The organism is Klebsiella sp. GW_Kp181 (genome assembly GCF_040062315.1).
In the GTDB taxonomy this organism is placed as follows: Bacteria; Pseudomonadota; Gammaproteobacteria; order Enterobacterales; family Enterobacteriaceae; genus Klebsiella; species Klebsiella oxytoca.
The window spans coordinates 1-94598 of the sequence record NZ_JBEAFR010000080.1; the positions used below are offsets into that span (position 1 = coordinate 1).

The following is a 94598-nucleotide window of genomic DNA, read 5'->3' on the forward strand; positions in this document are numbered from 1 at the left end:
CGCATTATAGGGAGTAATTACGAAGTGACAAGGGGAAATTTCAAAAAACTTTTCAACCGCCTCTTTTTTCATCATTACGCCGTGTAAAGTAGCAAAAAAGCAGCGTTTTGCCGTTTTAACCAACGAAGCGCGCCGCCAGATGGCATACTGATAAGGTAAAAAAGAGAAAGGAACGGCATTTATGTCTTTAAGCGCACAGCAGTTGGCGGCACAAAAGAACATCTCCTGGGTATTAGCGGAGAAACTAGCTCAAAAAATCCTGACCGGGGAATACCCGCCAGAAAGTATCCTTCCCGGAGAGATGGAACTGGGTGAGCAGTTTGGCGTGAGCCGTACGGCCGTGCGTGAAGCGGTTAAAACGCTTGCGGCGAAAGGGATGCTTTTACCTCGTCCACGGATCGGAACGCGGGTGATGCCCCGCAGCAGCTGGAACTTTCTCGATAAAGAACTACTCGCCTGGTGGTTAACGGAAGATAATTTCGCTGAAGTTGTCGGCCATTTCCTCGTTATGCGCGAAAGCCTGGAGCCCCAAGCCTGTTTTCTGGCGTCAACCTCAGGCACGCCGGAGCAGAAGGCTCAACTCAACGCTTTGATGGAGGAGATGGTTGAGCTAAAGAGGAACTTTCAGCGCGAGCGCTGGATTGAGGTCGATATGGCCTGGCATGAACATATATATGAAATGAGCGGCAATCCTTTCCTGACCTCTTTCGCTTCTTTATTTCATTCGGTCTACCACACCTACTTCACTTCGATTACCCAAAATGAAGTGGTGAAGCTGGATCTCCATCAGGCAATCGTTGATGCCATTCTGGATAGCGACGGCTTGCGAGCGCTGAGCGCCTGCCAGGCGTTGCTGAGTGCCCCCAACCATTCCGACAAATAGTAAAGGTATCGAATGACCAAAAAGAAAGCCCGCAGTATGGCCGGGCTGCCATGGATCGCAGCGATGGCTTTTTTTATGCAGGCGCTTGACGCTACCATTCTGAATACGGCCCTTCCCGCTATCGCCCATAGCCTTAACCGTTCACCGCTTGCGATGCAATCGGCCATTATCAGCTACACGTTGACGGTAGCCATGCTTATCCCGGTCAGCGGTTGGCTGGCCGACCGCTTCGGCACGCGGAAAGTATTTATCATCGCCGTCAGCCTGTTTACCCTCGGTTCCCTGGCCTGCGCGCTTTCCAACTCCCTGATGGAACTGGTTATCTTCCGCGTCATTCAGGGCATCGGCGGAGCGATGATGATGCCGGTTGCGAGGCTGGCGTTACTGCGCGCCTATCCGCGCAGCGAACTGCTGCCGGTACTCAACTTCGTCACCATGCCTGGCCTGGTCGGCCCTATCCTCGGCCCCGTGCTCGGCGGCGTACTGGTGACCTGGGCAAGCTGGCACTGGATATTCCTGATTAATATTCCCATCGGCATTATCGGAATCGTCTACGCTCGCAAGTACATGCCGGATTTCACCACGCCACGACGGCGCTTCGACACGCTCGGTTTTATCCTCTTTGGCCTGAGCCTGGTGCTGTTTTCCAGTGGAATAGAGCTGTTTGGCGAGAAGATTGTCGCCACCTGGATGGCTCTGGCCGTTATCGCCCTGAGCATCGTTTTAATGTGGGCCTATATTCGCCACGCTCGCCGTCATCCCACACCGCTCATTTCGCTATCCTTATTTAAGACGCATACCTTCTCTGTTGGGATCGCGGGAAACCTGGCCACGCGCCTGGGTACCGGCTGCGTTCCGTTCCTGATGCCGCTGATGCTCCAGGTTGGCTTCGGCTATCCGGCGATTATTGCTGGCTGCATGATTGCGCCTACGGCTATCGGTTCCATTATTGCGAAATCAACCGTCACCCAGATACTTCGCTGGTTCGGCTACCGTAAAACGCTGGTTGGGGTCACGGTATTCATCGGCCTGATGATCGCTCAGTTTTCGCTGCAATCTCCGGATCTGTCGATCTGGATGCTGCTGCTGCCGCTATTCGTTCTGGGGATGGCGATGTCCACTCAGTTCACCTCAATGAACACCATCACGCTCGCCGATTTAACCGATGAAAACGCCAGCAGCGGCAACAGCATGCTGGCCGTTACTCAGCAACTCTCTATCAGTCTCGGGGTCGCCGTTAGCGCGGCGGTGCTGAGGTTTTATGAAGGATTTGATAGCGCAAATACCATTGAGCAATTTCATTACACCTTTATTACCATGGGGGCTATCACCGTGGTATCGGCGCTAGTATTTACTTTATTAAGAGCAAAAGATGGCCGCAACCTGATTAAGGAGCGGCATAAGCGTTAGGCTGAGCCACGAACCACCAGCTCAGGCGTTAACTGTACGCGCTGCTGTTTTTGTCCCGGATCGGCCATGCGGTGAATCAGCACATCGATGGCCAGTTCGCCCAACTCATCTTTCGGTTGATGAATTGTGGTTAGCGGCGGCGTCATATAGCGCGCCAGTTCGATGTCGTCATAACCCACCAGCGCCATGTCCTGCGGAATACGCAGGCCGCTCTGGTAAAGGGCCTGATAGGCGCCCACCGCCATCGCATCGTTACCGACAAATACTGCCTGCGGTAGCTCTGACAGCGTCAACAGCGTCTGCATGGCGCTGAATCCGCCGCCAAATTCAAAATCGCTGCTAATCACATATCCTTCCGGTACCGCAAGTCCGGCTCGAGTCATCGCAGCCTGATATCCCTCCAGGCGCAATCGGGCTGGCGTTTTATCCAGCGGACCCGCGATACAGGCAATCCGACTATAGCCCTGGTCAATCAGATACTGGGTCGCCATATCGCCGCCGAGCAGAGAGTTATCCTGAATCAGATCGCTATCGCCGTCGAACGGCGCCCAGTCCATCATCACCGTCGGTACAGAAGGATAGCGCTGCATAATTTCCGGCGAAGGCTGATGAGTTTCAGTGCACAACAGGAGTAAACCATCGACGCGCTTTTGCATCAGCGTCTCAAGATTACGGTTCATCCGCTGCTCATCGCCTTCGGTATTACACAGCACCAGGCTATAGCCTCGCTCAAAGCAGCTACGTTCCACGCCGCGCACCAGCTCCGAATAAAACGGGTTGGTACTGGCGGTAATAAGCATGCCTATAGTGCGGGTTTGGTTTAATTTAAGGCTGCGCGCCAGCGCAGACGGCGCGTAGTTCAGGCTTTTAATCGCGGCGTCGACCTTAGCGGTAATCGCTTCGCTAACGAAACGATCTTTGTTGATGACATGAGAAACCGTCGAAGTGGAAACGCCCGCTATGCGGGCTACATCCTTCATGGTGGCCAAGCGTTACCCCTGTTGACGTAAAAATTCGTCTATTTCTTTTCGCCAGGGCACGGAGGGCTGGGCCCCTTTGCGGGTGACGGCGATAGCGGCGGCGGCATGGGCAAAACGAATCGCCTGCGCCAGTTCACTACCTTCAAGCAGCGCGGTGACCAGCGCACCATTAAAGGTATCGCCAGCGGCTATGGTATCTACCGCCTGCACTTTAAAGCCGGGCACCCGACGACCTTCACCTTCGCAGCTGGCCCATACGCCACGGCTGCCAAGGGTAATGATCACCGTACCGATACCTTTATCATGGAGCACTTTGGCAGCTTTTGCCGCATCATCGTCGCTTTCCACGCGCACGCCGGTGAGCTTTTCCGCTTCGGTCTCGTTAGGGGTAATGATATCTACCAGCGAGAGCAGCTCATCGGGCAATTCACGTGCCGGCGCCGGATTGAGGATGACTGAGGTTTGATTCTGGTGAGCGATTTTCGCCGCGACCAGTACGCTTTCCAGCGGTGATTCCAGCTGCATCAGCAGCGCCTGCGCGCCAGCAATACGCTCTTTTTCCGCATCAACCTGCGCAACGGAGAGCGCGGCATTAGCACCGGCATGAATACCGATAGTATTCTCACCTTCAGCGTTAACAAAAATCAGCGCCACGCCGGTTGATTCTCCGGTGACGGCTCTGACCGGCGAAACGTCAATATTGTCGCTTTCCAGCTGGTGACGAACGCGCTCGCCAATGTCGTCATCGCCGGTACAGGCGATAAAGGAAATATTAGCCCCGCTGCGTCCGGCAGCAACGGCCTGGTTTGCGCCCTTACCGCCAAAAGCGACCTGATAGTGATGACCGGTAACGGTTTCACCAGGCGTTGGGAAGGCGTCGAGATTCAGGATGTGATCGGCGTTGATACTGCCAAGGACGACAAGTTTGCCTGCGGTTTTCATAATCAATATTCCCGGAAAGCGCGCCACCAGGATCCGGTGGCGCATGCCCTGCTTTTCTTTATTATGTTGTCCCTCGGACCGTCGCCGATCCGAATCGCACATTATTGCTTAATGACCAGTTTCAACTCAACCGGGTAGCTGGTATCCACTTTTTCGCCCTTCAGCACTTTATCGGCGGTCTCAACGCCTTTAACGCCGATCTGCTCCGGTAGCTGGGCGATGGTCGCAGCCAGTTTGCCACTATTAACCGCTTTTTCGCCATCCGGCGTGCCGTCAAATCCAACAACCATCACATCAGATTTGCCTGCCGTTTGTAGCGCACGCAGCGCGCCCAGCGCCATTTCATCGTTCTGGGCAAATACCGCCTGCACATCAGGATGCGCCGTCAGCAAGTTCTGCATGACGTTCAGACCCTTGGTACGGTCAAAATCTGCCGGCTGGCTGGCCAGTACGTTAAACTTGTGCGCAGCAACGGCCTGCTGGAAACCTTCACCACGTTCGCGCGCCGCGGAGGTCCCGGCAATGCCTTGTAGTTCAATGATCTTCGCGCTTTCGCCGACTTTCTTCGCGATATAGTCACCGGCCATCTTACCGCCCAGCACGTTGTCAGATGCAATATGGCTTACCACGTCGCCTTTTGACGCCTGACGGTCGAGGGTGATAACCGGAATTTTCGCCTGATTAGCCAGCTTCACGGCGTTACCCACCGCATCGGAATCCGTAGGGTTGATCAGCAGCAGTTTGGTGCCACGAACGGTTAAATCCTGAACGTTAGCCAACTCTTTGGCCGGGTTATTCTGGGAGTCCAGTACCACCAGGTTATAGCCAAGTTTGTCCGCTTCTTTTTGCGCGCCATCCTTCAGCGAGACAAAGAACGGGTTGTTAAGGGTAGAGATAACCAGAGCGATAGTATCTTTTGCCATCGCGTTTGCGCTTACGGTCGCACTTAACGCTACAGCAGAGACCAGGGTCGCCAGTTTTTTCATATTCATAGTTAAGATGTCCTGTAGAGTTCTCAGTTACTGCTTCTTGTTATCTACCAGTACCGCCAGCAAAATGACCACCGCTTTCACGATCATCTGGTAATAGGATGAAACGCCTAATAAATTCAGGCCGTTGTTCAGAAAGCCAAGGATCAACGCACCAATCAGCGTGCCGACAATACGGCCTTTACCGCCCGCGAGGCTGGTACCACCGAGCACCACCGCCGCAATCGCATCCAGTTCATATCCTGTGCCCGCCGTCGGCTGCGCGGAAGAGAGACGCGCGACCTCAATAATCCCGGCCAGCGAGGCCAGCATGCCGCACAAAGAATAGACGATGATTTTAACTTTATTCACGCTGATGCCGGAAAGGCGCGTTGCCGCCTCGTTACCGCCGAGCGCATAAATATAACGGCCCAGGCGAGTATGGTGCAGCATGTACCAGGCGGCCAGGAAAACGATCGCCATAATCCACACCGGCGTTGGGATCCCCAGCGGACGACCAATCCCGAACCAGCCGAACAGATCGGCGTTGTCGGTAAAGCCGGTATTTACCGGGCTTCCATTGGTATACACCATCGTCACGCCGCGCAGCAGCAGCATCATGACCAGCGTAGCGATAAATGCCTGCACGCGCCCTTTCGCCACAATCACGCCGGTCACGGCGCCGATAGCCGCGCCTAATGCCAGCGCAGCGGCCACGGCCACCAGCGCGTTGACCTCAATCCCGACAATTGAAGCAGCAACCGCGCCGGTCAACGCCAGCAGAGAACCGACGGACAGGTCGATACCCGACGTCAGGATAACCAGCGTCATCCCTACCGCCATAATGGCGTTAACTGAAGTCTGCTGCAGAATATTGAACAGGTTATTCACGGTAAAAAAGTTGGGGCTCATGGTCGAGACAATCGCAATCAGCACCAGCAGGGCAATCAGCGATTTTTGCTCCATCAGCCACGCTTTTGTGAAGTAGCGACGACCAGAAACAGCCGGGTTATTCATCTTTTTTACTCCTGATTCACACGATTAAGCTTGCCCACAGCGGCAGCCATCAATACTTCCTGGGTGGCCTGCTCGCGTGTGAATTCACCGCCGAGATGCCCTTCATGCATCACCATGATGCGATCGCTCATGCCCAGCACTTCCGGCATCTCCGAAGAGACCAGAATGATGCTCAGACCTTCGGCTTTGAACTGGTTAATCAGCTGGTATATCTCTTTCTTTGCCCCAACATCCACGCCGCGGGTCGGCTCATCAAGGATCAATACCTTCGGGCGGGTCATCAACCCGCGGGCTATCGCGACCTTCTGCTGATTACCGCCGGAAAGCAGCCCAATGGCCTGCTCCATCGAAGGCGTTTTCACGTTAAACAGGCGGATAAAATCACTCACCGCCTGTTGTTCATCTTTGTGCTTGAGACTACCGCCGCCGCGGCTGAAGTAACGCAGCGCGGTCAGCGACATGTTTTCTTTAACCGACATGCCGAGCACTAAACCGTCGCGCTTACGGTCTTCTGAGATGTAGACGATTCCGTTGGCCAGACCATCCTGCGGGGAGCGCGTAACAACTTCGCGTCCATCCAGCGTGACCGAACCGCTGCTGCGCGGCAGCGCACCGTACAGTACCTTCATCAGCTCGGTGCGCCCGGCGCCCATCAGCCCGGCGACGCCGAGAATCTCGCCCTGACGCAGAATAAAGGAGATATTTTCCACGCCCGAACCGCACAGGTTGTCGACCTTAAGACGAACAGCGCCCGGGGCTTTGTCCAGATGCGGGTACTGATCTTCCAGCTTACGGCCGACCATCATCTCAATCAGCAGATCTTCATCCAGACTGGCCACTTCACGCTCGGCGATAAACTGCCCATCGCGAAATACCGTGACGTCATCGCAAATCTCGAAGATCTCTTTCATACGGTGGGAGATATAGACAATACCGCGCCCCTGCGATTTCAGTTCGCGGATTACGCGGAACAGGGATTCGGTCTCGGTGTCGGTCAACGCATCGGTGGGCTCATCCATAATGATGACCTTCGACTCAAAGCTCAGCACCTTAGCGATCTCAACCATTTGCTGATCGCCTATCGATAAATCCCCCACCAGCTTCTGGCTGTTAAAACGCAGATTCAGCTTTGCCAGCAGCTTATCGGCTTCGGCGTACATCGTTTTCCAGTCTATTTTGCCAAAGCGATTCACAAATTCACGGCCGAGGAAAATGTTCTCGGCGATCGTCAATTGGGGGATCAGGTTTAGCTCCTGGTGGATGATGCCAATTCCGGCTTCCTGAGAAGATTTGGGACCGTTGAAGGTGGTCTCTTTACCCAGCCACAGCAGCGAACCGGCATCGCGGGAGTAAATGCCGGTCAGCACTTTCATCATCGTGGATTTACCGGCGCCGTTTTCCCCGACCAGCGCCATCACGCGGCCCGGATATACGTTTAGCGAGGCGCCGGAGAGCGCCTTGACGCCAGGGAACGATTTATCGATCCCTTTTAATTGCAATAAGGCTTCCATAGCGGCGACCTCAGAACGTCACGCCGGCACAGAGAATAACGTTCGCATACGGGGAACATTCCCCGCTGCGAATCACCGCCTGACTATCTGCGGTTTCTTTTTTGAACTGCTCATGGCTGGTGTAACGAATTTCAATGGTGTTTCCCTGGTGTTGCTGCAGCTGCTCAAGATGATTGAGCAACGTCGCGTGGAGCTGCGGATTAAGCGTTTTAATCTCTTCCGCGAGGATAGCCGCTTCAACCTGCATTTCGCTCGTCACCACCTCCAGAACCTGCATAAAGGAGGGCACCCCGTGGGTTAACGCCATATCGATACGGGCGCTGCTGCGGGGAACAGGTAACCCGGCATCGCAAACTACCAGCGTATCGGTATGACCCAGGCGGGAGATGACCGACGAAATTTCAGCATTGAGGACGGTACCTTTTTTCATTTTCTCTTTTACTCCACTAGCGAAACGTTTCGCTGGTATAAGTATTAGCAATAAGAGAACAGAAAACCATCACCAGATGTGAGAATTGTGATCGTCATCGAAACGTTTCGCAAGTCTGAAGAGTTAAAACCAGAAGCGTTCAAATAAACAAAAAGCCCTTCATCAAGAAGGGCTTTAGCGCATCAGATTTCAACCTGGGTGCCGAGCTCAATAACCCGGTTCGGCGGAATTTCGAACTGGTCAGGCGCTCGCAGAGCGTTGCGCTGCAGCAGAAGATAAAGCTTGCCGCGCAGGCGCAGGTACCATGGCCGCTTGCCAATGATCAGCGACTCATGAGACATAAAGAAGGAGGTCTCCATCATCCGGCAGCTCAGGCCTTCCAGCCCACAGCGGTGGAAAACCTCTTCGACATTCGGCGTTTCCCGCCAGCCGTAGCTGGCTACGACGCGCCAGAACGACGGCGAAATCTGCTCAATCTGTACGCGACGAACGTTATGCACGTACGGCGCATCTTCAGTACGCAGCGTGAGCAAAATCACCCGCTCGTGCAGCACCTTATTATGCTTAAGGTTATGCAACAGCGCGAAAGGAATGACGTTCAGCGCCCGCGACATATAGACGGCGGTACCCGGAACGCGGACCGGCGGCGATTTCTCCAGAGAAGAGATCATCGCTTCCAGAGAATTACCGTGCTCATGCATCCGACGCAGAAGGCGGAAACGCTCGCTTTTCCAGGTGGTCATGATGGTAAACATCACCAGGCCGAGGGTCAGAGGCAGCCAGCCGCCGGAGACGATTTTATCGAGGTTCGCGGAGAAGAGCGGGATATCAATGCACATAAAGGCAACCAGCAGCAGCGCCACAACGAACTTATTCCAGTGCCAGTTTTGACGCGCTACCGTCGTGAACAGAATGGTGGTCAGCACCATCGTCCCCGTCACCGCAATACCGTAGGCCGCCGCCAGATTCGAGGAGTGCTCAAAGTTAACAATGACGATGACCACCGAGATATAGAGCAGCCAGTTGATAAACGGAATATAAATCTGCCCGGACTCCATTTCCGAAGTATGAATAATCCGCATCGGCGACAGGTACCCCAGGCGCACCGCCTGCCGGGTTAGCGAGAAGACGCCGGAGATAACCGCCTGTGAAGCGATAACCGTCGCCAGGGCGGCAATAATCAGCATGGGAATGAGCGCCCACTCGGGCGCCAGCAGAAAGAACGGGTTTTTAATCGCTTCCGGGTGTTTGAGCAGCAGCGCGCCCTGACCAAAGTAGTTAAGCACCAGTGAAGGCAGTACTACCGAAAACCAGGCCAGGCGAATCGGCAGTTTACCAAAATGCCCCATATCCGCGTACAGCGCCTCCACGCCGGTAATCGACAGCACTACCGCGCCCAGCGCCACAAATGAGACGGTTTTATATTCGAGGAAGAAGTGTACCGCCCAGTAAGGATTCAGTGCCTGCAGCACTTCCGGGTTAGCAAAGATACTGCGCGCGCCCAGTACCGCCAGCAGCAGGAACCAGATCAGCATAATCGGCGCGAACAGCTTACCGACCATGCTGGTACCGTGCTTTTGAATGGCAAATAGCAGCGTCAGAACGATGATGGATATGGGGACCACCCACGTATCCAGGTCCGGGGCGATAATTTCCAGCCCCTCTATCGCCGACATCACCGAGATGGCAGGCGTAATCACCACCTCGCCATAAAAGAAGCTGCCGCCGATAAGCCCAAGGATCACCAGGATGGAGGTTGCGCGCGCGGAGGTGTTTCGCCCCGCCAGCGACATTAACGTCAGGATCCCGCCTTCGCCGGCATTGTCTGCCCGCATCACGAAGGTGATGTATTTGAGTGATACGGTGAGAATTAATAGCCAGAAAATGAGCGACAGGAAGCCAAAAACAGCATCACGCTCAACGCCAAAGCCAAACTGGCCGGACAGACATTCACGAAGTGTATACAGTGGACTGGTACCGATATCGCCGTATACCACGCCGATTGCCGCCAGCGTTATTGCCGGCAGCGATTGCTTATTATCAGTGCTCATAGACTAGTCTTTTCGTTTATAAAACAAATGTGTGCCTAGTCCCTTGGCCCACAAAAAGCGCACAGTATGCACGATTATTTGCTGAATCGTACCCCTAACTGACATCATCTTAACCTGACTCAAAGAAAATAAATCGATTCTTCAGGCTATTACCACCCCTAAGCAAACATCTATACTCGACCTAACAACGACATTCTAAAAAGCACGCAACTCTATTATGGCTCAATCACATTTACTGGCAGAAAGAATTTCCCGGCTCAGCGCCGCTCTGGAAAAAGGACTCTTCGAACGCAGCCACGCCATTCGCCTTTGCCTGCTTGCCGCACTCAGCGGCGAGAGCGTTTTTCTGCTGGGTCCACCGGGCATCGCCAAAAGTCTGATCGCCCGACGCCTAAAATTCGCCTTCCAGCAGGCTCGCGCATTTGAGTACCTGATGACGCGTTTTTCCACGCCGGAAGAAGTTTTTGGCCCGCTCTCCATTCAGGCGCTAAAAGATGAAGGACGCTACGAGCGTTTGACCGCGGGTTATCTTCCGGAAGCCGAAATTGTTTTCCTCGATGAGATCTGGAAAGCTGGCCCGGCGATCCTCAATACGCTGCTGACGGCAATAAACGAACGCCATTTCCGCAACGGGGCAACCGAAGAAAAAATCCCTATGCGCCTGCTGGTGGCGGCGTCGAACGAACTCCCCGAAGCAGACAACAGCCTGGAGGCGCTATACGATCGGATGCTTATCCGTTTATGGCTGGATAAGGTTCAGGATAAAACCAACTTCCGCTCAATGCTGATAAGCCAGCAGGACGAGAACAGTAACCCCGTCCCGGCGAATCTACAGGTCAGCGACGAGGAGTTTCAGCAATGGCAGCAGGATATCGGCAGCGTTAAGCTGCCGGACAGCGTTTTTGAACTTATTTTCCAGCTGCGCCAGCAGTTAGATACGCTGCCGAACGCGCCGTACGTCTCAGATCGTCGGTGGAAAAAAGCCATTCGTCTGCTGCAGGCCAGCGCCTTTTTCAGCGGCCGCGACACTATCGCGCCAATAGACCTGATCCTGCTGAAAGATTGCCTGTGGCACAATATTGAGACGATGAACCTGATGTCCGCGCAGCTGGAGACCTTAATGACCAGCCACGCCTGGCAGCAGCAGGCGATGCTCACTCGCCTGGGGTCGATTATCCAACGACGTATTCAGCTTCAACAGCAGCAAAGCGATAAAACCGCGCTAAAAGTAAACCGTCTTGGCGGTATGTTCAGCCGTAAACCTCATTATGAACTGCCCGCTGAAGTGCAGGAACCCACGCTGACGCTGCTCCTCCAGCAGCCGCTTAAGCTGCACGACCTGGAAGTGATTCATATTACGTTTGTTCGTGAAGAGCTTGCTCACTGGCTGGAGAAAGGGGGTGAGATTCGCGGCAAGCTCAACGGTATCGGTTTTGCCCAGCCGCTGAATATGGATGTCGATACCAGCCAGCATCTGGTCGTGCGCGATGTCAGCTTACAGGGGTCGCGACTTTCCCTGCCCGGTAGCGAATCGCGGGAAAATATGCCGGCCGAAATCCGGCAGCAGCTGGAAGCGCTGGACGACGAATGGCATCAGCAACATAACCGCTTCAGCGAACAGCAGAAATGTCTGTTTATTCCCGGTGAGTGGCTGGGACGCATTGAGGCCAGCCTGCAGGACGTCGGAACGCAGATTAAACAGGCGCGTCAGTCATGACGCTGGACATGCTGAATGTCATGCTGGCAGTCGGCGAAGAGGGTATGATCGATGAGATGCTGCTGGCGCTGCTGGCGGCACCTCAACTGGCGGTATTCTTTGAAAAATTCCCGCGCCTAAAAAATATTATCGCCGCCGACATTCCGCGCTGGCGGGAAGCGGTCAGATCGCGACTCAAAGAGACCAATATCCCCCCCGAGCTGGATGCGGAGGTTCAGTGTTATCAGCAATCACAGCGGCTTTCTACCTCGCAGTTTATCGTCCAGCTTCCGCAAATTTTGAGCCAGCTGCATAAGCTGCACTCCCCTTTTGCCAGCCAGGCCCAGCAGCTGGTGGATAACAACAGCACCTTTACGCCAGCGCTGCACACGTTATTCCTCCAGCGCTGGCGCCTGAGCCTGGTGGTGCAGGCAACCTCCCTTAATCAGCAACTGCTGGATGAAGAGCGCGATCAGCTACTGAGCGAAGTTCAGGAACGCATGACCCTCAGCGGCCAGCTGGAGCCGGTGCTGGTGGAAAATGACAATGCGGCGGGGCACCTGTGGGACATGAGCGCTGGCGAGCTGAAGCGAGGCGACTATCAGCTGATCGTGCGCTACGGCGACTTTCTAAGCCAACAACCCGAGCTCATGCAGCTCGCTGAACAGCTGGGACGCTCACGTGAAGCGAAAGCGGTGCCGAAAAAAGATGCGCCGATGGAAACCTTTCGCAGCCTGGTGCGCGAACCGGCCACCGTACCGGAGCAGGTGGACGGGCTTCAGCAGAGCGACGATATTCTGCGTTTGTTGCCGCCAGAGCTGGCTACCCTCGGTATCACCGAGCTGGAGTTCGAGTTCTATCGTAAGCTGGTTGAAAAGCAGCTGCTGACCTATCGGCTTCACGGCGATGCGTGGAAAGAAAAGATCACCGAACGGCCGGTCACTCGCCAGGATTTTGATGAACAGCCGCGCGGACCCTTTATCGTCTGCGTCGATACTTCCGGCTCAATGGGCGGTTTTAATGAACAGTGCGCCAAGGCGTTTTGTCTGGCGCTAATGCGGGTCGCTCTGGCGGATAACCGCCGCTGCTTTATTATGCTGTTTTCCAGCGAGGTGGTGCATTACGAACTTACCGGCCCGCAGGGGCTGGAACAGGCGATCCGCTTTCTGAGCCAGCGCTTCCGTGGCGGCACCGATCTGGCCAGCTGTTTTCGGGCAGTGATTGAGCGTATGCAGAATCCGCAGTGGATCGATGCCGATGCGGTAGTCATTTCAGATTTTATCGCACAGCGCTTGCCGGATGAGGTGATCAATAAGGTGGGAGAGCTACAGCATAAACATCAGCATCGCTTTCATGCGGTGGCGATGTCGGTACACGGCAAGCCCGGTATTATGCGCATTTTCGATCATATCTGGCGCTTTGATACCGGGCTGCGTAGCCGCCTGCTGCGACGCTGGCGGCGCTAATCACGCATTAAAGAAGAGCGGCAACGCTTTGACGAACCTGGGTTGGCCACACGCCGCACTGCACCTGGCCGATATGGTCAAGCTGCAGGAGCAGCATCGTCAGACGAGACTGACCAATGCCGCCACCGATAGTCTGCGGCATCTCTCCGCGCAGCAGCGCCTGGTGCCATTCCAGCTGCAGGCGATCTTCATCACCGGTAATCGCAAGCTGGCGCTTCAGCGCTTCGGCATCCACGCGGATCCCCATTGAAGAGAGCTCGAAGGCATCTTCCAGAACCGGGTTCCATACCAGAATATCGCCGTTCAGACCGGCATAGCCTTCAGCAGCCGGCGTGCTCCAGTCATCATAATCCGGCGCGCGAACATCGTGGCGCTGACCATCGGAAAGCTTGCCGCCGATGCCGATCAGGAATACAGCCCCCAGCTCTTTAGCAATCGCCCGTTCACGACCTTTGGCATCAAGATCCGGATAGCGACTTAAAAGCTCCTCGCTATGAACAAACTGGATCGTCCCCGGCAGAAACGGCTTGAGGCCAAATTCTTTACTGACGGCGTCTTCGGTAGCTTTGATCCCGGCATAGATCGCTTCAACGGTCGATTTCAGCGTTCCGCAGTGGCGTTCTCCGTCACCCATTACGCGCTCCCAGTCCCACTGGTCAACGTAAACGGAATGGATGGGCGTTAATCGGTCTTCATCGGGGCGAAGGGCCTTCATGTGCGTGTACAGCCCTTCGCCCGCGCTGAAGTCGTGTTGTCCCAGGGTTTGACGCTTCCACTTCGCCAGTGAATGAACCACTTCGAACTGGGCGTCTGGCAGTGTTTTCACTTTAACCTGAACCGCTTTTTCGCAACCAGAAAGGTTATCCTGAGTTCCATCGCCCACGCGGCTTAAGATCGGCGCCTGAACTTCGATCAGGCCGAGCTTCTCTTCAAGCTGACGGGAAAAGTGTGACTTAACGAAACTAATCTGGCGTTGTTTTGCGATGTATGCGGTTTTCATTTTTTATAACTCCTGCGTCCTGTTGCCATTGATTAAGCAACAAAACAGCGCTGCAATTCAATAATCCCACAACAAAAAGCCTGCATCGATTTTGATTCATTAAAATTTGAGGCTAAAATAGAAAGATTCGTCAAACTTCATAAGAAAAACCTATGGAAAATTATCAGATCGACAATCTGGACCGAGGCATCCTTGAGGCCTTAATGGCCAACGCGCGCACCGCTTATGCTGAACTGGCAAAACAGTTTGGCGTCAGTCCGGGAACCATTCACGTTCGCGTGGAGAAGATGAAGCAGGCCGGAATTATCACTGGCGCACGCATTGACGTGAGCCCAAAGCAGCTGGGCTACGATGTGGGATGTTTTATCGGCATCATTCTGAAAAGCGCCAAAGACTATCCCTCGGCGCTGGCGAGGTTAAACAGTCTGGATGAGGTTACCGAAGCGTATTACACCACCGGGCACTACAGTATCTTTATAAAAGTCATGTGCCGATCGATCGATGCGCTCCAGCATGTACTTATCAACAAGATCCAAACAATTGATGAAATTCAGTCCACCGAAACGCTGATCGTGCTGCAAAACCCGATCATGCGTACCATCCGCCCGTGAACGGACTATTTAATCCCACATTTTTCCACAGGTAGATCCCAGCTCGCTCACAGCGTACAATACGCCACTCTGGAAAAGTGGAGCGGGCGATCATGGCAGAGATAACTCTTATCAGCGGCAGTACGCTGGGTAGCGCAGAATATGTGTCAGAACATCTGGCGGAAAAGCTGGAAGAGGCTGGTCACAGCACGACTATTCAGCACGGCCCGCTGATTGACGATCTACAGGCGGAAGGGATCTGGCTGGTTATCTCTTCTACTCATGGCGCCGGCGACATTCCCGATAACCTGCTGCCTTTTTATGAAGCGCTTCAGGAAAAGCAGATCGACCTTTCTGCGGTCCATTTTGGCGCAGTCGGTATCGGTAGTCGTGAATATGACACCTTCTGCGGAGCGATTGATAAGCTGGAGTCGGCGCTGAAGGCCTGCGGGGCAAAACAGATTGGCGAAACGCTAAAAATTAACGTCCTCGAACATGAAATTCCGGAAGATCCGGCTGAGGTCTGGCTGGGATCCTGGCAAAAATTGCTCTGAGAATTGTAAAGATCATACTTTCTTCTGTGGATAACTATGCTTAAAAGCTTGGATCAACCGGTAGTTATCCAAAGTATAACCGTAGACTGATTTTTGTGCTGTGTATAACCCTTCATTTTGATCCCAGCTTATACGGACCAGGATCACCGATCATTCACAGAAAGCGATCCTTCTTAAACGATTGATCTTAAATCGTGGATCCGACTTATCCACAAGACAAGCCGATCCTAATAAGAGATCACAATAAAACAGATCTCTAAATAAAAGATCTTCTTTTTAATACTCAGGATCCCGGCGCTTTCTCGAAAGACGAAAGTTGAGTAGAATCCACGGCCCGGGCTTCAATCCATTTTCAAACCGCTTTATGCGAGGCATACCACCATGTTTTATCAGGATCCTTTTGACGTCATCATCATTGGCGGGGGTCATGCAGGCACTGAGGCCGCAATGGCTGCAGCGCGAATGGGTCAACAGACTCTGCTTTTGACACACAATATCGACACGCTGGGGCAAATGAGCTGCAACCCGGCAATTGGCGGCATTGGGAAAGGACACCTGGTAAAAGAAGTGGATGCGCTTGGCGGCCTGATGGCGAAGGCCATTGACCATGCCGGTATCCAGTTTAGGATACTAAACGCCAGCAAAGGCCCAGCCGTACGGGCGACTCGCGCTCAGGCCGATCGCGTGCTTTATCGGCAAGCCGTACGCACGGCCCTGGAGAATCAGCCTAATTTGATGATCTTCCAGCAGGCCGTTGAAGATCTGATTGTTGAGAACGATCGCGTGGTGGGTGCTGTTACCCAGATGGGGCTTAAATTCCGCGCCAAAGCGGTAGTGCTGACCGTAGGGACATTCCTCGACGGTAAGATCCATATCGGACTCGATAACTACAGCGGCGGTCGCGCAGGCGATCCTCCGTCGATCCCGCTGTCCCGCCGTTTACGTGAACTGCCGCTACGCGTCAGCCGCCTGAAAACCGGTACCCCACCGCGTATTGATGCGCGGACCATTGATTTCAGCGTTCTGGCTCAGCAGCACGGCGACGATCCAATGCCGGTTTTCTCGTTTATGGGGAATGCTTCCCAGCACCCGCGTCAGGTACCATGCTATGTCACGCATACCAACGAGAAAACCCACGACGTGATCCGCAATAACCTCGATCGTAGCCCGATGTATGCCGGCGTGATTGAAGGGATCGGCCCTCGCTACTGTCCTTCGATCGAAGACAAGGTGATGCGTTTTGCCGATCGTAATCAGCATCAGATCTTCCTCGAGCCGGAAGGACTGACGTCGAACGAAATTTATCCAAATGGCATCTCCACCAGCCTGCCGTTTGATGTCCAGATGCAAATCGTCCGCTCAATGCAGGGGATGGAAAATGCAAAAATCGTTCGCCCCGGCTACGCTATCGAGTACGATTTCTTCGATCCGCGTGACCTGAAACCAACGCTGGAAAGTAAATTTATCCATGGCCTGTTCTTTGCAGGCCAGATTAACGGCACTACCGGTTATGAAGAAGCGGCCGCTCAGGGCCTGCTGGCAGGCCTGAACGCAGCCCGCTTCTCTGCCGAAAAAGAGGGATGGGCGCCGGGTCGCTCCCAGGCCTACCTTGGCGTTCTGGTGGACGATCTGTGTACGCTCGGTACCAAAGAGCCGTACCGCATGTTTACTTCACGTGCGGAATACCGCCTGATGCTGCGTGAAGACAATGCCGATCTGCGCCTGACTGAGCAAGGCCGTGAACTGGGTCTGGTAGATGATGAACGCTGGGCGCGTTTCAACGAGAAGCTTGAGAGTATTGAACGTGAACGTCAGCGCCTGAAATCCAGCTGGGTAAATCCGCTGGCGGAAAGTGCCGCTGAAGTTAACGCACAGCTGACGGCGCCTTTGTCTCGCGAAGCTAACGGTGAAGATTTGCTCCGTCGTCCGGAAATGACCTACGAACAGCTGGTGAAAATGTCGCCATTCTCGCCGGGTCTTGAAGACAAGCAGGCCGCGGAACAGGTTGAGATTCAGGTAAAATACGAAGGCTACATCGCGCGCCAGCAGGATGAGATTGAGAAACAGCAGCGCAATGAAAACACGTTGCTGCCTGCCACGCTTGATTATCGCCAGGTGAATGGGCTGTCGAACGAAGTCATTGCTAAGTTGAACGACCACAAGCCGTCTTCAATAGGGCAAGCATCGCGTATTTCCGGCATTACGCCTGCGGCAATCTCGATTTTGCTGGTGTGGTTGAAAAAGCAGGGAATGCTGCGCCGTAGCGCCTGACTTTCCCTGAACGATACATTTGGCGGATAGCGCATAAGATATCCGCCTGGTTTATATCCAGCCCGGTAAGCGCGTCGCCTCCGGGCTCATTGTTTTTAAACAGGTACCGAACGTGATCAACAAACTTTCTCGTCTGCTTGATGAAGCGGGTATTTCACTTACCGATCACCAGAAAAATCAGCTGGTCGCCTATGTAGGCATGCTGGATAAGTGGAATAAGGCCTATAACCTGACCTCGGTTCGCGATCCGGATGAGATGCTGGTACGCCACATTCTCGATAGCATTGTTGTTGCGCCATTCCTTAAAGGAACGCGTTTTATCGATGTGGGTACCGGACCGGGTCTGCCGGGGATTCCGCTGGCTATCGTACGCCCTGAATCTCATTTCACCCTGCTGGATAGCCTCGGTAAACGAGTACGTTTCCTGCGACAGGTCCAGCATGAGTTAAAACTGGATAACATCACGCCGGTACAAAGCCGCGTGGAAACGTTTCCGGCTGAACCGCCGTTTGATGGCGTGATCAGCCGCGCTTTTGCGTCGCTGAATGATATGGTGAGCTGGTGCCATCATTTACCGGCGCAGGACGGTCACTTCTATGCGCTCAAAGGGTTAGCGCAAGAAGATGAAATGGCCAATCTTCCGGAAGGGTTTGCCATTAGTGATGTTTTCGAACTGCATGTTCCTCAGCTGGATGGTGAGCGTCACCTTGTGGTGATCCAGCCAAAAATGATTTAATTTTTATCAAAAAATGTGAAAAAAAGCCGGGTTGTGCATGTTACAAAAATAAAAGTCACGGCAGGGTAGTATCGGACAAGATTTAACCTTGTCTTTACCATGGTTTTTCTTTCGGTTAACTTTGCGCTGTTGCTTTACCAGGAGAATAGTCAACATTGAAAATATCAGTACGCTAAAAATCTCGCTGCTTGCACTTTATACTGATGTTAAATTTTTATTATGAATGTCAATAAAAGGTTTTTATTGTATATGGGATTGTTTTAGAAAGAATACCCACTTTTTATGTTGAATATCAATTGGATAAAAAATTGAGTTTTATGTACAGAATTAATTCGATTTCACGAAAAATGTTTATTATGTGATCTGATGCACGCTTTAATAGCCGTGTTTTCGCGGTATTTGCAGTTTTGCATGACGGCTCACAGATTGGTGAAATGCATGAAAAGTTGTCAGTCGGAAAATAATTAAACATTTATTCACTATTTTGCTACTTATTGTTTGAAATCACGGGGCGTCACCGTATAATTTGTCCGCTTTTTGATGCTTGACTCTTCGTCTTAAAGGACGTTTTATACGACACGCGACATACCTCGAAGGGAGCAGGAGTAAATACGTGATGTCAGTGTCGCTCTTGAGTCGAAACGTTGCTCGTAAGCTTCTGTTTATTCAGTTACTGGCGGTAATAGCAAGTGGACTGCTGTTCAGCCTCAAAGACCCTTTCTGGGGCATCTCCGCCGTTAGCGGAGGTTTGGCGGTTCTTTTGCCAAATATGATTTTTATGATTTTTGCCTGGCGTCATCAGGCGCATACACCTGCTAAAGGCCGAGTGGCCTGGACCTTCGCTCTCGGCGAAGCTTTCAAGGTGTTGTTGACCTTCGCCCTTCTGGCGGTGGCGCTGGCGGTTTTCAAAGTGGTGTTTTTGCCGCTGATAGTGACGTGGGTTTTGGTGCTGGTGGTACAAGTTCTGGCGCCAGCTGTAATTAACAACAAAGGGTAAAAGGCATCATGGCTTCAGAAAATATGACGCCGCAGGAATACATAGGACACCATCTGAATAACCTTCAGCTGGACCTGCGTACTTTCTCGCTGGTGGATCCGCATAACCCCCCGGCCACCTTCTGGACGCTCAACATTGACTCCATGTTCTTCTCGGTGGTGCTTGGTCTGTTGTTCCTGCTTATGTTCCGTAGCGTAGCCAAAAAGGCGACCAGCGGCGTACCGGGAAAATTCCAGACCTTTATCGAGATGATCATCGGCTTCGTCCATGGCAGCGTTAAAGACATGTACCACGGCAAGAGCAAGGTTATCGCTCCGCTGGCCCTCACCGTGTTCGTTTGGGTATTCCTGATGAACCTGATGGACCTGCTGCCTATCGACCTGTTGCCATACATCGGTGAACACATTTTCGGCCTGCCAGCACTGCGCGTGGTTCCGTCTGCGGACGTCAACATCACCCTGTCGATGGCACTTGGCGTGTTTATCCTGATTCTTTTCTACAGCATCAAAATGAAAGGCGTGGGCGGGTTCGTTAAAGAACTGACCCTGCAGCCGTTCAATCACTGGGCGTTCATTCCTGTCAACTTAATCCTTGAGGGGGTAAGCCTGCTGTCTAAACCTGTATCTCTGGGTCTGCGACTGTTCGGCAACATGTATGCCGGTGAGCTGATTTTCATTCTGATTGCTGGTCTGTTGCCGTGGTGGTCACAGTGGGTTCTGAATGTGCCGTGGGCCATTTTCCACATCCTGATTATTACGCTGCAAGCCTTCATCTTCATGGTTCTGACGATCGTCTATCTGTCGATGGCATCTGAAGAGCATTGATTTTTTACCAACATACTACGTTTTAACTGAAACAAACTGGAGACTGTCATGGAAAACCTGAATATGGATCTGCTGTACATGGCTGCCGCTGTGATGATGGGTCTGGCGGCAATCGGTGCTGCGATCGGTATCGGCATCCTCGGGGGTAAATTCCTGGAAGGCGCAGCGCGTCAACCGGATCTGATTCCTCTGCTGCGTACTCAGTTCTTTATCGTTATGGGTCTGGTGGATGCTATCCCGATGATCGCTGTAGGTCTGGGTCTGTACGTGATGTTCGCCGTCGCGTAGTAAGTTGTTCGAAAGAAACCTAAGCCACAGAGTTATTTTTTAAGAGGTATTGTGCTGTGAACATGAACGCAACAATCCTCGGCCAGGCCATCGCGTTTGTTATCTTCGTATGGTTCTGCATGAAGTATGTATGGCCGCCGTTAATGGCTGCCATCGAAAAGCGCCAGAAAGAAATTTCTGACGGTTTAGCTTCTGCAGAACGCGCTAAGAAAGATTTGGACCTTGCACAGGCCAACGCGACCGACCAGCTGAAAAAAGCGAAAGCGGAAGCCCAGGTAATCATCGAGCAGGCGAACAAGCGTCGCTCTCAGATTCTGGACGAAGCCAAAGCTGAAGCAGAACAGGAACGCACTAAAATCGTCGCACAGGCGCAGGCTGAAATCGATGCCGAACGTAAACGTGCTCGCGAGGAGCTGCGTAAGCAGGTCGCTATCCTGGCTGTTGCTGGCGCCGAGAAGATCATCGAACGTTCCGTGGATGAAGCTGCTAACAGCGACATCGTGGATAAACTTGTCGCTGAACTGTAAGGAGGGAGGGGCTGATGTCTGAATTTGTAACGGTAGCTCGCCCCTACGCCAAAGCAGCTTTTGACTTTGCCGTCGAACACCAAAGCGTAGAGCGCTGGCAGGATATGCTGGCGTTTGCCGCTGAAGTGACTAAAAACGAACAAATGGCAGAGCTACTCTCTGGCGCGCTGGCGCCGGAAACGCTCTCTGATGCGTTTATCGCGGTTTGTGGTGAGCAACTGGACGAAAACGGTCAAAACCTGATTCGGGTAATGGCTGAAAATGGTCGTCTGAATGCGCTCCCTGATGTTCTTGAGCAGTTCATTCACCTGCGCGCTGCCAGTGAGGCAACCGCAGAGGTAGAAGTTATTTCTGCCGCTCAGATGAGCGAAGAACAGCTTGCGAAAATCACCAGCGCGATGGAAAAACGTCTGTCACGCAAAGTTAAGCTGAATTGCAAAATCGATAAGTCTGTAATGGCAGGCGTTATCATCCGTGCGGGTGATATGGTCATTGATGGCAGCGTACGCGGCCGTCTTGAACGCCTTGCAGACGTCTTGCAGTCTTAAGGGGACTGGAGCATGCAACTGAATTCCACCGAAATCAGCGAACTGATCAAGCAGCGCATTGCTCAGTTCAATGTTGTGAGCGAGGCTCATAACGAAGGTACTATCGTTTCTGTAAGTGACGGTGTTATCCGCATTCACGGCCTGGCCGATTGTATGCAGGGTGAGATGATCGCTCTGCCGGGTAACCGTTACGCTATCGCACTGAACCTGGAGCGCGACTCCGTTGGTGCGGTTGTGATGGGTCCGTACGCTGACCTCGCCGAAGGCATGAAGGTTAAATGTACTGGCCGTATCCTTGAAGTTCCGGTTGGCCGCGGCCTGCTGGGACGTGTGGTTAACACCCTGGGTGCACCGATTGATGGTAAAGGTCCGCTGGAGCACGACGGCTTCTCTGCCGTTGAAGCTATCGCTCCGGGCGTAATCGAACGTCAGTCCGTCGATCAGCCGGTGCAGACCGGTTATAAATCCGTTGATGCCATGATCCCAATCGGTCGTGGTCAGCGTGAACTGATCATCGGCGACCGTCAGACCGGTAAAACCGCTCTGGCAATCGACGCCATCATCAACCAGCGTGATTCCGGCATCAAGTGCGTCTACGTGGCAATCGGCCAGAAAGCGTCCACCATTTCTAACGTGGTGCGTAAACTGGAAGAACACGGCGCGCTGTCTAACACCATCGTTGTGGTTGCAACCGCATCTGAATCCGCCGCGCTGCAATACCTGGCTCCGTATGCCGGTTGCGCAATGGGGGAATACTTCCGTGACCGCGGTGAAGATGCGCTGATCATTTATGATGACCTGTCTAAACAGGCCGTTGCTTACCGTCAGATTTCCCTGCTGCTCCGCCGTCCGCCTGGACGTGAAGCATTCCCGGGCGACGTATTCTACCTCCACTCTCGTCTGCTGGAGCGTGCTGCACGTGTTAACGTCGAATACGTTGAAGCTTTCACCAAAGGTGAAGTGAAAGGTAAAACCGGTTCTCTGACCGCTCTGCCGATTATCGAAACCCAGGCGGGTGACGTTTCTGCGTTCGTTCCGACCAACGTAATTTCTATTACCGATGGTCAGATCTTCCTGGAAACCAACCTGTTCAACTCCGGTATTCGTCCTGCGGTTAACCCGGGTATCTCCGTATCCCGTGTTGGTGGTGCAGCTCAGACCAAGATCATGAAGAAACTGTCCGGTGGTATTCGTACCGCGCTGGCACAGTATCGCGAACTGGCGGCGTTCTCGCAGTTTGCTTCTGACCTTGACGATGCAACCCGTAAGCAGCTGGACCACGGTCAGAAAGTAACTGAACTGCTGAAACAGAAACAGTATGCGCCGATGTCCGTTGCGCAGCAGTCTCTGGTTCTGTTCGCGGCAGAACGTGGTTATCTGGCGGATGTAGAGCTGGCGAAAATCGGTAGCTTTGAAGCTGCTCTGCTGGCTTACGTCGACCGTGATCACGCTCCGTTGATGCAAGAGATCAACCAGTCCGGTGGCTATAACGACGAAATCGAAGGCAAGCTGAAAGGCATCCTCGATTCCTTCAAAGCAACCCAATCCTGGTAAAGTCTGGCGGCTTGCTTTAGGGCAGGCCGCAAGGCATTGAGGAGAAGCTCATGGCCGGCGCAAAAGAGATACGTAGTAAGATCGCAAGCGTCCAGAACACGCAAAAGATCACTAAAGCGATGGAAATGGTCGCCGCTTCCAAAATGCGTAAATCGCAGGAGCGCATGGCAGCCAGCCGTCCTTATGCAGATACGATGCGCAAAGTGATCGGTCACCTTGCGAACGGTAATCTGGAATATAAGCACCCTTACCTGGAAGAACGCGACGTTAAACGCGTGGGCTACCTGGTGGTGTCTACCGACCGTGGTCTGTGTGGTGGCTTGAACATTAACCTGTTCAAAAAGCTGCTGGCGGAAATGAAAGCATGGTCCGATAAAGGCGTTCAGTGCGAACTCGCAATGATCGGCTCGAAGGGCGTGTCTTTCTTTAATTCCGTTAGCGGTAATGTTGTCGCCCAGGTGACGGGTATGGGGGATAACCCATCCCTGTCCGAACTGATCGGTCCGGTAAAAGTGATGTTGCAGGCCTACGATGAAGGCCGTCTGGACAAGCTGTATATTGTCAGCAACAAATTTATTAACACCATGTCTCAGGTTCCAACCATTACTCAGCTGCTGCCGTTACCGGCTTCAGAAGATGATGAGTTGAAGCGTAAATCCTGGGATTACCTGTATGAACCCGATCCGAAAGCGCTGCTGGATACCCTGCTGCGTCGTTATGTGGAATCTCAGGTTTATCAGGGTGTGGTAGAAAACCTGGCCAGCGAGCAGGCCGCACGTATGGTGGCGATGAAAGCCGCGACCGACAATGGCGGCAGCCTGATTAAAGAGCTGCAGTTGGTATACAACAAAGCTCGTCAGGCCAGCATTACTCAGGAACTCACCGAGATCGTCGGTGGAGCATCCGCGGTATAACCAGGTTAATTCGTAGAGGATTCAAGATGGCTACTGGAAAAATTGTCCAGGTAATCGGCGCCGTGGTCGACGTCGAATTCCCTCAGGATGCCGTACCGCGCGTGTACGAGGCTCTTGAGGTACAAAATGGTAGTGAGAATCTGGTGCTGGAAGTTCAGCAGCAGCTCGGCGGCGGTATTGTTCGTACCATCGCCATGGGTTCTTCCGACGGTCTGCGTCGCGGTCTGGAAGTCAAAGACCTCGAGCATCCGATCGAAGTCCCGGTAGGTAAAGCAACGCTGGGTCGTATCATGAACGTACTGGGCCAACCGGTAGACATGAAAGGCGACATCGGCGAAGAAGAGCGTTGGGCGATTCACCGCGCAGCGCCTTCCTACGAAGAGTTATCAAACTCTCAGGAACTGCTGGAAACCGGCATCAAAGTTATCGACCTGATGTGTCCGTTTGCGAAGGGCGGTAAAGTTGGTCTGTTCGGTGGTGCGGGTGTAGGTAAAACCGTAAACATGATGGAGCTGATCCGTAACATCGCGATCGAGCACTCCGGTTACTCCGTGTTTGCGGGCGTAGGTGAACGTACTCGTGAGGGTAACGACTTCTACCACGAAATGACCGACTCCAACGTTATCGATAAAGTATCCCTGGTGTATGGCCAGATGAACGAGCCGCCGGGAAACCGTCTGCGCGTTGCGCTGACCGGCCTGACCATGGCTGAGAAGTTCCGTGACGAAGGTCGTGACGTTCTGCTGTTTGTCGATAACATCTATCGTTACACCCTGGCCGGTACTGAAGTATCCGCACTGCTGGGTCGTATGCCTTCAGCGGTAGGTTACCAGCCGACTCTGGCGGAAGAGATGGGCGTTCTGCAGGAACGTATCACCTCCACCAAAACGGGTTCTATCACTTCCGTACAGGCGGTATACGTACCTGCGGATGACTTGACTGACCCGTCTCCAGCCACCACCTTTGCGCACCTTGACGCAACCGTGGTACTGAGCCGTCAGATCGCTTCTCTGGGTATTTACCCGGCAGTTGACCCGCTGGACTCCACCAGCCGTCAGCTGGATCCGCTGGTTGTTGGTCAGGAGCACTACGACACCGCTCGTGGCGTTCAGTCCATCCTGCAGCGTTATCAGGAACTGAAAGACATTATCGCCATCCTGGGTATGGATGAACTGTCTGAAGAAGATAAACTGGTGGTAGCTCGCGCACGTAAGATTCAGCGCTTCCTGTCCCAGCCGTTCTTCGTGGCAGAAGTATTTACCGGTTCTCCGGGCAAATACGTCTCCCTGAAAGACACCATCCGTGGCTTTAAAGGCATCATGGAAGGCGAATACGATCACCTGCCGGAGCAGGCGTTCTACATGGTCGGTTCTATCGACGAAGCCGTGGAAAAAGCCAAAAAACTTTAACGCCTTAATCGGAGGGTGATATGGCAATGACTTACCACCTGGACGTCGTCAGCGCAGAGAAACAAATGTTCTCTGGTCTGGTCGAGAAAATCCAGGTAACGGGTAGCGAAGGTGAACTGGGTATTTACCCGGGGCACGCGCCGCTGCTCACCGCCATTAAGCCTGGTATGATTCGCATCGTTAAGCAGCACGGTCACGAAGAATTTATCTACCTGTCAGGCGGCATTCTTGAAGTGCAGCCGGGTAGCACGACCGTTCTGGCTGATACGGCAATTCGTGGCCAGGATCTCGACGAAGCGCGAGCCCTGGAAGCGAAACGTAAGGCTGAAGAGCACATTAAGAGCTCTCATGGTGACGTGGATTACGCTCAGGCGTCCGCGGAACTGGCCAAAGCGATCGCTAAACTGCGCGTTATCGAGTTGACCAAAAAAGCGATGTAACACCGGCTTGAAAGTTAAAAAGCCAGTCTGGTTTCCAGGCTGGCTTTTTTTATGGCTTCGTTTCAGAAATAACAAAACTAAAAAGATGGTTTAAAAAATTTGTGATGAATGTCTCATTTTTGTTGATCGTTTGGAGAATGCAGCGTAGACTTTGTTTTGTGATGTAAGTCACAAAAAATGCATCATAAAACGTAATCACTATCCAGGAAGAGATCATGAAACTGCTTAATAAAATCGTCGCTTTCTTCAGTGCTATGAACGTAACCTTCGGTACGTTCAACCACTAAGAAGTCAACTTTCCAGGCTGTTTTTGCGCTGTACCGCTAACTAAAACGACAACACATGCGGTGTGAAACAGACAGAAAGTGAAAAGGTCGCCCCAGGGCGACCTTTATGTTTTTCACGTATAGCGGGGTTAATTACGGCTGAGGAAGTTACCGGTATTGAAGCTGCCGTCAGCCTCACGTATTAGCGGGTCAGGCAGCGCCAGAGTCTGGTAATCGGCGCTGTTAATGCTTTTTCCTTGAGCGTTGATGCTTTTACCACCGTGGATAAAGTAGTTGCTATCGTCGATATTCCCGACAACGGCATCGTCATATTTCCCCGGCTGGCTACGTAAGGAAAGGTTCTCGCTGAACGTGCCCTGGGTTTCCGGCGCGCCGTATGGGCTTGGGCGGAACAGGTAGTTAAAGCGCTGGTTATCCACCGCGACGTTGTTGACCACTACCAGCTTGCCGGGATTGAAGTTGTCGGTGAAACCGTCGAGATGGTTCCCGATGGCGATGCTGTTACGTACCTCATGAGCAACCGGCTGCCCTTCCCCGCCGAGCTTAAAACCGTTGCTGGTATTATTGCGGGCAATAGAGTTCTCTATCACCACAACGCCGTTTGCACCGTCCTCAATCTTATTAAACAGATCGAAACCGTCGTCGATGTTATCGTGCGAGTAACAGCCTTCCAGCCGGTTCCCCTCTCCTACGCGCATTTTTACGGCGAAGCCATCGGCGTTTATTTTTCCCGGATCTTCGTTGCTAAAGGATTCTGAATTCACCACCCGGTTATAGCTGGCCCACAGCGGGCGTCCAACATCCGCCGGTGAGGAAATTTGAATGCCGGTATCATCGTTACGATAGGCGGTGACGTTCTCAATCAGGTTATGGCTACCCTGTATGCGCAGGCTCTTATCCGTAATCTCTACTCCATTGATATGCCAGTAGCTGGCATCCAGTAGTAGCCCGTGTATTACCGCTTTACCGGTGGCTTTCAGGGTCTTGGTTTTGTCTTTCAGGCCGCTGGCGCTCAGAGGGATGACGGTTTGCGGGTAGTCTCCGGCGGCTAATATAATTTCCCCGCCAGCGGGTACGAGCTCGACGGCGGAGGCTAAATCCAACGGCGACTCTGCCGTGCCTTTGGCCTGCGCTTGCCCCTCAGGTGCAGCATAGAGCGTATTGCCTGTGATATTGGCACTCTGTTCCACCGTCAGCGTCTGGGTCAGCGTTTTTGCGCTGGTGGTCGGCGTAAAGGTAACTTCGAACGTGCTTTTATCTTTCAGAACGGCAGGCTGGGTAAACATCTCACCGGCTTTCACGGCTTTATCCTGCCCGATCACCACTTCATCCTGGCGAACGGTTATGCGCCCGTCACTATTGGTACGCGCCTGTAGGATGTACTTTTTGTCCTGGCTTTTTGTTCCCGAGGCAATTTGCATGACCGGCGGCCAGCTTTTAGCGATGTACGGCGCAGAGGGAACAGTATTTGCCGCTGACGTGGTGAGCGAGGCGTTGCTGACGGTGATTTTAGCGTTACGAGAAGCAAAAAAACCGACGTAGTAATGTTCTTTATCCTGTTGAGCAATCAGATCGGCGTGAGGAACCTGCTGGCTTACCCATTTTTCACTGCCCGTCGCTGCCCAGGAAGTAATAAACCCGTCGTTGGTGCGTTCCAGCCTGAGCTGGAACGTCGGCGTTTGCTGTATATCGATTTTTTCTTTATAACTCTGACGCTTTATTGATGCCCCCGCATTGCCCCACGGTTGGGTTATCCCTTCCCGGCTGATAGCCTGCAGCTTAATATGCGAGTGATCTTTTTTATCCTGCGTCATAATGGCGTTCATCACCATATTGGACGCCGCCGGGAACTCTTCATAACCGACCTTCAGCGGCTGTTGACGCGGAACTCCTATTACATCGCGCACCAGCAGTCCTGCCCCTTCCTGTGCTGCCGGGCGAGCGCCATTTTCCGGGCCAAACTGATTGACGGTCACCGTTGCCTGCAGGATAAAATTCTGACTGGTCGGAAGTTGGGTATAAAAGAAGGTCAGTCCGTCGTGGGAGTTGGCAATTTTACCTCCCCGGCTTTCAATAGTAATGGGTTGGCTGAGATCGGCGACGTCCTGCGGCGTCAGTTTTTTACCGGCGATAGTGACATCATTGACGCCAATCTTTTCAGGCAGAACATTCGAGGAAAAATTGCTGTCCGTGGATTGCCCGAAGGCGATAGCGCGCCACTGAGGGCCTTCGTTGGCCTGCAGCGGTAGCGCGATCATCGTACTGCAAAGGGTTAATGCCAAAGGTATTTTGTTATTCATTCTTTTCTCCTGGGTAATTATTAATCGGCATTATCAGGAAAATGAAATGGTGTTTCTATTTATCACGTCACAATTAATGAATATTAAAACTGCGTTTTATTTTATGGGTTTTCTTTATTTACCCGCCAAAAAAACAGCAAAAGCAGAGGGATAGCCTGGCCACCCCCTCATAAAAATGATTTTTTTGCGCGAAACGGGTTTGCGCTGACTAAAAATAGCCCCCTAAAATGATGTATTGCGTGAAGCCTGCGCGTTTTATCTCCGTCTCGTTTCATGATGAAAAATATGTAGATATTTCAACGTGAAAGGCTTTTACTTTTCGTTCTAACAGCAGTCAGGATGCGTATGTCAAACAGTCCGATGAGCGTGGTGATTCTTGCCGCAGGCAAGGGTACCCGCATGTATTCCGATCTTCCCAAGGTGCTGCATTCGCTGGCCGGCAAGCCAATGGTTCAGCATGTCATTGATACGGCTAAAGAATTAGGTGCTTCCGCTGTCCATCTGGTCTACGGGCACGGCGGCGATCTCCTTCGCCAGACGCTGCACGAAGATAAGCTAAATTGGATCTTACAGGCTGAACAGCTGGGTACCGGCCACGCCATGCAGCAGGCGGCGCCGTTCTTCAAAGATGATGAAGATATCCTCATGCTGTACGGCGATGTACCGTTGATTTCCGTCGAAACATTAAAGCGCCTGCGAGAAGCGAAACCGCAGGGCGGCATCGGTTTGCTGACGGTGAAGCTGGACGATCCGACCGGCTATGGCCGCATTACGCGCCATAACGGTGCGGTAACCGGCATTGTTGAGCATAAAGACGCCAGCGAAGAGCAGCGTCGGATTCAGGAAATTAATACCGGAATTCTGGTCGCCAACGGGGCGGATCTCAAACGCTGGCTGGCTAAGCTGACCAATAACAACGTGCAGGGCGAATATTACATTACCGATATTATCGCCATGGCCTATGCCGAAGGTCGCGAAATCGCGGCAGTCCATCCTCAGCGCCTAAGCGAAGTGGAAGGCGTGAATAACCGGCTGCAGCTATCCCGCCTGGAACGCGTCTGGCAGTCTGAAAAGGCGGAGGCACTTCTGCTCGCAGGCGTAATGCTTCGCGATCCGGCGCGTTTTGACCTGCGCGGCGTGCTGAAACACGGGCGCGATGTCGAAATAGATACTAACGTTATTCTCGAGGGGCATGTTGTTCTGGGCAATCGGGTGAAGATCGGCTCCGGCTGCGTGATCAAGAACAGTACCATTGGCGATGACTGCGAGATCAGTCCTTATACCGTAGTGGAAGATGCTCATCTTGAGGCCGCCTGTACTATCGGGCCATTCGCACGGCTGCGCCCTGGCGCGGAGCTCCTGGAAGGCGCGCACGTCGGCAACTTTGTCGAAATTAAAAAGGCGCGTCTGGGGAGAGGCACGAAAGCCGGGCATCTTTCCTACCTCGGAGACGCTGAGATTGGCGATAACGTCAATATCGGCGCCGGCACCATCACCTGTAACTATGATGGCGCAAATAAACATAAAACGGTGATCGGCGATGACGTGTTTGTTGGTTCGGACAGCCAGCTGGTCGCTCCCGTGACCATCGGCAAGGGAGTCACCATTGCTGCAGGAACGACGGTAACGCGCAACGTTGCCGACGATGAGTTAGTTTTAAGCCGCGTGCCGCAGGTTCATAAACAGGGCTGGCAGCGCCCGGTGAAGAAGAAGTAACGCTTTTCTCTTTCGCCCTTTTGGGGGAAAGAGCGGGGTGAGGGGATAAAATAATCCTCCCCCCACGGCAGTGCCCATAAAAATAACCCCACTCTCTACAAGGCTCGGGGCGCCCGGAAAAACGGGTAAACAGGTTGACCGACAACGTATGGCATACAGCCAAAATCGGAATGAAAAACTATGTGTGGAATTGTTGGCGCAGTCGCGCAGCGTGATATTGCTGAAATCCTTCTCGAAGGTTTACGTCGTCTGGAATACCGCGGTTATGACTCCGCCGGTCTGGCAGTCGTCGATAACGAAGGTCATATGAACCGCGTTCGTCGCCTTGGGAAAGTCCAGATGCTGGCCCAGGCGTTGGAGGAACATCCGTTGCACGGTGGGACGGGAATTGCCCATACCCGCTGGGCGACGCACGGCGAACCCTCTGAAGGCAACGCGCATCCGCATGTTTCTGACCATATTGTGGTCGTGCATAACGGAATTATCGAGAACCATGAGCCGCTGCGCGAGCTGTTGCAGTCGCGGGGCTACATTTTCGCCTCCGAGACTGACACCGAAGTTATTGCGCATCTGGTTCACTGGGAGCTGGAACAAGGCGGCACCCTGCGTGATGCTGTTCTGCGGACTATCCCGCAGCTTCGCGGCGCTTACGGTACCGTGATTATGGATTCCCGCGATCCGGGTACGCTGCTGGCCGCTCGTTCGGGCAGCCCGCTGGTTATTGGCCTGGGGATGGGAGAAAACTTCATTGCCTCCGATCAGCTGGCGCTCCTGCCGGTTACCCGCCGCTTTATCTTCCTCGAAGAGGGGGATATTGCGGAAGTCACCCGTCGTTCGGTCACTATCTTTGATAAATCCGGCGCCGAAGTGCTGCGCCCGGATATTGAATCCAGTCTGCAGTATGATGCAGGCGATAAAGGTATCTATCGCCACTATATGCAGAAAGAGATCTACGAGCAGCCGAATGCGATCAAAAATACCCTCTCCGGGCGCATTAGCCACGGTGAAGTTGATTTAAGCGAACTGGGCCCGCAGGCTAACGAGCTGCTGTCTCAGGTTGAGCATATTCAGATCATCGCCTGCGGTACCTCCTACAACTCAGGAATGGTTTCCCGTTACTGGTTTGAATCGCTGGCCGGTGTGCCGTGTGATGTCGAAATCGCTTCTGAGTTCCGCTATCGTAAATCGGCCGTGCGTCGCAATAGCCTGATGATCACCCTCTCGCAGTCCGGCGAAACGGCGGACACCCTCGCAGGTCTGCGCCTGTCTAAAGAGCTGGGCTATCTGGGCTCGCTGGCGATTTGTAACGTGCCAGGTTCATCACTGGTGCGGGAGTCCGATCTGGCGATGATGACCAATGCCGGGACGGAAATCGGCGTCGCTTCGACTAAAGCCTTCACTACGCAATTGACCGTTCTGCTGATGCTGGTGGCGAAACTGGCGCGTCTTAAGGGCCAGGATGCCGCGATTGAACACGATATCGTGCATGGCCTGCAGGCGCTGCCGAACCGCATTGAGCAGGTGCTCTCGCAGGACAAGCGCATTGAGGCGCTGGCTGAGAATTTCTCTGATAAACATCACGCGCTGTTCCTCGGACGTGGCGATCAGTACCCCATTGCCCTTGAAGGGGCGCTGAAGCTGAAAGAGATCTCCTATATTCACGCGGAAGCCTATGCCGCTGGCGAGCTGAAGCACGGTCCGCTGGCGCTGATTGATGCAGAAATGCCGGTGGTTGTGGTCGCGCCGAACAACGAACTGCTGGAAAAGCTGAAATCTAACATTGAAGAGGTTCGCGCCCGCGGCGGCCAGCTGTACGTCTTTGCTGACGGCGATGCGGGTTTCACCAGCAGCGATAATATGCACATCATTGAGATGCCGCACGTTGAAGAGGTGATCGCGCCAATCTTCTATACTGTACCGCTGCAGCTGCTGGCTTATCACGTCGCGCTGATCAAAGGAACTGACGTCGATCAGCCGCGTAACCTGGCGAAATCGGTGACCGTGGAATAACGGTTTTTACATCGTGACAGGGCTGCCATCCGGCAGCCCTTTTTATTTGCGGCGAACGGCGAGATCCCACCCGCTTTATGACAGTCTGTCATTTTTGCGACGCTTTTTTGCCGTCATAAAAATAAAATTTTTCGGCAATATTTTCCTCATTATCTTTATTAACAATATGATTTGTATTGTTTTTATTTATCGTAAAATCCCGCCTTTTGGCTTGTCATAAAACTGTAATAATTCGTACATTTTACTGTCACCTGTTTGTCCTATTTTGCTCACCATAGCTTCGAAACAATGGTTTACGAATCCAGCAGGAGACATTATGAACGTTATGCGTACCACCGTCGCAACAGTTGTCGCCGCGACCTTATCGATGAGTGCTTTCTCTGTTTTTGCAGCAGCAAGCCTGACTGGCGCTGGCGCAACTTTCCCCGCGCCGGTGTATGCCAAATGGGCAGATACCTATAACAAGGAAACGGGTAATAAAATCAATTACCAGGGTATCGGCTCCTCTGGCGGCGTAAAACAAATTACGGCCAACACCGTAGATTTCGGTGCCTCTGATGCCCCTCTGGCTGACGACAAACTGGCTCAGGAAGGTCTGTTCCAGTTCCCGACCGTGATCGGCGGCGTGGTGCTGGCGATCAACCTGCCTGGCGTGAAATCAGGCGAGCTGGTGCTTGACGGTAAAACGCTGGGTGATATCTACCTGGGCAAAATCAAAAAATGGGATGACGAAGCGATTGCTAAGCTCAACCCAGGTATGAAGCTGCCTTCTCAGAACATCGCGGTTGTTCGCCGTGCGGATGGCTCCGGCACCTCCTTCGTTTTCACCAGCTACCTGGCGAAGGTGAACGAAGAGTGGAAATCTAAAGTCGGCGCGGGTTCAACCGTTAACTGGCCGACCGGGCTGGGCGGTAAAGGCAACGACGGCATCGCCGCGTTCGTTCAGCGTCTGCCGGGCTCAATCGGCTACGTAGAATATGCCTACGCGAAACAGAACAACCTCGCTTATACCAAACTGCTGTCTGCCGATGGCAAGCCGGTGAGCCCGACGGAAGACAACTTCGCTAACGCTGCGAAAGAAATCGACTGGAGCAAATCCTTTGCACAGGATCTGACTAACCAGAAAGGTGACAATGCCTGGCCGATCACTTCTACCACCTTCATCCTGGTTCACAAGGCTTCCAACAAGCCAGAGCAAACCGCTGAAGTGCTAAAGTTCTTCGACTGGGCGTATAAGAACGGCGGTAAAGAAGCTAATGCGCTGGATTATGCCACCCTGCCGGATAGCGTGGTTGAGCAAGTTCGCGCAGCATGGAAGACCAACGTAAAGGACAGCAGCGGTCAAGCGCTGTACTAATACCCGTCTTACGTCGAGTTACAGGGACGATGGCAGCGTTTGTTCATCCCGGGAGCATAGATACGCTATGTGACCAGGGTGAACAAGCTGGCTACCTGCCTGCAGCTCGAATTATTTAGGGTATGGCATTACCTTTGCCAGAAAGATCAGTAAACTACGATTTTTTCTGGCCCGAAACTGAAGAGTAACGTATGGCTGCAACCAAGCCGGCATTTAACCCTCCGGGGAAAAAGGGTGACATAATTTTCAGCGTGCTGGTAAAACTGGCGGCGCTGATTGTGCTATTGATGCTTGGCGGCATCATCGTCTCCCTTATCATCTCGTCCTGGCCAAGCATTGAGAAATTTGGCTTTGCCTTTCTGTGGACCAAAGAGTGGGATGCGCCAAACCAGATTTTCGGCGCCCTGGTGCCCATTTACGGGACGCTGGTCACCTCATTTATCGCGCTGCTGATCGCCGTACCGGTGAGCTTCGGTATCGCGCTGTTCCTGACGGAACTTTCACCCGCCTGGCTGAAGCGCCCGCTGGGTATCGCTATTGAACTGCTGGCCGCCATCCCCAGTATCGTTTACGGCATGTGGGGTCTGTTTATTTTCGCCCCGCTGTTTGCGACTTACTTTCAGGAGCCGGTTGGCAACGTTTTGTCGACCATTCCGTTCGTTGGCGCGCTCTTTGCGGGTCCGGCGTTTGGTATCGGCATTCTGGCGGCCGGCGTCATTCTGGCCATCATGATCATTCCTTACATCGCTGCCGTTATGCGTGACGTTTTTGAACAGACGCCGGTAATGATGAAAGAGTCCGCATACGGTATCGGTTGTACAACATGGGAAGTTATCTGGCGTATCGTTCTGCCCTTTACCAAAAACGGCGTGATTGGCGGGGTGATGCTCGGACTGGGGCGCGCGCTGGGGGAAACCATGGCGGTAACCTTTATTATCGGCAACACCTACCAGCTCGATAGCGCTTCGCTGTATATGCCAGGTAACAGCATCACCTCCGCGCTGGCGAATGAGTTTGCCGAAGCGGAAACCGGACTGCACGTTGCAGCCTTGATGGAACTGGGTCTGATTCTGTTCGTTATCACCTTTATTGTTCTGGCCGCATCAAAGTTTATGATCATGCGCCTGGCTAAGAACGAGGGGGCACGCTAATGGCGACGATTGAATTACAAACCACCGCAGAGCTGGCGGAATCCCGTCGCAAAATGCAGGCGAAACGCCGCATGAAAAACCGCCTCGCCCTGACGCTATCGATGGCGACCATGGCGTTTGGCCTGTTCTGGCTTATCTGGATCCTGATGTCCACCGTCACTCGCGGCATCGACGGCATGAGCCTGGCGCTGTTTACCGAAATGACGCCGCCGCCTAATACGGCGGGCGGCGGTCTGGCGAACGCCCTGGCAGGTAGCGGATTGTTGATCCTGTGGTCGACGGTTATCGGTACCCCTCTGGGCATTCTGGCGGGGATTTATCTGGCGGAATATGGCCGTAAATCCTGGCTGGCTGAAGTCATTCGTTTTATTAACGACATCCTGCTTTCCGCGCCGTCGATTGTGGTCGGTCTGTTTGTATACACCATCGTCGTTGCGCAAATGCAGCACTTTTCCGGCTGGGCGGGCGTGATTGCGCTGGCGCTGCTGCAGGTGCCTATCGTGATTCGTACTACTGAAAATATGCTGAAGCTGGTGCCGGATAGCCTGCGCGAAGCGGCCTATGCGCTCGGTACGCCAAAGTGGCGAATGATTTCTGCGATCACCCTGAAAGCATCGGTCTCCGGCATTATGACCGGTATCCTGCTGGCCATTGCCCGTATCGCCGGGGAAACGGCGCCGCTGCTGTTCACCGCGCTCTCCAACCAGTTCTGGAGCACCGACATGATGCAGCCGATCGCTAACCTGCCGGTAACGATTTTCAAATTTGCCATGAGTCCGTTTGCGGAGTGGCAGCAACTGGCATGGGCCGGGGTATTGATTATCACCCTGTGCGTATTGCTGCTGAACATTCTGGCGCGCGTTATTTTCGCGAAGAATAAACACGGTTAATTTTTGCGGCGCGGCGAAACGCGGCGCCGAACGAGGAAAAGAACGAGATGAGTATGGTGAATACGACCCCGGGTAAGCTTTCAGTTCGTAACCTGAACTTCTACTACGGAAAATTCCATGCCCTGAAAAACATCAACCTGGATATCACAAAAAACCAGGTGACGGCGTTTATCGGTCCGTCAGGCTGCGGTAAATCCACGCTGCTGCGTACGTTCAACAAAATGTTTGAGCTGTACCCGGAGCAGCGTGCAGAAGGTGAAATTCTGCTGGATGGCGATAATATTCTGACCAATACCCAGGATATCGCGCTGCTGCGTGCCAAAGTCGGCATGGTATTCCAGAAGCCGACGCCGTTCCCGATGTCTATCTATGACAATATCGCCTTTGGCGTGCGTCTGTTCGAGAAACTCTCCCGCGCGGATATGGACGAGCGAGTGCAGTGGGCTTTGACCAAAGCCGCATTATGGAATGAAACCAAAGATAAACTGCATCAGAGCGGATATTCTCTCTCCGGCGGTCAGCAGCAGCGTCTGTGTATCGCGCGCGGTATCGCTATTCGTCCGGAAGTGCTGCTGCTGGATGAGCCCTGTTCGGCGCTGGACCCGATCTCTACCGGGCGTATTGAAGAGCTGATCACCGAACTGAAACAGGATTACACCGTCGTTATCGTGACCCACAACATGCAGCAGGCCGCGCGTTGCTCCGACCATACGGCGTTTATGTATCTTGGCGAGCTGATTGAATTCAGCAACACGGACGATCTGTTTACCAAGCCCGCTAAGAAGCAAACTGAAGATTATATTACTGGCCGCTACGGTTGATTGCCCTTCTGCTATCAGGCTCTAACCTATTGGGCAATCAGGAGATACCATGGATAACCTAAATCTTAATAAACATATTTCCGGCCAGTTCAATGCCGAACTGGAGTACATCCGCACCCAGGTCATGACCATGGGTGGGCTGGTGGAGCAGCAGCTTTCTGATGCTATCACCGCAATGCATAACCAGGACAGCGAACTGGCAAAGCGCGTTATCGACGGCGATAAGCAGGTCAATATGATGGAAGTGGCGATCGATGAAGCCTGCGTGCGCATCATCGCCAAGCGTCAGCCGACCGCCAGCGACCTGCGCCTGGTGATGGCGATTATCAAAACCATCGCCGAACTGGAACGTATCGGTGACGTTGCGGATAAAATCTGCCGCACAGCGCTGGAAAAGTTCTCCCAGCAGCACCAGCCGCTGCTGGTGAGTCTGGAATCGCTGGGGCGCCATACCGTGCAGATGCTGCACGATGTGCTGGATGCTTTTGCCCGTATGGACCTTGATGAAGCGGTGCGGATTTATCGTGAAGATAAGAAAGTCGACCAGGAATATGAAGGCATCGTGCGCCAGCTGATGACCTATATGATGGAAGATTCGCGCACTATTCCCAGCGTCCTGACCGCGCTGTTCTGCGCCCGCTCGATTGAGCGTATTGGCGACCGCTGCCAGAATATCTGCGAATATATTTTCTACTTCGTTAAAGGTCAGGATTTCCGTCACGTTGGCGGCGACGAGCTGGATAAACTGCTGGCGGGAAAAGATCCTAAAGAGTAATGAATCACAGAGACTAATTCTGATATAAGGATATATCAGAATTAGTTATGATTAATGCAGTGGCTATTTTTTTATTCGCAAAAATTGATGCGATTTTCATCACAAATAATAATTTCGCCAATTGTGGTTTAATTTTTATAGCGTAACAATGTGGTTCATTAATCGGGTGACTTGTCGTTACAGGGCCCGAATAAATACGCTGGATTGTTACTGCGTAAGCAGGCAAAACCTGACATCACCGTTAACCGGGGGATGTCAGGTTTTTTTTTGCCAAATAATCCACCCGCAGTAAATGAATGGGATTGTTACCGCCGTGCGGGCAAAACCTGAAGAAAATCGCCTCTGTTTTATACAGGGAGTTTTCTTCAGGTTTTTTTATGCGATGCAAGGATGTCTGAGAATACACCATGCCTTCACGCAGGTTGTTATTTTTTCGCGATATTCAATTGCACTCATGTTTATATAAAGGGAACTTATGTTTAAAAAAAATCTGATTACATCTGCCATACTTATTATGGCACCGCTCGCTTATTCGACGCATGCTCTGGCGGAATCGCTAACGGTCGAACAGCGCCTTGAGCTTCTGGAAAAGGCGCTTAAAGATACGCAGTCCGAACTTAAAAAATATAAAGATGAAGAGAAAGCCAGAAATCAAATCTGGATCGCCAATACGCAGTCCGGTACCAACACACAACGTGCTTCTACGCAGGTTGCCAGCGCTCCCGCACCGGCCGGCGGCGCAGAAAAACCAGCCGCGGTTCTGGTGAAAAACGAACAGCCCGCGGCGAATGGCGAGTCCATTTATAGCTCGATGACAATGAAGGATTTCAGCAAGTTTGTGAAGGATGAAATTGGCTTCAGCTATAACGGCTATTACCGTTCCGGCTGGGGGACCGCATCTCATGGTTCACCAAAGTCCTGGGCGATTGGCTCGCTCGGTCGTTTCGGTAATGAATACTCTGGCTGGTTTGATTTACAGCTTAAGCAGCGGGTCTATCAGGAAGACAATAAGCGGGTTGATGCCATCGTGATGCTTGACGGTAACGTCGGGCAGCAGTATTCCTCCGGCTGGTTTGGCGATAACGCTGGCGGCGAGAACTATATGCAGTTCTCTGATATGTACGTAAATACCAAAGGTTTCCTGCCATTCGCACCGGAGGCGGATTTCTGGGTGGGTAAGCACGGCGCGCCGAAAATTGAAATCCAGATGCTGGACTGGAAAACGCAGAGAACCGATGCCGCAGCAGGCATTGGTCTTGAAAACTGGAAAGTGGGCGCGGGTAAATTTGATATCGCGCTGGTGCGCGAGGACGTCGATGACTACAACCGCACGTTGACCAAAAGCCAGCAAATTAACACCAATACTATTGATATTCGTTATAAAGAGATCCCTCTTTGGGATAAAGCATCACTGATGGTCAGCGGTCGTTATGTCGCGGCCAATCAGAGCTCATCTGAGAAATATAATGAAGGTAATAATGGATATTATGAATGGAAAGATACCTGGATGGCGGGAACGTCGTTAACGCAGAAGTTTGATAACGGCGGATTTAACGAATTTTCCTTCCTGCTGGCAAATAACTCCATCGCCAGCAGCTTCTCGCGCTACGCGGGATCCAGCCCGTATACCACCTTTAACGGCAGATACTATGGCGATCACACCAACGGCACCGCCGTTCGTTTGACCTCTCAGGGAGAAACCTATTTGAGTGATGACATCATTCTGGCGAACGCCATCGTTTACTCTTTTGGTAATGATGTCTACAGCTACGAGACCGGCGCGCACTCTGATTTTGAGTCTATTCGCGCCGTTGTGCGCCCGGCCTGGATTTGGGATAAATATAACCAGACCGGCGTTGAGCTGGGCTATTTCAAGCAGCAGAACAAAGATATCACCGGCAAGAAATATAACGAATCCGGCTACAAAACCACCCTGTTCCATACCTTTAAAGTGAATACCAGTATGCTGACCTCCCGCCCGGAAATTCGTTTCTATGCGACTTATATTAAAGCGCAGGATATCGACCTGGATAAGGCAGCCAACAGCAATACTCGCAGCATTTTTGAAGACGGTAAGAATGACCAGTTTGCCGTAGGCGCCCAGGCTGAAATCTGGTGGTAAGGCTGGTTCCGGTCAGGACAAATTCTAAAGAGGAATATCGATGAAACGACATGCTATTTACTTCGCTCTGGCGCTGGCAGGCGCTGCGTTTACCGCTCATGCCGCGCCATTCCCGGCCACCCCGAGCGCGGCGATCCCGGTCAGCCAGTATATTACCCAGGTTAACGGCGATAAGAGCATTACCTTCCGCCTGTTTGCCCCGGATGCAAAACGGGTATCCGTGGTAACGGGGGCAACGCCGGATACCTTCGTCTCCCATGATATGACCAAAGACGAGCAGGGGATCTGGACATGGAAAAGCGAAACGATGACCCCGAACCTTTACGAATATTATTTCGATGTCGACGGATTCCGTTCTGTCGATACCGGTAGCCGCTATCAAAAACCGCAGCGACAGGTGAATACCAGCCTGATTCTGGTTCCCGGCAGCATTCTTGACGATCGCGCGGTGGCTCACGGCGAGCTACGAACTTTGACCTATCACTCAAAGGCCCTGAATTCTGAGCGTCGCGCCTACGTGTGGACGCCGCCAGGCTATACCGGTAGCGGCGAGCCGCTGCCGGTGCTCTACTTCTATCACGGTTTTGGCGACAGCGGCCTGTCGGCTATCGATCAGGGACGTATCCCGCAAATCATGGATAACCTGCTGGCGGAAGGCAAAATCAAGCCCATGCTGGTAGTGGTGCCGGATACCGAAACCGATATTCCTGAAGCGGTTGCGGAAAACTTCCCGCCGCAGGAGCGGCGTAAAACCTTCTATCCGCTGAATGCGAAAGCGGCTGATAAAGAGCTGATGAACGATATTATTCCGCTGATTGATGAGCGCTTTAACGTGCGTAAAGACGCGGATGGCCGGGCGCTTGCCGGGCTGTCGCAGGGCGGTTATCAGGCGCTGGTCTCCGGAATGAACCATCTGGAGAGCTTCGGCTGGCTGGCAACCTTCAGCGGCGTAACGACAACGACGGTACCGGATGCCGGCGTTGAAGCACAGCTAAACCAGCCGCAGGCGATCAACAAGCAGCTGCGTAACTTTACCGTCGTCGTGGGTGAGAAAGACGTGGTCACCGGTAAAGATATCGCCGGCCTGAAAGCGGAGCTGGAGAAGCAGAAAATCAACTTTGATTACCATGAGTATCCGGGCCTCAACCATGAAATGGACGTCTGGCGCCCGGCCTACGCCGAGTTCGTTCAGAAGTTGTTCAAATAAAATTAAGGGGCCAGTTTGCTGGCTCCTTATCTTCAATACCTTGAGGGAGACAATATGAAATTAATCGTGACGGAAGATTATGCGGAGATGAGCCTGGTCGCCAGCCATCACGTTCTGGGCTATATCACTGCGCCGCGCAGGGTGAATCTGGCGGTGACGGCAGGCAGTACGCCGAAAAAAATGTATGAACATCTGACGGCCGCGATTAAAGGTAAACCGTTCTATTCTCAAGTCCATTATTACAACTTTGACGAGATCCCATTCCGTGGACAGGATCGTGAAGGCGTGACCATTTCCAATTTGCGCAATCTGTTTTTCACTCCCGCTCAGATCCCGGAAGAGAACATTCACAAGCTCAGCCATGAAAATTTTATGCATCACGACCAGAGGTTACAGGAAGAAGGGGGCCTCGATCTGATGGTGATGGGCCTCGGCGCCGACGGCCATTTTTGCGGTAACTTGCCGAATACCACGCGCTTCCACGATGCGACGGTGGAAGTCCCTATCGTCGGAGATATGGTGGGGCTTGTCGCTCACGGCGAAATGGGCGGCGACTTCTCTGCGGTGCCGGATAGCTACGTCACGATGGGGCCGAAAAGCGTTATGGCGGCGAAAAACCTGCTGCTTATCGTCAGCGGCGCCGCAAAGGCGCGGGCGCTACAAGAGGTGATTGAAGGCGAAGTCAGCGAGCGGGTTCCGGCATCAGTGCTGAAACTGCATCCATCCCTGGTGATAGTGGCTGATAAAGCGGCGGCTGCGGAATTGAGACAACCGTAATCCACTTTCAGCGTAGCGCAGGCGGGACGCGCCCTGATAGCGCTACGCTCCGGGTTTATCGCGTTATATTCCAGCCGCGCGCTTGCCATAGTTCAGGTAGCTCTTCCAGGCGGGTAAAGGTCGTCACCTTCGGATGGTCGATCGGCTTATTATGCGGATCGGCGCAGAAGTAGAACACCTCCATTCCGGCGGCAATCCCTGACTGCGCGCCTGCGCTGGAATCATCAACCAGAATGCAGTTTTCGACGTTAACGTTCATCGCTTTTGCGGCATGCAGCATCAGGGCCGGATCGGGCTTCCAGCGCTGAATATCATAGCCGCTGTAAAGACGCTCGGGAAAATGGTGCAGCATTCCGGTTTTACCCAAAGAGTGCTGCATTTTGCTCACCGGACCGTTGGAGACCACGCACATCGGCACGCTGACCGCGTCCAGTAGCGCCTGGGCGCCAGAGATGACTTCCAGTTCGGTATCAAACAGGCGGGCGACTTCATCGCGGTACACCGGCTCAAGGGTCGCCTTATCCAGATTAACGCCGTACTCCGCGTTAATGGTGTCGATAATCTCGTACAGCTTTACGCCCTTGAAGCGCTTAAAAATCTCCTCTAAATCCAGCGTAATGCCGAATTCCCTGAACATGTGAACGTAGGCGCGGGAGCAGATCACCTCGCTGTCGACCAGCGTGCCGTCACAGTCGAAAAATACTGCTTCTGGTTGGGTCATGTCGTTTCCATTTTAATAAGTTAACGTTTTCGTCTTGCTGATTTGTGAGACGCAATCGTTGCCGTATAAGCAAAATCGATGAAAAAAAGTATCTCACAACCGCCCTTATTGTCGCATTTTGGTATAGGATAGCGACGAATTTTCCCTCCTTTGTTCGGAAACCGATAATGAGTCAACAACAAACCAGCCAGTCTTCTGGCCAGGGTCTGCTGGAGCGCGTGTTCAAACTGCGTGAACACGGCACGACGGCACGCACCGAAGCGATTGCAGGTTTCACCACCTTTCTGACGATGGTGTACATCGTTTTCGTTAACCCACAGATCCTCGGCGTGGCGGGTATGGATACCAGCGCCGTTTTCGTCACAACCTGTCTGATTGCTGCATTCGGCAGCATCATGATGGGGCTGTTCGCGAACCTTCCGGTGGCCCTGGCGCCGGCGATGGGGCTAAACGCCTTCTTTGCTTTTGTCGTGGTACAGGCGATGGGCTTGCCCTGGCAGGTCGGGATGGGCGCGATTTTCTGGGGCGCCGTTGGCCTGCTCCTGCTGACGATTTTCCGCGTGCGCTACTGGATGATTGCGAATATCCCGGTTAGCCTGCGTATTGGTATCACCAGCGGTATCGGCCTGTTTATCGGTATGATGGGCCTGAAAAACGCGGGCGTTATCGTCGCCAACCCGGAAACCCTGGTGAGTATCGGCAACCTGACGTCTCACAGCGTGCTGCTGGGTATTCTTGGCTTCTTTATTATTGCTATTCTGGCTTCCCGCAACATCCACGCGGCGGTGCTGGTTTCTATCGTGGTCACCACTTTGCTGGGCTGGATGCTGGGTGACGTTCACTACAGCGGCATCGTTTCCATGCCGCCGAGCGTAACGACGGTCATTGGCCATGTTGACCTGGCAGGTTCGCTGAATCTTGGCCTGGCAGGAGTGATCTTCTCGTTTATGCTGGTGAACCTGTTCGACTCCTCCGGCACCCTGATCGGCGTAACCGACAAGGCCGGCCTGGCCGATGCTAAGGGCAAGTTCCCGCGTATGAAGCAGGCGCTGTTTGTCGATAGCGTATCCTCCGTTGCGGGGTCTTTTATCGGTACCTCTTCCGTCACTGCCTATATTGAATCTTCCTCTGGGGTTTCCGTGGGCGGCCGTACCGGCTTAACCGCCGTGGTGGTGGGCATTTTGTTCCTGCTGGTGATCTTCCTGTCGCCGCTGGCGGGCATGGTCCCTCCTTATGCCGCAGCCGGCGCGCTGATTTACGTTGGCGTCCTGATGACGTCCAGCCTGGCGCGCGTGAAGTGGGATGATTTAACCGAATCCGTTCCTGCGTTTATTACCGCCGTGATGATGCCGTTTAGCTTCTCCATTACAGAAGGTATTGCCTTAGGCTTTATCTCTTATTGCGTGATGAAGATTGGCACCGGCCGGCTGCGCGATCTCAGCCCGTGCGTTATTGTAGTTTCACTGCTGTTCGTGCTGAAGATTGTGTTTATTGACGCGAAATAAACAGTAAGCCCTTTTCTGTGAAAAGGGCTTTAGCGTTTACACCCTCTCCGCGAGGGAGAGGGCGGGGTGACATCCCTTTTTATTCAGGCCTTAACTCGCTGAATATACTCGGCAAAAGCGCTAAGCTGCCCGGTCAGATGATCGAGCGTGCCCTGATCGACAACTTTCCCCTCCTGCGGATCCACTTTATTCTGAATCACGCCGCCCATAAACTCGGGCTTATTCATCACCATCGCATCGAGGAATACCAGAATCTGACGCAGATGATACTGGCAGCGCGCGCCGCCAATGGCCCCCATAGAGCTGGTCTGGATCAGAACCGGCTTGCCGGATAGCGGTTGTTCCGGGAGACGAGACAGCCAGTCGATGGCGTTTTTCAGGCCGCCGGGCACCGAGTAGTTATATTCCGGCGTAACGATAACCACGCCATCCGCCTCACGAATTTGCTGCGCGATATCCTGAACGCTTTGTGGGAAACCCTCTTCCTGCTGCACGTCGGCATCATAGAGAGGAATATCGCCAATGGACGGTAACGCGGAAACTTCCATACCCGCGGGCGCGATGCCGGGCAGGGTACGTGCGACCATGGCATTAAAAGAGCCTTTGCGCAGACTTCCGAGTAACGTAACAACTTTCAACGTATCAGACATGATTGCTCCTTTGCATCATGATGGCCGGGAACACCGGTCAGTTGAGGGAGAAGGCTTTTTCTACCGGTAAACTGGTGAAGCGCATCAGCCGGGCGGATGGTTCTTTAGCACGGGTCTGCGCGTCAGGCAGGCTGCGCCAACCCTCTTTCGCGTTATATTCCCAGACTTTTAGCTGGCCAATATCCGGGCTGGCGGCAATAGACCAGACCAGCACCGTTTCGGCGTCGCAGACGGCTTCGATTGACTGCGTCCCGCTTGTCCGCAACCGTCCGGAGCCCGGGAGAAGCTGCAGGTTCAAGGCGGTTTCGCCGGTCAGCTTCATCACGCTTTTGCGTAACGCATCAAGCTGCGCGCGCGCTTCGTCAGGATCGTGCTGATTGCTAATCCATATTCGCTCATTACTGTTAAAAACATAACGCTCCGTATCGTGCGATGCATGTAACGCGCGGGAAGCGTGCGGCAATTCCATATCCAGGCCGCAATCGCCTTCGGTGGTTAAGGCAACGCCGACGATATTTCCGGCATAGGAGATGGAGAAACGCGGGAGATGTTCGTCGCGAAAAGCCGGTTTTCCATTCTCTTCGTCAATAATTTCGGGGAGTTCACTGATGCCGTACAACATAAAGAGGAGTTCTGCGAGGAGTGACCGGGATGCGCGATATCGGCTTTGTCGGTACTCAGGCAGGCGTCTGGCGGATTGATGACAGGCCGCTGACAGGCGTGTGGATAGCGGCTCCCGGGTGTTGAGTATCCCTCTTGCAAAATGCGTTGCCATTCTTCGCTCCGTGATTAATGGTCAATGATAAAAACTGCAAATGATATTATCGCTCAGAATTACCAGGTTTAAATGTGGAAATCATCTCTTGAAAAGGGAAATTGCGTGAATTTTACAATTTATTGCGCAAAGAGGGGCAAACCGGGAGCTATAGCGGTTCGGCGTAGAGCTGCCTGAGCGTTTCACGTAGCCAGACGATCTTCGGGTTATAACTGTTGCGCTTATGCCAAAGAAGGGTAAAGGGGACGCGTATTTTCTCCAGCTGCGACGGTTCCAGCGGCAGAGGTAAGCAAACCAGCGGCAGGTGGTGCTGCTGATTGTAACGCTGGCAGTAACGCGGAGCGGTGGCCAGCATCGTATGATTGGGCTGAGCGGCCATAAATAACGACTGCTCAAAACCCGGAACGGTCAGCGCCACGGTGCGTTTATGTCCCAGATCCTGCAGGACATCGTCCAGCGCCCAGGTGTCGCTTTGTTCCCAGCAAATATTAATGTGCGGATAGCGCAAGAACGTGTCCAGATTCCACTCTTCGCTCAGCGCGGGATGATCGGCGCGCAGCCATACCTGCGGGAGATCGGTAAACAGGATTTCAAAATCAATATACCAGGGCAGCAGGCTAAGCTGCTCCCGGGAGCGAGGATGTGTTTCCCTGCCGCAAAATCCGATATCGACTTCACCGCGAATAATCGCATCCAGCGAATCGTAATCCCAGTTACGCAGGCGGATCAGCGCCTGAGGATAGCGCTGGTAAATCCGCTGCGAAAGCGTATTGAGGAGGATCATCAGCAGCGGCGACTCTGCCGCCAGCTCAAACTTTAGCCCGCTGGGCATAGTGTGATGAGGCTTATCAAGGATCTGATTGCCCATCTGCATCCAGTCCGCCAGATCCTGCTCCATACTGCTCATCAGCGGCGTGGGCGATAGCCCCAGAGGCGTTTTGACAAACAGCGGATCGTCAAACCAGGCGCGCAGCTTGGCCAGCGATTTGCTTACCGCTGACGGCGAGACGTTCATCCGTTTCGCCGTGCGGGTGACGCTGAGCTCCTGAGTTAAGAGCTGCAGGCAGAGCAGCAGATTAAGATCGAGACTCGACAGGGGTTTCTTCATAGCGTTGCGCGGCCCGCGCCGGAGAGGCGACCATAATCAGAACAATGCTCACTATGCTACAGGCAATAAGTATCCCGATCAGCATATTCATCGCGCTGAGTCCGATGATGGCCGCCAGCCAAATCCACAGAGAAGAGCCGCAAACCTGAGCTATCCCTAAAACTGAACTCGCTACGCCAGCGCGCAGGGTGAATGGCCCGAGGGCCTGACTCATCGCCACGCCAAAGCCTGCGGAGAACCCTGCGCAAATCAGTCCCAGCCCCAGCATCGTCACCGTCTGGCTGGTGGACAGACTCAGCAGCACGCCCGCGCTAAAGAACAGCGCCTGTGAGGTCAGCATGAGCGTGCGGGGTTTAAATAGCGTCAGAGCAAACGGCGTCGAAAATGAAACCACCATGCTCACGAGCGCCATAAGCGCCATGGTCATGGAATAGGTACCGCGATCGAAGCCCATCACCTCCATCATCAGCACCGGTGAGACGTTAACGTAGGTCAGAATAGCCGTCACGCTCAGAGTAGTCATCACGATTCGGCTGAGGAAAAAGCGATTGAGCAGCGACTCCGGGACGATATTTTGCTGCTTTGCCGCGTGCGGAACGGATGTTGGTCGCGTTTCCCGCAACACAAATATCGACAGCAATCCCACCAGAGCCCCCATACCGCTCATGGTATAAAACAGGCTCTGCCAGGGGAATTTCAGCATAATCAGATGACCGATTACCGGGGCCAGAACCGGAATAATGCAGGTAATACCGTTAAGGAGTGAAAGCACTTTTGCCCGGCGGCGATCGTCCAGGGTATCGCGTAATACCGCAAAGGCGACCACGTAGCAGCTGCCCGCGCCAATCCCCTGAATAAAACGCCCGGCCAGGAAATGTCCGCTGCCCTGCGCCTGCGAGCAAAGAAGAGAGGCCAGCAGGAAAACGACGGTGCCGAAAATTGCCACCGGCTTCCGGCCGGATTTGTCGGCTATACGGCCAGCAAACAGCATCGCCGCGGCCATTCCTGCCAGGTAAACTGAAAAGGCGATGTGCAGCTGCGCTTCACTGGCCCCCAGATCCTGCGCAATGCGCGGCAGGCCGACCAGATACATATCGATGCCGGATGGATAAAGCAGAACCAGCGCAAAACTGCAGATAAGAAAGCGTGCCATAGAACCCCTCACATAAGATTGCCGTAAAGCATAGTGGGGTTCGTGCGGTAGTACGAGTTGCCATTTGGACAACAATGTTTTCCTGAGAGGAAACGGGAGACGCAAGAGACACTTTTCATGCCCGGATAAATCGGTATGGTGGGTTTGATTCAGGGGATACCGTCCCGCCAGTGGGTCTGGCGGGCGGCGGAGGCTTGTCAGGCCAGCAGCGCGTGATTAACTTTAATCACCGCTTTTTTTATCTCAACGCTCTCTGCGCCCTGCACGCCCGGCTTATGCGGCTCTCCCGGCAAGAAAATGGCAAACATACCGGGCTTCAGCACTACCTGCTGCTGGTCGGCAATGGTTGAACATAGCCGGTAGTCCTCCTCGTGGTGCCATGTTTCGCACTCCCGGGCGCTATCGACCATGCCATAATGGATTGTTTCTTCGCCTTCCAGCAGGATCTGAATATCAATAAATTTTTCGTGCAGCTCCGCTTTTTTACTTTCCGCCGGCTGCGTAGCGAAGCGCATGACGTTCATATAAATATCATCGCCCTGTAAATCATAACGCCCGGGTTCACACTGCTGCGGCTGGGCCTTAACGGCCAGCCTCACAGCCTCAAGCAGAACGGGTGATAGTCCTGCGCATTCCGGGTGATGGATATCGCCGATAATCATAATGCTTTGTCCTCTGCTAACAACGCCGCGCCAATCAGCCCGGCATCATGCTGATAGTGTGCGGCTACAATAGGGGTGTGATATACCGCAGGCTCCTGCGCCAGATATCTTTCAACCAGGGGAATATAGCCGGGCGCCAGCCCTATGCTGCCGCCCAGGACGGCATACTGGCAGTTATAGCTGGCCTTCATGTCGGCAATCAGCCGGGCGATGGTTTGCGCCGAACGGTGAACTAACGATGTCGCCTGGGAATGGCCGCTCTGCGCAAGAGCAAAAATGGTTTTGGCCGTCATTCCCTGCAGATCGTCGGTTGCCAGCGCGGCGATCCCCCTTCCGGATGCAATAGCCTCCACGCAGCCAATACGCCCGCAGCCGCAGCGCGGGCCGTGCGGGTCAGCCAGCGTATGGCCGATATGTCCGGCCAGCCCCTCCTTGCCGGACAAGAGCTTACCGTGGCAGACGATACCGCCGCCCACGCCGGTAGAGATGGTGATGAAGACCATCTCGCTCGCATCGACAGCCAGAGCGTGATATTCGGCCCAGGCTGCCGCCTGCGCATCGTTCACCGCCAGGCACGGCAGCCCCGTTAGCTGCGCCAGCGTGTCCCTAAGAGGAAACTGCGCCAGCCCGCCCAGGTTATCCGGGTTTAACGCCGTCAGAACGCCGTGACCAATAATGCCCGTGGAGGCGACCGCTACCTGCCGGGGCCGGCCTGCGAAAGGCGCAACCAGCTCGCGTAACGCTTCCGTTAGCGCCGCCGGCGTTTTGCTGGCTGGCGTTGACAGCGTCTGTTTTTCCAGCACGCGATGCTGAGTATCGACCAGTGCGGCGGCAAGCTTGGTGCCGCCGATATCAATTGCCAGCGTGGTCATAGCGCAGCCTCAGTCAGCGCATCGCGGTACCACTGGCAGATGTGTTCCAGACGCGTAATCGCTGAGCCGACGGTCACCGCCCATGCGCCGTGCTTTATCGCCTGCGCCGCCAGCGCCGGGGAGTTAAATCGGCCTTCGGCAATGACCCGGTATCCTTTGGCGCTCAGCGCCTGCACTAGCGGGAAATCCGGTTCGGTAGGTACCGCATCCGTGGTATACCCGGACATCGTTGTCCCGATAATGTCTGCGCCAAGATTGTGGCACTCAGTCCCGTCCTCCAGGCTGGAGCAGTCTGCCATCGCCGCGCAGCCACGCTGATGAATTCGGTCAATCATTGCCTTAACGCCAACCGGACGCGGGCGATCCGTACCGTCGAAGGCGATAATATCCGCCCCCGCCTGCGCCAGCGCGTCTACATCTTCCAGAAATGGCGTAATACGCACCGGCGTGTCCGGCAGATCGCGCTTGATGATGCCAATAATCGGTACTGAAATCAGTTCGCGGGTCGCCTTCAGGTTGTTAAGGCCTTCAATTCGTACTGCGACCGCCCCCGTATTGACCGCCGCCAGCGCCATAGCCGCGACGATTTCAGGTTTATCTAACGGGCTACCCGGTACCGGCTGGCAGGAGACAATGAGGCCACCCAATTGTTTAACGTTACTATCCAAATCATCAAATAAAGACATAGCACTATCCCTTACTTCCGTTTGCGCCCGACAGAGCCGGGCGCATGAATTTAGTGTTTATCGCAAAGCGGAGCGTTCGCTTTGTCGTGACCAACCAGTGCGCCGCTGAACGGTTTACCATCAATAGCGTCATGGGTACGTAGCGCTTCCGGGCGAATCCAGCGCTGTACTCGGGACGGCATATCCAGACCAATCAGCAGGATCACCACAAACGTCAGTCCGAAGGAGAGCGACCCCAGCGCCGTACCCAGATGCATGTGCTGCGCGACCAGCGCGCCGAGGACCGGTGCAGCCGCCCCGCCCAGGGCGCCTACGTTATAGGTGAAACCCAGACCGGCAGCGCGCTGGTCGGTGTCGAAGTAGCCGCCGATCAATTTCGGTAAGATCCCGGCAATCCCCTGACCCAGCATCTGCTGGAAGAAGAGAAGGATGCCCAGACCCCAGAGGCTGGAGCCGCCGATGGCGAAGACCGGAATAATCAGAACCTGCGATGCCAGCAGGCTGTAAACGTAGGCTTTTCGCGTGCCCAGCCAGTCGCCGAGGAAACCGCCGACGATGCAGCCGACGGCTGCGCCGAATCCGCTAAAGAAGAGCACCTTCGCGACCGTCGACGGATCGTATGCCAGCTCGGTTTTCAGATAGGTCGGCAACAGCGCCTGGATAGGCCAGGAGTAGAGAAAGGCGAACAGAACGACAACCATCAGCATCACGCCGGTCGGCCAACGTTTTCCGCTGCTCTGTACCATAAAGCTGATGAAAATGATGGTGCAGACGAGCGCCAGCGCAATCACCACGAGCGGATTGTGCAGGTTTCCGGCGAAGCAGAACCAGAGCGCGGCCGTTGCGGCCAGCGTCATCAGCATATTCATGGCGCGATATTTACCGCGATAGAGGATATCCACCATCGTCCGCACCGGCGTTTTTTTCGTCTGGCGCTCTGTCCAGTCTTCCGTTTCCGGAATATTTTTACGCAGCCACAGCGCGAAAATAATCGGCAGAATGCCGAGGAAGAACAACGCGCGCCAGCCCCACAAGGGGACCACCAGACTGTAAACCTGCGCCGCTACGACAGCGCCGACGGAAAAGCCGGAAATCAGGAAGCCGCTGGCTTTATTTCGCAAGTGTTTTGGCCAGCTTTCAATCACATAGGTGGCGCTGGAGCCGTACTCTCCGGCCATTCCCATTCCAATCACCATACGGGCGATAAACATGGAGGTGTATCCAGGCGCAAAGCCGCAGGCCAGCGTACCGACGGAGAAAAGAATAATACTGCTGACCATCGCGAGGCGGCGGCCATAGCGGTCACCCATCGCCCCCAGCAGCAAACCGCCGAACCAGCGGGAGATAAACGCCGCCGAGATAATACTCGCCGCCTGTACCGTGGTGAGCTGGAATTCGCTTTGTACTTCGGTGAGCACCAGAGCAATTAAAACGAAATCAAAACCATCCAGTAAATAGCCCAGCCAGGCTGCGGAAAACGCCCGCCACTGCGACTTATTGAGGTGCTTATACCATGGTTTGGTACTTATTATTTCACTCATATGCTCTCCTGTGATGAGCAACGTTTTTATGCTGTAGGGCCAAAAAAAAGCAGGGTGCCGCGCACCCGAATGAAGTTAAACTCCAATTAATGTATTTTTTAGAAGTTAAACACCACAAGAGCTTTGCATGAGATATGTGAACAAGATCATGGTCACAGGCGAGGGGGAATGAAAAAAGGCGATCTGACTCACGCGATGAAACGTAATATGTTTTTGCCGCGCCGGGGATAGCCGCATCACCACGGCGTTTTTTAAAAAACCATATTGCCTGGCGCTGAACTGTCCTCCATCATGAGCGCCTGATAATCGCGTAAACAGTAGGGAAGAGATGACGACTCCGACTTCGCCGGTCAAAGCCGGGAAAATACTTGATACCCTGGGGGCGATGCAAAGCAGTATGACCCGCGTCGGGAAAAGCATCGCGCAGTATGTGATCGCTTCCCCGCATAAGGTGACTCAGCTTTCGATTGCCGATCTCTCAGAGGAAGTGAACGCGGGCGAAGCATCGGTGATCCGTTTCTGTCGACAGCTGGGCTATAAAGGTTTTCAGAACTTCAAAATGGAACTGGCCATTGAGCTGGCCATGAACGATAGCGATGACAACAGCACGCTGCTGGAGGCTGAAATTCAGAAAACCGACGATGCGCACACCATCGGCCTGAAGCTCCAGGGCGCCATCTCGACCGTGCTTTCGGAAACGCTAAATCTGCTGGATATGGAGCAGGTGGAACGGGTCGTGGAGGCGCTGCATACTTGTAATTGCGCCTATATCTTTGGCGTTGGCGCTTCCGGACTGACCGCCGAGGAGATGAAGCATAAGCTGATGCGAATCGGGCTGCGCGTCGATGCCTTAACAAATAATCACTTTATGTATATGCAGGCCGCGCTGCTCAAGGTTGGCGATGTCGCCATCGGCATCAGCCACTCCGGACATTCGCCGGAAACCGCGCACGCCCTCGATCTGGCAAGGCAGGCTGGAGCCACAACCGTCGCCTTAACGCATAACCTCGGATCGCCATTGAGTAAAGTCGCTGATATTACGCTCATTAACGGCAACCGACAGGGGCGCCTGCAGGGTGACTCTATCGGCACTAAAACGGCGCAGCTCTTCGTTCTGGATCTCATTTATACGCTGCTGGTGCAGAGAGACCCGGAAGCCGCCCGCGCGAATAAACTGCGGACGATGGATGCTCTGTCCATGCTCAAGTAGCGCGAATTTAGTGCGATTCGTCACAATCTGATACTCCCGTTTTTTTCCCCTGCCGGTAACCTGTTGCAACCGGCATCGTTAGCCCCTAGGATGGAGTAATACTTCAAAATTAATTAATTTAAGAAGAAAAACACCATTCGAGGATTACATGACAAAGTTAACAGGTCTTATTGCCGCCCCCCATACGCCTTTTGATGCCAACGGCGAAGTCAACTACCCCGTTATCGATCGGATTGCCGAGCATCTGATTGCGCAGGGCGTTAAAGGTGCTTACGTCTGTGGGACGACCGGAGAAGGCATCCACTGTTCCGTAGAAGAGCGTAAAAAAATTGCCGAGCGCTGGGTCGCGGCAAGCCAGGGACAATTAAGCATTACGCTACACACCGGGGCTCTCAGCATCGCCGATGCGCTGGAGCTCAGCCGCCATGCTGAAACCCTGGATATTTTTGCCACCTCGGTCATCGGACCGTGCTTCTTCAAACCGTCAACCGTCGACGATCTGGTGGAATATTGCCGTATTATCGCCGCCGCCGCGCCGTCAAAAGGCTTCTATTACTACCACTCCGGCATGTCGGGTCTGAGCCTGGATATGGAGCAGTTCCTGATCGCGGCAGCGGATAAAATCCCGAACCTGTCCGGTATGAAGTTTAACTCCGCGGATATGTATGAGTTCCAGCGCTGCCTGCGCGTCAACAATCGTCAGTTCGATATTCCGTTCGGCGTGGATGAGTTTTTACCGGCAGGCCTGGCCTGCGGCGCCGTCGGCGCGGTTGGCAGTACTTATAACTATGCGGCGCCGCTCTATCATCGTCTTATCGACAGCTTTAACCGGGGAGACCATCAGGATGTTGCTGCCTGTATGGATAAGGTTATCGCAATTATTCGCGTCCTGGTTCAGTACGGCGGCGTTGCGGCCGGGAAGCTGGCGATGCAGCTGCACGGTATTGACGTCGGCGATCCGCGCCGCCCGCTGCGCCCGATGACCAGCGAGCAAAAGCGCGTCGCGCTGGACGCTTTTCGCGCTGCCGATTTTATTTAATCGTTAAGCGCATCGACTGGCATCCGCGGGATACCGCATCCCCGGATGCTTCTTTATCAGCGACGTTATTTCCAGATCTTTGCCATACCTTCACTTTCTGGCCTGACGCTGGAAAACCCAAATTTTGCGTACAGCTCGGGAACATCCGCCACCAGCGAGACGTATGCCCCTTTAAACGCGTTTTCATCCAGCCAGGCGACAATTTTTTGCATGATCTGGCGACCAAGCCCTTTTCCCTGATGAGCGGGATCAACGGCGACGTCGACGATTTCAAAGTTCAGCGCGCCGTCGCCGACGATGCGCCCCATCCCAACGGGCACGCCCTCATAGAGGATATGCACGCCGTAGCAGCTATGCGGCAGTCCCGCGCGGGCGCCTTCCAGCGGGCGCGAGGACATACCAGAAATGATGCGCAGGCGGCAAAAGTCTTCCGCAGAAGGCACGGTATCAATCAGGGTGTAATCACTCAACATGGTGGTATCCGGTACGAGTAAAGCGAGGGTATCGATAAGGGTAATAGAGAAAGCGCTGTGCCGTGAAGACGTAAAGGGAAAATAATAAACCCGCTTTAACAGGACGTTAAGGCGGGTTAGTCAATGCTCACAAACTGAGATTACTTACCAATACAGAAACTGGAGAAAATGCGCCCCAGCAGGTCGTCGGAGGTAAACTCGCCGGTGATTTCGCTCAGATTCTGCTGGGCCAGGCGCAGCTCTTCCGCCAGCAGCTCGCCAGCCCAGGCGCCCAGCAGCTGCGCTTTACCCTGCTGCAGATGCTCTGCGGCATCGGACAGCGCCTGCAGGTGGCGACGGCGCGCCAGAAAGCCGCCTTCCATATTGGTCTCAAAACCCATGCTCTGCTTGAGATGATTGCGCAGCACGTCTACGCCCTCGCCGGTACGCGCCGAAAGGCGGACAAGTGAGTGGTCATTTACTTCGCTCAACCCCAGCGTTTCGCCGGTAATATCCGCTTTGTTGCGCACCACGGTAATCGGCAAATTTTTCGGCAGACGGGCGATAAAATCTGGCCAGATATCCGCCGGATCGGTCGCACCGGTGGTGGTGCCGTCGACCATGAACAGTACGCGGTCGGCTTGTTCAATCTCCTGCCAGGCACGCTCGATGCCGATGCGCTCGACCTCGTCGTTCGCATCGCGCAGGCCGGCGGTATCAATGATGTGCAGCGGCATACCGTCAATGTGGATATGCTCGCGCAGAACGTCGCGGGTGGTTCCGGCAATATCGGTGACGATAGCCGCTTCCCGGCCCGCCAGCGCGTTTAGCAGGCTTGATTTCCCGGCGTTCGGCCGCCCGGCAATGACCACCTTCATCCCTTCGCGCAGCAGGCTGCCCTGGCGCGCCTCGGCGCGCACGGCGTCGAGATCGGCGATAACCGCGTTAAGCTGGGCTTCGATTTTACCATCGGAGAGGAAGTCGATCTCTTCGTCCGGAAAATCAATGGCTGCTTCGACGTAGATGCGCAGGTGAGTCAGCGCTTCCACCAGATGGTTGACGCGAGTAGAGAATGCGCCCTGTAGCGAATTCAGCGCTGAACGAGCCGCCTGCTCGGAGCTGGCGTCGATCAGGTCAGCAATCGCTTCGGCCTGGGCTAAATCAAGCTTATCGTTCAAAAACGCGCGCTCGGAGAACTCGCCGGGCCTGGCGATGCGCAGACCCGGAAGCGTCAGAATACGTTTCAGAAGCAGGTCGAGAATAACAGGGCCGCCATGGCCCTGAAGCTCCAGCACGTCTTCACCAGTAAAGGAGTTCGGGCCGGGGAACCACAGGGCAATACCCTGATCCAGCGCGCTGCCGTCGCTGTCTTTAAACGGCAGGTAGTCGGCATAGCGCGGTTTCGGCAGCTTGCCCAGCACCGCCTGCGCAACGTCGCGCGCCTTCAGGCCAGAGATGCGCAGGATGCCCACACCACCGCGTCCCGGTGGGGTTGCCTGGGCGACGATAGTGTCGTTATGGCTCATGGTGACTCTCTATGTAGATGTAAAAAAGGCGGTCTATTGACCGCCTTCTCTGGCATTAACGTTACCGTAAATACTCAAAATAATTCAAGAGTATCAGGATTTTTTCTTCTCGCGGCTATGCAGACCACGCTTCTCCAGACCACGGTAAATCAGCTGCTGCTGAATAATGGTGACCAGGTTGCTGACGATATAGTAAACCACCAGACCAGACGGGAACCACAGGAAGAACACCGTAAAGATGACCGGCATAAAGGTCATGATCTTCTGCTGCATCGGGTCGGTCACGGTAGTCGGAGACATCTTCTGAATGAAGAACATCGTCGCGCCCATGATGATCGGCAGGATGTAGTACGGGTCTTGCGCAGACAGGTCGTGGATCCACAGGATAAACGGCGCATGACGCAGTTCAACCGAAGCGCTCAGCATGTAGTACAGCGCAAGGAAGATTGGCATCTGGATAATCAGCGGGAAGCAGCCACCCAGTGGGTTAACCTTCTCCGCTTTATACAGGGCCATCATCTCCTGGCTCTGACGCTGCTTGTCGTCGCCCAGACGCTCGCGCATTGCCTGAATCTTCGGCTGCAGCATACGCATCTTCGCCATGGAGGTGTACTGCGCTTTGGTCAGCGGGTACATGATGCCACGAACGATAAAGGTAATGACGATGATGGAGAAGCCCCAGTTGCCCAGATAGCTGTGGATCCATTTCAGCAGCTTGAACAGCGGCTGAGAGATAAACCACAGCCAGCCGTAGTCGACGGTCAGGTCAAGATGCGGCGCAACGGCGGCCATTTTGTCCTGAATGGCCGGGCCGACCCACAGGGTGCTTTCCAGCTTGTCGGTTTGACCCGGCTGGACCAGAACCGGCTGAGATTTGTAGCCGATAGCCACAAGACCGTTGCCAAGGTTCGCGGTATAGAAGTTGTTAGTGCCGTTGTTCTGCGGAACCCATGCGGTAGTAAAGTACTGCTGCAGCATGGCAACCCAACCGTTTTTGGTGCTGACGTTCAGGTTTTCGTTATCAACGATAGTATCGAATTTATATTTTTCGTACTTCGTTTCAGACGTTGAGTACGCCGCGCCACGGAAGGTGTGCATGGTAGTCAGGCCACCGGTCTGGGTGTCGCGATGCGTCGGCAGGTTAGCGGTTTGCTTCAACTGGCCAAAGGTTGAGATTTCCAGCGGTTTTTCGCTGGCGTTCTCTACGCTATAGCCGACGTTCACCGCATATTCACCGCGCTTCAGGGTGAAGGTTTTGGTGAATACGTTGCCTGCTTTATCGGTGTACGTGAGCGGAATGACGATTTCGTTCTGGCCATCAGCCAGCACAAACGCATCTTTATCGACGTTATACAACGGACGCGGTCCGTTTGCCGGATTGTCCGGGCCATCACGACCGGTTAAACCGCTCTGCGCCTGATAGGTAAACTGCGGCGAAGTTTCCAGAAGCTGGAATGGCTCAGTTGACTTCAGCTCTTTCGGATAATCCAGAAGCAGCGCCTGCTCAACATCACCACCGCGGGTGTTGATGGTCAGGTCAAGCACATCGGTTTTTACCGTAATCAGTTTCCCCTGGCCACTGGCCGGTACGCCCTGGTCGGCGGCGCTACCCGTTGCTGTGGTCGTTGTCTGCGTGGTCTGCTGCTGAGGCTGAGGATTGTTATCCTGCTCCCAGGCTTGCCAGATCATGAAAGACACGAACAACAAAGCGATGATAAGAAGATTGCGTTGCGAATCCATCGTTAGTGTTCTCTGGTATCAAATGGTCCAGGCGGGACGGGATCGTCACCACCAGGGTGTAAAGGGTGGCATTTTAATACGCGTTTCACCGTCAACCAACTGCCTTTTATCAATCCAAACCTGCGCAATGCCTCAATTCCGTATTGAGAACAGGTTGGCGTGAAACGGCAGTGCGGCCCGAGTAGCGGACTAATCAGGCGCTGATAGACCCGAATCAGGCCTATCAGGACCCGCGAGCCAGGCGACAGTGGCGGCGCCATAATTTTTCCAACGCTTCCGAGAGAGCACGGTTATCGAGGTCGGCAACCCCTTTCTTCGCCACCACCACGAAATCCATTGGCGGGAGTTCATGTTGACGTAAACGGAAGCTTTCACGCGTCAGACGTTTGATCCGATTGCGTTCATGCGCACGCTTAACGTTTTTTTTGGCGACGGTAAGACCGATGCGGGGATGCCCCAGCGAATTTTGGCGGCCGAGGATGGTGATTTGCGGCGTGCCAGCCCGTAATGGCTGCTGGAAGACGAAAGTGAAATGACTGGGAGTTAACAAACGTAACTCCCTGGGAAATGCGAGCTTAACCACTCAGGGTTAGCTTTATTACTTGGAAACGGTCAGACGAGCGCGGCTTTTAGCACGACGACGTGCCAGAACCTGACGACCATTTTTAGTAGCCATACGAGCACGGAAGCCGTGAGAACGGTTGCGCTTCAGTACAGACGGTTGAAAAGTGCGTTTCATGGCGATTTCTACCTAAACTTGAATAATTTCACTGACTTTCGCGTAAATCCGAACGAATTTCGAACGGCCTACGCCTCAGCGTGGGTGATTAAAGAGGCCGGATTGTAATAATTGTACACTCCGGAGTCAATTCTCTTTCCTTATTTCTCGCACCTTGCCGCACAAAAAACAGGCGATGGCGCGCTGCGGAAAACGGGCATTACGCGCCGGGTGGGGGATTATACGACCTGGTGGATAAAGCGCAAGGATCGTAAAGGATCTTTGTTAGATCGATTAGGCTCAAAACCCGCGTAGCTCATTAATTTTTCCAATATGCGGCTGAAATCGTGCTTCACTCCAGCCAGGATCGATTACACTTATCCAGCTTCGATCCTTCCTGTGGATAAATCGGGAAGAATCTGTTGAGAAACACAAGATCTCTTTCTCAGTTTAGGCTATGATCCCCGGTCCCGATCGGGATCCAGAGATCCGCATCGGGTAATAACCGCAGATAGCGGTTCGCACGTCACCCCTTTTGTGCAGGGGCTTTTCGGCTATGCAGGGTCTTGTCGACGTGTGCCAACAATCACGATTGTTTCAGTTTCTCTTTATATATCGATTTTTGTTCGAGTGGAGTCCGCCGTGTCACTTTCGCTTTGGCAGCAGTGTCTTGCCCGATTGCAGGATGAGTTACCAGCCACAGAATTCAGCATGTGGATACGCCCTTTGCAGGCGGAGTTGAGCGATAACACGCTGGCACTGTATGCGCCAAACCGTTTTGTGCTCGATTGGGTAAGGGATAAATACCTCAATAATATCAATGGACTCCTCAATGATTTTTGCGGTGCGGATGCCCCACAGCTGCGCTTTGAAGTCGGCGCGAAGCCTGCCGTTCAGATGCAGAGAGGCGCGGTAAGCGTCGCCGCGGTCGCCCCTGCGCAGCAGGTTCAGACGGCGCGCGTTGCCCCGACTATCGTGCGTCCAGGTTGGGATAACGTGCCGGCGCCGGCAGAACCGACCTATCGCTCCAACGTCAATGTGAAACATACGTTTGATAACTTCGTCGAGGGTAAATCTAACCAGCTGGCTCGCGCGGCGGCGCGTCAGGTAGCGGATAACCCCGGCGGCGCGTATAACCCGCTGTTTCTTTATGGCGGCACCGGCCTGGGTAAAACTCACCTTTTACACGCGGTTGGTAACGGGATTGTGGCGCGTAAACCCAACGCAAAAGTGGTTTACATGCACTCCGAGCGCTTTGTGCAGGACATGGTAAAAGCTCTGCAAAACAACGCCATTGAAGAATTTAAGCGCTACTACCGCTCCGTTGACGCCCTGCTGATCGATGATATCCAGTTTTTTGCTAATAAAGAGCGCTCGCAGGAAGAGTTTTTCCATACCTTTAACGCCCTGCTGGAAGGCAATCAGCAGATCATCCTGACCTCGGATCGCTATCCGAAGGAGATCAACGGGGTTGAAGATCGTCTGAAATCACGCTTCGGCTGGGGTCTGACGGTTGCGATCGAACCGCCAGAGCTGGAAACTCGCGTGGCGATCCTGATGAAAAAAGCGGATGAAAACGACATTCGCCTGCCGGGCGAAGTGGCGTTCTTTATCGCCAAGCGTCTGCGCTCTAACGTACGTGAGCTCGAAGGGGCGCTGAACCGCGTTATCGCCAATGCCAACTTTACCGGCCGGGCCATCACTATCGACTTCGTCCGTGAAGCGCTGCGCGATCTGTTGGCTTTACAGGAAAAACTGGTCACCATCGACAATATTCAAAAGACGGTGGCGGAGTATTACAAAATTAAGGTAGCGGACCTGCTGTCTAAACGCCGCTCCCGTTCGGTGGCGCGCCCACGCCAGATGGCGATGGCGCTGGCAAAAGAGCTGACCAACCACAGTCTGCCGGAAATCGGCGATGCGTTTGGCGGTCGCGACCATACCACCGTCCTGCACGCTTGCCGCAAGATTGAGCAGTTGCGTGAAGAAAGCCACGATATCAAAGAAGATTTTTCCAATTTAATCAGAACATTATCCTCGTGACGCTATGAAATTTACCGTAGAACGTGAACATTTATTAAAACCGCTGCAACAGGTGAGTGGTCCTTTAGGTGGTCGTCCGACGCTACCGATTCTTGGCAACCTGCTCCTTCAGGTTACCGATGGCGCGCTGTCGCTGACCGGTACCGATCTGGAAATGGAAATGGTCGCGCGCGTTGCGCTGATTCAGCCGCACGAAGCGGGAGCAACAACCGTTCCGGCGCGTAAATTTTTTGATATCTGCCGCGGCCTGCCTGAAGGCGCGGAGATCGCGGTACAGCTGGAAGGCGAGCGTATGCTGGTGCGTTCCGGGCGCAGCCGTTTCTCGCTCTCGACGCTACCGGCGGCGGATTTCCCTAACCTTGACGACTGGCAGAGCGAAGTTGAGTTTACCCTGCCGCAGGCGACCATGAAGCGCCTGATTGAGGCGACGCAGTTTTCGATGGCTCACCAGGACGTTCGCTATTACTTAAACGGTATGCTGTTTGAAACCGAAGGCAGCGAACTGCGCACCGTAGCGACCGATGGCCACCGCCTGGCGGTCTGCTCTATGCCGCTGGAAGAGTCCCTGCCCAATCATTCGGTGATCGTGCCGCGTAAAGGCGTGATTGAGCTGATGCGTATGCTTGATGGCGGCGATACGCCGCTGCGCGTACAGATCGGCAGCAACAACATCCGGGCTCACGTTGGCGACTTTATCTTTACTTCGAAGCTGGTCGATGGTCGCTTCCCTGACTATCGCCGCGTACTGCCGAAGAACCCGGACAAGCATCTGGACGCCGGTTGCGATATTCTCAAGCAGGCCTTTGCCCGGGCGGCGATTCTTTCTAACGAAAAATTCCGCGGCGTGCGCCTGTATGTCAGTGAAAATCAGCTGAAAATCACCGCCAATAACCCGGAGCAGGAAGAAGCGGAAGAAATTCTGGACGTTACCTATGCCGGTACGGAAATGGAAATCGGTTTTAACGTCAGCTATGTACTGGATGTGCTGAACGCACTGAAGTGTGAGAACGTACGTATTCTCCTGACGGATTCCGTTTCGAGCGTGCAGATTGAGGATGCGGCTTCGCAATCCGCAGCCTACGTCGTCATGCCTATGAGGCTGTAGAAAATATCGGGCTATCTTACTTGTTATTCTGGCTCCGGGCAGTGCTCGCAATCCTCACGTACTTTAGTACGCTCCGGTTGCTGCGCGCTGGCCGTAACCAGACTAACTGCGCCGATAACGCCCTGGTTATGAGCTGATATGTCGCTATCCCGACTTCTAATCAAAGACTTCCGCAATATTGAAAATGCGGATCTCGCCTTGTCTCCCGGCTTTAACTTCCTGGTTGGCGCTAACGGCAGCGGCAAAACCAGCGTGCTTGAAGCTATCTATACGCTCGGCCACGGTCGGGCGTTTCGTAGCTTGCAGATTGGCCGCGTGATTCGTCACGAGCAGGAGTCATTTGTTCTGCACGGTCGCCTGCAGGGCGAAGAGCGAGAAGTCGCCATCGGCCTGACGAAAGATAAGCAGGGCGACAGCAAGGTTCGTATCGACGGCACTGACGGCCATAAAGTGGCGGAGCTGGCGCTTCTGATGCCGATGCAGCTGATTACGCCAGAGGGGTTTACTTTACTCAACGGCGGCCCCAAATACAGAAGAGCGTTCCTTGATTGGGGATGCTTCCACAACGAAGCCGGATTCTTTACCGCCTGGAGCAACCTGAAGCGCCTGGTGAAGCAGCGCAACGCCGCGCTGCGTCAGGTGAGTCGCTATGCCCAGCTGCGGCCATGGGATCTGGAGCTAATCCCGCTGGCGGAGCAAATCAGCCGCTGGCGCGCCGAATATAGCGCCGCTATTGTCGAAGATATGGCGGATACCTGTCGGCAGTTTTTACCTGAGTTCGCCCTCACCTTTTCTTTCCAGCGCGGCTGGGAGAAAGAAACGGATTATGCCGAGGTGCTGGAACGAAATTTCGAACGCGATCGCATGTTAACCTATACCGCGCACGGTCCGCACAAAGCGGATTTCCGCATTCGTGCCGACGGCGCGCCGGTAGAGGATACATTGTCGCGCGGGCAGCTTAAGCTGCTGATGTGCGCCCTGCGGCTGGCGCAAGGTGAGTTTTTGACCCGCGAGAGCGGGCGACGCTGCCTGTACCTGATAGATGATTTTGCCTCGGAACTCGACGACGCGCGGCGCGGGCTGCTGGCCAGCCGTTTAAAAGCCACGCAGTCGCAGGTTTTCGTCAGCGCCATTAGCGCTGAACACGTTATAGACATGTCGGACGAAAATTCGAAGATGTTTACCGTGGAAAAGGGTAAAATAGCGGATTAACCTAAGATTAAATGAGCGAGAAACGTTGATGTCGAATTCTTATGACTCCTCCAGTATCAAAGTCCTGAAAGGGCTGGATGCGGTGCGTAAGCGCCCGGGTATGTATATCGGCGACACGGATGACGGCACCGGTCTGCACCACATGGTATTCGAGGTTGTGGATAACGCTATCGACGAAGCGCTCGCAGGTTACTGTAAAGACATCGTTGTTACGATCCACAGCGATAACTCCGTCTCCGTACAGGATGACGGCCGCGGTATTCCAACCGGTATTCACCCGGAAGAGGGCGTGTCGGCGGCGGAAGTGATCATGACCGTTCTGCACGCAGGCGGTAAATTCGATGATAACTCCTATAAAGTTTCCGGCGGTCTGCACGGCGTAGGCGTTTCCGTTGTTAACGCCCTGTCGCAGAAGCTGGAGCTGGTTATTCAGCGCGATAACAAAATTCACCGTCAGGTTTATGCCCACGGCGTGCCGCAGGCTCCGCTGGCGGTTACCGGCGAAACCGAAAAAACCGGTACCATGGTGCGCTTCTGGCCGAGCTACGAAACCTTTACCAACGTTGTCGAATTCGAATACGAGATTCTGGCAAAACGCCTGCGCGAGCTGTCGTTCCTGAACTCCGGGGTGTCGATTCGCCTGCGCGACAAGCGCGACGGCAAAGAAGATCATTTCCACTACGAAGGCGGTATCAAAGCCTTTGTGGAATATCTGAACAAAAACAAAACGCCGATCCACCCGAATATTTTCTATTTCTCCACTGAAAAAGACGGTATCGGCGTTGAAGTTGCGCTGCAGTGGAACGACGGGTTCCAGGAAAATATCTACTGCTTTACCAACAATATCCCGCAGCGCGACGGCGGTACTCACCTGGCGGGCTTCCGTGCGGCGATGACGCGTACCCTGAACGCCTATATGGATAAAGAAGGCTACAGCAAAAAAGCGAAAGTCAGCGCTACCGGCGACGACGCCCGTGAAGGCCTGATTGCCGTGGTTTCCGTGAAGGTGCCGGATCCGAAATTCTCCTCGCAGACCAAAGACAAGCTGGTCTCCTCTGAGGTGAAATCGGCGGTCGAACAGCAGATGAACGAACTGCTGAACGAGTACCTGCTGGAAAACCCGTCTGACGCCAAAATCGTAGTGGGCAAAATCATCGATGCCGCCCGTGCGCGTGAAGCCGCGCGCCGCGCGCGTGAAATGACCCGCCGTAAAGGCGCGCTGGACCTGGCTGGCCTGCCGGGCAAACTGGCGGATTGCCAGGAACGCGACCCGGCACACTCTGAACTGTACTTAGTGGAAGGGGACTCTGCGGGCGGCTCTGCTAAGCAGGGGCGTAACCGTAAGAACCAGGCGATTCTGCCGCTGAAGGGGAAAATCCTCAACGTTGAGAAAGCGCGCTTTGACAAAATGCTCGCTTCGCAGGAAGTGGCGACGCTGATTACCGCGCTGGGCTGCGGCATTGGTCGCGACGAGTACAACCCGGATAAACTGCGCTACCACAGCATCATCATCATGACCGATGCGGACGTCGACGGCTCGCACATTCGTACGCTGCTGTTGACCTTCTTCTACCGTCAGATGCCGGAAATCGTTGAGCGCGGCCACGTTTATATTGCCCAGCCGCCGCTGTACAAAGTGAAGAAAGGCAAGCAAGAACAGTATATTAAAGACGATGAGGCGATGGATCAGTACCAAATCTCCATCGCGCTGGATGGCGCAACGCTGCACACCAACGCCAACGCGCCGGCCCTGGCCGGAGAGCCGCTGGAGAGACTGGTTGCCGAGTATAACGCCACGCAGAAAATGATTACGCGTATGGAACGTCGTTATCCTAAAGCGCTGCTCAAAGAGCTTATCTATCAGCCGACGCTCGCAGAGGCCGACCTGGCGAATGAGCAGACCGTGACGCGCTGGATCAACGCCCTGGTGAGCGAGCTGAATGAGAAAGAGCAGCACGGCAGCCAGTGGAAATTTGATGTCCGCGAGAACGCCGAGCTGCAGCAGTTTGAGCCGATCGTTCGCGTGCGTACCCACGGCGTGGATACCGATTATCCGCTGGATCATGAGTTTGTCACCGGGCCGGAATACCACCGTATCTGCGCGCTGGGCGAAACGCTGCGCGGTCTGATTGAAGAGGATGCCTTTATTGAGCGCGGCGAACGCCGTCAGCCGGTTGCCAGCTTTGAACAGGCGCTGGACTGGCTGGTGAAAGAGTCGCGCCGCGGCCTCTCTATCCAGCGCTATAAAGGTCTTGGCGAGATGAACCCGGATCAGCTGTGGGAAACCACTATGGACCCGGATAGCCGCCGCATGCTGCGCGTGACCGTGAAGGATGCGATTGCCGCTGACCAGCTGTTCACCACCCTGATGGGTGACGCCGTTGAACCGCGTCGTGCCTTTATCGAAGAGAACGCCCTCAAAGCGGCGAACATCGATATTTAATCGTCGTCTACAGCCCTACTCAGGCCGCGCGTTTAGCGCGGCTTTTTTGTGGGCGCAGGCATATCCAGCGACATCACGGACGGTAAACGGCTGGCGAGCATATCGACGGCAATTCTCACCCTCAGCGGTAGATGCGGCGTCTGTTGCCAGACCGCATGAACGTCGAAGCGCACATCCGGCGCCTGCTTTAAAAGCGGGACGAGTTTTCCCTGATGAATTTCTTTGCTGGCCATCCAGCAGGGCAGCCATGCAATGCCGTGGCCGGCCAGCGCAGCGTCGCAGATTGCCTGCAAATCATCCATATTGAGCGATGAACGGGGAGTAAAGGTGTGCGAGGCTCCTTCTTTATCCATCAGCTGCCAGGATAGCGCTCTGCCTGCTTGCAGATAGTTAATGGCCGCATGGTGGGGTAAATCATCAACGCTGTGTGGCAGACCCTTCTTCAGCAGGTAATCCGGCGCGGCGCACAGCACCATGCGGTGTTCTCCCAGCTTTCTGGCGACCAGAACGCTGCTGTCCTGAAGGGGGCCGTTACGCACCGCCATATCAAACCCTTCCTCGACGAGATCCACCACGCGATCGCTGAATGACATCTCCAGCTCGAGACCTGGGTGTTCCTGCGCAAGCTCGATCAGCAGGGGGGCCACGCACTGGCGACCAAACAGCACCGGCATGGCCACGCGCAGGCGGCCACTAACCTGCTGTTTCCCTGTTTCCAGCAGCGACTCTGCTCCACGAATTTCCTCCAGCGCGCGCTGACAACGTTCATAAAAAAGGGCGCCGTTGTCGGTCAGGCTTTGGCTGCGGGTCGTACGTTGAAACAGACGTACCCCCAACCGCTCTTCAAGCCGAGCGATACTCTTTCCTACCGCCGAGCGCGACAAATGCAAACGAATTGCGGCCTGAGCAAAACTTCCCGCCTCAACGGCGGCCACAAAAACCGGAATATCCTTCAGCGTATCGGTCATGGATTGTATCTTTTCAGTCACCAATAGAGGGAAAACTTATCGCCACTGGTTACCCATGGTCAACGGTAAACTGTCACTTCAAGCTTATTTGATGGCAGGAGTGAAAAATGACGCAGACAATGCAACGCTGGTCTATGGACGCCCTTGGGCGTGAGAACCTCAATCTTATTCAGGCGCCTGTTCCGCAGCCGGGCCCGGGTGAAGTCCGCGTGCGGGTGAATGCCGTTGCGCTCAACTATCGCGATAAGATGGTCATTGAAGGCACCATGCCTATTGCGCTTTCCTTCCCGTTTACGCCGGCGTCTGATATGGCGGGCGTGGTGGAGAGCACGGGCGAGGGCGTCACGCGTTTCAAACCCGGCGCTCGGGTGATCTCCACCTTTTTCCCGGAGTGGATCGACGGTAGACCAGCGTCAGATGCCCGCACTTTGCCTTATAAAACCACCGGCGGGTACTTCCAGGGCATGCTGGCTGAGTACGTGGTTGTGAATGAAAACTGGCTGGTGGCTGCACCGGAAACCCTTGATGATGCAGAGGCCAGCACGCTCCCTTGTGCAGGGCTTACCGCATGGTTCGCGCTGGTGGAACGCGGTCATTTACACGCCGGGCAATCGGTGCTGGTACAGGGGACGGGCGGTGTGGCGATATTCGCTTTGCAAATTGCAAAAGCACAGGGGGCAAAGGTTTTTGTCACATCAGGAAGTGATGAAAAACTGGCGCGGGCTAAACAACTCGGCGCCGATCATGGGATTAACCGGCTCAAAAGTGATTGGACGGAAGGAATTTACGAACTGACCGCCGATCGCGGCATCGATCATATTATTGAAACCGTTGGCGGGGAGAATCTGCGACATTCCCTGCGAGCCGTTGCGGTTCATGGTCGCATATCGGTCATTGGCGTACTGGCCGGGAGTGAAATCTCGCTACCGGCTGGCGAACTGTTGCTGAAATCCCCGGTGATTCAGGGGATTGGTGTGGGGCACCGTCGTGCGCTGGAAGATTTCGTCCGCGCCGTTGACGTGACCGGGTTAAAACCGGTGATTGAACACCGTTACCGTTTTAACCAGCTTGAACAGGCGCTTGCACATCTCGATCGCGGGGCGTTTGGTAAAATCGTTCTGACCCGCGAGTAAGATCCCGGTCCCCGGGTTCTGCCTAAAAGGGGGTGTTCCGCTGCGTAATGTAGCTCTGTTTTTGTAGGCTTAATCGCGTTAGCATGAGTAAGGACTCATCTTACCCGGGGATTTCATGGCTATTAAACTAATCGCAATCGATATGGACGGCACGCTGCTGCTGCCTGACCATACCATCTCTCCTGCGGTGAAAACCGCGATTGCCGCAGCCCGCGAACGCGGCGTCAACGTGGTGTTAACAACCGGACGACCTTACGCAGGCGTGCACAGCTACCTGAAAGAACTGCATATGGAGCAGCCGGGAGATTACTGCATCACCTACAACGGCGCTTTAGTACAGAAGGCAAGCGACGGCAGTACCGTTGCGCAAACCGCGCTGGGCTACGACGACTATCGCTATCTGGAGCAGCTGGCCCGTGATGTCGGCTCCCACTTCCACGCGCTGGATCGTAATACCCTGTATACCGCTAACCGCGATGTAAGCTATTACACGGTGCATGAATCCTACGTGGCGACAATCCCGCTGGTCTTCTGCGAAGCCGAAAATATGGATCCCAACATCCAGCTGTTGAAAGTGATGATGATCGATGAACCGGCCATTCTGGACCAGGCTATCGCCCGCATCCCGGCTGAAGTGAAAGAGAAATACACCGTGCTGAAAAGCGCGCCCTACTTCCTGGAAATCCTTGATAAACGCGTCACTAAAGGCACCGGCGTGAAATCGCTGGCCGATACGCTGGGTATCAAGCCGGAAGAGGTGATGGCGATTGGCGATCAGGAAAATGACATTGCAATGATCGAATATGCAGGCGTCGGCGTGGCGATGGACAACGCAATTCCTGCCGTCAAAGAAGCGGCAAACTTTATCACCAAATCCAATCTGGAAGACGGTGTGGCATATGCTATTGAAAAATATGTCTTAAACTAAAAATCGTTTTCTGAAAAACCCGCGTTTATCGCGGGTTTTTTTATACCCTGAGTTTACCCCGCCAGAAAATCTTCATGCCTGATTGTCGTTTTTGTGATCTAAATTGTAGTACAACATGTTTGTATTGTACTACATTGTGCCCATGGCGATGACGAGTGGTATCACGTTAGTACTACAAAGTTGCGGTCAAATCCGCCTGTCGCGGTAAAGTAGAGAGGTACATCCAGAGCACAAGGACTCTCCATGACTCTCAATAAAACCGATCGCATCGTCATCACGCTGGGCAAGCAGATTGTCAGCGGTAAATACGTTCCCGGCTCTGCGCTGCCCGCGGAAGCCGAGCTGTGTGAGGAGTTTGCTACCTCGCGCAATATCATTCGCGAAGTGTTCCGGTCATTGATGGCCAGGCGACTGATTGAAATGAAGCGCTATCGCGGCGCATTCGTTGCCTCGCGCAACCAGTGGAATTATCTCGACACCGACGTTTTACAGTGGGTGCTGGAGAGCGATTACGACCCGCGGCTGATTAGCGCGATGAGCGAGGTACGTAATCTGGTTGAACCGGCGATAGCCCGCTGGGCGGCAGAGCGCGCAACATCGAGCGACCTGGCGCAAATAGAAGAAGCGCTCAACGACATGATCGCCAACAACCAGGACAGGGAAGCGTTTAACGAAGCGGATATTCGCTACCACGAGGCGGTGCTGCAGTCGGTACATAACCCGGTACTGCAACAGCTCAACGTGGCGATCAGCTCGCTACAGCGGGCGGTATTTGAAAGGACCTGGATGGGCAATGAGGCCAACATGCCGAAAACGCTCCAGGAACATAAGGCGCTGTTTGACGCCATCCGGCATCAGGACAGCGAAGCGGCGGAGCAGGCGGCGCTCACCATGATCGCCAGCTCGACACGAAGGTTAAAGGAAATCACATGACATCTCGCTACATCGCAATTGACTGGGGATCGACAAACCTGCGCGCCTGGCTTTATCAGGGCGAGCAGTGTCTGGAGAACAGGCAATCGGAAGCAGGCGTTACGCGCCTGAACGGACACTCCCCCGCAGCGGTGTTTAGCGAAATAACCGCGGGCTGGCGCGACAGCGCTACCCCGGTAGTGATGGCGGGAATGGTCGGCAGTAATGTCGGCTGGAAGGCGGCGCCCTACCTGCCGGTTCCCGTCCATTTTTCCGCCATTGGCGAACAATTAACCGCCGTTAGCGACCAGGTCTGGATTATTCCCGGACTCAGCGTCTCTCGCGACGATAACCATAATGTGATGCGCGGCGAAGAGACTCAGCTCCTCGGCGCGCGGGCAATAGCTCCTTCCTCCGTCTACGTTATGCCCGGCACCCACTGCAAATGGGTGCAGGCTGACCGCCAACAAATTAGCGACTTTCGCACGGTGATGACCGGCGAACTCCACCACCTGCTGCTGCGCCACTCGCTGGTCGGCGCCGGGTTACCGGAGCAGGTCTCAGCTCCTGACGCGTTTAACGCCGGGCTTGAGCGCGGCCTGCATTCGCCAGACATCCTGCCGCAGCTTTTTGAGGTACGCGCTGCGCACGTGCTGGGCTCACTGCCGCACGAACAGGTGAGCGAATTTCTCTCCGGCCTGCTGATTGGCGCGGAAGTCGCCACCATGAGCGCCCATTTCCACGATCGCCAGGTCACCCTCGTTGCCGGAGAGGCGCTGGCAGACCGCTATCAGCAGGCGCTTGGCGCTATCGGCCGTCAGACGACCGTGGTGTCAGGCGACACCGCATTTCAGACCGGAATAAGGAGCATCGCCCATGCAGTGGCAAACTAAACTACCGCTTATCGCTATTCTGCGCGGCATTACGCCGGAAGAGGCGCTGGAACATGTCGGCGCCGTCATTGATGCTGGCTTCGACGCCGTTGAAATCCCGCTCAATTCTCCGCAGTGGGAAAAAAGCATTTCCGCCGTTGTTGAGGCTTATGGCGACAGAGCGCTGATAGGCGCGGGCACCGTACTTAAGCCTGAACGTGTGGACAGGCTTGCCGAAATGGGCTGCAGGCTTATCGTTACGCCCAATATTCAGCCAGAGGTGATTCGCCGCGCGGTGAGCTTCGGCATGACCGTTTGTCCCGGATGCGCGACGGCGACGGAAGCTTTTACCGCGCTGGATGCTGGCGCACAGGCTTTAAAAGTATTCCCTTCCTCGGCTTTTGGCCCTGACTACATCAAAGCGCTAAAAGCCGTTTTGCCGCCGGAGGTGCCCGTTTTCGCCGTGGGCGGCGTGACGCCGGAGAACCTGGCGCAGTGGCTAAAAGCCGGTTGTACCGGTGCCGGGCTGGGCAGCGATCTCTATCGCGCCGGGCAATCCGTAGAGCGTACCGCACGGCAGGCGGCAGCATTTGTTAAAGCGTATCGAGAGGCAGTGCAATGAAAATAACCAAACTCACCACGTATCGTTTACCCCCGCGCTGGATGTTTTTAAAAATTGAAACCGACGAAGGCGTGATTGGCTGGGGCGAGCCCGTGATTGAAGGGCGCGCGCGCACCGTGGAGGCTGCGGTGCATGAGCTCGGCGATTATCTGATAGGCCAGGATCCGGCGCAGATTAACGACCTGTGGCAGGTGATGTACCGCGCGGGCTTTTATCGCGGCGGCCCGATTTTAATGAGCGCCATCGCCGGTATCGACCAGGCCCTGTGGGATATTAAAGGCAAAGTGCTGAATGCCCCGGTCTGGCAGCTGATGGGGGGCCTGGTACGTGACAAAATCAAAGCCTACAGCTGGGTTGGCGGCGATCGGCCGGCAGAAGTGATTGACGGTATCAAAAAGTTGCGCGGAATTGGTTTTGATACCTTTAAATTAAATGGCTGCGAGGAGCTGGGGCTGATCGATAATTCTCGTGCGGTGGACGCTGCGGTGAATACCGTGGCGCAAATTCGCGAAGCGTTCGGCAATGAAATTGAATTTGGCCTCGATTTCCACGGTCGCGTGAGCGCGCCGATGGCGAAGGTACTTATCAAAGAGCTGGAGCAATATCGCCCGCTATTTATTGAAGAGCCGGTTCTTGCCGAGCAGGCAGAATACTATCCGCGGCTGGCGGCGCAAACCTCGATTCCTATTGCGGCGGGCGAACGCATGTTCTCGCGCTTCGAGTTTAAACGCGTGCTGGAAGCCGGTGGGCTGGCTATTCTGCAACCCGACCTGTCGCACGCCGGCGGTATTACCGAGTGCTATAAAATCGCTGGAATGGCTGAGGCCTATGACGTGGCGTTGGCGCCGCACTGCCCGCTGGGACCCATTGCGCTTGCCGCCTGTTTGCATGTCGATTTTGTCTCCTATAACGCCGTCTTCCAGGAACAAAGTATGGGCATTCACTATAACAAGGGCGCGGAATTACTCGACTTTGTAAAAAATAAAGAAGACTTCAATATGGAAGGCGGCTTCTTTAAACCATTAATGAAGCCAGGGCTTGGCGTAGAGATCGATGAAGCGCGGGTAATTGAATTAAGTCAAAATGCGCCGGACTGGCGTAATCCGTTGTGGCGGCATGAGGATGGTAGCGTCGCGGAATGGTAAATGCTCTTCATATTTCACGCCACAGGTGCGTTGGCTGCGATTGCGCACCCCGGTCACTTACTAATGTAAGCTCCCGGGGATTTGCAATCTTGCCGCCTTCCTGCAACGTGAACTATTTAGAGCATTCGTAAGCAAAAATATAAATTTTAAACACACCCTCTGTAAATTACCGGGCATGGTGAGCGGCTTCGCTATGCCCAAAATCTGGAGACAGATTGCGATGGATATTTCAGTTACAGCTGCAAAACCCGGGCGTCGTCGTTATTTGACGCTGATTATGATCTTTATTACCGTGGTGATTTGTTATGTTGATCGCGCCAACCTTGCCGTGGCATCGGCGCATATTCAGGAAGAGTTTGGTATTACCAAAGCGGAAATGGGATATGTATTTTCCGCCTTCGCGTGGCTGTATACGCTTTGCCAGATCCCCGGCGGTTGGTTCCTTGACCGCGTGGGATCGCGACTAACCTACTTTATCGCTATTTTTGGCTGGTCAGTGGCGACGCTACTGCAGGGATTTGCCACGGGACTGATGTCGTTGATTGGTCTGCGCGCGATTACCGGGATCTTTGAAGCCCCGGCGTTTCCCACTAATAATCGCATGGTGACCAGCTGGTTTCCGGAGCACGAGCGCGCATCAGCCGTCGGTTTTTACACTTCAGGACAGTTTGTCGGGCTGGCATTCCTGACCCCGCTATTAATCTGGATTCAGGAAATGCTGAGCTGGCACTGGGTTTTTATCGTTACCGGCGCTATCGGGATAATATGGTCTTTAATTTGGTTTAAGGTTTATCAGCCGCCGCGTCTGACAAAAAGTATCAGCAAAGCCGAACTGGATTATATTCGCGACGGCGGTGGCCTGGTGGACGGCGATGCGCCCGTTAAAAAAGAGGCGCGGCAGCCGCTGACCAAAGCCGACTGGAAGCTGGTATTCCATCGCAAACTAATCGGCGTTTACCTCGGGCAGTTTGCCGTAACCTCCACGCTGTGGTTTTTCCTGACCTGGTTCCCTAACTATCTGACCCAGGAAAAGGGGATTACGGCGCTGAAAGCGGGCTTTATGACAACGGTGCCGTTCCTTGCCGCCTTTGTTGGCGTGCTGCTTTCCGGCTGGCTGGCGGACAGGCTGGTCCGAAAAGGCTTCTCGTTAGGCGCCGCGCGTAAAACGCCAATTATCTGCGGGCTGCTGATCTCGACCTGCATCATGGGGGCGTACTACACCAACGATCCGGTGTGGATTATGATCCTGATGGCGCTGGCCTTCTTCGGCAACGGCTTCGCCTCCATTACCTGGTCGCTGGTATCGTCGCTTGCGCCGATGCGGCTTATCGGGCTGACCGGCGGTATGTTTAATTTCGTCGGCGGGCTGGGCGGTATCACCGTTCCGCTGGTGGTGGGTTATCTGGCCCAGGACTATGGTTTTGCGCCTGCGCTGGTTTATATTTCCGTTATTGCGCTGATTGGCGCGCTTTCTTACATCCTGCTGGTGGGGGATGTCAAACGCGTAGGCTAATTCTTTCCGATACGATACCCTGATGCGAAAGTCTCGCATCAGGGTATGTTTATGAAACAAGTCACCTTTGCTCCCCGTCATCATCAGCTGACCAACACTCGCACCTGGACGGCAGACAGCCGCTGGCTGGTCTTTGACGTTCGCCCTTCTGGCGCTTCCTTTACCGGCGAAACCATCGAGCGGGTGAATGTCGATACGGGAGACGTTGAGATCCTCTACCGTGCCGGACAAGGCGCATACGTTGGTGTGGTGACCGTTCATCCATCGGTAGATAAATATGTCTTCATCCACGGCCCGGAAAACCCTGACGAGGGCTGGCATTACGATTTCCACCATCGTCGCGGTGTGGTGACGTACCAGGGAGAAACCCACAACCTGGATGCGATGGATATTACCGCTCCCTATACTCCCGGCGCGCTGCGCGGCGGCAGTCATGTGCATATTTTCAGTCCGAACGGTGAATTTGTCAGCTTTACCTATAACGACCACGTGCTGCATGAACGCGATCCGGCGCTGGATTTGCGCAACGTTGGCGTGGCGGTTCCCTATGGCCCGGTAGTACCGTGTGGCGATCATCCACGTGAATACGGCGGCAGCCACTGGAGCGTGCTGGTCAGCCGTACAACGCCAACCCCGGCGCCGGGCAGCGACGAGATTAATCGCGCCTATGAAGAGGGATGGGTGGGCAACGGGGCGCTGGCGTTTATTGGCGATACGCTGGCGATAAATGGCGACAAAGTGCCGGAGCTGTTTATTGTCGAACTGCCGGAGAGCGAACGGGGCTGGAAGCAAGCGGGTGATGCGCCGCTGGCAGGAACGCAAACCACGATGCCGGCGCCTCCTGCCAGCGTTGTTCAGCGTCGCTTAACGTTTACCCACCAACGCCGTTATCCAGGGCTGGTGACTACGCCCCGCCATTGGGTACGCGCCAATCCGTCGGCAACGGACATCGCTTTTCTGATGCGCGATGAGGCTGGCGTGGTGCAAATGTGGCTCATTTCGGCGCGGGGGGACGGGCTGCGGCAGTTGACCCACAACCGCTCCGATATCCAGTCGGCGTTTAACTGGCATCCCTCAGGAAAATGGCTGGGCTTTGTGCTGGAAAACCGCATCGCGATCTGTGACGCGCAGAACGGGGAAATCGACTTTTTGACCGATGAGCATGCCCATCCGCCATCGGCCGATGCGATCGTCTTTTCGCCAGACGGCAAACAGCTTGCCTGGATGGAGGAGGTGGACGGTTACCGCCAGCTCTGGGTAACCGAAACGGCGCGCTAAATCAGGGGGTTGGCATCCGCGCTGGCGGGATCACGGAATTGGTCGCCAGCGTCTCTTCCTCGCTCTTTTCCACGCGCGATTTCACCGAACTGTCGGTACGGAACATATCCCACGGCAGCAGCAGCGTGTCCATGACCGCCGTGAGCGGCATATCCAACGCCACCAGCGATTTCGTGCCCCAGTTTGCGTCGCTATCCCCGAGCAGCTGCGCGCTGGCGCGCGTTCCAGGATAGGTTCCTTCCTTGCCGCCAGTATGTGACATCACGCTGGAGCAACCACCCAAACTTATTATCCCGCCGAACAGGACCAGCTTTAAAAGACCGTTTTTCATCATTCTTCCGTCATCGTTACGGGCGTTGATAGAACCTTCGAAGTACAACCTCATTCAGAATGCGGCCAGCAGGGAAGCAGTCTGAAGAACGGCGTACCTATCGGTTATATCGGGCCATTCCATGGATGCATAGTGCCATTGCGCCGCACTGTGGCAGGCGTCGCACTTTGCCTTTTGTGCTGTCACTCCAGTCTAAGCAATAGACTGCAAACTGCAAAAAATTTTGCCTTTTTCCCCTTGAAAAGACCATGGATATACCCATTTTAGGAATGTGTCTCCCTGAGAATACGCCGAATGGGTATTCCGGGTAATAACGGCCTGTCCATGATGGAAGGTCAGATAATTCTCGCTGATTTCAGGAGCTATGTATTATGCGTAATTTCGATCTCTCCCCGCTGTATCGTTCTGCTATTGGTTTCGACCGCCTTTTCAATCTGTTAGAAAATAATCAAAGCCAGAGCAATGGCGGCTACCCTCCGTACAACGTTGAGTTAGTAGACGAGAACAACTACCGCATCGCGATTGCCGTTGCCGGTTTTGCCGAGAGCGAACTGGAAATTACCGCCCAGGATAATCTGCTTATTGTAAAAGGCGCCCACGCCGGCGAGCAGAAAGAGCGTACCTACCTGTATCAGGGCATCGCTGAGCGCAACTTTGAGCGTAAATTCCAGCTCGCAGAAAATATTCATATTCGCGGCGCCAACCTGGTAAACGGTCTGCTGTATATCGACCTTGAGCGCGTTATTCCTGAAGCGAATAAACCGCGCCGTATCGAAATCAACTAATTTGATGGGCCGCGAAGGCGGCCCGGTATTGCTGAAAACAGTGCCCGCCGTCAGGGGGCAAAGGCGAATCCGCAGGATTTGCAAACATCCACTCGCTTCTTAGAAGGAGAAAGACTATGCGTAACTACGATTTATCCCCGCTTCTGCGTCAATGGATCGGTTTTGACAAACTGGCCAACGCGCTGCAAACCGCCGGTGAAAGCCAGAGCTTCCCGCCTTATAACATTGAAAAAAGTGACGATAACCACTATCGCATTACCCTTGCGCTGGCCGGTTTCCGTCAGGAAGATTTGGATATCCAGCTTGAAGGCACGCGCCTGACGGTAAAAGGCGCGCCGCAGCAGCCGGAAAAAGAGACCAAATGGCTGCACCAGGGGCTGGTTAACCAGGCATTTAGCCTGAGCTTCACGCTCGCCGAAAATATGGAAGTCTCCGGGGCAACCTTTACCAACGGCCTGCTGCATATCGATTTGACCCGCAACGAGCCGGAACAGATCGCCCCGCAGCGCATCGCCATCAGCGAGCGCCCTGCGTTACAGAGCTAATTAAGCGAATCACTTATAAGGCCCCGATTTTCGGGGCTTTTTTGTGCGTGATACACATTACTTTGTCCTTTCTTGTTGTGTTCAACAAAATGGTCGTTGGCTGATCCCGTGATTATTGTGCGCCAGGCGGCATACAGCCTGGTGACTACCGGTCATAATCCTCATTGTGCGTAATGTTATACACAGGGAAGAGACGATGAGTGATATAGCATTGACCGTTAGCGTATTGGCGCTGGTGGCGGTAGTCGGATTGTGGATCGGCAATGTAAAAGTGCGCGGTGTCGGCTTCGGTATCGGAGGCGTGCTGTTTGGCGGTATTATCGTCGGCCACTTTGTAGACCAGGCGGGCATTACGCTCAGTAGCCCCATGCTGCACTTTATTCAGGAATTCGGCCTGATCCTCTTCGTGTACACCATCGGGATCCAGGTGGGGCCGGGCTTCTTCGCTTCGCTGCGCGTCTCTGGCCTGCGGCTTAACCTGTTCGCCATTCTGATTGTGATTCTCGGCGGTCTGGTTACCGCGGTCCTGCATAAACTGTTCGATATTCCTCTCCCCGTGGTGCTCGGGATCTTTTCCGGTGCGGTAACCAACACGCCTGCGCTGGGGGCCGGGCAGCAGATCCTGCGCGACCTTGGCGTGCCGCTTGATGCCGTCGACCAGATGGGTATGAGCTACGCCATGGCCTATCCATTCGGTATTTGTGGCATTTTGCTGACCATGTGGCTGGTCCGGCTGTTCTTCCGAATCAACGTTGAGAAAGAGGCTCAGCAATTTGATGAAAACAGCGGCAATGGCCATGCGCATCTCCAGACCATCAACGTGCGGGTTGAAAACCCCAACCTGAACAATATGGCGATTCAGGATGTGCCGATGCTTAACAGCGACAAGCTGATCTGCTCGCGTCTCAAGCGCGAGGAGATGCTGATGGTGCCCGCGCCGAATACCCTGATTCAGCTTGGGGACCTGCTGCACCTGGTCGGGCGACCGGAGGATTTGCACAACGCTCAGCTGGTGATTGGCAAGGAAGTTTCCACTTCGCTCTCCACTCGCGGTACCGATCTGAAAGTCGAGCGCGTGGTGGTGACCAACGAAAAAGTATTGGGTAAACGCATTCGCGATCTGCACTTTAAGCAGCGCTATGATGTGGTGATCTCGCGGCTCAATCGCGCCGGGGTTGAACTGGTCGCCAGCAGCCATGCCAGCCTGCAGTTCGGCGATATTCTTAACCTCGTCGGCCGCCCGGAGGCGATTGATGCGGTAGCCGCCGAGCTGGGCAACGCCCAGCAAAAACTGCAGCAGGTGCAGATGCTGCCGGTATTTATCGGCATCGGCCTGGGCGTGCTGCTGGGCTCCATTCCGCTGTTTATTCCGGGATTCCCGGCGGCGCTGAAGCTGGGTCTGGCAGGCGGGCCGCTGATTATGGCCCTGATCCTCGGACGTATCGGCAGCATCGGTAAGCTGTACTGGTTTATGCCGCCCAGCGCTAACCTTGCGCTGCGCGAACTGGGCATCGTGCTGTTCCTCGCGGTGGTTGGCCTGAAATCCGGCGGCGATTTTGTCGCGACGCTGATTGAAGGCGACGGGATGAGCTGGATTGTCTACGGCATCTTTATCACCGCGATACCGCTGCTGACGGTGGGTATTCTGGCGCGCATCCTGGCGAAGATGAACTACCTGACCCTGTGCGGGATGCTGGCCGGCTCAATGACCGACCCTCCGGCGCTGGCGTTTGCCAATAACCTGCATGCCACCAGCGGCGCGGCGGCGCTCTCCTACGCGACCGTTTATCCGCTGGTTATGTTCTTACGTATTATTACCCCGCAGCTACTGGCGGTGCTGTTCTGGGGGATAGGGTAACGGGTGCTCCGTCCGGACGCGCCGCAGATGGTAGTCCACCTGATATTCGCTGGCGTTACGGAACATCACCGAGTAGTTAAGAAATTCGCCGCTGTCGCTGTAGGAAAGGGAGGTTATACGCAGCAGCGGCGTCTGTTCCGGCACGTTCATCGACTGCGCCAGCTGCCTGTCCGCCAGCACTGGCGACAGCGTTTCATAGTTACCGCTAATGGTTATTCCGCACTCCTTCTCAATGTAATCGAACTTCGATCCCTCCAGGTGCACCAGCGACAGATTGCGAAACAACTTTACCGGCATATAGCTGTCCTCCAGCATTAGCGGCTTGCCATCGACATAGCGTACCCGGCGCGAGAAGTAGATCCGTTCATCAATTTGTATCCGCAGCAGGCTGGCGATAGCCGGGGGCGCGGGCATCACCTCAAAAACCAATACCCGGCTGACCACCTCTTTGCCGTGCTTGCGCAGCACTTCGGCCAGTCCGGTTAGATTGCTGGTTTCATGATGCAGGTCTTTGCGGGCGACATAGGTACCGGAGCCGTGCCGACGCACCACCAGTCCCCAGCTGACCAGTAGATCGATGGCTTTGCGGATGGTCATGCGCGCAACGCCGAACTCTTCCGCCAGCTTTTTTTCGCTCGGTAGCGGGCTGCCAATATCGAAATCGGAAGAATTAAGCCGTAAACGTAATCTGTCGGCGATAGATTTGTAGATCACCAGTAGACCTCTATTAAGGTTGTCACCATTCATGTCAGATAAAAAATTATCTATAAAAAACAAATTAATACTTAGCAAAAGAAAATATTAATCAGGCTGATGTAAATGCCATAATTCATCATGTCTAATTTTTTACAAGAAAGTAGACAACATTGATGTAATTAAAACCATGAAAGCGATCACGAATCGCAACGGCGCCGCATGTTGCCGCTCGGGCAAATTTCTATTCTCGTCCCAGGCCAGTACCAATAGTTACCCTGAATTATTCACCATTGTTCGTGGAGCATGCCGGGTATCAATAAGGCCACTCACCCTATAAGTTGTTACATGAGGATTTTCAAATGCTCAGTCAAATACAACGCTTTGGCGGCGCCATGTTTACCCCGGTTTTACTCTTTCCTTTCGCCGGGATCGTGGTGGGTATCGCCATTATGTTGCGTAACCCGATGTTCGTCGGCGAAGCGCTCACAGCCCCCGATAGTTTGTTTGCTCAGATCGTTTACATCATTGAAGAGGGCGGCTGGACCGTCTTTCGTAATATGCCGCTGATTTTTGCCGTCGGTTTGCCGATCGGCCTGGCGAAACAAGCTCAGGGCCGGGCTTGTCTGGCGGTACTGGTCAGCTTCATGACCTGGAACTATTTCATCAACGCCATGGGGATGACCTGGGGCCACTTCTTCGGCGTCGACTTCTCCGTTGAACCAACGGCAGGCAGCGGCCTGACGATGATGGCCGGGATAAAAACGCTCGATACCAGCATTATTGGCGCGATCGTTATCTCCGGGCTGGTGACCGCCCTGCATAACCGCTACTTCGATAAACCGCTGCCGGTGTTTCTGGGGATTTTCCAGGGCTCCTCGTTTGTGGTGATTGTCGCCTTCCTGGCGATGATTCCCTGCGCCTGGCTGACGCTGTTGGGATGGCCAAAAGTGCAGATGGGTATCGAATCCCTGCAGGCCTTTTTACGCTCGGCCGGGGCGCTGGGCGTCTGGGTCTATATCTTCCTTGAACGTATCCTGATCCCGACCGGTTTACACCACTTCGTCTACGGACCGTTTATTTTCGGCCCGGCGGTAGTGGAAAGCGGTATTCAGGTTTACTGGGCGCAGCATTTACATGAATTCAGCCAGAGTACCGTGGCGCTGAAAACCCTGTTCCCGGAAGGCGGATTCGCGCTGCACGGTAACTCGAAGGTCTTTGGTTCCGTGGGGATCGCGCTGGCGCTCTACTACACCGCAGCACCGGAAAACCGCGTGAAAGTCGCCGGTCTGCTGATTCCTGCCACCTTGACCGCCGTACTGGTGGGAATAACCGAGCCGTTAGAGTTCACCTTCCTGTTTATCTCGCCGCTGCTGTTTGCCGTCCATGCGGTGCTGGCGGCCACTATGGCGACGGTGATGTATATCTGCGGCGTGGTCGGCAACTTTGGCGGCGGCCTGCTCGACCAGTTCCTGCCGCAAAACTGGATCCCGATGTTCCACAACCACGCGTCGATGATGTTTATCCAGATAGGCGTTGGCGCATGCTTCACCGCGATCTACTTCGTTATCTTCCGCACTCTGATTCTGCGCCTGAACCTGAAAACGCCGGGCCGTGAAGAGAGTGAAATTAAGCTCTACAGCAAAGCGGATTACCAGGCCGCGCGCGGCAAAACCAGCGTTGCGGGGGCTACAGATACCAAACTGGGCCAGGCCGCCGGCTTCCTGCAGGCGCTGGGCGGAGCGGGCAACATCGAGAGCATCAATAACTGCGCCACCCGGCTGCGCATTGCGCTGGTCGATATGGCGAAGACCCAAAGCGACGACGTCTTTAAAGCGCTGGGCGCCCACGGCGTAGTCCGCCGCGGCAACGCAATTCAGGTCATCGTCGGCCTGCACGTTCCTCAGGTCCGCGACCAGCTGGAAACCCTGATAAAAGATTCTCTACAGACCGAACAAACCACCATGACGGAGGCAGTATCATGAAAAAATTCTCAGTTGTTATCGCAGGCGGCGGCAGTACCTTCACCCCGGGCATCGTGCTGATGCTGTTAGCGAACCAGGATCGCTTCCCGCTGCGGTCGTTGAAATTTTACGACAACGACGGCGCGCGTCAGGAGACCATCGCCGAGGCGTGCAAAGTCATTCTCAAAGAGCAGGCGCCGGATATCGCGTTCAGCTACACCACTGACCCGCAGGCGGCCTTTACCGACGTTGATTTCGTGATGGCGCATATCCGCGTGGGCAAATATCCGATGCGTGAAAAAGATGAAAAAATTCCGCTGCGTCACGGTGTGCTGGGGCAGGAAACCTGCGGTCCTGGCGGTATCGCCTACGGTATGCGCTCCATCGGCGGCGTTCTGGAACTGGTGGACTATATGGAAAAATATTCGCCAAACGCCTGGATGCTGAACTACTCCAACCCGGCGGCAATTGTGGCGGAAGCGACCCGTCGCCTGCGTCCGAACGCTAAAATTCTCAACATCTGCGATATGCCGATCGGTATCGAAGGGCGCATGGCGCAAATCGTGGGTCTTAAGGACCGCAAACAGATGCGCGTGCGCTACTACGGTCTGAATCACTTCGGCTGGTGGACCTCGATTGAAGATTTACAGGGCAACGATCTGATGCCGAAACTGCGCGAACATGTGGCGAAATTCGGCTATGTGCCGCCGTCAAACGACCCGCATACCGAGGCCAGCTGGAACGATACCTTCGCCAAGGCGAAGGACGTGCAGGCGCTGGATCCGGATACGATGCCCAATACTTACCTCAAGTATTATTTGTTCCCGGACTACGTCGTGGCGCACTCTAACCCGGAACGTACCCGCGCCAACGAGGTGATGGATCATCGCGAGAAAAACGTCTTTAGCGCCTGCCGGGCCATTATTGAGGCCGGTAACTCATCCGCGGGGGATCTGGAAATTGACGAACATGCTTCCTATATCGTCGATCTGGCGGCGGCAATTGCTTTTAATACCCAGGAACGCATGCTGCTGATTGTGCCGAACAACGGCGCGATTCATAACTTCGATGCCGATGCGATGGTGGAAATTCCGTGCCTGGTTGGCCACAACGGACCGGAGCCGCTGACGGTTGGCGATATTCCGCACTTCCAGAAAGGGATGATGAGCCAGCAGGTCGCGGTGGAAAAACTGGTGGTGGATGCCTGGGAACAGCGTTCTTACCATAAGCTATGGCAGGCGATTGCGCTGTCGAAAACCGTGCCGAGCGCATCGGTCGCCAAAGCGATTCTTGATGACCTGATCGCGGCCAATAAAGAGTACTGGCCGGAACTGCATTAATCCTGCTGACCGGCATCCATAGGGTGCCGGTCATTCATTTTTAGTACCGCTGAGGGCGCATAGCCGAAGCGGCGTTTAAACGCCTTGCTAAAATGAAAGGAGTCGAAGAAGTTCAGCATCTCCGCCACCTTACCCACCGTATTCCCCTCCTGCTTTAATAGCGACTGCGCCAGCTCAAGCTGGGCGTTAAGGTAATACTCCTTTGGCGTTTTGCCGGTATGACGCAAAAAGAGGCGCCGCAGCCAGGGTTCGCTGCACTGCATAGCATCAGCCATATCGGCTACGCTCCAGCGCTTTTGCGGATTAGCGTGTAGAGCGGCAATCAGTTTTTCCAGCTTTTGCAGTTGACGATCTTTTTTGCCATTTTCGGCGATCAGGCAAATCCATTGATAAATGATTTTCGTGAGGTAGGCGACGGCCAGATTATTCTTTAGCGGATCGCGGTCAGCAATCAATAAGGCCACTTCATTGAGTTCCTTATTAAAAATATCGGCGTGATAAATAGTGCCGATTTGTAATACCGGAATAGGCATCAGCGTAGTAGGAATAAATTCCATCCAGTATTGTTCCCAGACCAATCCGGCGCAGTGATAGGATTTGATCTCGATGGGTTTTAAGAATATGACGCAGTTACCGTTTAAGGTTATTTCAGTGTGGTCTCTGAGATATATTTTACCACATCCCTGCAGCGTATATATCGCCACCCACGAGTTGGCGATAAGCGGTTTCTTTTTATCGCGCGGCCAGCTGACCCGGTAGCTTTCATCGGCCAGGGTATGCCATAGCGAGAGCAGTGAAATCCCGCTTGAGATCACATTTTCTTCCAGAACTAACGGAATGTTATACGTAGTTTCGTTTTTTACATGCGAAATCTGTATTTTTCCATTCATTTTAATTTCCCATCGGCCAATGATGCCTGCAACCTGATGAGGTGAATTTAGCAAGAAATAGCCTTGCAGGGATACATTGCATCTCGTTTTATATAAATCATCGCCTTACCTGGATAAAACGCTATTCCTCTGTACCGGATAGCGCCGGGATATAATGACAAATAAGGGCTTTAAGATGAATGCCATACAAATTTTGAGCTTTGTCGGGTTTACATTGCTGGTGGCTATCATTACCTGGTTTAAGGTAAGAAAAGCGGATACCGGCTCGCAGCAGGGCTATTTCCTTGCCGGCCGTTCGCTGAAAGCGCCGGTCATCGCCGCCTCGCTGATGTTAACCAACTTATCGACCGAACAGCTGGTGGGATTATCGGGCCAGGCTTACAAAAGCGGCATGTCGGTTATGGGCTGGGAGGTGACATCGGCGGTGACGCTGATTTTCCTGGCGCTGATCTTTCTTCCCCGCTATCTGCAGCGCGGTATCGCCACCATCCCGGACTTTCTGGAAGAGCGGTACGATAAAACGACCCGCATTATTATCGACTTCTGCTTTCTTATCGCCACCGGTATCTGCTTTTTACCCATCGTGCTTTACTCCGGCGCGCTGGCATTGAATAGCCTTTTTCATATTGGTGAATCGCTGGGTCTGACCCAGGGCGCCGCCATCTGGTTACTGGTGATTTTGCTCGGTCTGGCCGGGATTTTATACGCGGTGATCGGCGGCATGCGCGCGATGGCAATCGCTGATTCCATTAACGGAATCGGCCTGGTGATTGGCGGCCTGATGGTACCGATTTTTGGCCTGATGGCGATGGGGAAGGGGAGTTTTTTACAGGGTATCGAGCAGCTGACGACGGTACACGCGGAGAAGCTGAACTCTATTGGCGGCAGCAGCGACCCCCTACCGATTGGCGCGGCGTTTACCGGCCTGATTCTGGTGAACACCTTCTACTGGTGTACTAATCAGGGGATAGTGCAGCGTACCCTGGCGTCAAAAAGCCTGGCGGAGGGGCAGAAAGGGGCGCTGCTGACGGCGGTTCTCAAGATGCTCGATCCGTTGATTCTGGTGCTTCCCGGTTTAATTGCCTTTCATCTCTACCAGGATCTGCCGAGCGCGGATATGGCCTATCCGACGTTGGTCAACAAGGTCATGCCGCTTCCGCTGGTCGGTTTTTTTGGCGCCGTTCTGTTTGGCGCCGTTATCAGTACCTTTAACGGCTTTTTAAACAGCGCCAGTACCCTGTTCAGCATGGGAATTTACCGGCGCATCATCAATGAAAACGCCCAGCCGGAGCAGCTGGTGCGCATTGGGCGGAAATTTGGCCTTTTTATTGCGGTGATCTCGGTGATTGTCGCGCCGTGGATCGCTAATGCGCCGCAGGGGCTGTATAGCTGGATGAAGCAGCTCAACGGTATTTATAACGTGCCGCTGGTAACCATCATCATTATGGGCTTCTTCTTTCCGCGTATCCCGGCGATCGCCGCCAAAGTAGCGATGGGGCTGGGGATTGTTAGCTACATCACGATTAATTACCTGGTGAAATTTGATTTCCATTTCCTCTACGTGCTCGCCTGCACGTTCTGCATCAACGTGGTGGTGATGCTGGTTATCGGCTTCATTAAGCCGCGGGCGACGCCGTTTACATTCCATGATGCGTTTGCCGTTGATATGCAGCCGTACCGGCACGTGAAAATTGCCTCGGTGGGCATTCTGTTCGCGATGATCGGCGTTTACGCGGGCCTCGCCGAGTTTGGCGGCTACGGCACTCGCTGGCTGGCGGCGGTGAGCTACGCCATTACCGCAGCGGTCATTATCTATCTGATTTACAGCAGCTGGCGGGAACGCCGCTCCGCTCCAGCTTCCTATGCTATCGATGTGAAGGAAAAATCATGAGTCGCCCCAATTTCCTGTTTATTATGACCGATACCCAGGCTACCAATATGGTGGGTTGTTACAGCGGTAAGCCGCTGAATACCCAAAATATTGATTGTCTGGCCGCCGAAGGTATCCGCTTCAATTCCGCCTATACCTGCTCGCCGGTATGCACCCCGGCACGTGCCGGGCTGTTTACCGGAATCTATGCCAACCAGTCCGGCCCGTGGACCAATAACGTCGCGCCGGGAAAAAATATCTCCACCATGGGGCGCTACTTTAAGGATGCGGGTTACCGCACCTGCTATATCGGCAAGTGGCATCTGGATGGTCACGACTACTTTGGTACCGGCGAGTGCCCGCCCGAGTGGGACGCTGACTACTGGTTTGACGGCGCGAATTACCTCGCAGAGCTGACTGAGGAAGAGATCGGCCTGTGGCGTAACGGCCTGAACAGCGTAGAAGATTTACTGCAGCATGGGATAGATGAAACCTTCACCTGGGCGCACCGCATCAGCAACCGGGCGGTCGACTTCCTGCGCCAGCCCGCCCGCGCTGACGAGCCGTTCCTGATGGTGGTTTCCTACGATGAGCCGCACCATCCGTTTACCTGCCCGGTAGAGTATCTGCGCAAGTACCAGGACTTTTATTATGATCTTGGGCCAAAGGCTCATGACTCGCTCGCCGATAAACCGGAACACCATCGCCTGTGGTCGCAGGCGATGCCCTCCCCGGTAGGTGAAGATGGGCGCTATCATCATCCGCTCTACTTTGCCTGCAACGACTTTGTCGACGATCAGATTGGTCGGGTGATTAACGCCTTAACGCCACAGCAGCGGGACAATACCTGGGTTATTTATACATCCGATCACGGCGAGATGATGGGCGCCCATAGGCTCATTAGCAAAGGCGCGGCGATGTATGACGATATCACTCGTATTCCGCTGATCATGCGCCCGCCGCAGGGCGTACCCATGCAGATCGACGCGCCGGTCAGCCATATCGACCTGCTACCGACGATGATGGCGCTGGCGGGTATCCCTAAGCCCGATATTCTGCCGGGGGATAATATTCTTAACGCCGATACGTCGCGCGGGGTGATGGTGGAATTCAATCGCTATGAGATTGAACATGACAGCTTTGGCGGGTTTATCCCGGTGCGCTGCTGGGTGACGGATGAGTACAAACTGGTGCTTAACCTGTTTACCAGCGATGAACTGTACGACAGGAAAAACGACCCGGATGAGCTGTATAATCTTATTAATCGCCCCGATTTCGCCGACGTTCGCTGTCAAATGCACGATGCGCTGCTTAACTATATGGATAAAATCCGCGACCCGTTCCGTACTTATCAATGGAGCTTGCGTCCGTGGCGGCCGGATGCCCTGCCGCGCTGGATGGGCGCTTTCCGCCCGCGCCCGCAGGACGGCTACTCGCCGGTCGTGCGCGACTATGACACTGGACTGCCGACGCGGGGCGTGAAGGTGGAGGAGAAAAAACAGAAGTTTTGACGAGTTCAACGCGCGGGCAAAGAGCGCTCGTCAGATATTGCCCGGTAGAAACGCGGACCCGCTGGGCCATAACTTGCACGATATGGCCGCCCATCATCGGCCTGATAGCCCGACTTTAAGCGGCTGTCAGGCCTGAACTTTCTCTGAAATGGGGCGATTATTAATGCCTTCGGCTTTGGCTCTCAGGTAGAATCGCCGGTATTTTACGCAATCGGGAACCCATCAAGGAGTTATGATGAAAATATCCCGCCTTGGCGAAGCACCGGATTACCGCTTCTCGCTGGCCAATGAACGTACCTTTCTGGCGTGGATCCGCACTTCTCTCGGCTTTCTGGCCGGTGGCGTTGGCCTCGACCAGCTGGCGCCGGATTTCGCCACGCCGCTGATTCGCGAAATCCTCGCTCTGCTGCTGTGCCTGTTTGCCGGCGGTCTGGCGATATACGGCTATTTACGCTGGCTGAGCAACGAAAAAGCGATGCGCCTTAAGCAGGATTTGCCCTATACCCGCACGTTGCTGCTGATCAGCATTCTGTTGACCATCGTTATCGTGGTGGTGATGGCGCTGGTGCTCTATGCCGGATAATCGTCGGGCGCGTCGTGAGCGCGATCCGGGGCTGCAGCCGGAGCGCACGTCGCTGGCCTGGTTTCGAACCCTGCTGGGCTATGGCGCGCTGCTGGCGCTGGCGATTAAGCACCACTGGCATCAGGCGGGGCTTCCATTCTGGATCTCGCTGGGCATATTGCCGTTCGTTGCCATTATCCTTTGGCGCTATACCCGCAGCCGTAATCTGATGAACGTCGAGCAAAGCGATTTTGCTCAGCCGCAGGCGGTTCGTGACAAATTTTTGATCGCATTCGCAGTACTTTCCCTGTCATTGTTGTTTGCTGTAACCCATATACGACAGGTGATTTTGTTTATTAAGGATGTGACATGACAGGATGTCAGGCTGACTACGGTGACGATCGGCACTGCGGCAACTGCCAGTCTCTGGCGAGCGATATTCCCGTGCAGGAAGTGATCATTCATCGTCAGGAGTGTGAACGCCCCGAGCTCGTCTACCATCAGTTGAGCGCCCAGGGGGCAGTGGCAATCAAGTTTATTCCCCATCTGCAGCCCGCCGACGCCCGTCTGTGGGGGGATTTTCTTTGCGCGGTATTCGCGATTTGGGTCAAAGAAGATGCTAATCGTATCGTCGTGCCGCTGTTTGAGGCCACGCTGCGCGCCTGGCGCGGCGAGTCGGTGCAGTATGTTAATAATCCGCCGGGGCCGGCCTGCGCTGGCTGCGCCTGGCTAAGATTATGCGGTGGGGGCTGCCCGCAGCTGCGTCTGGAGGATGGCTCCAATGCCCTTTGTGAGGGATACCGGCAGTTTTATAGCTGGAGCGCTCCCTATATGCGCGTTCTGCGCGATCTACTCAATCAGCACCGTTCGCCGGTTGAGCTTATGCATCTGCTGCGCTAAAAAAATGGCGACGAAAGAGCCTTCGTCGCCATCGTATTGCCCTTGCTGCAGGTTTACCGTCCTTTTGCCAGATACTGCGCCATCTCCTCTTCCGGCACCATGCCGCCGCCGGTTGCCCACACCAGATGGGTCGCATTGCGCATCTGCTCAGCGGTGAAACCGTACATCTGCTGATACGCCTGGCTGGCGCAGACCCGCTGCGGCCCGGCCATGCCGGCCAGAGCGGATGGCTCCAGGCGAATACCTTCTTCTTCGGCTAACCAACCCAGCATATCGTACATGGTCTGGTCATCGAGAGAGTAGAACCCATCCAGCAGGCGCTCCATTGCCCGACCCACGAAACCGGAGGCGCGGCCTACCGCCAGGCCATCTGCGGCGGTCAGATTATCAATCCCCAGATCCTGAACCGAAATCTGGTCATGCAGACCGGTATAGACACCCAGCAACATGCACGGGGAGTGGGTCGGTTCGGCGAAGAAGCAGTGTACGCTATCGCCAAACGCCAGCTTCAGGCCAAACGCCACGCCGCCGGGGCCGCCGCCAACGCCGCACGGCAGGTAAACAAACAGAGGATGACTGGCGTCCACTACGCGCCCTTCGCGGGCAAACTGCGCTTTTAGCCGCTCGCCAGCCACGGAGTAGCCGAGGAACAGGGTGCGCGAGTTCTCGTCATCGATAAAGAAGCAGTTCGGGTCGGACTCGGCGGCTTGCCGTCCCTGCTCAACCGCCACGCCGTAATCCTCTTCGTACTCCACCACCGTTACGCCGTGGCTGCGCAGTTTGGCCTTTTTCCACGCTCTGGCGTCGGCGGACATATGTACCGTCACCTTGAAGCCGATGCGTGCGCTCATAATGCCAATCGACATTCCCAGGTTGCCGGTGGAGCCAACGGCGATGCTGTACTGGCTGAAGAAGGCCCTGAACTCGGGGGTTAGCAACTTACGATAATCATCGGTTGTGTTTAATAATCCCGCGTCGATCGCCAGTTTTTCCGCATGCGTCAGCACTTCATAAATGCCGCCGCGGGCCTTAATCGAGCCGGAAATCGGCAGGTGACTGTCTTTTTTCAGCAGCAGATCGCCGCCAATCGGTTGATGAAAGGTTTTTTCCAGCCGGGCCTTCATTGCCGGGATGGCTACCAGTTCTGATTCGATAATACCGCCAGTGGCTGCGGTTTCAGGAAAGGCTTCCGCCAGGTATGGCGCAAAACGATCGAGCCGGGCGTGGGCGTCCTGAACGTCTTCTGTCGTCAGGCCAACGTAGGGTAACCCTTCCGCCAGCGACGTCGTTGACGGGTTAAACCAGGTGGTTTCTTTCAGGGCTATCAGTTCCTCCAGCAGAGGAAACTGCGCGAGTAAATTGGTCATGTCAGCGTTTTTCATATTACGTCTCTTTGCGCTCAGATGATGAAAGAAAGCAGGAATGTACCGGCCAGTGCAAGCAGCGAAGCGATAAAGGTCGCTGTGGTATAGTATTTGAACGTTTCGTTAAGGCTTGCCCCGCAGTACTGCTTAACCAGCCAGAACAGGGAGTCCGTCACGATAGTGCAGCCAATCGCGCCGGAGCCGATGGCGATAGCGATGATTTCCGGGCTCACGCCGGGATAGAGCGGCAGCATCGGTGCGACGATGGCGGTTGCGCCCATCATTGCCACGGTGGCGGAACCGACTGCGGCATGCAGAATCAGCGCCACCAGCCAGGCCAGCAGAATCGGGTGCATATCGAGGTTCGACAGAATTACCGCCAGCGTATCGGCCAGACCGCTGGTCTTCAGGATGGCGTTGAAGGCCCCGCCTGCGCCGATAATCAGCAGGATATTGGCGATAGAGCCGAAGCAGTTTTCCGTATGCGTCAGCAGGGTGCTCATGCCCATATTCTGACGGATGCCCAGCACGTAATAGGCCACAAAGACCGCGATAAACATGGCGGTGATGGGGTTACCGATAAACTCCAGCAGCATATATAGCGTGCCGCCTTTGGTCATATTCAGTTCGGCGATGGTTTTTACCAGCATCAGGCCGATCGGCAGCAGGACGGTAAACAGGGTGGCGCCAAGCGAAGGCAGGGTCTCTTCTTTGCGCACTTCGAGATTGGCAAATTCAGCCGGAACCGCTTTAAACGGCAGGCGGTTGCCGAGCAGCCGCAGGAACAGCGGGCCACCGACCAGCGAAGCCAGCAGGCCCACCAGCAGACCGTATACGATCACCGTCCCGATATCCGCGCCCAGCTTATTCGCGACAAACAGCGCCGCCGGATGCGGCGGCACCACGCAGTGTACCGCCATCAGCGCCGTACACAGCGGGATGGCCAGCTTGAGCAGCGACGTGTTGGTCTTTTTGGCAATGGAAAACGCCAGCGGGATCAGCAGCACCACGCCTACTTCAACGAACAGCGTGATCCCGCAAATCAGGCCCACCAGCACCATAATGACGTCAGCGGACAGCCAGCGGCAGCGCTGGAGCGTCAGGCCGATACGCTCAGCCGCGCCGGAGACCTCCATCATTTTGCCGAGAATCGTCCCCAGCCCAATTACCGCCGCCAGGAAGCCCAGCGTGCCGCCAATCCCGCTCTCGATGGCGTTAACCATATCCAGCGGGCTCATGCCCATCATGGCGCCGACGAAAAAGCTGGCCAGCAGCAGCGCCAGAAACGGGTGAAACTTCAGTTTGACGATAGTTAACACAATCAACACGATGCTGATCAGCAGCGTGCTCACAACCCAGATTTGAGATTCCATACCCCACCTCGCCTGTGAATAATCTATCGCTATTGAACAGAAAAACGGCGCCTGCTGACAAACGATATAAACGGCCCTTCAGATGAACCAGATTGAATCAAAAAGGTGATTTTGCTCTAAAATTGTCTGTTATGTGTGTTATGAATCACTTTTATTCATCTTTAACGCGCAGCTGGCGCGAAAAATTTCTTACACTCGGCGGGGAATAGTGAAGGAGTAAGAGATGGAAACACTAAAAGAGTTAGGCACTCGCCTGCTTAACGGCTGGCAGCTATCGAAGCTGTATACCTTTGAAGTCGCCGCCCGGCATGAGTCGTTTGCGCTGGCGGCGGAGGAGCTGTCGCTGACGCCGAGCGCGGTGAGCCACCGTATCAACCAGCTGGAAGAAGAGCTGGGGATCCAGCTGTTTGTGCGCTCGCATCGCAAGGTAGAGCTGACGCATGAAGGTAAGCGGGTGTACTGGGCGCTGAAGTCCTCGCTGGATAGCTTAAACCAGGAGATTCTGGATATTAAAAACCAGGAGCTGTCGGGAACCTTAACGGTGTATTCGCGCCCGTCCATCGCCCAGTGCTGGCTGGTGCCTGCGCTCGGCGATTTTACCCGCCGCTATCCGTCGATATCGCTCACCGTGCTGACCGGCAACGATAACGTTAATATGCAGCGTGCGGGCATCGATCTGGCGATCTACTTCGATGATGCGCCTTCATCGCAGTTGAGCCACCATTTTCTGATGGATGAGGCCATCGTGCCGGTCTGCACGGCGAACTACGCGCGCCAGCATCAGCTACCGCAGAATCCCGGTAATCTTCGCTACTGTACGCTGTTGCACGATCGTCAGGCCTGGAGTAACGATTCCGGCACCGATGAGTGGTTCAGTTGGGCGCAGACATTCGGCATCGAGTTGCCGCAATCGTCGGGTATTGGCTTCGATCGTTCGGATTTAGCGGTGATTGCCGCGATGAATCACGTCGGCGTGGCGATGGGGCGTAAGCGGCTGGTGCAAAAGCGCCTGGAGAGCGGAGAACTGATCGCGCCGTTCGGCGAGATGACCCTGAAATGCCATCAGCACTACTACGTGACGACCCTGCCGGGCCGTCAGTGGCCGAAAATCGATGCTTTTATCCACTGGCTGCAGAGCCAGGCGCAATTATGATGACCGGCTTAGTTTCATCCCGGTGGCGCTGTGTGTATGACCGGGCTGCGGGTTTACCGGCGTCCGTCATTTTGTCGCCCGGGTAAGACGCGCCGCGTCGCGACCCGGGGAACCCGCAAAGAAGCCTTAAACCGGCTGCTGATGTTGATGAAACCGCGACGCCAGCGGCAGCCAGCACAGCAGAATCAGCAATCCCATCAGCATCATCAGCAGGCCGAGGCTGCCCTGGCCGGTTTGCGGCATCATCGCCGACAGCCACGCCAGCACGCCGGAACCGATGTTTTGTAATCCGCCCACTAACGCCCCGGCGGTGCCGGCAAGGAACGGGAAAGGTTCCATCGCGCCGCTGGTTGCCAGCGGAAACAGCATTCCTGCGCCAAAGAAGAACAGCGCAGCAGGAACCAGCAGGGTCCAGACGGTCATCACGCCCAGCAGGCCCGGTATCCACATCAGCACGCCCGCCAGCAGGCAGCAAATCACCGACTGCCACATCAGCGTCGGGAAGCGTTTGTTTGGCCGCCCGGCAAACCAGGCGCCAAAGAACGCCGCCGGAATCGGCAGAATAAACAGAATGCTGACCGACATACTGCTCAGTCCCAGCACCGCCCCCATCAGCACCCCGGAACAGGCTTCGAATACGGCAATGCCCGCGAGGCCGCCGATCAGCATCAGCAGATAGCAGTTGAACGCGCCGGTTCCGAACAGCGTTTTATAGTTGGTGATGAGACGGGTGCGCGGTGCGCCGGTGGGCCGGGTTTCCGGCATCCAGCGCGCCATGCTGAAGGTGACGCCAGCGCAAAGAATCAGCAAGAATACGAAGCAGGCCCGCCAGTTCCACAAGGTATCAAGAATACCGCCAATCAACGGGGCCAGCAGCGGGCTTACCAGAATTCCCATATTCAGCAGGCTATTGGCGTGTCTGAGCTGCGCGCCTTCATACAGGTCACGCGGCAGGGTACGCGCCATCACGCCGCCGACGCCGGTACCCATTCCCTGCAGTGCGCTGGCGGCGATCAACACCGGCAGACTATGGGTGGTAATGGCAATCAGCGTCGCCAGCATAAAAATAGACATCCCAACGAGGATCACCGGACGCCGGCCAACGCGATCGGAGAGCGGGCCGTAGAAAAGCTGCGAGACGCCGTAGGTCAGCAGATAAGCGGCCATCACGCTCTGTACCGCGCCTTCACGCACGTTTAGCGATACCGCCATATCGGCAATCGCCGGGATATAAATGGTCTGCGCCATCTGGCCGACGGCCACCAGCAGTACCAGCATCAACAACAAATTGAAGTTCTTATGCCGTTTCATGTCGATGAATACTTTGTAGAAAGTTGAAGGTAAAGAATATGTGACTGGCACATCCGCAAAACGATGGAGGAATCTACCATATTAAAATGACAGAACAACCCTGTAAGGGGGGATTATCGGGGATGTTCAGGCAGGTTTTGTAAACAACAATCGGCAACTAATGTTGCCATGTGTGGTTTACGACAGCCGCAGCAGAATCGCCCCGGCGGCAATACCGCAGGCAGCCACGATGCGTAATGGAACCATCTTTTCTTTCAACAGGATAAACGCGATAACCGCGCCAAAAAGAATTGAGGTTTCGCGCAGGGCGGCGACCACCGCCAGCGGCGCCTGGGTCATTGCCCACAGCGCCAGGCCATAAGAACCCATAGTGCCAACGCCGCCGACCAGGCCTTTCTTCCAGTGCTGGCGCAGATAGCGGCTGGCCTGCGGGCGTCGGGCAATCATCGCCCAGCCCAGCAGACAGAAGCCATTCATAAAAAAGGTCCATAGCGTATAGCCCAGTGCGGTTTCTGAAAGCCGCACCCCGGTTCCGTCTACCAGCGTATAACCGGCAATAAAGCAGGCGTTGATCAGCGCTAATAGGATACCGGTGCTTGAACGGGATCGGCCGTTAAACGCCATCGCCAGTATCGCCAGGCAGATGACGCCGATGCCCAGCCACGCCAGCGGAGAGAGGTGGTCGCCAAGGAAGATAACGCTGATTATCGCCACCAGCAGCGGCGCGGTTCCGCGCATCAGCGGATAGGTCTGGCTCATATCCGAGACCTGATAGGTTTTCGCCACCAGCACCGTATACACCACCTGTAGCGCGCAGGAGACAGCAAGAAACGGCACGCTGGCCAGCGTCGGCTGGGGGGCAAAAGGGAGCAAAACCAGGGCGATGAGCGAGGCAGAGCCGCTAACGCCAATCGCCGCGTACATTTTATCGCCGCTGGCTTTAACGATAGCGTTCCAGCTTGCGTGAAGCAGGGCGGCGAACAGCAATATACAGAATACGGTAATGGTCATTGCAGCCTGGCGCTGGGGGATAAATCGTCACTGGACTGTAACATGGGCGCGCTTTGGCAACCAGAGACAGCTAGAGCGAACAAAACAGGCGATGGGTGACCCGCGGTTCATCATAGACCGGGCGAAATCCCAGATTTTCATAAAACGACCAGGCCGTTGACGGCGCATGGGTGTTGAGAAAATCAAAGCTGGCGCCGGAGTGGGTAATAACCGAGACCAGCAGCTGATGCCCGATCCCCTGCCGACGGTGGCGCTCGCCGATATATAAATGGCGGATGCGGCCGGCTCGCGGCTGCTGGCTAAAAGGGTCGACATTGAGCCCGCAAACCCCAACCAGCTGCCCAAATGCAAAAGCGCCCAGCAGCTTTTCTCCCGGCGCGTTAAAGCGGTTAATCCCGCTCTGCCAGTTCTCCGCCAGGCGGCCCAGCATATTCAGGTTTTGCGTCAGGCTTTCGGCGCGTAGTGCCGAAAAACCGGGTTCGTCCGGGGTGATGGCGGCAATCAACAAGGGGGCCATAATTTTCTCCGTCAGGTTAGCCTGTAGAGGGGCGGTTTCCCGCCCCTCTCAGGTGCGACTTGAACCTGAATCAGCGGAACTGTTTCAGGACTGCATCAAGTAGTTGCAACACGGCAACCATGAGTTTCAGGATCAGAACAACGATATCCACTCCGCCCATACGCGTCTCCTCTGGTTCAGGAGCACAACCGGCTGGCGTACCTTTCCGCCGCCTGTTGCCAGCCAGGGTATACCCGTCATCATTCAGGCGCGACCAGTGGGTTGCGGGCTAAATGATTCGGGGTATTTGTTGACGTAACACAGTGTGCTCTTCTGGGGTTAAGGCGCTGACGGCACCACCCGTTTCAGCCAGGACTTTTTTTGCGCCGGTAAAAGTGCGGCCCCAGATTCACCCTGCGTACCCCCTCAGTATAGAATGAATACTGTATGTATGAACAGTATTTTTTGGACAAATTTGCATACGCGATCCATACTCTAAATCAGCAAAAACCGTCGTGAAAATTGCGCCTTCTTCCCCGATCGCGTATACTTTTTTCGTTGACGTAATACAGTGTGCTTGCGGCCACCAACCGTAAAACACCGAGCAGAAAACCTCGCCGCGGCGGGGTTTTTTGTTGTCATCCCTAAACCACCTCCTAGGGAGGTGGTGATTGATCCTGTAAGGCTATA

The 94598-nt window shown here is 54.5% G+C and carries 87 protein-coding genes and 1 other annotated feature; of the genes, 53 read left to right on the plus strand and 34 right to left on the minus strand.

Going from position 1 to position 94598, the window contains the following annotated elements:
* Positions 1–181 precede the first annotated feature (181 nt).
* Complete coding sequence (locus tag ABLV11_RS22020) at positions 182–883, plus strand: FadR/GntR family transcriptional regulator (RefSeq protein ID WP_004107328.1); 702 nt, start codon at positions 182–184, stop codon at positions 881–883.
* Between the two features lie 12 nt (positions 884–895).
* A complete protein-coding gene (gene mdtD, locus ABLV11_RS22025; RefSeq protein ID WP_004107327.1) occupies positions 896–2293 on the plus strand; it encodes a multidrug transporter subunit MdtD in 1398 nt (465 codons plus the stop codon).
* Here mdtD and rbsR read toward each other — a convergent pair.
* From rbsR to kup, 7 genes are all read right to left on the minus strand, one after another.
* Complete coding sequence (gene rbsR, locus ABLV11_RS22030) at positions 2290–3273, minus strand: ribose operon transcriptional repressor RbsR (RefSeq protein WP_004107325.1); 984 nt, start codon at positions 3271–3273, stop codon at positions 2290–2292. The two genes, mdtD and rbsR, sit on opposite strands and share 4 nt — an antisense overlap.
* 12 nt (positions 3274–3285) lie before the next feature.
* Positions 3286–4218: a ribokinase gene (gene rbsK / locus ABLV11_RS22035; RefSeq protein WP_172598540.1), complete on the minus strand. Its 933-nt coding sequence runs from the start codon at positions 4216–4218 to the stop codon at positions 3286–3288.
* A gap of 98 nt (positions 4219–4316) precedes the next feature.
* Complete coding sequence (gene rbsB / locus ABLV11_RS22040; protein WP_004107321.1) at positions 4317–5207, minus strand: ribose ABC transporter substrate-binding protein RbsB; 891 nt, start codon at positions 5205–5207, stop codon at positions 4317–4319.
* Positions 5208–5234: 27 nt separating this feature from the next.
* Entirely contained in the window at positions 5235–6200 is a 966-nt protein-coding gene (gene rbsC / locus ABLV11_RS22045; RefSeq protein ID WP_004855792.1) for a ribose ABC transporter permease, read from the minus strand.
* Positions 6201–6205: 5 nt separating this feature from the next.
* Complete coding sequence (gene rbsA, locus ABLV11_RS22050; protein ID WP_004107317.1) at positions 6206–7711, minus strand: ribose ABC transporter ATP-binding protein RbsA; 1506 nt, start codon at positions 7709–7711, stop codon at positions 6206–6208.
* A gap of 10 nt (positions 7712–7721) precedes the next feature.
* Positions 7722–8141: a D-ribose pyranase gene (rbsD, locus tag ABLV11_RS22055; protein ID WP_004116762.1), complete on the minus strand. Its 420-nt coding sequence runs from the start codon at positions 8139–8141 to the stop codon at positions 7722–7724.
* Positions 8142–8323: 182 nt separating this feature from the next.
* The gene (kup, locus tag ABLV11_RS22060; RefSeq protein WP_004107313.1) at positions 8324–10192 is read right to left on the minus strand and encodes a low affinity potassium transporter Kup; all 1869 of its coding nucleotides are present in this window, start codon (positions 10190–10192) and stop codon (positions 8324–8326) included.
* A gap of 217 nt (positions 10193–10409) precedes the next feature.
* Here kup and ravA point away from each other — a divergent pair, with 217 nt between their 5' ends.
* Positions 10410–11909, plus strand: a complete 1500-nt coding sequence (gene ravA, locus ABLV11_RS22065; protein ID WP_004116756.1) for an ATPase RavA — start codon at positions 10410–10412, stop codon at positions 11907–11909.
* Positions 11906–13354: an ATPase RavA stimulator ViaA gene (gene viaA / locus ABLV11_RS22070; protein WP_004107310.1), complete on the plus strand. Its 1449-nt coding sequence runs from the start codon at positions 11906–11908 to the stop codon at positions 13352–13354. The genes ravA and viaA overlap by 4 nt, the downstream gene beginning before the upstream one ends.
* A 7-nt stretch (positions 13355–13361) precedes the next feature.
* Here viaA and asnA read toward each other — a convergent pair whose 3' ends face one another.
* Positions 13362–14354, minus strand: a complete 993-nt coding sequence (gene asnA, locus ABLV11_RS22075; protein WP_126489662.1) for an aspartate--ammonia ligase — start codon at positions 14352–14354, stop codon at positions 13362–13364.
* A gap of 152 nt (positions 14355–14506) precedes the next feature.
* On the opposite strand from asnA, the gene asnC reads away from it, so the two are divergent.
* The 13 genes from asnC to ABLV11_RS22140 all read left to right on the plus strand — a co-directional run bounded on the left by asnC (position 14507) and on the right by ABLV11_RS22140 (position 26006).
* Complete coding sequence (asnC, locus tag ABLV11_RS22080; protein WP_004107306.1) at positions 14507–14965, plus strand: transcriptional regulator AsnC; 459 nt, start codon at positions 14507–14509, stop codon at positions 14963–14965.
* 92 nt (positions 14966–15057) lie between these two features.
* On the plus strand, positions 15058–15498 hold the full coding sequence (mioC, locus tag ABLV11_RS22085; RefSeq protein ID WP_004107304.1) for an FMN-binding protein MioC: 441 nt from the start codon (positions 15058–15060) through the stop codon (positions 15496–15498).
* Positions 15499–15879: 381 nt separating this feature from the next.
* The gene (gene mnmG / locus ABLV11_RS22090; RefSeq protein ID WP_004116749.1) at positions 15880–17769 is read left to right on the plus strand and encodes a tRNA uridine-5-carboxymethylaminomethyl(34) synthesis enzyme MnmG; all 1890 of its coding nucleotides are present in this window, start codon (positions 15880–15882) and stop codon (positions 17767–17769) included.
* A gap of 112 nt (positions 17770–17881) precedes the next feature.
* On the plus strand, positions 17882–18505 hold the full coding sequence (gene rsmG / locus ABLV11_RS22095; protein ID WP_134883391.1) for a 16S rRNA (guanine(527)-N(7))-methyltransferase RsmG: 624 nt from the start codon (positions 17882–17884) through the stop codon (positions 18503–18505).
* Between the two features lie 616 nt (positions 18506–19121).
* The gene (atpI, locus tag ABLV11_RS22100) at positions 19122–19502 is read left to right on the plus strand and encodes a F0F1 ATP synthase subunit I (protein WP_004107297.1); all 381 of its coding nucleotides are present in this window, start codon (positions 19122–19124) and stop codon (positions 19500–19502) included.
* 8 nt (positions 19503–19510) lie between these two features.
* A complete protein-coding gene (gene atpB, locus ABLV11_RS22105; protein WP_004107295.1) occupies positions 19511–20326 on the plus strand; it encodes a F0F1 ATP synthase subunit A in 816 nt (271 codons plus the stop codon).
* A gap of 48 nt (positions 20327–20374) precedes the next feature.
* Positions 20375–20614, plus strand: coding sequence for a F0F1 ATP synthase subunit C (gene atpE, locus ABLV11_RS22110; RefSeq protein ID WP_000429386.1), 240 nt, complete (start codon positions 20375–20377; stop codon positions 20612–20614).
* A 56-nt stretch (positions 20615–20670) separates the two neighbouring features.
* Positions 20671–21141 (plus strand): F0F1 ATP synthase subunit B, encoded by a 471-nt coding sequence (gene atpF, locus ABLV11_RS22115; protein WP_004107293.1) that lies wholly within the window; start codon positions 20671–20673, stop codon positions 21139–21141.
* A gap of 14 nt (positions 21142–21155) precedes the next feature.
* Positions 21156–21689: a F0F1 ATP synthase subunit delta gene (gene atpH, locus ABLV11_RS22120; protein ID WP_004107287.1), complete on the plus strand. Its 534-nt coding sequence runs from the start codon at positions 21156–21158 to the stop codon at positions 21687–21689.
* Between the two features lie 12 nt (positions 21690–21701).
* Positions 21702–23243, plus strand: coding sequence for a F0F1 ATP synthase subunit alpha (gene atpA / locus ABLV11_RS22125; protein ID WP_004107281.1), 1542 nt, complete (start codon positions 21702–21704; stop codon positions 23241–23243).
* A 50-nt stretch (positions 23244–23293) separates the two neighbouring features.
* The gene (atpG, locus tag ABLV11_RS22130; protein ID WP_105889412.1) at positions 23294–24157 is read left to right on the plus strand and encodes a F0F1 ATP synthase subunit gamma; all 864 of its coding nucleotides are present in this window, start codon (positions 23294–23296) and stop codon (positions 24155–24157) included.
* 26 nt (positions 24158–24183) lie between these two features.
* On the plus strand, positions 24184–25566 hold the full coding sequence (atpD, locus tag ABLV11_RS22135; RefSeq protein ID WP_004107276.1) for a F0F1 ATP synthase subunit beta: 1383 nt from the start codon (positions 24184–24186) through the stop codon (positions 25564–25566).
* A gap of 20 nt (positions 25567–25586) precedes the next feature.
* Positions 25587–26006 (plus strand): F0F1 ATP synthase subunit epsilon, encoded by a 420-nt coding sequence (locus tag ABLV11_RS22140; RefSeq protein ID WP_004107274.1) that lies wholly within the window; start codon positions 25587–25589, stop codon positions 26004–26006.
* A 415-nt stretch (positions 26007–26421) separates the two neighbouring features.
* Here ABLV11_RS22140 and ABLV11_RS22145 read toward each other — a convergent pair whose 3' ends face one another.
* The gene (locus ABLV11_RS22145; protein ID WP_049128942.1) at positions 26422–28593 is read right to left on the minus strand and encodes a right-handed parallel beta-helix repeat-containing protein; all 2172 of its coding nucleotides are present in this window, start codon (positions 28591–28593) and stop codon (positions 26422–26424) included.
* A gap of 345 nt (positions 28594–28938) precedes the next feature.
* Between ABLV11_RS22145 and glmU the strand changes: the two genes are divergently transcribed.
* From glmU to ABLV11_RS22195, 10 genes are all read left to right on the plus strand, one after another.
* A complete protein-coding gene (gene glmU, locus ABLV11_RS22150; protein WP_032729177.1) occupies positions 28939–30309 on the plus strand; it encodes a bifunctional UDP-N-acetylglucosamine diphosphorylase/glucosamine-1-phosphate N-acetyltransferase GlmU in 1371 nt (456 codons plus the stop codon).
* A gap of 180 nt (positions 30310–30489) precedes the next feature.
* A complete protein-coding gene (gene glmS / locus ABLV11_RS22155) occupies positions 30490–32319 on the plus strand; it encodes a glutamine--fructose-6-phosphate transaminase (isomerizing) (RefSeq protein ID WP_126489663.1) in 1830 nt (609 codons plus the stop codon).
* Between the two features lie 316 nt (positions 32320–32635).
* Positions 32636–33676 carry a phosphate ABC transporter substrate-binding protein PstS gene (pstS, locus tag ABLV11_RS22160; protein ID WP_126489664.1) on the plus strand — a complete coding sequence of 347 codons (1041 nt, stop codon included), beginning with the start codon at positions 32636–32638 and terminating at the stop codon, positions 33674–33676.
* Between the two features lie 191 nt (positions 33677–33867).
* Positions 33868–34827 carry a phosphate ABC transporter permease PstC gene (gene pstC / locus ABLV11_RS22165; protein WP_004107261.1) on the plus strand — a complete coding sequence of 320 codons (960 nt, stop codon included), beginning with the start codon at positions 33868–33870 and terminating at the stop codon, positions 34825–34827.
* Complete coding sequence (gene pstA, locus ABLV11_RS22170; RefSeq protein WP_004107257.1) at positions 34827–35717, plus strand: phosphate ABC transporter permease PstA; 891 nt, start codon at positions 34827–34829, stop codon at positions 35715–35717. Before pstC ends, pstA begins: the two co-directional genes overlap by 1 nt.
* A 47-nt stretch (positions 35718–35764) precedes the next feature.
* Positions 35765–36538, plus strand: coding sequence for a phosphate ABC transporter ATP-binding protein PstB (pstB, locus tag ABLV11_RS22175; RefSeq protein ID WP_004107254.1), 774 nt, complete (start codon positions 35765–35767; stop codon positions 36536–36538).
* A 49-nt stretch (positions 36539–36587) separates the two neighbouring features.
* Positions 36588–37313 (plus strand): phosphate signaling complex protein PhoU, encoded by a 726-nt coding sequence (gene phoU, locus ABLV11_RS22180; RefSeq protein WP_004107251.1) that lies wholly within the window; start codon positions 36588–36590, stop codon positions 37311–37313.
* 475 nt (positions 37314–37788) lie between these two features.
* Positions 37789–39435: a carbohydrate porin gene (locus ABLV11_RS22185; protein ID WP_004107248.1), complete on the plus strand. Its 1647-nt coding sequence runs from the start codon at positions 37789–37791 to the stop codon at positions 39433–39435.
* 34 nt (positions 39436–39469) lie between these two features.
* Positions 39470–40642, plus strand: a complete 1173-nt coding sequence (locus ABLV11_RS22190) for an alpha/beta hydrolase-fold protein (protein WP_172598541.1) — start codon at positions 39470–39472, stop codon at positions 40640–40642.
* 54 nt (positions 40643–40696) lie between these two features.
* Positions 40697–41419: a glucosamine-6-phosphate deaminase gene (locus ABLV11_RS22195; protein ID WP_004116725.1), complete on the plus strand. Its 723-nt coding sequence runs from the start codon at positions 40697–40699 to the stop codon at positions 41417–41419.
* Positions 41420–41474: 55 nt separating this feature from the next.
* Here ABLV11_RS22195 and yieH read toward each other — a convergent pair whose 3' ends face one another.
* Positions 41475–42140: a 6-phosphogluconate phosphatase gene (gene yieH, locus ABLV11_RS22200; protein ID WP_064344047.1), complete on the minus strand. Its 666-nt coding sequence runs from the start codon at positions 42138–42140 to the stop codon at positions 41475–41477.
* 167 nt (positions 42141–42307) lie between these two features.
* Here yieH and adeP point away from each other — a divergent pair, with 167 nt between their 5' ends.
* Positions 42308–43645 carry an adenine permease AdeP gene (gene adeP / locus ABLV11_RS22205; protein WP_004116723.1) on the plus strand — a complete coding sequence of 446 codons (1338 nt, stop codon included), beginning with the start codon at positions 42308–42310 and terminating at the stop codon, positions 43643–43645.
* Between the two features lie 83 nt (positions 43646–43728).
* On the opposite strand, the gene ABLV11_RS22210 is transcribed toward adeP, so the two are convergent.
* The 8 genes from ABLV11_RS22210 to ABLV11_RS22245 form a co-directional block, all read right to left on the minus strand.
* A complete protein-coding gene (locus tag ABLV11_RS22210) occupies positions 43729–44295 on the minus strand; it encodes an NADPH-dependent FMN reductase (protein ID WP_004116720.1) in 567 nt (188 codons plus the stop codon).
* Positions 44296–44332: 37 nt separating this feature from the next.
* Positions 44333–45070 carry a hypothetical protein gene (locus ABLV11_RS22215; protein ID WP_004107226.1) on the minus strand — a complete coding sequence of 246 codons (738 nt, stop codon included), beginning with the start codon at positions 45068–45070 and terminating at the stop codon, positions 44333–44335.
* A 148-nt stretch (positions 45071–45218) separates the two neighbouring features.
* Positions 45219–46178 carry an HTH-type transcriptional regulator YidZ gene (yidZ, locus tag ABLV11_RS22220; protein WP_004107223.1) on the minus strand — a complete coding sequence of 320 codons (960 nt, stop codon included), beginning with the start codon at positions 46176–46178 and terminating at the stop codon, positions 45219–45221.
* Positions 46147–47331 carry an MFS transporter gene (locus tag ABLV11_RS22225; protein WP_126489666.1) on the minus strand — a complete coding sequence of 395 codons (1185 nt, stop codon included), beginning with the start codon at positions 47329–47331 and terminating at the stop codon, positions 46147–46149. Before ABLV11_RS22225 ends, yidZ begins: the two co-directional genes overlap by 32 nt.
* Positions 47332–47528: 197 nt before the next feature.
* Complete coding sequence (gene nanQ, locus ABLV11_RS22230) at positions 47529–47993, minus strand: N-acetylneuraminate anomerase (protein ID WP_004116704.1); 465 nt, start codon at positions 47991–47993, stop codon at positions 47529–47531.
* Positions 47990–48865: an N-acetylmannosamine kinase gene (locus ABLV11_RS22235; RefSeq protein WP_126489667.1), complete on the minus strand. Its 876-nt coding sequence runs from the start codon at positions 48863–48865 to the stop codon at positions 47990–47992. The genes nanQ and ABLV11_RS22235 overlap by 4 nt, the downstream gene beginning before the upstream one ends.
* Entirely contained in the window at positions 48862–49551 is a 690-nt protein-coding gene (locus ABLV11_RS22240; protein ID WP_126489668.1) for an N-acetylmannosamine-6-phosphate 2-epimerase, read from the minus strand. Before ABLV11_RS22240 ends, ABLV11_RS22235 begins: the two co-directional genes overlap by 4 nt.
* Positions 49552–49601: 50 nt before the next feature.
* Positions 49602–51092, minus strand: coding sequence for an MFS transporter (locus ABLV11_RS22245; protein ID WP_004107218.1), 1491 nt, complete (start codon positions 51090–51092; stop codon positions 49602–49604).
* A 328-nt stretch (positions 51093–51420) separates the two neighbouring features.
* Between ABLV11_RS22245 and ABLV11_RS22250 the strand changes: the two genes are divergently transcribed.
* Positions 51421–52302, plus strand: coding sequence for a MurR/RpiR family transcriptional regulator (locus tag ABLV11_RS22250; RefSeq protein WP_004107217.1), 882 nt, complete (start codon positions 51421–51423; stop codon positions 52300–52302).
* A gap of 148 nt (positions 52303–52450) precedes the next feature.
* Positions 52451–53341 (plus strand): dihydrodipicolinate synthase family protein, encoded by an 891-nt coding sequence (locus ABLV11_RS22255; protein ID WP_004116699.1) that lies wholly within the window; start codon positions 52451–52453, stop codon positions 53339–53341.
* Positions 53342–53406: 65 nt separating this feature from the next.
* Here the strand turns inward: ABLV11_RS22255 and ABLV11_RS22260 are convergent, their stop codons facing one another.
* The 6 genes from ABLV11_RS22260 to rpmH form a co-directional block, all read right to left on the minus strand.
* Positions 53407–53814 (minus strand): GNAT family N-acetyltransferase, encoded by a 408-nt coding sequence (locus tag ABLV11_RS22260; protein WP_004116697.1) that lies wholly within the window; start codon positions 53812–53814, stop codon positions 53407–53409.
* Between the two features lie 140 nt (positions 53815–53954).
* Entirely contained in the window at positions 53955–55319 is a 1365-nt protein-coding gene (gene mnmE, locus ABLV11_RS22265) for a tRNA uridine-5-carboxymethylaminomethyl(34) synthesis GTPase MnmE (protein WP_004116673.1), read from the minus strand.
* 93 nt (positions 55320–55412) lie between these two features.
* Positions 55413–57059, minus strand: a complete 1647-nt coding sequence (yidC, locus tag ABLV11_RS22270) for a membrane protein insertase YidC (protein ID WP_004107212.1) — start codon at positions 57057–57059, stop codon at positions 55413–55415.
* A 2-nt stretch (positions 57060–57061) separates the two neighbouring features.
* A complete protein-coding gene (gene yidD / locus ABLV11_RS22275) occupies positions 57062–57319 on the minus strand; it encodes a membrane protein insertion efficiency factor YidD (RefSeq protein ID WP_004871831.1) in 258 nt (85 codons plus the stop codon).
* Positions 57283–57642 (minus strand): ribonuclease P protein component, encoded by a 360-nt coding sequence (rnpA, locus tag ABLV11_RS22280; protein ID WP_004871829.1) that lies wholly within the window; start codon positions 57640–57642, stop codon positions 57283–57285. The genes yidD and rnpA overlap by 37 nt, the downstream gene beginning before the upstream one ends.
* A gap of 15 nt (positions 57643–57657) precedes the next feature.
* Positions 57658–57798, minus strand: coding sequence for a 50S ribosomal protein L34 (gene rpmH, locus ABLV11_RS22285; protein WP_004871828.1), 141 nt, complete (start codon positions 57796–57798; stop codon positions 57658–57660).
* Positions 57799–58419: 621 nt separating this feature from the next.
* Between rpmH and dnaA the strand changes: the two genes are divergently transcribed.
* The 4 genes from dnaA (at position 58420) to gyrB (ending at position 64580) form a co-directional block, all read left to right on the plus strand.
* Entirely contained in the window at positions 58420–59820 is a 1401-nt protein-coding gene (gene dnaA / locus ABLV11_RS22290; RefSeq protein WP_004107208.1) for a chromosomal replication initiator protein DnaA, read from the plus strand.
* A 4-nt stretch (positions 59821–59824) separates the two neighbouring features.
* Positions 59825–60925, plus strand: coding sequence for a DNA polymerase III subunit beta (gene dnaN, locus ABLV11_RS22295; protein ID WP_004107206.1), 1101 nt, complete (start codon positions 59825–59827; stop codon positions 60923–60925).
* A 138-nt stretch (positions 60926–61063) separates the two neighbouring features.
* Positions 61064–62137: a DNA replication/repair protein RecF gene (recF, locus tag ABLV11_RS22300; RefSeq protein WP_004107198.1), complete on the plus strand. Its 1074-nt coding sequence runs from the start codon at positions 61064–61066 to the stop codon at positions 62135–62137.
* 28 nt (positions 62138–62165) lie between these two features.
* The gene (gyrB, locus tag ABLV11_RS22305) at positions 62166–64580 is read left to right on the plus strand and encodes a DNA topoisomerase (ATP-hydrolyzing) subunit B (protein WP_004107195.1); all 2415 of its coding nucleotides are present in this window, start codon (positions 62166–62168) and stop codon (positions 64578–64580) included.
* A 32-nt stretch (positions 64581–64612) separates the two neighbouring features.
* Here the strand turns inward: gyrB and ABLV11_RS22310 are convergent, their stop codons facing one another.
* Positions 64613–65548 (minus strand): LysR family transcriptional regulator, encoded by a 936-nt coding sequence (locus ABLV11_RS22310; RefSeq protein WP_348855788.1) that lies wholly within the window; start codon positions 65546–65548, stop codon positions 64613–64615.
* 107 nt (positions 65549–65655) lie between these two features.
* Here ABLV11_RS22310 and ABLV11_RS22315 point away from each other — a divergent pair, with 107 nt between their 5' ends.
* From ABLV11_RS22315 to ABLV11_RS22350, 8 genes are all read left to right on the plus strand, one after another.
* Positions 65656–66681 (plus strand): NAD(P)-dependent alcohol dehydrogenase, encoded by a 1026-nt coding sequence (locus ABLV11_RS22315; protein ID WP_023321814.1) that lies wholly within the window; start codon positions 65656–65658, stop codon positions 66679–66681.
* Between the two features lie 115 nt (positions 66682–66796).
* A complete protein-coding gene (gene yidA, locus ABLV11_RS22320) occupies positions 66797–67609 on the plus strand; it encodes a sugar-phosphatase (protein WP_004107186.1) in 813 nt (270 codons plus the stop codon).
* Between the two features lie 243 nt (positions 67610–67852).
* A complete protein-coding gene (dgoR, locus tag ABLV11_RS22325) occupies positions 67853–68542 on the plus strand; it encodes a D-galactonate utilization transcriptional regulator DgoR (protein WP_348855790.1) in 690 nt (229 codons plus the stop codon).
* Positions 68539–69414: a 2-dehydro-3-deoxygalactonokinase gene (locus ABLV11_RS22330; protein WP_348855791.1), complete on the plus strand. Its 876-nt coding sequence runs from the start codon at positions 68539–68541 to the stop codon at positions 69412–69414. The genes dgoR and ABLV11_RS22330 overlap by 4 nt, the downstream gene beginning before the upstream one ends.
* Positions 69398–70015 carry a 2-dehydro-3-deoxy-6-phosphogalactonate aldolase gene (locus ABLV11_RS22335; protein ID WP_004107180.1) on the plus strand — a complete coding sequence of 206 codons (618 nt, stop codon included), beginning with the start codon at positions 69398–69400 and terminating at the stop codon, positions 70013–70015. The genes ABLV11_RS22330 and ABLV11_RS22335 overlap by 17 nt, the downstream gene beginning before the upstream one ends.
* The gene (gene dgoD / locus ABLV11_RS22340; RefSeq protein WP_004107175.1) at positions 70012–71160 is read left to right on the plus strand and encodes a galactonate dehydratase; all 1149 of its coding nucleotides are present in this window, start codon (positions 70012–70014) and stop codon (positions 71158–71160) included. Before ABLV11_RS22335 ends, dgoD begins: the two co-directional genes overlap by 4 nt.
* 175 nt (positions 71161–71335) lie before the next feature.
* Entirely contained in the window at positions 71336–72673 is a 1338-nt protein-coding gene (locus ABLV11_RS22345) for an MFS transporter (protein ID WP_348855793.1), read from the plus strand.
* A 51-nt stretch (positions 72674–72724) separates the two neighbouring features.
* Positions 72725–73951, plus strand: a complete 1227-nt coding sequence (locus tag ABLV11_RS22350) for a DUF3748 domain-containing protein (protein ID WP_126487929.1) — start codon at positions 72725–72727, stop codon at positions 73949–73951.
* 1 nt (position 73952) lies between these two features.
* On the opposite strand, the gene ABLV11_RS22355 is transcribed toward ABLV11_RS22350, so the two are convergent.
* Entirely contained in the window at positions 73953–74282 is a 330-nt protein-coding gene (locus ABLV11_RS22355) for a YceK/YidQ family lipoprotein (RefSeq protein WP_163529178.1), read from the minus strand.
* A 303-nt stretch (positions 74283–74585) separates the two neighbouring features.
* Positions 74586–74660: a sequence feature (ROSE (Repression Of Heat Shock gene Expression) occurs in the 5'-region of heat shock genes and acts as an RNA thermometer to modulate expression.), on the plus strand.
* Between ABLV11_RS22355 and ibpA the strand changes: the two genes are divergently transcribed.
* From ibpA to ABLV11_RS22370, 3 genes are all read left to right on the plus strand, one after another.
* Complete coding sequence (ibpA, locus tag ABLV11_RS22360) at positions 74654–75067, plus strand: small heat shock chaperone IbpA (RefSeq protein ID WP_004107169.1); 414 nt, start codon at positions 74654–74656, stop codon at positions 75065–75067. It overlaps the preceding feature by 7 nt.
* A 116-nt stretch (positions 75068–75183) precedes the next feature.
* The gene (gene ibpB / locus ABLV11_RS22365; RefSeq protein ID WP_004107167.1) at positions 75184–75612 is read left to right on the plus strand and encodes a small heat shock chaperone IbpB; all 429 of its coding nucleotides are present in this window, start codon (positions 75184–75186) and stop codon (positions 75610–75612) included.
* 196 nt (positions 75613–75808) lie between these two features.
* The gene (locus tag ABLV11_RS22370; protein ID WP_126487937.1) at positions 75809–77470 is read left to right on the plus strand and encodes a putative transporter; all 1662 of its coding nucleotides are present in this window, start codon (positions 75809–75811) and stop codon (positions 77468–77470) included.
* On the opposite strand, the gene ABLV11_RS22375 is transcribed toward ABLV11_RS22370, so the two are convergent.
* The gene (locus ABLV11_RS22375; protein ID WP_105889394.1) at positions 77438–78184 is read right to left on the minus strand and encodes a GntR family transcriptional regulator; all 747 of its coding nucleotides are present in this window, start codon (positions 78182–78184) and stop codon (positions 77438–77440) included. The two genes, ABLV11_RS22370 and ABLV11_RS22375, sit on opposite strands and share 33 nt — an antisense overlap.
* Before the next feature lie 341 nt (positions 78185–78525).
* Here ABLV11_RS22375 and ABLV11_RS22380 point away from each other — a divergent pair, with 341 nt between their 5' ends.
* Positions 78526–80148, plus strand: a complete 1623-nt coding sequence (locus ABLV11_RS22380; RefSeq protein WP_023321810.1) for an alpha-glucoside-specific PTS transporter subunit IIBC — start codon at positions 78526–78528, stop codon at positions 80146–80148.
* A complete protein-coding gene (locus ABLV11_RS22385) occupies positions 80145–81467 on the plus strand; it encodes a 6-phospho-alpha-glucosidase (RefSeq protein WP_004107159.1) in 1323 nt (440 codons plus the stop codon). Before ABLV11_RS22380 ends, ABLV11_RS22385 begins: the two co-directional genes overlap by 4 nt.
* Here ABLV11_RS22385 and ABLV11_RS22390 read toward each other — a convergent pair.
* Entirely contained in the window at positions 81464–82357 is an 894-nt protein-coding gene (locus tag ABLV11_RS22390; protein ID WP_004107151.1) for a helix-turn-helix transcriptional regulator, read from the minus strand. The two genes, ABLV11_RS22385 and ABLV11_RS22390, sit on opposite strands and share 4 nt — an antisense overlap.
* A 175-nt stretch (positions 82358–82532) precedes the next feature.
* Between ABLV11_RS22390 and ABLV11_RS22395 the strand changes: the two genes are divergently transcribed.
* The 5 genes from ABLV11_RS22395 to ABLV11_RS22415 all read left to right on the plus strand — a co-directional run bounded on the left by ABLV11_RS22395 (position 82533) and on the right by ABLV11_RS22415 (position 87200).
* Positions 82533–84248 carry a solute:sodium symporter family transporter gene (locus tag ABLV11_RS22395; RefSeq protein WP_004107149.1) on the plus strand — a complete coding sequence of 572 codons (1716 nt, stop codon included), beginning with the start codon at positions 82533–82535 and terminating at the stop codon, positions 84246–84248.
* On the plus strand, positions 84245–85738 hold the full coding sequence (locus tag ABLV11_RS22400) for a sulfatase-like hydrolase/transferase (RefSeq protein WP_004107147.1): 1494 nt from the start codon (positions 84245–84247) through the stop codon (positions 85736–85738). Before ABLV11_RS22395 ends, ABLV11_RS22400 begins: the two co-directional genes overlap by 4 nt.
* Before the next feature lie 235 nt (positions 85739–85973).
* Positions 85974–86321 (plus strand): DUF202 domain-containing protein, encoded by a 348-nt coding sequence (locus ABLV11_RS22405; protein WP_004107145.1) that lies wholly within the window; start codon positions 85974–85976, stop codon positions 86319–86321.
* Positions 86311–86673, plus strand: coding sequence for a DUF202 domain-containing protein (locus tag ABLV11_RS22410; RefSeq protein ID WP_126487940.1), 363 nt, complete (start codon positions 86311–86313; stop codon positions 86671–86673). The genes ABLV11_RS22405 and ABLV11_RS22410 overlap by 11 nt, the downstream gene beginning before the upstream one ends.
* A complete protein-coding gene (locus ABLV11_RS22415; protein ID WP_049127312.1) occupies positions 86670–87200 on the plus strand; it encodes a hypothetical protein in 531 nt (176 codons plus the stop codon). Before ABLV11_RS22410 ends, ABLV11_RS22415 begins: the two co-directional genes overlap by 4 nt.
* 53 nt (positions 87201–87253) lie before the next feature.
* On the opposite strand, the gene dsdA is transcribed toward ABLV11_RS22415, so the two are convergent.
* Positions 87254–88582, minus strand: coding sequence for a D-serine ammonia-lyase (gene dsdA / locus ABLV11_RS22420; protein ID WP_126487943.1), 1329 nt, complete (start codon positions 88580–88582; stop codon positions 87254–87256).
* Positions 88583–88599: 17 nt separating this feature from the next.
* Positions 88600–89937, minus strand: coding sequence for a D-serine transporter DsdX (gene dsdX, locus ABLV11_RS22425; RefSeq protein ID WP_004116631.1), 1338 nt, complete (start codon positions 89935–89937; stop codon positions 88600–88602).
* 223 nt (positions 89938–90160) lie between these two features.
* Here dsdX and dsdC point away from each other — a divergent pair, with 223 nt between their 5' ends.
* A complete protein-coding gene (gene dsdC / locus ABLV11_RS22430; RefSeq protein WP_126487946.1) occupies positions 90161–91090 on the plus strand; it encodes a DNA-binding transcriptional regulator DsdC in 930 nt (309 codons plus the stop codon).
* A gap of 126 nt (positions 91091–91216) precedes the next feature.
* Here dsdC and emrD read toward each other — a convergent pair whose 3' ends face one another.
* The 4 genes from emrD to tisB all read right to left on the minus strand — a co-directional run bounded on the left by emrD (position 91217) and on the right by tisB (position 94089).
* Positions 91217–92401: a multidrug efflux MFS transporter EmrD gene (gene emrD / locus ABLV11_RS22435; RefSeq protein WP_004107131.1), complete on the minus strand. Its 1185-nt coding sequence runs from the start codon at positions 92399–92401 to the stop codon at positions 91217–91219.
* Between the two features lie 177 nt (positions 92402–92578).
* On the minus strand, positions 92579–93412 hold the full coding sequence (locus tag ABLV11_RS22440) for a DMT family transporter (protein WP_004107130.1): 834 nt from the start codon (positions 93410–93412) through the stop codon (positions 92579–92581).
* A gap of 70 nt (positions 93413–93482) precedes the next feature.
* Positions 93483–93929 (minus strand): GNAT family N-acetyltransferase, encoded by a 447-nt coding sequence (locus ABLV11_RS22445; RefSeq protein ID WP_016807673.1) that lies wholly within the window; start codon positions 93927–93929, stop codon positions 93483–93485.
* 70 nt (positions 93930–93999) lie between these two features.
* The gene (tisB, locus tag ABLV11_RS22450; protein ID WP_004107126.1) at positions 94000–94089 is read right to left on the minus strand and encodes a type I toxin-antitoxin system toxin TisB; all 90 of its coding nucleotides are present in this window, start codon (positions 94087–94089) and stop codon (positions 94000–94002) included.
* Between the last annotated feature and the right edge of the window lie 509 nt (positions 94090–94598).

Bases quoted from the DNA above. Each gene is read 5' to 3' on its own strand.
- ABLV11_RS22020 (WP_004107328.1), top strand. From the start codon at position 182: ATGTCTTTAAGCGCACAGCAGTTGGCGGCACAAAAGAACATCTCCTGG.
- mdtD (WP_004107327.1), top strand. From the start codon at position 896: ATGACCAAAAAGAAAGCCCGCAGTATGGCCGGGCTGCCATGGATCGCA.
- rbsR (WP_004107325.1), bottom strand. From the start codon at position 3,273: ATGAAGGATGTAGCCCGCATAGCGGGCGTTTCCACTTCGACGGTTTCT.
- rbsB (WP_004107321.1), bottom strand. From the start codon at position 5,207: ATGAATATGAAAAAACTGGCGACCCTGGTCTCTGCTGTAGCGTTAAGT.
- rbsC (WP_004855792.1), bottom strand. From the start codon at position 6,200: ATGAATAACCCGGCTGTTTCTGGTCGTCGCTACTTCACAAAAGCGTGG.
- rbsA (WP_004107317.1), bottom strand. From the start codon at position 7,711: ATGGAAGCCTTATTGCAATTAAAAGGGATCGATAAATCGTTCCCTGGC.
- rbsD (WP_004116762.1), bottom strand. From the start codon at position 8,141: ATGAAAAAAGGTACCGTCCTCAATGCTGAAATTTCGTCGGTCATCTCC.
- kup (WP_004107313.1), bottom strand. From the start codon at position 10,192: ATGAGCACTGATAATAAGCAATCGCTGCCGGCAATAACGCTGGCGGCA.
- ravA (WP_004116756.1), top strand. From the start codon at position 10,410: ATGGCTCAATCACATTTACTGGCAGAAAGAATTTCCCGGCTCAGCGCC.
- viaA (WP_004107310.1), top strand. From the start codon at position 11,906: ATGACGCTGGACATGCTGAATGTCATGCTGGCAGTCGGCGAAGAGGGT.
- asnA (WP_126489662.1), bottom strand. From the start codon at position 14,354: ATGAAAACCGCATACATCGCAAAACAACGCCAGATTAGTTTCGTTAAG.
- asnC (WP_004107306.1), top strand. From the start codon at position 14,507: ATGGAAAATTATCAGATCGACAATCTGGACCGAGGCATCCTTGAGGCC.
- mioC (WP_004107304.1), top strand. From the start codon at position 15,058: ATGGCAGAGATAACTCTTATCAGCGGCAGTACGCTGGGTAGCGCAGAA.
- mnmG (WP_004116749.1), top strand. From the start codon at position 15,880: ATGTTTTATCAGGATCCTTTTGACGTCATCATCATTGGCGGGGGTCAT.
- atpI (WP_004107297.1), top strand. From the start codon at position 19,122: ATGTCAGTGTCGCTCTTGAGTCGAAACGTTGCTCGTAAGCTTCTGTTT.
- atpB (WP_004107295.1), top strand. From the start codon at position 19,511: ATGGCTTCAGAAAATATGACGCCGCAGGAATACATAGGACACCATCTG.
- atpE (WP_000429386.1), top strand. From the start codon at position 20,375: ATGGAAAACCTGAATATGGATCTGCTGTACATGGCTGCCGCTGTGATG.
- atpH (WP_004107287.1), top strand. From the start codon at position 21,156: ATGTCTGAATTTGTAACGGTAGCTCGCCCCTACGCCAAAGCAGCTTTT.
- atpA (WP_004107281.1), top strand. From the start codon at position 21,702: ATGCAACTGAATTCCACCGAAATCAGCGAACTGATCAAGCAGCGCATT.
- atpG (WP_105889412.1), top strand. From the start codon at position 23,294: ATGGCCGGCGCAAAAGAGATACGTAGTAAGATCGCAAGCGTCCAGAAC.
- atpD (WP_004107276.1), top strand. From the start codon at position 24,184: ATGGCTACTGGAAAAATTGTCCAGGTAATCGGCGCCGTGGTCGACGTC.
- ABLV11_RS22140 (WP_004107274.1), top strand. From the start codon at position 25,587: ATGGCAATGACTTACCACCTGGACGTCGTCAGCGCAGAGAAACAAATG.
- ABLV11_RS22145 (WP_049128942.1), bottom strand. From the start codon at position 28,593: ATGAATAACAAAATACCTTTGGCATTAACCCTTTGCAGTACGATGATC.
- glmU (WP_032729177.1), top strand. From the start codon at position 28,939: ATGTCAAACAGTCCGATGAGCGTGGTGATTCTTGCCGCAGGCAAGGGT.
- glmS (WP_126489663.1), top strand. From the start codon at position 30,490: ATGTGTGGAATTGTTGGCGCAGTCGCGCAGCGTGATATTGCTGAAATC.
- pstS (WP_126489664.1), top strand. From the start codon at position 32,636: ATGAACGTTATGCGTACCACCGTCGCAACAGTTGTCGCCGCGACCTTA.
- pstC (WP_004107261.1), top strand. From the start codon at position 33,868: ATGGCTGCAACCAAGCCGGCATTTAACCCTCCGGGGAAAAAGGGTGAC.
- pstA (WP_004107257.1), top strand. From the start codon at position 34,827: ATGGCGACGATTGAATTACAAACCACCGCAGAGCTGGCGGAATCCCGT.
- pstB (WP_004107254.1), top strand. From the start codon at position 35,765: ATGAGTATGGTGAATACGACCCCGGGTAAGCTTTCAGTTCGTAACCTG.
- phoU (WP_004107251.1), top strand. From the start codon at position 36,588: ATGGATAACCTAAATCTTAATAAACATATTTCCGGCCAGTTCAATGCC.
- ABLV11_RS22185 (WP_004107248.1), top strand. From the start codon at position 37,789: ATGTTTAAAAAAAATCTGATTACATCTGCCATACTTATTATGGCACCG.
- ABLV11_RS22195 (WP_004116725.1), top strand. From the start codon at position 40,697: ATGAAATTAATCGTGACGGAAGATTATGCGGAGATGAGCCTGGTCGCC.
- yieH (WP_064344047.1), bottom strand. From the start codon at position 42,140: ATGACCCAACCAGAAGCAGTATTTTTCGACTGTGACGGCACGCTGGTC.
- adeP (WP_004116723.1), top strand. From the start codon at position 42,308: ATGAGTCAACAACAAACCAGCCAGTCTTCTGGCCAGGGTCTGCTGGAG.
- ABLV11_RS22210 (WP_004116720.1), bottom strand. From the start codon at position 44,295: ATGTCTGATACGTTGAAAGTTGTTACGTTACTCGGAAGTCTGCGCAAA.
- ABLV11_RS22215 (WP_004107226.1), bottom strand. From the start codon at position 45,070: ATGGCAACGCATTTTGCAAGAGGGATACTCAACACCCGGGAGCCGCTA.
- yidZ (WP_004107223.1), bottom strand. From the start codon at position 46,178: ATGAAGAAACCCCTGTCGAGTCTCGATCTTAATCTGCTGCTCTGCCTG.
- ABLV11_RS22225 (WP_126489666.1), bottom strand. From the start codon at position 47,331: ATGGCACGCTTTCTTATCTGCAGTTTTGCGCTGGTTCTGCTTTATCCA.
- nanQ (WP_004116704.1), bottom strand. From the start codon at position 47,993: ATGATTATCGGCGATATCCATCACCCGGAATGCGCAGGACTATCACCC.
- ABLV11_RS22235 (WP_126489667.1), bottom strand. From the start codon at position 48,865: ATGACCACGCTGGCAATTGATATCGGCGGCACCAAGCTTGCCGCCGCA.
- ABLV11_RS22240 (WP_126489668.1), bottom strand. From the start codon at position 49,551: ATGTCTTTATTTGATGATTTGGATAGTAACGTTAAACAATTGGGTGGC.
- ABLV11_RS22245 (WP_004107218.1), bottom strand. From the start codon at position 51,092: ATGAGTGAAATAATAAGTACCAAACCATGGTATAAGCACCTCAATAAG.
- ABLV11_RS22250 (WP_004107217.1), top strand. From the start codon at position 51,421: ATGACGACTCCGACTTCGCCGGTCAAAGCCGGGAAAATACTTGATACC.
- ABLV11_RS22255 (WP_004116699.1), top strand. From the start codon at position 52,451: ATGACAAAGTTAACAGGTCTTATTGCCGCCCCCCATACGCCTTTTGAT.
- ABLV11_RS22260 (WP_004116697.1), bottom strand. From the start codon at position 53,814: ATGTTGAGTGATTACACCCTGATTGATACCGTGCCTTCTGCGGAAGAC.
- mnmE (WP_004116673.1), bottom strand. From the start codon at position 55,319: ATGAGCCATAACGACACTATCGTCGCCCAGGCAACCCCACCGGGACGC.
- yidC (WP_004107212.1), bottom strand. From the start codon at position 57,059: ATGGATTCGCAACGCAATCTTCTTATCATCGCTTTGTTGTTCGTGTCT.
- yidD (WP_004871831.1), bottom strand. From the start codon at position 57,319: ATGGCGCCGCCACTGTCGCCTGGCTCGCGGGTCCTGATAGGCCTGATT.
- rpmH (WP_004871828.1), bottom strand. From the start codon at position 57,798: ATGAAACGCACTTTTCAACCGTCTGTACTGAAGCGCAACCGTTCTCAC.
- dnaN (WP_004107206.1), top strand. From the start codon at position 59,825: ATGAAATTTACCGTAGAACGTGAACATTTATTAAAACCGCTGCAACAG.
- recF (WP_004107198.1), top strand. From the start codon at position 61,064: ATGTCGCTATCCCGACTTCTAATCAAAGACTTCCGCAATATTGAAAAT.
- gyrB (WP_004107195.1), top strand. From the start codon at position 62,166: ATGTCGAATTCTTATGACTCCTCCAGTATCAAAGTCCTGAAAGGGCTG.
- ABLV11_RS22310 (WP_348855788.1), bottom strand. From the start codon at position 65,548: ATGACCGATACGCTGAAGGATATTCCGGTTTTTGTGGCCGCCGTTGAG.
- ABLV11_RS22315 (WP_023321814.1), top strand. From the start codon at position 65,656: ATGACGCAGACAATGCAACGCTGGTCTATGGACGCCCTTGGGCGTGAG.
- yidA (WP_004107186.1), top strand. From the start codon at position 66,797: ATGGCTATTAAACTAATCGCAATCGATATGGACGGCACGCTGCTGCTG.
- dgoR (WP_348855790.1), top strand. From the start codon at position 67,853: ATGACTCTCAATAAAACCGATCGCATCGTCATCACGCTGGGCAAGCAG.
- ABLV11_RS22330 (WP_348855791.1), top strand. From the start codon at position 68,539: ATGACATCTCGCTACATCGCAATTGACTGGGGATCGACAAACCTGCGC.
- ABLV11_RS22335 (WP_004107180.1), top strand. From the start codon at position 69,398: ATGCAGTGGCAAACTAAACTACCGCTTATCGCTATTCTGCGCGGCATT.
- dgoD (WP_004107175.1), top strand. From the start codon at position 70,012: ATGAAAATAACCAAACTCACCACGTATCGTTTACCCCCGCGCTGGATG.
- ABLV11_RS22345 (WP_348855793.1), top strand. From the start codon at position 71,336: ATGGTGAGCGGCTTCGCTATGCCCAAAATCTGGAGACAGATTGCGATG.
- ABLV11_RS22350 (WP_126487929.1), top strand. From the start codon at position 72,725: ATGAAACAAGTCACCTTTGCTCCCCGTCATCATCAGCTGACCAACACT.
- ABLV11_RS22355 (WP_163529178.1), bottom strand. From the start codon at position 74,282: ATGAAAAACGGTCTTTTAAAGCTGGTCCTGTTCGGCGGGATAATAAGT.
- ibpA (WP_004107169.1), top strand. From the start codon at position 74,654: ATGCGTAATTTCGATCTCTCCCCGCTGTATCGTTCTGCTATTGGTTTC.
- ibpB (WP_004107167.1), top strand. From the start codon at position 75,184: ATGCGTAACTACGATTTATCCCCGCTTCTGCGTCAATGGATCGGTTTT.
- ABLV11_RS22370 (WP_126487937.1), top strand. From the start codon at position 75,809: ATGAGTGATATAGCATTGACCGTTAGCGTATTGGCGCTGGTGGCGGTA.
- ABLV11_RS22380 (WP_023321810.1), top strand. From the start codon at position 78,526: ATGCTCAGTCAAATACAACGCTTTGGCGGCGCCATGTTTACCCCGGTT.
- ABLV11_RS22385 (WP_004107159.1), top strand. From the start codon at position 80,145: ATGAAAAAATTCTCAGTTGTTATCGCAGGCGGCGGCAGTACCTTCACC.
- ABLV11_RS22390 (WP_004107151.1), bottom strand. From the start codon at position 82,357: ATGAATGGAAAAATACAGATTTCGCATGTAAAAAACGAAACTACGTAT.
- ABLV11_RS22395 (WP_004107149.1), top strand. From the start codon at position 82,533: ATGAATGCCATACAAATTTTGAGCTTTGTCGGGTTTACATTGCTGGTG.
- ABLV11_RS22400 (WP_004107147.1), top strand. From the start codon at position 84,245: ATGAGTCGCCCCAATTTCCTGTTTATTATGACCGATACCCAGGCTACC.
- ABLV11_RS22405 (WP_004107145.1), top strand. From the start codon at position 85,974: ATGAAAATATCCCGCCTTGGCGAAGCACCGGATTACCGCTTCTCGCTG.
- ABLV11_RS22410 (WP_126487940.1), top strand. From the start codon at position 86,311: ATGCCGGATAATCGTCGGGCGCGTCGTGAGCGCGATCCGGGGCTGCAG.
- ABLV11_RS22415 (WP_049127312.1), top strand. From the start codon at position 86,670: ATGACAGGATGTCAGGCTGACTACGGTGACGATCGGCACTGCGGCAAC.
- dsdA (WP_126487943.1), bottom strand. From the start codon at position 88,582: ATGAAAAACGCTGACATGACCAATTTACTCGCGCAGTTTCCTCTGCTG.
- dsdX (WP_004116631.1), bottom strand. From the start codon at position 89,937: ATGGAATCTCAAATCTGGGTTGTGAGCACGCTGCTGATCAGCATCGTG.
- dsdC (WP_126487946.1), top strand. From the start codon at position 90,161: ATGGAAACACTAAAAGAGTTAGGCACTCGCCTGCTTAACGGCTGGCAG.
- emrD (WP_004107131.1), bottom strand. From the start codon at position 92,401: ATGAAACGGCATAAGAACTTCAATTTGTTGTTGATGCTGGTACTGCTG.
- ABLV11_RS22440 (WP_004107130.1), bottom strand. From the start codon at position 93,412: ATGACCATTACCGTATTCTGTATATTGCTGTTCGCCGCCCTGCTTCAC.
- ABLV11_RS22445 (WP_016807673.1), bottom strand. From the start codon at position 93,929: ATGGCCCCCTTGTTGATTGCCGCCATCACCCCGGACGAACCCGGTTTT.
- tisB (WP_004107126.1), bottom strand. From the start codon at position 94,089: ATGGGCGGAGTGGATATCGTTGTTCTGATCCTGAAACTCATGGTTGCC.